We start from the raw sequence: 110,988 nt of genomic DNA, 5'->3' as shown, positions 1-110,988 counted from the left end.
TCAATATCGAGGACGACTATTTCGCCCCGCCCGAGGCCAATGGCTGGAACGACCTTGCCATCCTGCTCGAAGGCGACGCGGTGGAAGGGCTGTCGCGGTGGTTTGCCAAGCTGCGCGGCTGGACCGAGAACGAGCACGCCCATTTCCGGGCGATCCGGCACACGGTGCGCGACTGGTCGTGGAAGTCGGAGGACGGAGAGGCGCGCTGGCTGGTCGGCGGTCCGACCCGAGGCCTGTCTACCTGGGCGCGATCCGTCACCCGCGACCTGGTCGAAGGCGAGAAGCTCGACATCTTCATGGCCTATTTCTCGCCGCCCTACACGCTGCTGCGCCGTATCGCGCGGGTAGCGCGAAAAGGACAGACGCGCCTGCTGATGGCCGCGAAGAGCGATAACGGCGCCACTCTCGGCGCAACGCGGTCGCTCTACAATTACCTGCTGAAGCGCGGCGCGAAGATCTGGGAATTCACGCCCTGCAAGCTGCACACGAAACTCATCGTGCTCAACGATGCGGTCTATCTTGGCAGCGCCAATTTCGACATGCGCAGCCTCTATCTCAATCTGGAGATCATGCTCCGGATCGAGGACAGGGCGCTGGCGGACAGGATGCGCGCGTTCCTCGAAACGCACTATGCCGCGTCGGAACGGATAACGCCCGAACTGCACCGCAAGCGTGCCACTATCTGGAACCGCATCCGCTGGTCGGCAGGCTGGGTGCTGGTGTCGGTGATCGACTACACCGTGACCCGGCGCCTAAACCTCGGCATCTAGCCGCTATTCGTAGTCGTCGTAGCCACCGCGCAGTTCGGGCGAGGTGAACTTGGTGAATTCGCTCTGGAACAGCAGCGGCACGTTGCCGGTCGAACCGTGACGCTGCTTGGCGACGATCAGCGTCGCGCGGTTCACCAGTTCGAGATGCCGCGCTTCCCAGTCGGCATATTTCTGGCGCACGTCTTCGCTGCTGGTCTCGTCCGGCGTGTCGGGCTTCAGCGCGTTGTGGTAATATTCGGCGCGGAAGATGAACCACACCATGTCGGCATCCTGCTCGATCGAGCCGGATTCGCGCAGGTCCGAAAGCTGGGGGCGCTTGTCCTCGCGCTGTTCCACCGCACGGCTCAGCTGCGATAGCGCGATGACGGGAACGTTGAGTTCCTTGGCCAGCGTCTTCAATCCGCGGCTGATCTCCGAAATTTCGTTCACGCGGTTGTCGTTCGCGCGGCCCGAACCCTGCAGCAGCTGCAGATAGTCGACGATGACCAACCCGATGTCGTGCCGGCGCTTCAACCGGCGGGCGCGGGTGCGCAGCGCGCCGATGGTGAGGCCGGGCGTGTCGTCGATGTAGAGCGGAAGCTCGTTGAGTTCCTGGCTCGCGAAGGACAGACGCTGGAATTCTTCGCGGCTCAATTTGCCCGAACGCAGCTTCTCGCTCGAAATTTCGGCGGTTTCGGCAAGGATACGCGTGGCCAGCTGGTCTGCGCTCATTTCTAGGCTGAAGAAAGCCGTGGCGGCTCCTGGCGATTCGCTACGGGCGATGCCCAGCTTCTCGTCGTCCATCAGGCGCCGCGCGGCATTGAACGCAATGTTGGTCGCAAGCGACGTCTTGCCCATGCCCGGACGTCCGGCGAGGATGATGAGGTCGGAATTGTGCAGGCCGCTGGTCTTGTCGTTGACCGTGTCGAGGCCCGTCGTCTTGCCCGAGAAGCGGCCGCCCGAATTGATCGCTGCCTCGACCATCTTCAATGCGCCGAGCGCGGCGGTGCGGAAATCCTGCGCCTCGCTGCCCGATGTCGCGCCTTCGGCGACCTTGTAGAGATCGGCTTCGGCCTGGCTGATGCGGTCCATCGGCGCGACTTCGTCCGATGTGTCGAGCGCTCCTTCGACGAGGTTGCGGCCGACGTGGACCAGTTCGCGCAGCAGCGCGAGGTCGTAGATTTGTTCGGCCAGCTTGCCGGTCGCAAGCAGGCCCTGTCCGTCCTGCGTCAGCCGGGCGAGATAGGTCACGCCGCCCAGCTGCTTGAGCGCCTCGTCGCTCTCGAAATAGGGCTTCAGGGTAACCGGCGTGGCGATCGAATTGCGGTCGAGCAGCTTGTGGATGCGTTCGTAGATGCGCTGGTGCACCGGCTCGTAGAAATGATGCGGCTGCAGCGGCGTGTTGAGCTCCTGCACGACCTGGTTGTCGATCAGCACCGCGCCGAGGAACGCGGCCTCCGCCTCGATGTTGCTGGGCAGCACCTGCCCCTGCTTTTCGGGCGCAGGAGTCGAATCATCGGGACGGAAAAGGAGATCGGTGTCGGCCATGCGCGGCACCATGGGCGAGGGGCGGATTCGCCACAAGCGCAGTGTGACCGCAAGACGACGCCTGCCCTTGTGGATAGCGGGAATAACGAAGAGGCCTTGCCCCGATGTGTCGCAGTTGCGAAAGCGGGCCTGCAAGTCATGACCGAATCCGCCAGCACCTCCACCGATTATCGCATCGCGCAGATCGATCTCGACGAAGAGACGATCATCTGGCGCAATGCGGATATCGAGCAGGAACGCCGGATCGCGATCTTCGACCTGATCGAGGACAATACGTTCAAGCCGCTGCGCGCGGTCGAGCGCGGGGCGACGGGCCCCTACCACCTCAAGCTGGCTGTGCGTGACGGGCGGTTGCTGATGACCGTGGCCAATACCGATGGCGTGATGGTGGAAGAACTCCTGCTCGGCCTTGCGCGCTTCCGCCGTCCGATCCGCGAATATTTCGCCATTTGCGACAGCTATTACCAGGCGATCCGCAAGGCGACCGCGATGGAGATCGAGACGATCGACATGGCCCGGCGCGGTGTCCACAACCGCGCAGCCGAACTCCTGCTCGAACGGCTCGAAGGCAAGGTGGAAACCGATTTCGCCACCGCACGCCGGCTCTTCACGCTCATCTGCGTCCTGCACATCAAGGGCTGAGCATGATGGCGCGGCGCAAGAAGAAGGCCTCACGCGGCTGGGCATTCAAGCTGGTACTGCTTCTCGCGGTGGCTGGCGCAGCCGCGGCCACATGGAAGTGGAACGAGGATCGCAACTGGCGACCCGACGAAGAGGCATACCCCGACCAAGGCGCGCTGGTGGGCGAAGAGGACGAAAACGTCGATTTCACCGTGCTCAAGGGGCTGGGCGCAAGCTTCGTCTACCTCGAGGCCAGCAAGGGTGCGCGGGACAAGGACGCGGCCTTCTCCGACCACCTCGCCGCCGCGCGAGAGGCTGGGCTTCAGGTCGGCGCGACCCATGAATTCGACCCCTGCGTCACGGCCGACGGGCAAAGCGCCAATTTCGTGACCATCGTGCCCCGCGACACGCAGCTCCTGCCGCCCGTCATCCGCTTAGCGCGCACGGCTGACGATTGTCCCGAGCGCGTGTCCGATGCCGCGGTACAGAGCGAGCTCCTGACGCTCGTCAACCAGATCGAGGCGCATACGGGCGCCCCGGTCATCCTTGCGCCGAGCGAGAGTTTCGAGGAGCGCTATCGTCCGGCTGCACGCTTGGAGCGGGCGCTGTGGCTGGAAGGCGACCTGGACGAGCCCGACTATGCAGGACGTCCCTGGACCATCTGGACGGCGAATACCGCCCATACCAGCGAGGCCGCGGACACGCCGCTGCGCTGGCTGGTCGTCCAGCCCTGATCACGCTAAGCGGTGAGCATGAGTGACGACGACCTGATCGCCGCCGCCCGAGAGGCCGCCGCGAACTCCTATTCGCCCTATTCCAATTTCGCCGTGGGGGCCGCCCTGCTGTTTGCCGATGGCAGCGTGGTGACGGGCACCAATATCGAGAACGCCAGCTACGGCCTTGCACTGTGTGCGGAGACGGTAGCGGTTTCCAAAGCCATGGCCGACGGTGTGCGCGGAGGCCTTGTGGCAGTTGCCGTGACCGGTCCGGGCGAAATGCCGATCACGCCGTGCGGCCGGTGTCGCCAGGTGCTCAACGAATTGGCGCAACTGGGCGGTACTGACCCGGCAATCCTGTGCGTGGGACCTGATGAAGTGCGGCGCACCACTCTGACCGCCCTGCTACCCGAAGCATTCGGCCCGGCGAGCCTCGTGTGACCACGCGCCGTGCCGCACTGGGCGGCATGGCAGCCGCATTGGGGGCGCTGGCGGCACCTTTCCCCGCACTGGCAAAGTCGCGCCGTATCGCGCCGCGCCTCAGGCAGGGCGACACCGTGGCACTGGTCGCGCCGGCAAGCGCAGCCTCGGAACGCGAAATCGCCAATTCGGAATTCACCCTGCGGGGCATGGGCCTCGTACCCAGGACCGGTGCCAATGCAGGCGCAAGGTCCGGCTACCTCGCCGGGACCGATGCGCAGCGCGCTGCCGACATCAACGCAGCGTTCGCGGACGAGACCGTGAAGGCCATCTTCGCCGTTCGGGGCGGCTGGGGCGGGGCAAGGCTCCTGCCCCTGCTCGACTGGGAGATGATCCGGCGCAATCCCAAGCTGTTCGTGGGCTATAGCGACAATACCGCGCTGCACCTCGCCATCGCGCGGAAAGCCGGATTTCCCACCCTCCACTCGCCCAATGCGGCCAGCCCTTGGCCGCGCAGCAGTTGGGAAAGCCTGTGGCGCCTCGCCTTCGCCGGCGCGACCCCTGTGCTGGGCGGTGCCGATGAGGAGCCCGAACTAGCCCAAGGTCCGCAGGGACGGACTATCAGGGAGGGGACGGCAAAGGGGAGGCTGCTCGGCGGCAATCTCACCGTGCTTTCGACTTTGATGGGCACGCCATGGGTGCCCGATTTCGACGGTGCGATCCTGTTCCTCGAGGACGTGAACGAGGCGGAATACCGGATCGACCGGATGCTCCAGCAATTGCAGCTGGCAGGGGCGCTGGGGCGGGTGTCGGGAGTCGTCTTCGGCCGGTGCCGCAGCTGCGCGAGCGACGAGCCCGACTATGCCGGTTTCACGCTGGACGAAGTGCTCGACCAGCACCTCGCCCCGCTCGGCATTCCGACCTTCGTCGGATCGAACATCGGCCACCACCGCGGGCAGCTGGCGCTGCCGCACGGTGCGAAAGTGGAAATCGATGCCGGGGCGCGGACGATCCGGCTGCTCGAACCGATCGTCGCCTGACCTACTTGTCCTGCGCTTCCAGCCATTCGAGCAGGCTGGCAAGGCAATCGCGGGCCAGCATCTTGCAGCGTTCCGGCGACCAGCCCTGTTCCGGTTCGGGGCTTGCCGGATTGTCCTTGTAGGGCATCTCCAGCGTCATCGCGACCGCGCCGAAACGCTCGGCCACCTGGTTGGTGCTCATGGTGAGGTTCGCCTGGCCCGGCTTGGACTTCACATAGCCCTGCTCGGTCTGGAAATCGGGCGTGCGGCGGTCGAGGATCTTCTCGAAGTTGTAATAGCCTTCGCCCTGCTCGTCCTTCCAGCTCGGGATGCCTTCGAAGCCGGCGATGAAGGCGACAGGGATCGCCTCGTCGCCGTGGACGTCCATCGCGAAGTCGACGCCCGTTTCGTCCATCCGATTGCGGATAGCGAGGACTTCGGGGCTCTTTTCGGCCGTCGGTTCCGCCCATTCGCGGTTGAGGTTGATGCCCGCGCCGTTGACGCGCAGGTTTCCGCGGCGCGATCCGTCGGGATTGCAGTTGGGCACGACATGGAGGCGGCACCGCTGGCGCAGCAGACGCCCGACGCTGTCGGCAGGATCGGTCAGCACCTCGAGCGCGCCTTCCATCCACCATTCGGCCTGCGTTTCGCCCGGGTGCTGGCGGGCGTAGAGCCAGACCTTGAATTCGCCTTCGCCCATTTCGAGGCAATCGATGGGCTGGCCGTCGAGCGTGGTGCCGAGGCAGCGGTAGTCCACGCCTTCGCTCGACGCGGCTTCTGCGACGAGGTCGTGGTGACGCTCCATCGAATAGGGCGCAAAGTAAGCGAACCACACCACGTCGCTTGCCGGAGAGTAGCGGATCGTCAGCGTGCCGCCGTCCTCGTCCTTGTCATAAGAAGAGGCGGCGCGGCCCCAGTAATCGCGGTCTTCCGAAACGCAGGCATCGTAGCCCGGCCAGCCGCCCGGATAAGCGCTGGTTTCGAGGTCGCGGATCTTCAGCACAAGCTCGCGCCCCGCCGCGCCGGTCACGCGGAAATGGAACCACTGCTTGAACTCGCTCTTGGTATCGAGCGGGATCGCCAGGTTCGCACTGGCGCCATCGATCGACAGCACTTCGATATTGCCGCTGTCGAATTCGGCATCGATCCGGATATCGCTCACTTGGGAACCTCTACTTCTATCGTTTCGCCATTGTTGCCGGGAAAATCGCTGAACAGCGCGGCGGCGAGGGTCTGTGCGTTTGCTTGCGCTTGCGCAAGGGGCGAGTTGTCGGGAACGCGCAGGTCGGCGCGGCCTTCCCACAAGTTGGCTTGCGATGCGGCGTCGCGGATGGTGACGGACAGTTCGCTGCCCAGCTTGTCCCGCTCGCCGCCGCCCAGATTGATGCCGATGCCGACACCGACGCCGGAGCCATAGCTGCCGGTCCGCCCGCCGACGCCGACGGTAACCGGCGAGCGCCTGCCTTCCGCGGTCTGGACGTATCGTTCGAGCGTAACCGTGGCGATCTGGCGGGCGGAAGCCCGGTCGGTCTCGGTATAGCCCAATGCCCGAAGCTGGGCAGCGACGGCGGACTTGTATGGCATAAGGGCGAGGCTGTCAGTGTCCTGCGCTCCCGATCCTGCGAGGAAGATCGTGCCTTCGCCGAGGCGGGCACTTGCTTCCGGTGCGACGAATCGCGTGACCTGCACGGGGCCCGGCGCGGTGGCGCAGGCCGAGAGTGCAAATGTGCCGAGGGCAGCGAATGTCAGGGCGATCCGGTTCATTTTGGGGGCTCTTTCGACGATGGGCGTTAAAGAAAGAAGAACGCGTGACAGGCGGCAAAGGCTCCGGACCGGAGTTTCCGGCCGCACCGATTGCGCCGCCCACGCGATCTGCTAGGCGCGGGCGCATGGATAGCATAACGAAGATTCCCGTCCTTGTGACCGGCGGTGCCGGCTACATCGGTAGCCATGCAGTGCTGGCCTTGCGCGATTCCGGCTGGCCGGTGGCGGTGATCGACAACCTGTCGACCGGGTTCAAATTCGCCGTGCCCGACGATGTCCCGCTTTATGAAGGCGATATTGCCGACGGCGATCTGGTGGCGCAAATCATCGCCGAGCAGAGCATTAAGGCGATCATGCATTTTGCCGGCTCGGTCGTGGTGCCAGAATCGGTAGAGAACCCGCTCAAATATTACGACAACAACACGGTGAAGAGCCGCGCCCTGATCGAGGCGGCAGTGAAGGGCGGGGTCGAACACTTCATCTTTTCTTCCACCGCAGCGACCTACGGGACACCCGAGACCACGCGGGTTTCGGAAGATACGCCGCAACGCCCGATCAACCCTTACGGCTGGTCGAAGCTTATGACCGAACAGATGCTGTCCGACGCCACCGCCGCGCACGGGTTCAACTTTTGCGCCTTGCGCTACTTCAATGTTGCAGGCGCCGATCCGCAGGCGCGGACCGGACAGTCGACCGCCGGCGCGACCCATCTCATCAAGGTCGCCTGCGAGGCGGCGACGGGCAAGCGCGACGGGGTCTCGGTCTTCGGCACGGATTTCGACACCCCCGACGGCACCGGTGTGCGCGATTACATCCATGTCAGCGACCTTGCCGCGGCCCATGTTCTCGCGCTCGAGGCGCTGATTGAGGAGCCGACCCGATCGTTGACCATGAACTGTGGTTACGGGCGCGGCTTCTCGGTCCTCGAGGTGCTGGATGCCGTCGACCGGGTGACCAATTCGCGGATCGACCGGCGGATGGAGCCGCGCCGTGCCGGCGACCCGGGCGAGCTGGTATCCGATCCATCGCGCATCAAGGCTACGCTTCCATGGCAGCCCAAATACGCCGATCTCGACCAGATCATCGGCCATGCGGTTCAGTGGGAGCGCAAACTCGGCGAAATTCGCGGAGATGCTTGACGGGAATCACCCCCGTCGCTAACGGGCGCGCTTGAATTTGGCGCGTCGGGGCTCCAACTCCGGCGCGTATTTATTTGCTAGACGAGATATACCATGAAGATCCGCAACAGCCTCAAGTCGCTCAAGAGCCGGCACCGCGATTGCCGCGTGATCCGTCGTCGCGGGCGGACCTACGTCATCAACAAGACCAACCGTCGCTTCAAGGCTCGCCAGGGCTAAAGTATCTGGCGTGCGGCGCCGCTGGCGTCGCGACTGGTTATCCGACCGGCCCGGCTCCCGAGGGAGTGCGGGCCGTTCGCATTCGGGAAGGGGCGATAATGGTAGCGAGCGTGGAAGCCGTCGTGTTCGACGTAGGGCGCGTACTCTACCAGTGGCAGATCGCCTCGCTGTTCGAGAAGATCGTCGACGACAAGGCTCGGCTGCGAAAGCTGCTCGACGAGGTCGTCACCGAAGAATGGCATTTCCAGCACGATCGTGGCCGTCCGCTCGGGGAAATGGTGCCCGAACGCATCGAGCTTTATCCCGATTTCGCCGAAGAGATTCGCGCCTATGCGACGCGGTTCAACGAAACGATCCCCGGCCCGGTCGAAGGTAGCCACGAGCTGGTCGAGAGGCTCGATGCACAGGGCGTGCCGCTGTTCGCGATCACCAATTTCGGCGCCGAGTTCTGGGCCGGCTTCCGCCCGACCGCACCGATTTTCGACCGCTTCCGCGATATCGTCGTCTCCGGCGAGGAATGCCTCGCCAAGCCCGACCCTGCGATCTTCACGCTGGCGGAAGAGCGATTCGCTTTGCACCCGTCCGCAATGCTGTTCATCGACGATAACGAGGCGAACATCGAATCCGCGCAAGGCTGCGGCTGGCAGGTCCACCACTTCACAGATGCCGCCAGACTCGAAGCCGATCTTTCCGCACGCGGGCTGATCTGAAAAAAGGCCCCAGCGTTTCCGCCGGGGCCTTGGAGTTCCACCCTGATGGAGAGGGGGTGGGGGGTCTGGTTGGGCGGCCTTAGCCGTTGCACTGCGCCAGCTTGTCGGCTTCCAGCGCTTCGCCCTTGGCGGTGAAGGAAACCACTTCGCCGAGGTCACGGTTCAGTTCGCGGCACACGCGCAGCGGGCGCGAGGTGCCCTTGGTGCCGACGCAGGTCGTGTCGGCGCAGGTCCATGCGACGCCGCCGGCAATCACGGTACGCTCGGCAGCAGGCTGCGCGAGTTCGGCGGTGTAGAACGGGCCGTTCGACGGCTTCGCTTCAACCACGGTCGGCGTGACGAGCGCTCCGAAGGTCAGCGTGGTGTAGGCGAAAGCGGTGGCGAGAACGCCCAGATGAGCGGTGCGGTTCAGGGAGAGGGTCATGGTCAAGCTCCGATATTTCATTGCAATTTTCTCAACTGGCCTTGCGAAAATTGCAATCTAGGTTTTCATTTGCAACTGGTTGCGAATCGCTACCTATGCCGATAGGTTTCGTGATGCAACCCATTTTTTCGAAATATTTGGCTTTGGCGAAAACTGCGCTAAATAGGTTTCACGGGAAGGACTGATTTTATGGGCGACATCCGCGAACCACTGCGCGAACTCACCGAATGCGGCTTGCCGCAGGCACTCGAAGTCATGGGCGAACGCTGGAGTTTCATGATCTTGCGGGCCAGCTTCAATGGCCTGCACCACTTCGAGGAATTCCTCAGCGAACTGGGCATCGCCCGCAATATCCTGTCGAACCGGCTGGCCAAACTGGTCGAACACGGCATCCTCAAGCGCGATCCTTGCCCGGATGACCGCCGCAAGATCGAATACCGCCTGACCGACAAGGGCTTCGACCTGCTGCCGGCCATGGTGGCTCTGCGCCAGTGGGGCCAGAAATACGGCGCCGAAGTGGTCGAGAACCCGGTGCTGGTGGACGAGCGCGATCGCCTGCCCATCGGCCCGACTTCGATCCTCAGCCATGATGGGCGCCTCTTGGGCCCGGCGGATCTCGCTCTGGTCGAACGCAAGAACCTCGGCATCCGCGCCGACGGGACCAAGGCGGAACCGCATGCCATCATGAAGAACGGCTCGGTCGTCGACATTGCGTCCGCTCGCAAGGCCAAGGACGCCGCCTGAGCGAACCGGTCGAGCGCACGACCGACGGTCGCTACATCATCGTGCGCGGTCGCCTGTGGCGGGCTGCCAATCCGAACCTGCCGGATATTGAACGCCAAAAGCTGGTAGACCGGCTGATGGCCGCACGCCGCGCCGTGGCGGCAGCGCGCCGTTCGGGCGACGGCGAGGCGGAAAAACAGGCTCGCCAGGAAGTGCATGCCGCCAAGCTGGGCCTCGGCGAACGCGGGCTGGTCTGGTGGGACGACGGCGCGCCCGATTTCGACCGGCACCTGCTGAAGAACACGCCCTACGCGCAAGAGTGACGTCATGGCGCGGGTGGCACCGTGACGTCATCGTTAAAACCATCTCAACAGGTTGGTGCGAAGAGAATCGCGAAGTCGGGCCTCAAGTCCCGCCGGAGCCGGGCCGTATTGTGATCGAAATCGAAGTTCAGAACGAAACCCACCAGACCGTCTTCCGCATCAAGACGGTTGCCGTGCCGCGCATTGGCGAGGGTATTCGCCTGCGCGAACCGAACGGTTCATGGGCTTCCTACGATGTGCTCGACGTCTGGTACCAGCAAGCCGAATTCGGCGAAGTCTGGATGCCCTATGTCCACGTGCGCATGACACCGGACGAACTCCGCGCCGTCGAAATGGCCAAGTCGAACCCGATGGTCGACAAGGCGCAGGCGATCCCGATCGAGGATTTCCTCAAGAAGTTCGAAGGCGACGTGGAGCACGAAACGGTCAAGCTCAACCTCGACATGGGCGAAAGCAACTAGGGCTCTTCGACCTCGGGCTCGAACGGCTGCGGATCCGCTATCCGGCCGATGAACAGCACCGCATCGCGTTCAAGATCGCGCAGGACCATCACGAAAGGACGGTCGGCGCGAAAAGGGACGGGCTTGCGCGGTTCGAACCGGGCGCCGGTCGTCACGATGGAGATGGTCGTGACTGCCGCAGCCTTGGTCCCTTCACCGTAGACCTGCAGCTTGGTGACATGGCGCACGTCGCTGACCTTCACTGGCGCCTGCCCCGGCTCGACCATCGCAGTGAAATTCGCGCGGCCTGTTTCGAATGGCAACGTCAGTCCGATCGCTTTTAGCGCAGGGATAAGGCCCTGGTCGTAATCGGTCTCGAACTGCGGAATTTCGACGCTAACGAACACGTCGTCCGCACCGTCGAGCCGTCGCTTCATGTCCTCGATGAATGAGGCCGAGGGAGCCTCGCTCATGACCTCGCGCTTCGCGGGCATTAGGATGTCCATGGCATAACGATTGTTGCGATAGGGCAGGCGGATTGCCTCCCATCCCTCGTGCCGGGCATAGGGTGTATCGAAATCATCGGTGACAAAGGTGAAGGGGCGTTCGGTCCCATCCCCGAACAGGAATGGGTGTTCGCGCCGTCCCATCAGCTTGGTTTCCCAAAGCCCTTCGAAATAGAGGGCATTGGCAAGAACCGCGATCATGTCGTCCGCAATCGCGGACGGTGTGATGACTTGCGGAATCAGGCCGTTGGTCGCCGCACTCGCCCAGTCATTGATGATTTTCGCAGTCGGTGCAGGCAAGGAGAAATCCACTTTCACCGCTTCGGCACCATATTCGCGCCGCGTCGCGGCGACATAGCTGTCGCGGAACCGGAAATCGCGGTCGAGGAACAGGGCATTGGCGACCTTGACCTCCACCCCGTCCTTGTTGCTGGCATAGCCGAGCGGATCTTCGGGAGGGGGAAGCAATTTCGCAAGCTGGGCACGCGTCTCGCCGCCGGCGCCCTCGTAGAGCAAGCCGAAGGCGAGATTGATGCTGGCGGGAGAGAACACCATGTTCTTCTGCGGCCCGGCTTCGGCATCGAGCACTGGCAGGAGGGCCATCGCCCCGTCATGCCGTTCGATATCGGCATCGCTGTCGGTGCTGGATGTTTCCGCAGGCATGGTCGCGCACGCGGATAGGATGAGCAGCGCCACCGGCACAAGCGAAGCCTTGATTGCAGCGTAGCCCATCATGGATCTCCTCTAGGTTTCGAGGGAGATAACGCCTTGAAGCCTTTCGGGTTTCTGTCCGGCGACCGGTCGGGCCTTGAATGCCTCAAGCGCGCGGGGGCTGCCTGCGGTAGCTCAGCGCCTCGGCAACGTGGATCCGGCCGACCCGCTCCGATCCGGCCAGGTCGGCGATCGTGCGGGCGACGCGCAGCATTCGCGTATAGCTGCGGGCGGATAGCCGCATGGCGCTGGCGGCCTGCATCAGCAGCTGGCGGCCTGCCTCGTCCGGTTCGGCGAAGCGTTCGAGCGCATCGCCCTGCAGTTCCGAATTGGTGCGCACGCCGCTGTCGGCCTCACGCGCGGTCTGGAGGGCGCGGGCGGCCGCAACACGGGCGGCGACCTCGGCGCTTCCTTCGGCAGGCGGCGGAAGCGCAAGATCGGCCGCGCTGACCGGATCGACTTCTACGTGGAGATCGATCCGGTCGAGCATCGGACCAGAAACCTTGCTCTGGTAATCGGCGGCACATTTTGGCGCGCGGCTGCACGCAAGCGCGGGGTCGCCGAGGTGGCCGCACCGGCACGGATTCATCGCGGCGATCAACTGGACGTTGGCGGGAAAAGTCACTTGGGCGTTCGCGCGCGCCACGTCGACCGTGTTGGTTTCGAGTGGTTGGCGCAGCGAATCGAGCACCGCCCGCTGGAATTCGGGCAGTTCGTCAAGAAACAGGACGCCGAGGTGCGCAAGGCTCACCTCGCCGGGCTTCACGCGCAGCCCTCCACCGGTGAGCGCAGCCATGCTGGCGGAGTGGTGCGGAGCGCGGAAGGGGCGTGCGCGGCTGATGCGACCGTCTTCCAGCAGACCAGCGACCGATTGCACCATGCTCACTTCGAGCGCCTCGGGCGGCGTCAGCGGCGGCAGGATTCCGGGCAGGCAGCTTGCAAGGAGCGACTTGCCGGCACCGGGCGGTCCGATCATCAGGAGGTTGTGACTGCCAGCCGCCGCGATCTCGAGCGCGCGCTTGGCGGTTTCTTGCCCCTTTACCTGCCTGAGGTCCGCACCGCGGACCGGTTCGTCGACCAGTCCTCTTTCGGGTTCGGCCAGCTGTCCTGTCCCCTTGAGATGGTTGAGCAGGCTGGCAAGGTCGGGCGCGGCGAGGACGGGCACTTCACTTGCCCACTTGGCTTCCGAACCCTGCGCCGCGGGGCAGATCAGCCCCTTGCCCGTCTCGCTGGCATGCATCGCGGCGAGGAGCACGCCCGGCGAAGGCGCGACTCGCGCGTCGAGCGCCAGTTCGCCCACGACGATCCAGTCCTCCAGCTGTTCTGCATCGGTAACGGCCATCGCGGCGAGCACTGCCAGCGCGATCGGGAGGTCGTAATGCGACCCCTCCTTGGGAAGGTCCGCAGGCGACAGGTTGATAGTGATCCGCTTGGGCGGCAGGGCGAGGCCCATGGATGACAGGGCGGTGCGCACCCGTTCCTTGCTTTCGCCGACGGCCTTGTCCGCCAGTCCGACGATGTTGAAGTTCGGCAGACCCGGCGCAAGCGAACATTGCACCTCCACCGCGCGCGCTTCCAGCCCGAGATAGGCCACCGTCCGGACCAGTGCGACCACCCTTAACCCCCGTCTCTGTATTCGTCCGGAGGCAGTGACGAAAATCCCTTTTGTTGTCGAGACTTGGCAGGCAAAATCTTCGGGAAAGACATGGCGTTAACGCCGCGTTGACCATGCCCTTTGGCATGCCGGTAAGAGGGGCGGGCGCAGTGCGGCTGTATGCTTCGCGCGGTCCTTCTCCTGCTTGCCACACTGGCCACCGGAATTGCCTCCCCGGTGGCGGCGCAGTCGATGGGCCTCGTGAAGCTCCCCATTGCCTTCGTCAGCCAGCCGGTCGTGCAGCAGGTCCATGCGGGCCGCCCGATCCCCGCCATCGAAGCGCCGCGCGCGCCGGTATCGGTCACGGTGCAGACAATCGTCTACGCGCCGGTCCCCGCTCCGCCGCAGTTCGTGCCGCGACCGGTGCAGCGGCCTACCTATTCCGCCGTCCGCGCCCGTTTCCCGGGCATCGACCGCAGCTTGCGCAATTACAGCGCCGGGATTGCCCAGTACGGGCCTTTCCGCGTGCTCGACGAAGGGCGCGTGGCGCTGGTCGGCGAAACCGATGCGGACAGCCCGCGCTGGTTTCGCGTAATGATGCGCCGCCACCCGAATCTTGCCCAGCTCGACATGGTCGAATGCCCGGGCACGAGTGACGACCTGGCCAACATGAAACTCGGCCGGATGATCCGTACTGCTGGGCTCGCCACCTATGTTCCGCGTCGCGGATCGGTGCGTTCGGGGGCGGTCGAGCTGTTCCTCGCAGGTGCTGCCCGCGACATCGCCGACGGGGCGGAGTTTGCCGTGCACAGCTGGATGGACGAACACGGCCACGAAGCGCAGGATTACGAAGAGGATGCGCCGGAAAACCGCCGGTACCTCACCTATTACCGTGAAATGGGCATGAGTGAGCGCGATGCGCGTGCATTCTACCGCTTCACCAACTCCGTCCCGCACCGCTCTGCCCGCTGGCTCGATGCGCGCGAAATGCGGCGCTGGGTGGGCGGCGGAGCCGGCATTGGCGAGCGTGCACCGCAGATCGCCCATGCCGCATATTGACGCTGCGCGGAGGGCTTGACCGACCACAGCGTTTCGCCTAAGCGCCCCTCCACCAATGCGGTCGCCGGCAGCGGCGACCCTTTTTGTTGGCGCGATTCGCCCGACAGACAACGAATTTTTGAAGGACTATCCGATGAAGCGGACTTTCCAGCCCTCGAACCTCGTGCGCGCCCGCCGCCACGGTTTCTTCGCGCGCAAGGCGACCCCGGGTGGCCGCAAGGTGCTTCGCGCCCGTCGCGCTCGCGGCCGCAAGAACCTCTGCGCCTAATCGCCTGATCCGCCGCGCCCCGTGCGCGGCCATGATCGCGATAATCAAACGGGCTCCCATCGGGGGCCCGTTTTGCGTATCTGCCTACCATGCCGCACGGCCTATCCGTCATCCGCAAGCGCAGCGACTTCCTCGCCGCCAACAAGGGGCTGCGCAATGCACGGCCCGGCTTCGTGCTGCTGACGCGCCCGAACGAGGGGAAGGGCAAGCGCTACGGCATTACCGTGACGAAGAAGATCGGCAACGCCGTCGTGCGCAACCGGATGAAGCGCCGCTTCCGCGAACTGCTCTGGGCGGGTCTTCCCGAATTCGGCCTGCCCGACCACGATCATATCCTGATCGGCCGCGAAGGCGGGGTCGAGCGTGACTTTGCGATGCTGGCCGAGGAACTTGCCGCCGCGCTTGAGCGGGCAAGGGACGGCAAGGGCGACCGCCCGCGCGGCCCCCGCCGCCCGCGGAGCCCGCGCGCATGAAGCATGTCCTGATCCTGATAGCCCGCGCTTGGCAGTTGGGCCCCAGCCGCATCCTGCCGCCGACCTGCCGCTACTCTCCCTCGTGCAGCCAGTACGCCATCGAGGCGCTGGGAAAATATGGGGCGATCAAGGGTGGATGGCTGGCGCTGAAGCGGCTATTGCGCTGCCAACCGTGGGGGGGCTGCGGACACGACCCCGTTCCGTAGCTGTCTTGACGATCTAACACACCATTCCCATCTGAACCGAAACCTGAACCGGGATCGACCTTGGAAAATTCGCGCAACATCATTCTCGTCGTCGTGCTGTCGATGGCCCTCTTGCTGGGCTGGGACGCTGCGATGAACTATTTCTACCCGCAGCCGGACGAGCCGGTGGTCGCGGCCGAAACCGCCGCCCCATCGGGTGACGGCGCGGAAGTCCAGCATTCGCGGACCGGTGGCCTGACCGATCCGGCTGCGCTGAAGCAGGAAGCGGCAGACCTCGAAACCGCGCTGGCATCGCCCGACCGGGTGCGCATCGATTCGCCCAAGGTCGCAGGTTCGATCAACCTGACCGGCGCGGTCGTCGACGATGTGGTGCTCAAGGATTACGCCGAGACGACGGACAAGGACAGCGGCCCGGTCCGCCTGTTCTCGCCGCGCGGCACCCCGGCGCAGCATTTCGCCCAATTGGGCTTCATCGTGAACGGCCAGAAGCTGCCCGATGCAACCGTGTGGCAGGCCGATGGCGAGCTGCTGACGGTCGACAAGCCCGTCACGCTGACGCATGACGCCGGCAACGGGCTGGAACTCCAGCTGCGCTATGCCATCGACGAGAACTACATGGTCACCGTCGAGCAGAGCATTGCCAACCGCTCCGCCGTGCCCGCAGTGGTCCAGCCGTTCGGCCTTGTCAGCCGTACCTCCGATACCGCCAGCGCAGACTTCTTCATTGCGCATTCCGGCCCCATCGGCGTGTTCGGCGACAGCGCGAACTACGACACCGACTACGGCGATCTCGACGATGACGGTCCGGTTAGTCCGCAAGGGCGTGCCGAATGGCTCGGCTTCACCGACATCTACTGGCTGTCCGCGCTCGTCCCGCAGGACGGTTCGGCCCCGGATGCGACCTTCCGTGCGCTCGGCGGCAATGCCTACCGCGCTGACATGATCTACGACCCGGTGACCGTGCCGGCCGGCCGCAAGTACACGACGACTTCGCGGCTTTACGCCGGTGCCAAGGATTCCACGATCCTCGACGCCTACCAGGACGCCGGTCTTGCCCAGTTCGGTCTGGCGATCGACTGGGGCTGGTTCCGCTGGTTCGAAAAGCCGCTGTTGTGGCTGCTCAAGACGCTGTTCGATCTCGTCGGCAACTTCGGCGTGGCGATCATCTGCCTCACCATCATAGTTCGCGGCGTGATGTTCCCTATCGCGCAAAAGCAGTTTTCTTCGATGGCCTCGATGAAGGCGATCCAGCCGCGGATGAAGGCGATCCAGGAGAAGTACAAGGACGACCGCCTCCAGCAGCAGCAGGAAATGCAGAAGCTGTTCCGCGAGGAAAAGGTCAATCCGCTGGCAGGCTGCCTGCCGCTGATCCTGCAGATCCCGATCTTCTTCGCTCTGTATAAGGTGCTGTATCTCGCCATCGAGATGCGTCACCGCAACTTCCTCTGGATCGAAGATCTTTCCGCGCCCGATCCGGCGACCATCCTCAATCTGTTCGGCCTGCTGCCGTTCACGCCGCCCAGCTTCCTCGCCATCGGCGTGCTGGCGGTGCTGCTCGGCGTCACCATGTGGCTGACCTTCAAGCTGAACCCGTCGGCAATGGACCCGGTCCAGCAGCAGGTTTTCGCGATCATGCCGTGGGTCCTCATGTTCATCATGGCACCCTTCGCGGCCGGTCTGCTGCTCTACTGGGTAACCTCGAACATCCTGACGCTGGCGCAGCAGAAGTATCTCTATTCCAAGCATCCGCAATTGAAGGCGGCTGCCGAGAAGGAGAAGGCCGAAAAGGCGGCAGAGGCGGCAAAGGCCAAGGGATGACCGAAGAAGAAGCCGCCGAACTGGCACAGCTGGAACGGCGGGCCAACAAGCTGTTTTCGGGCCGGGTGGAGTTCCTCCTCTCGGCCCCGCAGCTCAAGTTCCTGCCCGAACCGACTGTCCCCGAAATCGCCTTCGCGGGCCGTTCGAACGTGGGCAAGAGCTCGCTGCTGAACGCGCTGACGGGCCGCAAGGCCATTGCGCGCGCTTCGGTGACGCCCGGCCGCACGCAGGAGCTGAACTTCTTCGAAGTCGGCGAGCCCACGCTGTTCCGCCTCGTCGACATGCCGGGCTACGGCTTTGCCAAGGCGCCGGTGAAGGTCGTCGAGAAGTGGAAGAACCTCGTGAAGACCTATCTTCGCGGGCGCCAGGTGCTGGTGCGCAACCTCGTCCTCGTCGACAGCCGCCACGGCCTCAAGGATGTCGACCGCGACATGATGAAGATGCTCGACGAAGCTGCTGTCGGCTACCGCATCGTGCTGACCAAGGCGGACAAGGTGAAAGCCAGCGATCTCGAAAAGGTCGTCGCCGAAACCGAGGCCGAGGCGAGGAAGCACATCGCCGCCTATCCGCAGATCCACGTCACTTCGAGCGAGAAGGGCATGGGCATCGCGGAACTACGCGCTGCCGTCCTGAGCGACGTCGGGGTCTGATCGGCGATCGGGCGGGTGCGGCCCGCCCCGCTCAGCTCATCAATTCGCGAACGAACGGGATCAGGCCCGTCTGGCGCTGGCGCTTCATGCGTTCGGCGTCGAGGATTTCGCGCACCTTGCCAAAGCACAGGTTCACGTCCTCGTTGATCACGACATAGTCGTAGGCGTCCCAGTGGCTGATTTCCGCACGGGCCCGCTCCATGCGGGCATCGATCACGTCCTTTTCGTCCTGCGCGCGCGCTTCGAGGCGGCGGCGCAGTTCGGCGATGCTGGGCGGCAGGATGAACACGCGGACCACGTCTTGTTGGTCCTTCTGGTAGAGCTGCTGCGTGCCCTGCCAGTCGATATCGAACAGGAAATCCTGACCGTCCTTCAATGCTGCGCGGATGCGGCCCTTGGGCGTGCCGTAGCGATGGCCGAAGACATGGGCCCATTCGTAGAAGTCGTCTTCTTCGACCATGCGGTCGAATTCGGCATCGTCGACGAAGTAGTAGTGGACCCCGTCGATCTCGCCCGGACGCGGCGGACGGGTGGTGACGCTGACCGACAGCTTGATCTCGTCATCGGCCTCCAAGAGCATGCGCGATATGGTCGTCTTGCCCGCCCCGCTGGGCGAGGACAGGATGAACATCAGCCCGCGGCGGGCGAGTGCGGCTTGCGAAGAGGAGGATTCGGCCATGCGCGCTGTTGGCGCATGGGGCGGGTGCGAATCAACCCCGCGCTTGCTTCAGTTCACACTCAGGCATCGCCCTTGGTCTGCTTGCGCAGCGTGCGATCGCCTTTCCGGCGGGCTGTCCGGCGCGACTGGCTGCGGTCGAACAGGACCTTGAGCGCGAGGCCAGCGCCGACCGCCAGTGCGCCCGGGACCGAGCGGGTCGCGACCTTGGTCACGCCATAAGCGGCCAACGTGTGGACGATGGAGCGGTTCTCGACCGCTTCCTTGGCGAATTGCTTGCCGTACTGGCGGCCGAGCAGCATCTTTTCGAGCGTCTGGCGCGAAATGCGCCCCACGCTACGCAGCATGATCTCGTTGATCAGCAGGTTGGTGGCGGGATTGGTGCTGGGTCCGGGCACGGGGTCGGGGACGCCGGGATGCGGATCGGTCGCCTGTTCGAGCGCGTCTGCCGCCCGGTCGGTCAAGTGAGTCGGTTTCCTGCTGCGTACCACGCCCGTGTCCTGCCCCGTTTGCGGCGCTGGGGTCGAACCGCGCCGTTTACTTCTTCCGGCCGAAATCGACCGTGACGACGTTGGAGCCGTCTTCCGCCCCTTCAACGGGTGCAGGGTCTGCCTGTTCCTCGTCATTGCCGGCCGGATCGGTTGCGGCGGGCGCCATGTCGGCGACGGTAGCTTGGAACTGGAGGCCGAAATCGACCGCCGGATCGACGAACTGGGTGATCGCCGAATAGGGAATTTCGAGCTGGGCAGGGATCTGGTTGAACGACAGGCCGACGCTGAAGCCGTCTTCGCGCACGTTCAGGTCCCAGAACTTGTTCTGCAGGACGATCGTCATCTCGTCCGGAAACCGCTCGCGCAGGTTTGCGGGGATGGAAACGCCCGGAGCATGGGTCTTGAACGTGATGTAGAAATGATGCGCGCCCGGCAGTTCGCTACCGCTTGCCTCGATCTCGCCGAGCACGCGGCCGACCACTGCACGCAGCGCTTCCTGCACGATCGTGTCGTAGGGGATCAGGCTGTCGGGCGTATCGTCGCTCATGGCGCACTAGGTGGAACCGCGCGGCGTGCGGGTCAAGCGCTTTAAGCCTGACTTTACCGTGCGAATAGCCGCATTTTCTTGCGCCTAGCGCCCGCTGGCCTATAGCGCGGGCCATGCGTACAGGCCGTATCGAGAGAAACACCGCCGAAACGAAAATCCTGGTCGAGGTCGATCTCGACGGGACCGGCACCTACGACGTCGCAACGGGGATCGGCTTCCTCGACCATATGGTCGAACAGTTCGCCAAGCACTCGCTTATCGACGTGACCATGAAGGTCGATGGCGACCTGCATGTCGACCAGCACCACACGACCGAAGACAGCGCCCTCGCGCTCGGCCAGGCGCTGGCACAGGCGCTCGGCGACAAGGGCGGGATCGCGCGCTACGGCAGCGCCTATTCGCCGATGGACGAGACGCTGGCGCGCGTCGCCCTCGATATCTCGGGGCGTCCCTATCTCGTGTGGAAGGCCGGGTTCAGCCAGGAAAAGCTGGGCGAATGGGACACCGAGCTGATCGAGCACTGGTTCCATTCGGTCGCCCAGACCTGTGGCCTGACGCTGCATGTCGAGCTGCTTTACGGCACCAACAATCACCACATTTGCGAGGCGATCTACAAGGGCTTCGCCCGCGCGATGCGTGCCGCAGTGGAGATCGATCCGCGCAAGGGCGGGGCCATTCCGTCGACCAAGGGACAGCTCGGTGGCTGAAGTCATTGCCCTCGTCGATTACGGCGCGGGGAACCTGCATTCGGTCGAGAACGCGCTGAGGAAGGTCGGGGCGGCGGTCAAAGTCACCGCCGATCCCGATGTGCTTCGCGCCGCCGACCGCATCGTACTGCCGGGCGTCGGCAGCTTCGGTGCCTGCGCTGCGGGCCTGCGCGCCGAGAAAGGCGTAATCGAGGCGATGCACGAACGCGTCTTCGTCGGCGGCGCGCCGTTCCTCGGCATTTGCGTGGGCATGCAACTGCTTGCCACGCGCGGGCTCGAACATGGCGAGACCGCCGGGCTCGCCTGGATTCCCGGCGAGGTTCGTCTCATCCGCCCGCGCGATGACAGCGTGAAGGTCCCGCACATGGGCTGGAACGACGTCGCGCCGACACACCAGGCGGAAGACCATCCTGTCATCGAGGATGGCGAGGCCTATTTCCTCCATTCCTACCATTTCCATGCCGACAAGGGCCGCGACGTGCTGGCCATGACCGACCATGGCGGCGGCCTTGTCGCGGCTGTCGGTCGCGACAATTTGCTCGGCGTGCAATTCCATCCGGAAAAGAGCCAGGCCTACGGGCTCGGTCTCCTTTCCCGCTTTCTCGAGTGGAAGCCATGATCGTATTTCCCGCCATCGATCTGAAGGCCGGCCAGGTCGTGCGCCTTGCCGAAGGCGATATGGACCGTGCGACGGTCTACGGTGATAATCCGGCTGCGCAGGCGACATTGTTTGCCGACGCGGGCGCGCAGCATCTCCATGTCGTCGATCTCGACGGCAGTTTCGCAGGGTCGGCGCAGAACCGCGAGGCGGTGGAGAACATCGTCGCGGCTTTCCCGGGCCACGTGCAGCTGGGCGGCGGCATCCGTCGGCGCGAAGACGTCGAGGGCTGGTTCGATGCGGGCGTCTCGCGCATCGTCATGGGTTCGGCGGCCTTGAAGGACCCCGAATTCGTCAAGGACATGGCGCGCGAATTCGAGGGCGGCATCGTCGTTGCGGTTGATGCGAAGGACGGCATGGTCGCGACCGAGGGCTGGGCCGAGGTGTCCGACGTGCCCGTGGTCGACCTCGCCCGCCGGTTCGAGGACGCTGGCGTCGCCGCGCTGCTCTTCACCGACATCGGGCGCGACGGGCTGCTCAAGGGCGTGAACCTCGATGCGACGGTCGATCTTGCACGGCAGGTCGATATCCCCGTGATCGCCAGTGGCGGGGTGAAGGGCATCGACGACATCCACGTCCTCTGGCTCCACGCGAAAGAAGGCATCGAAGGCGTGATCACCGGCCGTGCGCTTTATGACGGGCGGCTGGACCTTGCAGCGGCGCTGGCAGTGGCGGCGCGGGCATGACCGTCCGCATCCGCGTCATTCCCTGCCTCGACGTCGCCGACGGGCGCGTGGTGAAGGGCGTGAATTTCGTCGACCTCAAGGATGCGGGCGATCCGGTCGAACAGGCGCAGGCGTATGACAGGGCGGGCGCGGACGAGCTGTGTTTCCTCGACATTTCGGCCAGCCACGAAGGCCGCGGCACGCTGCTCGACATGGTGCGGCGGACGGCTGCGGTGTGTTTCATGCCGCTGACCGTCGGCGGAGGGGTACGCAGCGTCGAGGATGCGCGCGCGCTGCTGCTCGCCGGAGCCGACAAGGTGGCAGTGAATTCTGCCGCCGTCTCGCGGCCCGAGCTCGTGCGCGAGATCGCAGAGAAATTCGGCAGCCAATGCGTCGTCGCCAGCGTCGATGCGCGTGCCGAGACCGAGGGCGAGGGCTTTCGCGGCTGGGAAATCTACACCCATGGCGGTCGCAAGCCGACCGGGATCGACGCGGTCGAACATGCCAAGCGGCTGGCAGAGCTGGGCGCGGGCGAACTGCTCGTCACCTCGATGGACGGCGACGGGACCAAGCAGGGCTACGACCTCGAACTGACCCGCGCGATTGCCGACAGCGTTTCGGTGCCCGTGATCGCCAGCGGGGGCGTCGGCACGCTCCAGCATCTCGTCGATGGCGTGATCGAAGGCCATGCGAGTGCCGTGCTGGCCGCCTCGATCTTCCATTTCGGCGAATATTCCATCGCCGAAGCGCACACTGCCCTGCGCGCGGCGGGCTTGCCTGCGCGCGGCTGATCGGTGCAGGAGAAGCACATGGATACGCTTGCCCGTCTCGAACAGACCATCGCCCAGCGTCTCGGCGCCTCGCCCGATGAAAGCTATGTCGCGAGCCTGCACCACAAGGGCCTTGCCAAGATCGCCCAGAAGGTCGGCGAGGAAGCTGTCGAAGCCGTGATCGCGGCCGTCGGCGACGACCGTGACGGACTGGTCGCGGAAAGCGCGGACCTTCTCATGCACCTTCTCGTGCTGCTGCAGGCCAAAGGCGTATCGCTGGCCGAGGTGCTGGCCGAACTCGACCGGCGCGAGGGCGTCTCGGGCCTGGAAGAAAAAGCCAGCAGGAGCGAATGACGATGCCGATTGATCCCACGCAACCCTACGATGACGATAACATCTTCGCGAAGATCCTGCGCGGGGAAATCCCCTCGACCAAGGTGTACGAGGACGATTGGGCCTATGCCTTCGAGGACATCAATCCGCAGGCGCAGGTGCACACGCTGGTCGTACCCAAGGGGCGCTATGTCAGCTGGGACGATTTCAGCGAGAAGGCGAGCGCGGCAGAAATCGCAGGCTTCGTGCGCGCGGTCGGCAAGGTCGCCCGCGACAAGGGGCTGGTGGAGCCGGGGTACCGGATGATGGCCAATATCGGCGCCCATGGCGGTCAGGAAGTGCCGCACTTGCACGTCCACATCTTCGGCGGACAGTTTTTGGGGCCGATGATCGCAAGATAAGCACGTGTCAGCGACGGGTCGCGCAGGCGTAAAAATCCCGTGCTTGCCGCGCGAGTCGGCGCTGGGCTAGAGGAACCGCGGCCATGACCATGCCCAACTTCCCCGACGGTATCATCGACAAGGACCGGCATCTTTATGCCGTGCGCGCCTATTACGAAGACACGGACCTGTCGGGCATCGTCTATCACGCGAATTACCTGCGCTGGTTCGAGCGCGCGCGTTCGGACCTGCTGCGCGGGCTGGAGATCGACCAGCGCGCCGCCATCGAGGCGGGCGAGGGCGCCTACGCGGTGTCCGAGATCAATCTCAAGTACCTGCGTCCTGCGAAACTCGACGACGATGTGCTGATCGAAACGCGTTGCACCGAACTGAAGGCCGCGTCCTGCCGGATGCACCAGAAGGCGTTTCGCGGTGACGAATTGCTTGCCGAGGCACATTTGCGCGTCGGCTTCATTTCACTTGATGGGCGGCCCCGCCGGCAGCCCGAGGATTGGCGCGCATCCTTCGCGCGCTTCGCCAGCTCGACAGAGGCATAATGACGACACTTTCCCTCCTTGCCGTAACCGCTCCGACCCGGGTCGATCCCGTCCAGCTGTTCATGGACGCCGACATTGTCGTCCAGCTGGTCATGCTCGGCCTCGTCCTTGCCAGCATCTGGGTGTGGACGATCATCGTCTCCTTCTCGCTGCGCATGGGCAAGCTGAAGACACGTACCCGCAAGTACGAGGAAGATTTCTGGCAGGCGGAGAACTTCGACCGCTTCATGGCCGAACGCGGCACCCGCGATGTGCCGTCCGCCCGGGTGGCACAGGCCGCCGTCGTCGAATGGCGCAAGTCGACCAAGGGCGAGGTTCGCGACCGCGAGGGTCTGCGCAGCCGCCTTGCCTCCGCCATGGAAAGCCAAGTCGCCATGGAAGCCGACGACATTGCCGAGCGGCTGAACTTCCTCGCCACCGTCGGCGCGGTCGCCCCTTTCGTCGGCCTGTTCGGCACGGTCTGGGGCATCATGAACAGCTTCTTCCAGATCGGCGCGCAGGAAAGCTCCTCGCTCGCCGTCGTGGCACCCGGCATTTCGGAAGCGCTCTTCGCCACTGCGATCGGCCTGTTCGCGGCCATTCCCGCGGTGATTGCCTACAACCGGTTCAGTCACTCGGTCGAACGGTTCGAGGCCGGACTTCACCGCTTCGCCGACCGGCTGCACGCGACCTTCAGCCGCCAGCTGGAGCAGCGCTGACATGGCGATGAACCTCGCCTCTGCCAAAGGCACGCGCCGGCGTCGCGGGCGCGGCGGGCGGCGGCCCATGTCCGAAATCAACGTCACGCCCTTCGTCGACGTTATGCTGGTGCTGCTGATCATCTTCATGGTCACTGCCCCGCTGCTTACTGCAGGCGTGCCGATCCAGTTGCCCGACAGCAGGGCCAATGCCCTGCCGCAGGAAGCGCAGCAGGTATCGATCAGCATCGATGCGGAAGGCTTTGTCTATATCGACGACCAGCAGGTGCCTGTCGGGGGACTGCCGCAGGCGCTCGAGAACCTGCCGCGCACGGGCGAAGGGCCGGACATTACCCTGCGCGCCGACCGCGCGCTCGATTACGGCCGCGTGATGGCAGTAATGGGCGAGCTCAACCGGGCCGGTCTCAATCGCATCTCGCTGGTGACGAATGGCGGCCAGTCGGCCCCGCCGGTCAATTCCGGTTCATCCGACGAGGAATAGCCACAAGCTCATGGAGAGAACCGCAATCAGGGCAGAGGAGCGTACCGGGCTGATCGTCGCGGTCGCGCTGCACTTGCTGGTGCTCGCCGCGCTGGTGATCCAGGCCTTTTTCGAAGGCGACAAGGCCCCGCCGCGTACCGAGCGGATGACGGTAAGCCTGGCCGAAGACGTCGGGATGGAGGCGACCGCGCCTGATCCGGTGCCCGAAAGCCGCGCCGCGATCGCGCCCGAACTGGCCGATGTTCCTGCCCCTGCACCCGAAATCCTGCCTGCCCCGACCACGCCGCAGGTCGATCGCCCGACGCCGAGGGTGCAATCGCCCGTTCCCGCTCCTGCGCGCGAGACGCGCCAGCAGCCCCGCCGCGAACAGCCGCGCCAGCAGGCGCAGCCGCGACCGGCAGAGCGGGGTGGCGGCTCGCGCATCGGCGACAATTTCCTCGCCGGTGCAGGCGACAGCACGACGACCAACGAGACCCGCGTCCCCGCCTCGCAGATCGGCGCGAGCGCGAAGGCTTCGCTGGTCCAGGCCATCTCGCGCGAGATCAAGCCGCACTGGAAACCGCCCAGCGGCCCGGAAGTGGAGGAGATCACGACCTTCCTGCGGTTCCGCCTCAATCCCGATGGCAGCCTTGCCGGTCGGCCAGAGGTCGTCCGTCAGACCGGTGTGAACGACACGAACCGCGCACAGGCCGGACGCCACGGCGAACAGGCAATCCGCGCGGTGCAACTGGCTGCCCCGTTCGACTTGCCAGAACAGTATTATGAAGCCTGGAAGGTGGTTGGACCCTTCGGCTTCGACTGGAGACTTGCCCAATGAAATACCTGATAGCTGCAACCCTCGCTTTCGTGGCCGCACCGCTCGCCGCGCAGAACCAGGACCTGGGGGAACCGATCCCCGAAGGCCAGGACGTGGAAACGATCGAGGAAGAGGGCGGCCTGACCGGGTCGGTCAGCTTCGAGGGCAATCTCGACGATCTCGGCATCGCCATCCCCGCCTTTGCGACCGACCGCAATGTCGCCACACCTGCCAATGCGCAGGGCACCGCGGCGCTTGGCGTCGAACTGGCCCGTGTGATTACCGCGGACCTGCGCAATAATGGCCTGTTCAAACCGACCGGTCCCGATGCGCTGCCCAAACCGAGCTTTGCCAATATCAATGCGCCTGCCTGGGCGACCTGGTCCAACCGCGGGGCTGAAATGCTGGTCCACGGATACGTCCGCGCGCGCAGCGACGACCGGCTGACGGTGGGCTGTTATCTCTACGACATGGCGCTGCAGAGCCGCCTCGTCGCAGAAGGCTGGGTGGTGTCGCCTGCCGACTGGCGGCGTGCCGCACACAAGTGCGCCGACCTCATCTATTCGCGCCTGACCGGCGAAAGTCCGTTCTTCGACAGCCGCATCGCCTATATCGCGGAAACCGGCCCCAAGGATAACCGCGTCAAGCGGCTTGCCATCATGGACAGCGACGGGGCGAACCACCGCTTCATCACGACCGGCCGTTCGACCGCGCTGACGCCGCGTTATTCCCCCGATTACAAGCAGCTGGTCTATCTCAGCTATGTCGACGGTAATCCGCGCATCTATGTCTACGACATCGGAACCGGCCGCCAGACGCTGGTGACGCAAAGCGAGAATCCGACCTTCGCGCCTCGCTGGAGCCCGGACGGCCGCTACATCCTTTATTCGATGGCGGTCGGCGGAAATACCGACATCTACCGTGTCTCCGCGCAGGGCGGGCGCAGCGAGCGGCTGACCGATGCGCCCGGCATCGACATCGGCGGCTCCTTCTCGCCCGATGGCCGCCAGATCGTGTTCGAAAGCGACCGGTCGGGAAGCCAGCAGATCTACATCATGAATGCCGACGGATCGAACCAGCGCCGCCTGTCGTTCTTCGGTGGCCGGTCCGCGACGCCCGAATGGAGCCCCCGCGGCGACCAGATCGCCTTCACCCATATTGCCGGCGATTTCAACGTGGCGGTCATGAACCCGAGCGGTCGCGGCTTCCGCAAGCTGACCAGCGGCTGGCAGGACGAGGCACCTACCTGGGCGCCCAATGGCCGCATCATCCAGTTCTTCCGCACCGAGCGGAACACCGGCAAGACCTCGCTATGGCAGGTTGACCTCACCGGCGAGAACGAGCGCCGCCTGCCGACGCCGGTCGATGCATCGGACCCGGCATGGGGACCGATCCTGCCGTAAGTGCATTGAGAGTTTCGTGGGGACGAAAAACCGATCGGGGGCAAACCGATTGAAAACCGCTGTTTTACAAGGGGACAGCCTATGAATACCCGTTTCGCTACTGTCGCTGTGCTGACCTCCGCGCTGGCCTTGGCCGCGTGCTCGAAGAAGGCTCCGGAAGAGCTGCCGCCGCCGCCGGAAGATGTCGCGACGCCGACCCCGACGCCGACCTCCACCGGACCGGCGGTGGGCTCGATGCAGCACTTCATCGCCGCCGTCGGACAGTCGAACACGGTCGTCTATTTCGAGACCGACCGTTACAACATCGACGCCGAGGACAGTGCCAAGCTGCAGACGCAGGCGCAGTATTTCAGCCAGTATCCGCAGATCAATTTCACGATCGAAGGCCATGCCGACGAACGCGGAACGCGCGAGTATAACCTTGCCCTGGGCGAGCGCCGCGCCAATGCGGCGAAGAACTACCTCGTCAGCATCGGTATTCCGGCCAACCGCATCCGCACCGTCAGCTACGGCAAGGAACGCCCCGTGGCGCTCGGTTCGAACGAATCCGCATGGGCACTCAACCGCCGCGCCGCGACGATTACGATCAACTGATGATGAAGGAGCGGGTCCCGGCCGAGCCGGGACCCGTTTCGCTCAGAAGCGCGCGTTCAGGTCGAACAGCGGCGCTTGACCGGCAAGCTGGCTGCCGGCCGGAATATCGAAAAAGCCCGCGCCCGCCGACAGGGCGAAAAGGCCCATGGTCAGTGCGGCGGCGATGGCAGAAAGCGTAAGCTGCTTGCTCATGACATGGCCCCTAGGCTGGAAACGTGAAACAATCGTTGCAACGCAACATTTCGAATTGAAACTGGTTCCCATATCCTTGCCAAGTTCGCCAGTGCTCCTAGATTGACGACCATGCCAGCCCGACAAACGACTTCCGGAACGATCTACCGTGCCTAAGGCGCGGCGCTCCAACGATTGGGGATTTCCCCGCTGGCGCGGTTACGACGCCAGCCGCGAAGCCGCGCCCGTGCGCCTGTGTGACCGGCACGGGTGCGAGGAAGTCGGCGATTGTCCCGCTCCCAAGGCACCCAACAGTCCCGAGCGCTGGATGTTTTGCCAGGCCCATGCCGCCGAATACAATCGCGGTTGGGACTATTTCGAAGGCCTCGACAAGGCCGAGAAGGAGGCCCGCGCCAAGGCAGAGCGAACCGAGAATGCCGGCTATGCCGAGGCACAGCATTACGGCTGGGCAGGCAGCGGCGACGGATCGCGCAGCGCCGACGAGATGCGCGCGCTCGAAGTGCTCGACTTGGAGGCCGATGCCGATTTCGCGACCGTGAAGAAGGCATTTCGCGCCCGGGCCAAGGAAGTGCACCCCGACGTCAAGCCGGGCGACAAGGGTGCAGCGGCACAGTTCCAGAAATATTCGCTCGCCTACGAAATCCTAAAATCTGCCGAGGAAAGACGCGAATGGAAGGGCTGATACCTTTCTAAGCCACTGTTTTCGCGGCTTCCCATAGTAAAGGCCCCGTTTACGATTTCTTCCCCTGTGCCTGCTACAAACGGTCCTAGAACGGACCATGACGATACAGCAGCGCCTCACTCCGCGTCACGCCACGAATGTCGTGCTCGACTGCCTCGTTTCGCGGCAACGGGTCCAGGCGATCTTGTGCGACGTCTCCCCCACCGGTTGCCGCGTCGAACTGTTCGATGCCTCGGCAGAGCCAGGTGCAATGTTGATCTTCGAAATCGACGACCGTCTTGCCTTCGCGGGACAAGTCGTCTGGGTCCAGGGGGTGGAAGCTGGCGTGCAGTTCACCCGACCCCTCCTGCCGCAAATCCTCGCCGCGCTGGACGTGAGGCCTAGCTAACCCAGCCTGCCGAGAATGGCCTCGGCCATCCGTTTGCCGAGTTCCGGCCCCTGCTGCGGGTAGAGGTAGGGCTCGATCATTTCGGCTTCCATCACCGCAAGGTCACCTGAAGGCAGGCGCGCCATGTCGATGCGGCAATATAGCGGCCGGTCGAACGGCAGCGAAGCGACCACCGATTGTGCCCTGGCGAGATCGGCGGCATCGGGCTCGAAATCGCATTCGTAGCCGCCATAGAGCGACTGGATGCGGTATTCGCCCTCCGCCGCCCGCTTCAGCACGCCGTGGCTGAAGGCGCCATCGATGAAGAGGAAGGTGTATTCGCCCTCTTCGACAACGCTCGACAGGAACGGCTGGACCATGCAGGCGCGACCCATGCGCCAGCCCTCTGCGGGCAGCTGGGCGCGCGAGAAGCTGTGCTGCCCGAGGCCTCCTGCGCCGACCTGCCGCTTGACCACGATGCGCTCGCAGGCGAAGTCGTCCATCGCCTCCAACGCGTCCGCATGGTTGAGATCGTCGAGCCAGAGCGTGGGTACGGTGGTCACGCCGCGCTCTTCCAGCTCGCGAAGATAGCGCTTGTCCGCATTCCACCGCACGACGTCCGGCGGATTGCAGACTGCAATACCCATGCCGGCCAGGGCTTCCAGCCTGTCGAGGAACTCGTCCGGATGGTCCTGATAGTCCCAGGCCGTGCCGAGCATGACCAAGGCCATACCCTCGAACTCACCCAGCGGTGCGCGCCAGTCGATCTCCACCAGCTCCAGTCCCGTCGCAGCGAATGCCGGGCGCAGGGCCGCGGTCTCGAGATCGTGCTCGAAAGCGTCCCCGCGCCGTTCGTCCGCTGCGCCTTCAGGCGGAGGCAGCGTGTCGGCGCAGGCGAGGAAGCCGATCCTTGTCGTCACTTCAGACCTGTTCCAGCGCCTGTTCGAAGTCGGCGATGAGGTCGTCCGCGTCCTCGATCCCGATCGAGATGCGGATCAGGTTGTCGCCGATGCCCAGCGCCGCCTTGCGCTCGTCCGGCACCGAGAGGTGCGTCATCGAGGCCGGGTGGCTGGCCAGCGTCTCGGTGCCGCCTAGGCTGACCGCCAGCTTGGCGATCTTGAGGCTGTCGAGGAAGCGGAAGCATTCAGCCTCGCCGCCCTTGAGCAGCAGCGAGAAGGTCGAGCCTGCGCCGAGGCAATGGCGGTCGTAGATGTCCTGCTGGCGCGCATCCTTGATCATGCCAAGATAGCCGAGGCCTTCGACCTTGGGGTGCTGGGCAAGGAAGGCGCAGACCTTTTCCGCATTCTCGCCCGCCCGCTGCATGCGCAGTTCGACGGTTTCGAGGCTGCGGCAGAGCATCCATGCCGTGTTCGGATCGCAGATGCCGCCCATCGTGTTGCGGAGCATGCGCACCGGGTCCATCCACTTCTTGGCCCCGGCGATGCTGCCGGCGACGAGGTCCGAATGGCCACCGACGTACTTGGTCAGCGAATAGACCACGATGTCCGCACCATGTTCGAGCGGGCGCTGCCACAGCGGGCCGAGGAAGGTGTTGTCGATCGCGATCGGGCATTCCAGCCCCGCTGCGTCGACCGCGGCGCGCACGGCTTGGACGTCGACCAGCGCATTGGTCGGATTGCCCGGGCTTTCGAGGTAGACCATGCAGACCTTGCCGCCCTGTTCGGCGGCCTTGGCCTTGCCCTGTTCCAGCACGGCGTCGATCTCTTCGCGCGTCGCGCCGGCCGGGAAGTCGATGTAGCTGACGCCGAACTTGCTCAGCCATTTGGCGACGAAGCCTTCGGTCGCGGCATAGAGCGGTCCCGAATGGACGATCACGTCGCCTTGGCTGGCATAGGTCAGCAGCAGGACGCAGATCGCGGACATGCCGCTGGAGAAGGACAGGGCGTCTTCCGCGCTGTCCCAGATGGACAGGCGGTCTTCGAGGATTTCCTGGTTCGGCGCGTTGAAGCGCGAATAGACGAGGCCGTCCGCACCGCCCGGACGCTTGCCGGTGATGCCTTCGAAATGGCGCTTGCCGTCGGCGGCGCTGGGGAAGGCAAAGGTGCTGGTGAGGAACAGCGGCTGCTTGAGGCTGCCTTCGGACAGCACGGGGTCGTAACCGTGGCCCATCATCAGCGTGCTGGGTTTCAGGGGGCGGCCGTTGATCTTGGTGACGTCGCTCATGGCGCGAGCATCCTTCCTGTATCTTCGCCCCCAGGAAGGCGGGGGCCGATGAGGCTGCCGGGGCGCCCGTTCCTAACCTCCGCAGGAACGCCTCTCCGCCGACAGCCGCTGTGGGCCATCTCTTATGTTGGAGCGATGTTGGTTTCAACTGCGACCGGTCCCACAGGATGGAACGCTTGGAACACAGTCCACAGGAGAAAATCCCGGACCCCAGACGACGCCCACACGGAAGCGTTGGAGGAGAGATTTTTCGGCGCCATCAGGGCGGCGATAGCAAGTAGACTGACGGTAGGAAAACGCCCGTCAGAGCAGCGCGTTCATGCCCCACACCACGGCCACGATCATCACGATGCCGAACAGGTCGAGCAGCAGGCCTGCCTTGACCATCCGTTCGATGCGGATGCGACCGGTCGACCAGGCGATGGCATTGGGACCGGTTCCGGCCGGCAGCATGAAGCCCCAGCTCGCCGCAAGTGCGGCCGGCATGGCGAGCAGGACCGGATCGGCCCCCAGCGCCACGACGAGGCTGGCGACGACCGGGATGATACCGCTGGCCGTGGCGACATTGCTGGCGAACTCGGTGATCAGCACGACCATCGCGACCACGGCAATCGCGACGAGCACCAGCGGCCAGGCCTCCAGCGGCAACAGGGCCTGCCCCAACCAGTCGGCAAGGCCGCTCGCCGCCATGCCGGCCGCCAGCGCCAGTCCGCCGCCGAACATCATGATGACGCCCCATGGCGCGCGGTTCGCCTCGTCCCAGGTCAGCAGCGGCCTGCCCGTGCCATCGGGCAGGAGGAACAGCGTCAGGCTCATCAGGATGGCGATGGTGCCGTCGGTCAGCGATCCGTCCGGCAGATAGGGTGCGATCCACATCTGCCCCATCCACAAGAGGAAGGTCACTGCGACGACGGGGACCAGCCGCTTCTCCGCGCTCGACCAGGCAGAATGCGTGTCGATCGCCGTGCGTGCGGCGCGCGCATCGAAGGGATGCGCCGCGACCTTCTGGACCCGCGCGACGAGGAAGGCGGCCAGCGGCACCCCGATCACGACAACCGGCAGGCCGTAGAAGGCCCACTGCGCGAAAGTGATGCGCGTGCCGGTCAGCGTGTCGAGCAGGCCCACGGCAATCGCATTGGTGGGCGATCCGACCAGCGTGCCGAGCCCGCCGATGCTGGCCGCAAAGGCGATCCCCATGGGCAGGGCGCCCGACAGGCCTTCGGTGTCCTCATCGCCGATGCCCCCGCCTGCCAGCACGGCGACGGCCATGGGCATCATGATCAGCGCGGTGGAGGTGTTGGAGATCAGCATCGACAGGATCGCCGCTGTCGCCATGAAGGCCAGCAGCACGCCGGCCTGCCCGCCGCGCCCGCCGACCATGCGCAGCAGCGCGAGCGCCAGGCGCTTGTGCAATCCGGTGCGCTCGATGGCGAGGGCGATGAAGGCACCTCCCAGGAGCAGGAACAGGATGGGCGAATAATAGGCCGATGCCGTAGTCTTTGCGTCCATCACTCCGGCAAAGGGCAGCACGAGGAACGGCATCAGCGCCGTCGCCGTCAGCGGCAGCGCCTCGGTCATCCACCATGCGGCCATGAGGACGACGAGGCCGGCAACGATCCCGGCCCCGCGTTCCATCCCCGCAGGCAAAGGCGCGAAAATGCCTGCCAGCAGGGCAAGAATGCCGATTACCAGACCGATGCGTTGTGCGCTCACTGCGTCTCTCCCGCTGCCCTGCTAACGGGCAGGGGCGGGAGGGAGCAAGGCTTCACGTGGTGCCTATGCCGCTTTCATGGCGGCGGCAGCGCTTATTGCTCGGGCTGGGCTGGCTCGCCGGCTTCCTCGGCAGGTTCGATCGTCTCGCCGGGATTGGGCAGCAGGATCACGCGGCCGAGGCGGCCCTGTTCCTGCAGCACGCGATATTTCTGCGCGCGTTCGCCAAGCAGGCGCAGGATCGAAGGCGTGAACTTGGCCGATGCGTATTCGCCGTTCGACTGGAGTTCGTAGAACAGCGGTTCCTTCTCGCCCCCGGCAAGGTCGGCGACCGTGTCGACATATGTGTTCACCTTGATCGACTTGCCTTCGGCGAGCAGCGCCGAGACGTCTTCTTCGGCGAGCGTTGCAAGGTGCGCCTTGAGGTCATCGTCCATGCGCGGGAAGAAGAACGGGGCCGCTTCCTCAAAGATTTCGGAGACCAGCAGCTTGCCGCCGATGCTTTCCACGCCGCGGAGCGAATTGACGAACTCGCTGCCGTTTTCGGCCAGCAGCGCATCGACATTGGCCGCGGTATAGGCTTCGCGCGGGATAGTGGGGCCGCCCAGTTCGCCGCGGAAGAAGCCGTAGATCACCTTGGGGTCGTCCCAGTGGGGGAAGACGATCTTGGTGCGGATGTCCTTCGGGCTCATCGCGACGCCGGCGATGGTGATGAACTTCGTTTCGTCGAGCGGCTTGTCGCTGCCGTCGAGCCGGATGAGCGAGGGCGAAGTGACGGGATAGTTCAGCGCGATCTTCTCGATCACGGCGACATTGTGGAGGTTGATCCAGAATGCGAGCTGCTGGTTCTTCGGCAGGCTGGCGATGTCGATTTCACCGGCGATGCGCTGCAGATCCTCGCGGTATTCGGTCAGCGGGGCAATCGCCTCCTCGCTCAACATCGAGAAGGGAATCCGGTTACCTTCGAGGCGGATGCGCGAATCGTGCCCGTAGACGAAGCGCGTGCCTGTCAGAGGCAGGACGGTGTTCGCACCGAGGCGCGTGGACGGACCCATGCGCAGGACCATGTAGCGCAGCGCATCCTGCCAGACCGAGAAATCGAGCTGGAGGTTCTTCGACGGGCGCGGCGCGAAGCGGGCGAATTCGGCGTCCACCGATGCAGCCTGCGCTGCGGCCAGCGGCGCGGCATCCTGCGCGAGGGCAGGCGTTGCGGGCGGCGCAAGAAGCGATGCGATGGCTGCCGAAGCGAGAAGTCGTTTGCCCATGTTGCGATACCTGCCTGGTGAAGTCGTGACGGGGCCTGATGTCGCAGCCCCAAGAAAATCGCCGACCTTATACTTCAGATTTCATGGCAGGGGCAGGGCAGCCTGCCGATTGGGGCAAGCACTTGGTCGATAGGAGGGACGACTATTCGCCCCTCGTCGATGGAGCTGGGCTTGCCAAGCCCATGAAAAAGCGGGGCTGGTGCCATGGCACCGCCCCGCTCTTGTCCGGTCGATCCGTTGCCGGCAGACGCTTACTTGGGTGCGAGCACCATCAGCATCTGGCGCCCTTCGAGGCGCGGGAAGCTTTCCACCTTGGCGATTTCCTCGACGTCGTCGCGCACCCGGTTGAGCAGGTCCATGCCGAGCTGCTGGTGCGCCATTTCGCGACCGCGGAAGCGCAGGGTGACCTTCACCTTGTCGCCATGCTCGATGAACTTGTTCACGTTGCGCATCTTCACGTCGTAATCGTGATCGTCGATGTTGGGACGCATCTTGATCTCTTTGATCTCCTGCGTCTTCTGGGTCTTGCGTGCGAGGTTCGCCTTCTTCTGCGCCTCGTAGCGATACTTGCCTACGTCCAGGAACTTGCACACCGGCGGGTCCGCATTGGGGGACACTTCGACGAGGTTGAGACCCAGTTCGTTGGCCTGCTCTACCGCTTCGCGGGTGTACATCACCCCCAGGTTTTCGCCTTCGTGATCGATCACGCGGACCTTGGGGACGTTGATCATGTTATCGTAGCGCGGGCCGCTTTTCACGGGCATTTGCATGCTGCGCCGGGGTGGACGGGCTATGGGGCAATCTCCTGATTCTGCCGTTTGGTGTGCGCGCTATGTAGGGAGAAACGCGCCTTTTCGCTAGGGCGAAACTCAGGCGGCGCGATGCCACAGGTTGAAACGCGCCAGCTTGCCTGCCGCAGGGACTACCGCATCGATGCGATCGGCAGGCTGGAGCGCCTTGAGGATGGCCGGATCGGCCGCGTTCATGCCGCCGGTATAGGCCCCGAACGCAGGCAGGATCATGCGCCCGCTTGGCCTTCCGCCCGTGCCCTCGTTCGCGCTGACTACCGCGCAGGGCCGCCGGATCATGCGCTGCCGGACCTTGAGCTGGAGGCGCGGGTGATAGTGGCCCGACAGTTCGGGCCGCGTCTCGCCCTTCTGCGCGCGGTGGCGCAGGATCACGCCGCCGATTTCCAGCTCCTCTGCCAGCGTACCTCCACAGCGCGCGTCCATGTCGGGATCATGATTGCCCGTGATCCACACCCAGTCGACCGCCTTGGTCAGCGCTTCCAGCATGCCGCAGGCGTGTGGTTCGAGCCGGGCCGACCCGTCCGAATCGTGGAAATTGTCGCCCAGCGTAATGACGCGGCGCGCGCCCGTTTCGCGGATGGCGAGGGCGACGCGTTCCAGCGTCTCGCGGCTGTCGTATGGGGGGACCATCTGCCCGTGCTTGGCGAAAAAGCTGCCTTTCTCGAGGTGCAGGTCGGCGACCAGCAGCGCTTGCTCGCGCGGCCAGTACAGTGCGCGGCCCTCTGTCAGGAGCCATTCCTCGCCTGCGAACGAAAGGGGAACCATGCGGCGCTATTGCCGTAGGGAAATCGGGATGGCAAGGCCCCACGCATGACCGACTGGACACAACAGACCCAAGCAGCGCGCAACTGGTTCGAAACCCTGCGCGACCGCATCTGCGCCGAATTCGAGGCGATCGAGCGTGAGGCTGGTTCGGATGCCGCCTTCGCCTACACGCCGTGGCAGCGCGAGGAAGCGGGCAATGACGATCCGGGCGGCGGCGTACAGGGCCTGATGAAGGGCAAGGTGTTCGAGAAGGTCGGGGTCAACGTGTCGACCGTGCGCGGCAATTTCGCGCCCGAATTCGCCGCCTCGATCAACGGGGCGAGCGCCGACAATCCCGGCTTCACCGCCACCGGCATCAGCCTGGTCGCGCACATGGCGAACCCGCACGTTCCCGCCGTGCACATGAACACGCGCTTCCTCACCACGCAGGCCGCCTGGTTCGGCGGAGGGGCGGACCTTAACCCGCCGCTCCCGTACGAAGAGGACACGAACGACTTCCACGCCCGTTTCCGCGCGGCCTGTTCGGCCCACAACCCGACCTATTACGAGCGGTTCAAGAAGTGGGCCGACGATTACTTCTTCATCCCCCACCGCGGCGTGCACCGCGGCGTGGGCGGGATTTTCTACGACCACCTGGAATGTACGGACGAAGCCGCTTTCGAGCGCAATTTCGCCTTCACGCGCGACGTGGGCGAGGCCTTCCTCGACATCTTCCCCAAGCTGGTGCGCCGCCGGATGGAGAGCGAATTCACGCCCGAAGAAAAGCTGACCCAGCTCGAATGGCGCGGGCGCTATGCCGAATTCAACCTCGTCTACGACCGCGGCACGCTGTTCGGCCTCAAGACCGGCGGCAATATCGACGCGATCCTCATGAGCCTGCCGCCCGAGGCCGTGTGGAGCTGAGCGAGGCCGATTTGGCGGTCTTCGCCGGCAGGTCCGACCGGATCGACCGGGCGCGCCTCGAGGACCTCCACTGCCTTGGCACCTACGAGCGCAAGCTGCCGGTGAACCTGCAGAGGATGATGGAAAACGCCTACGACTGGGAACACCTGCCCTTCGTCCATCCGACCTCGTTTGGCGATATCGCGCTGGTCGAACAGGGCAGCTGGGGCTGGCGGTGCAAGGCATCGCTTCCGGGCTCTGCGGGCAGCCAGTTCATCGAACTGCTCGTCGACGCGGCGCGGCATTACTGGGCGACCTGCGTGGTCGAGGGGTTCGGGCAGGGCGTGGAAATCCATACCCAGGCGACTGCCGTGCCCGAAGACGGGATCACGGTACGCGTGGCATTCTACCTCCCCCAGCCGCCGGAAAGCGAAGCGCAGGCCCGGTTCCTCCTCGCCGCTCTCCAGCAGCAATATGCCACGCTCTATGATGAGGACGAGCAGCTGATGAACGGGCGCCAGGCGGCTATCGAGCTCAAGTCATCGGGTGGCCATGCGCGGCCGGAGGCGGGTACCGCGCTGGGTGCCTCGTCCGGTTTCGACAAGGCCTGCGCCAATATCGTCTCCGCAGGCGGGGGCGAGATGGTCCTGCGTTTCCACGAGGGCCGCTGGCTGGCGCACCGCGCGACCTGCCCTCACTTGCTGGGGCCGCTGTCAGGTCACGAGGTCGCCGATGGCCGCGTGAGCTGCCCGTGGCATGGCTATCGCTTTTCGCTGGAAGACGGCCACGAGGAAGGCGGGCGCTGCCCGGCGCTGGAGATCTTCGGAGTCGCGGAAGATGATCGCGGCAGACTGGTCCTGCAGGACCCGACCTAGGCTACTTCTTCTCCGGGCCCCAGACCCGCACCCAGTCGACCAGCATGGCGACCTTGCCGGTCTTCACCTTCTCGACCGTTTCCGCCGGCACGCCGTTATAGGGTTCCTTGATGCCGTTGGTTTTGAACGGATAGGCACCGCCCATCGCGAAATTCAGGATCAGGTATTTCGGATTGTCGAAGCGCCACTTGCCGTAGTTTTCGACCATCGGGCGCGTGACGCGGTAGATCACGCGGTCGTCGATGAGGAACTCGATTTTGTCCTCGCCCCACTCGACGGCATAGTCGTGCCAGTCGGTCACATCGATGCCTTCGGGGAAGAAATACTTGTTCACCAGCGGGGTCTCGCCCGAATAGCCGGGGCCGTGCAGCGCCACGCCGATCCAGTCCTTTTCGCCGACATATTCCATGATGTCGATTTCACCGGTGTCGGGCCACTTGCCGTTACCCAGCAGCCAGAAGGCCGGCCATGCGCCTTCGGCATCGGGCATGCGGATGCGCGCTTCGGCGCGGCCATAGGTGAAGTCGAACTTGCCCTTGCTCTCGATCCGGCCCGACACAAAGGGCGCGTTGCGGTCCTTCTTGGGGTCGATGCCCGGGCTGAAAACGGGCCGCAGCATCAGGACGCCGTCGTCCGCGCCCGGGATGTCCTGCAGGAAGTTGATCACGCCGGGATCGTCGACATAGGCCTGCTGTTCGTTGTTGACCCAGAAATCCGGGCCGATCGTGATCCACTTTTCCCGATCGAGCGAACCTGCATCGAACTCGTCGGCGAAAAGCAGCTCGCGCCCGCTCATGTCATGCGCCGAAGCGGCGGCGGGGATGGCGGCAAGGGCGGCGGCAAGCGACAGCAGGATCGATTTCATCGGGGACCTCTTGGTTCTTGATAACGTTCTCATTGCCGATCTGGGCCGGTTTGGCGAGTCCTGCGGGTACGATTTCATTGCCGCTCTGGCCAGAGCCTCCCGAATTTGCGAGATGGCGCCCCGTCCCAACCAGATCAACCGCTTCCGGAGTCGCCCATGCGCCGTATCGTCGCCCCGCTTTCCCTGCTGCTCGCCAGCGCTGCCTGCACGTCGATCCCGGCCGAGACGGGCGGCTATCCGGAGCCGCTGGTCGCGCCGATCCTGACCTCTCCCGAAGCGCTCGATACTTCGACCTATGCCCGCCCGCAGGAAGCGCGGGTCACCCATGTCGAGCTCGATCTCGACCTCGATTTTGCCAAGCAGCGGGTTGGCGGCGTGGCCGAACTCAGGCTGCTGGTGGCTCCGGGCGAAGAGCGGCTAGTGCTCGACAGCTACGGGCTGGAAATAGAGAAGATCACCGACAGCCGCGGCGCCGAACTTTCCTATTCGGTGGGCGAGACGGTCGAGGCTGGCGGCAAGGGCGCGCCGCTGACGATTGCGCTGAACGGTGCGCGCAATATCCGCATCGCCTACAAGGCGCCTGCCGATGCCAGCGCGCTGCAATGGCTGAGCCCCGAACAGACCGCGGGCAAGGTCCACCCCTTCCTGTTCAGCCAGGGTCAGGCGATCCGCAACCGTACCTGGATCCCGACGCAGGACAGCCCCGGCATCCGCCAGACCTGGGCCGCGCGCATCACCGCGCCCAAGCCCCTCGACGTGGTGATGAGCGGCGTGCGCCAGGGCGAGCCTGAAGACCTCGACGATGGCCGCCGCGCCTTCCGTTTCGTGATGGACAAGCCGGTGCCGCCCTACCTTATCGCGCTCGCTGCAGGCGATATCGACTTCAAGGCGATCGGGCCGCGCACGGGCGTCTGGGCCGAACCCTCGGTCCTGCCCCGCGCCCATGCCGAGGTGGCCGATACCGAAGAAATGGTGGTCGCTGCGGAACGGCTATACGGCGCCTATCGCTGGGGCCGCTACGACATGATCGTGCTGCCGCCTGCCTTCCCGTTCGGCGGGATGGAAAACCCGGTGATGACCTTCCTCACCCCCACCTTCATCGCGGGCGACCGGTCGAACAACGGCCTCGTCGCGCATGAACTGGCGCACAGCTGGTCGGGCAATCTGGTGACCAATGCGACCTGGGGCGACAGCTGGCTCAACGAAGGCGTGACGACCTATTTCGAGAACCGCATCGTCGAGGAAGTCTATGGCAAGAAGCGCGCCGAACAGGAAGCTGCGCTGATGTATGCCAATATCCAGGAAGTGCTGGCCGAAGTGGGTTCGGACGAACCCGGCACCGCGCTCAGCACCGATGGCGAATACGAACTCGGCAGCGCGATTGCCTATGACAAGGGCGCCTTCTTCCTGCGCACGGTGGAGCGGATCGTCGGCCGCGAGCGGTTCGATGGCTGGCTGCGCCAGTGGTTCGACGGCCACGCCTTCCAGCCTGCCACCAGCGAGATGTTCCTCGCCGACATGATGGAGAACCTCGTCGCCTCGCCGGCCGAGGCCGAGGCGCTGATGCTGCGCGACTGGATTTTCGCGCCCGGCCTGCCCGCCAATGTCGCCAAGCCCGACCCGGCTGCCTTCGCCGAGGTCGATACCGCAGTCGCCGCCTATACGGCCTCGGGCGCAATCCCTGCAGCCTATGCCGGCTGGACCGCGGCGGAGCAGATGCGCTTCGTCGACAACATTCCCAAGGATCGCACCGCCGCGCAGCTGGCCGCGCTCGACACGGCGCTGGGCCTGTCGAAGACGGGGAACAACGAGATACTGTTCCTCTGGCTCGAACTGGCGCTGATGAACCGCTACGAACCGGCAGTGCCTCAGGTCGAGGCGTTCCTCGCCGAAGTCGGCCGCGCCAAATTCGTCCGCCCGCTCTTCACGGTGTTGTGGAACGAAGGCGACTGGGGCCAGCCGATCGCCAAGCGCATCTATGCAGGAACGCGCGGCAGCTACCACGCGGCGACGCGGGCAGGCGTGGACCGGGTGCTGGGCTGGACGGAGTAAAAATTTTCGAATGGCGGCAAGACTTCGGGCAGAATCCGCATTTCCCGTTGCATTGCAGCACGATTTGCCCACATCGTGGACGAGAGATGCTGCGCCAGTACGAACTCGTAGAGAGGGTCAAGGAATACGACCCGGACGCCGACGAGGCGATGCTGAACCGTGCCTATGTCTATACGGTGCAGAAGCACGGCACCCAGACGCGTGCCAGCGGCGACCCCTATTTCTCGCACCCGGTCGAGGTCGCGGGCCTGATGACCGACCTAAAGCTCGACCAGGAGACCATCGCCACCGCGCTGCTCCACGACACGGTCGAGGACACGCTGGCCACGATCGAGGATATCGAGCTCAATTTCGGGACCGATGTCGCGCGGCTGGTCGACGGCGTGACCAAGCTGTCGAAGATCGAACAGATGCCCGAGAACGAACGGGCGGCCGAGAACCTGCGCAAGTTCCTCCTCGCCATGAGCGAGGATATCCGCGTCCTGCTGGTGAAGCTGGGCGACCGGCTGCACAACATGCGCACGCTGGGCTTCATCAAGAACCCGGAAAAGCGCCAACGCATCGCGCGCGAGACGATGGATATCTACGCCCCTCTGGCAGAGCGGGTGGGCATGTACGAATACATGCGCGAAATGCAGATGCTCGCTTTCGAGCAGCTGGAGCCCGAAGCCTTCGAGACGATCACCCAGCGTCTCGACCAGATCCGTCAGCAGGACGGCGGGCAGGTCGATGCCATCGCGCTCGACATGAAGCATGCGCTGGCCGAAGCGGGCCTGACGGTCGAGGTGTCAGGCCGCGAGAAGCACCCCTATTCGATCTGGCGCAAGATGGCCGAACGCCACGTGTCCTTCGAACAGGTCACCGACATCATGGCCTTCCGCATCATCACCGAAAGCGTCGACGACTGCTATCGCGCGATGGGCCTGCTGCACACGACCTGGCAGTTCCTGCCCGGACGTTTTAAGGACTACATTTCGACGCCCAAGACGAATGGCTACCGCAGCCTCCACACCTCGCTGATCTACGGCAAGTCGATGCGCGTCGAGGTGCAGATCCGCACGCGCGAGATGCACCGCACCAACGAGTTCGGCCTTGCCGCACACTGGGCCTACAAGCAAGGCGACCGCCCCGACGGGCAGGTCGGCTGGTTGCGCGACCTGATCGAGATCGTGGATGCCAGCCACGACCCTGAAGAACTGCTCGAACACACGCGCATGGCGATCTACCAGGATCGCATCTTCGCCTTCACCCCCAAGGGTGCGCTGTTCCAGCTGCCCAAGGGCTCGACCGCGGTCGACTTCGCCTTCGCCGTACACACCGATCTCGGTGCGCAGACGGTGGGGGCCAAGATCAACGGGCGCCACATGCCCCTGCGTACCCAGCTGCATAACGGCGACGTGGTCGAAATCCTGAAGGGCAAGAATGCCGAGCCGCAGATGAGCTGGCTGGGCTTCGTCGTCACCGGCAAGGCGCGGGCCGCCATCCGCCGCGCTGTCCGCCTCAAGGAACGCGCCGAAGTCGCGGAAATCGGTACCAAGCTGTTCGACGAAATCGCCAGCCGCGTGCCTGCCAAGATCGGCAAGAAGGCGGTTCGCGATGCGTTGAAGCGGCTGGAGATGGAGGAAGAGGACGACCTCTATTACGCCATCGGCGCGGCCAATATCGCCGACCGTGACGTGATGGAGGCGCTGGTCCCCGGCTGCACCGAAGGCATGGCGGACGACGATGCCGAATGGCTGCGCAGCGGCAAGTCGCTTTCGATCCGCGGGCTGACGCCGGGCGTCGGCTACCAACTGGCGGAATGCTGCCACCCGGTGCCGGGCGACCGCATCGTCGGCGTTCGCAAACCCAGTTCGGGGGTGGAAGTCCACGCGATCGATTGCCACGAGCTCGCGAGCGGCATCGATACCGACTGGCTCGATTTGTCGTGGGGCAAGAGCTCGCGCGGCGCGGTCGGTCGTCTCAGGGTGACACTTTACGACCGGCCCGGTACGCTAGCCGAGATGGCCGGTATCTTCGCCAAGAACGTCGTGAACGTGAAAAGCCTGGAACAGGTCCAGCTCGACCACCCCTTCACCACTTACGAGGTCGATCTCGAAGTGCAGGACCTTGCCCACCTCACCCGCATCCTCAGCGCGCTGCGCGCCAGCGATGCCGTGGCCCAGGCGGAGCGCGCATGAGCCTGCTCGTCGGTATCGACCACGTGCAGCTGGCCATGCCCCACGGGGGCGAGCCGCATGCGCGCAAGTTTTGGGCAGACCTCATGGGGCTGGAAGAAGTCGCCAAGCCCGCACACCTTGCGGTCAATGGCGGCTGCTGGTTCGAAGGCAAGGGCATCACCATCCACTGCGGCGTTGAGGACGCCTTCCTCCCCGCCCGCCGCGCGCACCCCGCGCTGTTGGTCGAGAACCTCGGCGCGATGGTTGCCAAGCTGGAAGCGGCTGGCATCCCCTTCAAGCCGGGCAAGAAGCTCGACGGCTATCGCCGCGGCGATATTGCCGACCCCTTCGGCAACCGTATCGAGCTGATGGAAAAGCTCTAGAGCAGCTGGAGTTCGACCGTGAGAGGGTCGCCCTCTGCAAGGTCTTCCGCTTTCATCACCTTTTTCGACACGAGCAATACCCACTCAGATTTGCGGTTCTGAGGAAACACCGAGGTCTTCCAACGGGTTCCGCCGATCCGGGCCATGACCTTCACCGAGCCGAAACCGCGCCTGCTGCCGACTTCGAGCCGTGCGAGGCGTTCGTGCATCGCGATCGCCTCGGCCTCTTCTCCGGTGATCGTCACGAGGTGGTAGGTGCCCCGCTCCCCGCGCCATTGGCGCAAGGGGAGGGTGCAGGTGATAGTATCGCTCACTCGCCCGCGCGGCGCACAGGCACGGGGATATTGCAGATGTCCGCGCCGCCCGCCGGGACGATGAAGAACGGATCGCGGCGATTGGCGCGCGCATTGGCATAGCGGGCGAAGGTTTCACTGTCGGTGGAAAGATACTCGAACGCCGGCCGCTCGCCTTCGGGTAAGTCGCTCGCCGCTCGGATGGAGAGGATCGGGGTACGCTTGTCCGTCTCTTCGGCCGAGTAGAAGCCAAGCGCGCCGGTGCCGCGCGGCAAGGAGGAGAGGTGCTCCATCCCCTCAACGATCCGGCCCACGAGCGCGATATTGCGGTCGAGATGGCGCGGTGCATGGCCGATCACGGTGTAGAGTTCGGCACCAGAACCCGTGTCGGGCGAGTAGTTCCGCCCGACGCCGACCATGCCGTAACAGTGTACGGGCCAAGCTTGATATTCCAGAGAATGCAGCGACTCTTGCTTTGAGCCTACGGCCCAACCTTCAATGAAGGTAGTCCAACCGCTGTATGGATCGGCGTAACGATGGCGCGCTAGAAGATCATCATCGATAACATTGGCAACGTACTCGTTTTCCCCCACGACCCGCAGCCCGTCGGGCAACGGCTTCGCCGCACCCTCGCTTTCCGGATTGTCGTAATTGGGATCGCCCCACTGGACGACGTAATTGTCCTGCACGCGGTTCACCGCGATGTCGTCGTACCATTGCGCGCGGGCGAGGGTGCGGATGTTCTCGACCCAGCCTTGCGAGAACGGCGCGGACATGAGCTGGATCACGACCTTGCGCGCAGAACCATCCGCAGCGGGAGCGAGCGTCATGACCAGCAGGTCTTCCGCCGGAATGGCGATCCACTCTTCTGCGCTCGCCTGCTCAACGATCTCGTTCGGCGAAGGGGCGCCCTGCGGTTCCTCCTGCGCGGCTAGAGGGGCGGCAAGGGCGAGCATCGCGGCGAGCGAAATCAGGTGCTTGGTCATGCGCGCCAGCGTGCCACCTGTCGGCCCAAACAAAAAGCCCCTTTCCGCGCGTTTTGCCGGGCGGAAAGGGGCTCTGTAGTGGAGGTCGCAGGGAATGCTATTCCGCGCACCGCCACGACTTGGGGGGTGGTATTTGCGAAACGAGGGAGAATTTGCCCGGTTCCCTCAACTCGTCGCAAAAATCCTAGCGGTTCTGGCGACCCTCGATCAGGCTTTCGACCACGGAGGGATCGGCCAGCGTCGAGGTGTCGCCCAGCGCGCCGAAATCGTTCTCCGCGATCTTCCTCAGGATGCGCCGCATGATCTTGCCGCTGCGCGTCTTGGGCAGGGCAGGGGTGAAATGCAGGTGGTCGGGCGTGGCGATCGGGCCGATTTCCTTGCGCACCCACTGACGCAGTTCGGCGGCCAGATCGTCCGAGGGCTCCTCGCCTTCCATCAGCGTGACATAGCAATAGATGCCCTGTCCCTTGATGTCGTGCGGATAGCCCACGACCGCCGCCTCGCTGACCTTGGGGTGGAGCACCAGCGCGCTTTCCACTTCGGCTGTTCCCATGCGGTGGCCCGAGACGTTGATCACATCGTCCACGCGGCCGGTGATCCAGTAGTATTCGTCGGCATCGCGGCGGCACCCGTCGCCGGTGAAGTACTTGCCCTTGTAGGTGCTGAAATAGGTCTGCACGAAACGCTCGTGGTCGCCGTAGACGGTGCGCGCCTGACCCGGCCAGCTGCGCGTGATGCACAGATTGCCGCTGGTTGCGCCCTCCAGCACGCCGCCCTCATTGTCGACCAGCTGCGGGCAGATGCCGAAGAAGGGCTTGCCCGCGCTGCCCGGTTTCATGTCGTGCGCGCCGGGCAGGGTGGTGATCATCACGCCGCCGGTTTCCGTCTGCCACCAGGTGTCGATGACCGGCACCGCGCCCTTGCCGACCGTGTCGGAATACCACCGCCAGGCTTCCGGATTGATCGGCTCTCCCACGCTGCCGAGCAGGCGCAGGCTGGAGAGGTCATGCTTGGTCACGTGCCCGTCGCCTTCGCGCATCAGCGCGCGGATGGCGGTGGGGGCGGTGTAGAAGATGTTGACCTTGTGCTTCTCGCACACGGCCCAGAAGCGGTCGTGATCGGGGTGGTTGGGCACGCCTTCGAACATCAAGGCCGTGGCCCCGTTCAGCAGCGGGCCGTAGACGATGTAGCTGTGCCCAGTGACCCAGCCGATGTCGGCGGTGCACCAGTAGATTTCGCCCGGGCGATAATCGAAGACATAGCGGAAGGTCGTCTCGGTCCAGACGGCATAGCCGCCGGTGGTGTGCAGCACGCCCTTGGGCTTTCCGGTGGAGCCGGAGGTATAGAGGATGAACAGCGGGTCTTCCGCCTTCATGGGCTCGCAGGGGCAATCCCCGGACACGTCTTGCGAAAACTCGTGATACCAGTGATCACGGCCATCGCGCATCGCGACCTCGCCGCCGGTATGCTTCAACACCAGCACGCCCTTGGCCGGCACCTTTCCCAGCGCGGCGTCGACATTGGCCTTCAGCGGGATGCGCTTGCCACCGCGAAGCCCCTCGTCGGCGGTGACGATCCAGTCGCTGCGGCAATCCTCGACGCGGCCCGCAATGGCCTCGGGCGAGAAGCCGCCGAAGATGACCGAGTGGATCGCCCCGATGCGCGCGCAGGCGAGCATGGCGAAGGCGCCTTCGGGCACCATCGGCATGTAGATGGTCACCCGGTCGCCCTTGGCGACGCCGAGCTTCTTGAGCGCATTGGCCATGCGTACGACTTCGGCCTTGAGCTGGCCGTAAGTGATGCGGCGCACCTCGCCTGCCGGATCGTCGGGCTCGAAGATCAGCGCGACCGTGTCGCCGCGTCCTGCATCGACATGGCGGTCGACGGCATTGTGACAGATGTTGAGCACGCCGTCTTCGAACCACTTGATCGCGACCGGATCGAAGCTCCAGTCGGCGATCGCTGTCGGCGCTTGGACCCAGTCGAGCCGCCCTGCCTGCTCGGCCCAGAAACCGTCCGGATCGGAAAGGCTGCGGGCGTAATGTTCTTCATATTGCGCGGCAGTGCAGATGGTGCCTTGCCCGGCATTTGCCGGCATGCGGACCCATTCGGCGGCGGTATCGGTATCGCTCATCGGCATCTCTCCCGGCAGTGTCCCTAACACTGCCGGGAAGGCTTATGCCAGAGACTAGTTGCCCAGGATGCCGGGCAGGCGCAGCCCCTTCTCGCGGGCGCAGTCGAGCGCCTCGTCATAGCCCGCATCGGCATGGCGCATGACGCCGGTGGCCGGATCGTTCCACAGCACGCGTTCCAGCCTGCGGGCCGCGTCTTCGCTCCCGTCGGCGACGATTACCATGCCCGCGTGCTGCGAGAAGCCCATGCCCACGCCGCCGCCATGGTGGAGGCTGACCCAGGTCGCACCCGAAGCGGTGTTGAGCAGGGCATTGAGCAGCGGCCAGTCGCTGACCGCGTCCGAGCCGTCCTTCATCGCCTCGGTTTCGCGGTTGGGGCTGGCGACCGACCCGGAATCGAGGTGGTCCCGCCCGATCACGACGGGAGCCTTCAATTCGCCGTTCGCCACCATCTCGTTGAACGCCATGCCGAGCCGGTGGCGGTCGCCGAGGCCGACCCAGCAGATGCGCGCGGGCAGGCCCTGGAAGGCGATCCGCTCGCGCGCCATGTCGAGCCAGTTATGGAGGTGATGGTTGTCGGGCAGCAGCTCCTTCACCTTGGCATCGGTCTTGTAGATGTCCTCCGGATCGCCCGACAGCGCGGCCCAGCGGAACGGGCCCACGCCGCGGCAGAACAGCGGGCGGATATAGGCAGGCACGAAGCCGGGGAAGGCGAAGGCGTTCTCCAGCCCCTCTTCCAGCGCGACCTGGCGGATGTTGTTGCCGTAATCGAGCGTCGGCACCCCTGCGTCCCAGAAGGCGAGCATGGCCTCGACCTGCTTGCGCATGGATGCGCGCGCGGCCTTCTCGACCGCCTTAGGGTCGCTTTCGCGCTTTTCGCGCCATTCGGCCATAGTCCAGCCTTCGGGCAGATAGCCGTTGACCGGATCGTGCGCGGAGGTCTGGTCGGTGACGATATCGGGCCGTACGCCGCGGCGGACCAGTTCGGGGAAGATCTCGGCGGCATTGCCAAGGAGGCCGATCGATTTCGCCTCGCCCGCGGCGGTCCAGCGCTCGATCAGTGCCAGCGCCTCGTCCAGCGTCTCGGCTTTCTCGTCGACGTATCTCGTGCGCAGGCGGAAATCGATGCTCTCGGGATTGCACTCGACTGCCAGGCAGCAGGCCCCGGCCATGACCGCGGCGAGCGGCTGGGCACCGCCCATTCCGCCAAGTCCGCCGGTGAGGATCCACTTGCCCGTGAGGTCGCCGCCGTAATGCTTGCGGCCCGCCTCGACGAAGGTTTCGTATGTGCCCTGCACGATGCCCTGCGTGCCGATGTAGATCCACGATCCGGCCGTCATCTGGCCGTACATCATCAGACCCTTCCTATCGAGCTCGCTGAAATGCTCCCAGTTCGCCCAATGGGGGACGATGTTGGAGTTGGCGATCAGCACGCGCGGCGCATCGGAATGGGTGCGGAAAACGCCGACGGGACGGCCCGACTGGACCAGCAACGTCTCGTCGTCGGACAGCGTCTTGAGGCTGTCGAGTATGCGGTCGAAATCGCTCCACGTGCGCGCCGCCTTGCCGATGCCGCCATAGACGACCAGCTCATCGGGGTTCTCCGCGACCGTGCGGTCGAGGTTGTTCTGGATCATGCGGAACGGCGCCTCGGTCTGCCAGCTTCCGCAGGTCAGTTCGGCGCCGGTCGGGCTCTTCACGTCCCGCGCGTTCCTGATCTGGTGGCTCATGCAATCTCTCCAAAACTGTCTTCGATGGCAGCGAATACGCGGGCGAGAACCCCGCGCAGACGTGCCGATTTTTCAGGCGAAAGGGCAAAGGGCGGGGCTTCGGTTTCGAGATAGGCGCTTTGCGCGATCTCCATCTGGACCGCGTGCACGCCCCTGTCCGGCTGGCCATAATGGCGCGTCGTCCACCCGCCCTTGAACCGGCCGTTGAGGACCGAGGTGAAACCTTCCGCCTCCTTGCAGGTGCGCTCGACCGCGCGCTCTATCACTGGAGAGCAGGATGCGCCGGAATTCGTGCCGATGTTGAGATCGGCCAGCGTGCCGTCGAACAGGTACGGCGCCTCGGACCGGATCGAGTGGCAGTCGTAGAGGATGGCGAAACCGTGCTGCGCTTTGGCTCGCTCCAGCTCTCCGCGGAGCGCCTCGTGATAGGGGGCATGGTAGAGGGCGAGCCTGCGCGCCGTCTCTGCCTCGTCGGGCGCACTGCGCCAGATCGGGCGGGCATCGAAATCATGCAGCGGGACAAGACCCGTGGTGTTCTGGCCCGGGTAGAGCGAGGCATCGTCGGGTGGACGGTTTGCGTCGATCACGTAGCGGTTGAATTCGGCGCGCACGACCGTCGCATCGGGCAGCAGCCCCTCGTAGAGTTCCGGGATCCGCCAGTCGGTATCGACCAGCTCGCGTGCTGACGGTTCGAGTGCCTCCAGCACCTCGTCCGGCAGCCAGGTGCCCGAATGGGGTTGCGCAAGGACGATGGGCGAAGTGCCCCTGGTAACGGTGACCGGTGTCACGCCAGCGCCTCGCCGATCAAGGCCCCCTCGACCTCGGGCGCGAGCGGGCCGGAGGCGAGCAGTTCTGCCGCCGCCGCGATGTCGCCGTCGACCTGCCGGTCGCTGTCGAGCGTCGGCGAAGCTTCGCGCACGCAGGCGATGACGGCCTGCAGCGCGCCGCTGGTGCGCAGCGGGGCGCGATATTCGATACCCTGCACCGCCGACAGTGCCTCGATGCCGAGGATCGCGGCGAGATTCTCGTTCATTTCGAGCAGGCGGCGCCCGGCATGGCAGGCCATGGAGACATGGTCTTCCTGGTTGGCCGAGGTCGGCGTCGAATCCACCGTGCGCGGATTAGCCAGCGCGCGGTTCTCGCTCATGATCGCGGCCGATGTGACTTCCGCGATCATCAGGCCGGACTGGAGGCCGGGATCGGCGGAAAGGAAGGCGGGCAGGCCGAAGCTGAGCGAAGGATCGACCAGCAGGGCGACGCGCCGCTGCGCGATGCTGCCGACTTCCGAAATGGCGAGCGCGATGGCATCGGCGGCAAGACCAACGGGCTCGGCGTGGAAATTGCCGCCCGAAACCACCTCGCCGCATGACAGGACCAGCGGGTTGTCGGTCACCGCATTGGCTTCAGTCGTCAGGACCTGCGCACAATGGCGCAGCTGGTCGAGGCAGGCGCCGACGACCTGCGGGGCGCATCGCAAGCAATAGGGGTCCTGAACGCGCAAATCGTCTTCGAGATGGCTCTCGCGGATTTCCGATCCTTCGAGCAGGCCGCGCACGATCCGCGCTGCGTCGACCTGACCGCGGTGACCGCGCAGCGTATGGATCTCGTCGCGGAAGGGCGCGGAAGAACCCATCGCGGCATCGACCGACAGCGCGGTCGTCACCAGCGAATTGACCGACAGGCGCCAGGCATCGAACAGCCCCGCCAGCGCGAGCGCGGTCGAAACCTGCGTGCCGTTGAGCAGCGCGAGGCCTTCCTTGGCCTGCAGTTCCACCGGCTCGAGGCCGGCCAGCTGCATCGCCTTGCCTGCGGCCATGCGCTCGCCCTTGTAGAAGGCCTCGCCCTCTCCGATCAGCACGGCGGCGATGTGGGCGAGCGGGGCTAGGTCGCCCGATGCGCCGACCGATCCCTTTTCGGGGACTACCGGAATGACATCGCAGGCGACCATCTGCTGCAGCCGCTCGATCACCACGGGCCTCACCGCCGAAGCGCCGCGGCCCAGCGAGATGCACTTCAGCGCGATGACGAGGCGGACGATTTCCGGCAAGAGCGGCTTGCCGAAGCCCGCGCTGTGCGAGAGCACGATATTTCGCTGGAGCGTGGCGAGGTCGCCATCGGCGATGCGCACGCTGGCCAGTTTGCCGAAGCCCGTGTTCACCCCGTACAGCGCGCCGCCCGTAGCGACCGCTTTCTCAAGTCGCTCGACCGCGGCCGCGACATCGGCCATCGCCTCGCCCGAGACATAGAAGGCCGATCCGGTGCGGAACAGCTGTTCGAGTTCGGCCAGGCTGACCGCACCGGGCGCGAGTTCAACGCTCATGGAATTCTCCGTGGATGATCCGGCCGCGCAGGAGATCGCCGCCGAGCCAGTAGCTGAGGAAGTCGGGGCCGGGAGCATCCCACACCGCAAGCTCGGTGCGCTTGCCGAGTTCGATCGTCCCGTAATCCTTTTCGAGGCCGAGCGCGGCTGCGGCATTGCGCGTGGCACCGGCCAGCGCCTCTTCCGGCGTCAGGCGGAACTGCGTGCAGGCCATGCCCATCGCGAGCCGCAGCGAAGACAGCGGCGAACTGCCGGGGTTGGCATCGGTCGCGACCGCCATGCGCACGCCGTGCTCGCGCAGCGCCTCGACGGGCGGCAGTTTCGTTTCGCGCAGCGCGAAGTATGCCCCCGGCAGCAGGACGGCGACCGTGCCGCTGCGGGCAAGGTGGTGCGCATCCTCGCGCGCGAGATATTCGAGGTGGTCAGCGGAAAGCGCGCCGAATTCGCTGGCCAGGACCGCGCCCTTCAGGTCGCTCAGCTGTTCGGCATGCAGCTTGACCGGCAAGCCCAGCTCCCTTGCCGCTTCGAACACGCGGCGCATCTGCTGGGGCGTGAAGCCGATGCCTTCGCAAAAGCCGTCGACCGCATCGACCAGACCTTCTTGGTGCGCGCGCTTCAAGCCTTCGATCGTGACATCAGCGACATAGTCGTCGGCCCGGTCGGCATATTCGGAGGGCAGGGCATGCGCGGCGAGCCAGGTGGTGCGGATGCGGACCTTGCGGTGCTGTTCGATCCGGCGCGCCACCCGCAGCATGCGCATTTCGTCCTCGATCGTCAGGCCGTAGCCCGATTTCACTTCGATGACGGCAACCCCGTCGGCCAGCAGATCGTCCACCCGGCGTAGCGCGCCTGCGAGCAATTCGTCATCGCTGGCGCTGCGCGTGGCGCCGACCGTCGAGCGGATTCCGCCGCCTGCCCGGGCGATTTCCTCGTAGGTCGCGCCCGACAGGCGCATGGCGAATTCCTTCGATCGGTCGCCGCCGAACACGAGATGCGTGTGGCAATCGATGAGGGCGGGAGTGACCAGCGCGCCGCCGAGGCCGATGTTCGGAATATGCGCGCACCAGCCCGGCAAGTCCCGGTTGCGGCCGACCCACACGATACGTCCCGCGCTGGTGACGATCGCTGCGTCCTCGATCAGGCCGTAGGTCGTATCCCCGGCCATGGTCGCTGCCGTGCAGCCCGAATAGACTCGCTCGCTCATGGCCTTGCCAATACCTTCCCTTCGTGATTATGTATGCACATAATAGCGAAAAGGCGCAAGGTGCGATGACCGGCAGATTGTCAGCGCGGCAGATTCTCACCCCATCCGGCTGGGTGGCCGACGGCGTGGTGAGCTGGGACGATGCGGGGCGCATTACGGGCGTTTCGCAGGAAGGCTTCGATGCGGCGTCTGCCGTGGGCACGCTGGTGCCGGGCCTTGCCAATCTCCATACGCACAGTTTCCAGCGCGCGATGGCGGGGCTGGCAGAGCGGCGCGGCCCGAGCGGAACCGACGATTTCTGGACCTGGCGGCAGGTCATGTACCGCTTCCTCGACGTGCTCAGTCCGGAGGATATCGAGGCAATCGCGGCGCTGGTGCAGGTGGAGATGGCGGAGGCGGGCTACACCGCCTCGGCGGAATTCCACTACGTACACCATCGCCCGGGCGGCGCGCGGTATGACGATCCGGCGCAAACCTCGCTCGGTATCTTTGCCGCTGCCACCGAAACCGGGATCGGCCTGACGCATCTGCCGGTGCTCTATACGCATGGCGGGCTGGACCGGCGGCCTCTCAATCAGGGCCAATCGCGGTTCGGCTGCGACGTGGCGCATTTCGAGGGACTCTATGCGAGGATCGCCGATGCGGCGACGGGCATGCCGTCCGACTTCCGTCTCGGCATTGCGCCCCATTCGCTGCGGGCGGTCGACCGCGAGGGGCTGGAGGCCTGCCTGGCGCTCTGTCCCACAGGGCCGGTCCACATCCATGCTGCCGAACAGGTCAAGGAAGTGGAGGAGGTCGAACAGTTCCTCGGCGCGCGGCCGGTTCGCTGGCTGCTCGACTCCATGCCGGTCGACGAGCGCTGGTGCCTGATCCACGCGACGCATATCGACGAGGGCGAAGTGCGCGACCTTGCCGCCTCGGGCGCGGTCGCTGGTCTTTGCCCCACGACCGAGGCGAACCTTGGCGACGGCATCTTCCCGGCCCGCGACTATCTGCAGCACGGCGGGCGGTTTGGACTGGGTTCGGATTCGAATATCCGCCTTTCGGTGACCGAGGAACTGCGGATGCTCGAAGTCTCGCAGCGCCTGCTCCACCGCCAGCGGACCGTGCTGGCGAGCGACGATGTGCGCTCGAACGGGCGTAACCTGCTGGAGCGCGCGGCAAGCGGCGGGGCGCAGGCGATCGGGCGACCCGCAGGAGCTATCGAAGTAGGGCGGTTGGCCGATTTGGTGGCGCTGCGCGACGATATTCCCTTCCTCGACTGGGCGGATGCGGACACGCGCCTCGACAGCTGGATATTCGGCGCAGAGGAACGTGCGGTCAGCGACGTGTGGTCCGCAGGGCGTCACATCGTCAAAGGCGGGCAACATATCGGCGCAGGGCGCGTCCGCGAGCGTTTCCACCGGACCATGGCCCGCCTGAGGCAGGCCCTGTGAACAGCGCAACCCATTCCGGCATTCGCGAGGCGATCAGGGACCGGATCGTGGCCGGCGAATGGAAGCTGGGCGAGCTGATCCCGGGCGAGGTCGAATTCGCCGAGGAATATGGCTGTTCGCGCACGACGGTGAACCGCGCCCTCCAAGCCCTTGCCGAAGAAGGCATTGTCGAGCGCAAGCGCAAGGGCGGGACCCGCGTGCGCCCGCTCCCGGCGAGGCAGGCGCAGGTCAATATCCCGATCCTGCGCGAGCAGGTGGAGGGAGGAGGACAGGAATACGCCCACCGAGTGCTGCGGCGCGAACAGCGCAAGCCGCCTGCCGCGCTGCGCGAAAGGATGCGGCTTGGCACGGACCAGCGCTGCGCCTTTCTCGAGAGCCTTCACCTCGCCGACGGCAAGGCCTTTGCTTTCGAGCGGCGCTGGGTGAACCTGGAAACGGTGCCCGAATTCAGCGATGCGGACCTTGCCGAGACGAGCGCGAACGAATGGCTGGTGCGCACAGTCCCGTTCTCCCGCGGGGAAGTCGCCCTGTCTGCCAGCGTGGCCGACGAACGCCTTGCCGAACTGTTCGGGACGGCTGCCGGGGAAGCGCTGTTCACGATGGACCGCACGACCTGGTTCGGCGACCGGTCGGTTACCGATATCACGCTCGTCTACAAGCCGGGTTACCGCCTCAATTTCGAGATCTGACCGCCTGCACGGCTAGCCGCCGGCGGGCGCGGCGCGTTCGTCGCGCAGCGTCACGACCCGCTGCGGGAAGGGAATTTCGATGCCTTCCTGCGCAAAGCGTTTCGCGACGGCGAAGCTCAGGTCCGACTTGACCCCCGCTCCAGTCGTCACGTCGCGGACGAAGGCCAGAAGCTTGAGGTTGATCGAATTGTCGCCGAAATCCTCGACTGCAACGGACGGCGCGGGATCGTCGATCACTAGCTCGTTGGCTGCTGCGACTTCGAGCAATACAGTGCGCGCCTTGTCCAGATCGGTGTCGTAGGCGACCCCGACCGGCACGATAATGCGCGCGGCATCCCCGGCGAAGCTGAGGTTCTTGACGGTCTCGGTGATGAGTTGCGAGTTCGGAACGATGATCTGATGATTGTCGAATGTCTCGATCCGGGTCGAGCGGACGGAGATCTTGCGCACGATGCCCGAATAGGGGCCGACCTCTACCCAGTCGCCCTCGCGCACAGGCCTTTCCAGCAGCAGGATGATGCCGCTGACGAAATTCTCCACCACCGATTGGAGGCCGAAACCGAGGCCGACCGACAGCGCGCCTGCGACGAAGGCGAGGCTCGACAGGTCGAGACCGGTGGAAGTGATGGCGATTATCGCCGCCAGCACAATGCCGACGTAACCGACTATGGTGACGATCGCCGAGCGCGCCCCGAGGTCGAGCGCGAATTGCGGCAAAATCGACAAGCGCAGGATGCGCTGGATCCACCGTGTGATGACAAAGCCGAGGAAGAAGACGAGCGCAAAGGCGAACACATCGCCTGCGGAAATGGTGATGTCACCCAGCGTGACGCCGTTCCGCAGGGCAATGATTCCGTCGATGATTTCCTGGCCGTTATAGCCCCAGATGATCGCCAGTAACGGGACCGCGGCCAGCGCGATGAAGAAGCCCGTAAATACCGGCAGAAGATGGATGATGCCGCGGAACCGGCGCAAATACCCTTCGGCAAGTACCACAAGGATCAATCGCAGGGTCCGCTGGACGAGAAAGGCCATCGCGATAACGGCAAGCGTCCCGACGATATCGAAGAAAATTTCGCGTGCCAGATAGACGAAGCCCGCGACTGCCGAAGCCACGGCGGCGAGTGCGACGACCTTGACCAGCTTGCTCAAGGGGCCGGCGAAATCGATCGCCTCGTGTATCTCGACCTCGTTCGAGGCTTGGTCGGCCAGCGGGTCGGGCTCGGGAGGCTTTCGTTCGCGCCGCGCTATGATTCCGGCAAGTCGCCATACAAGCCAGCTACCCCACAGGACCAGCAATGCGGACAACAGGCGCGATACGGCCAACACGACGATGCCGTCGTTCTCGACTACCTCGAGGAATGCTTCGAGCGCGATGGTAACCCCGATAAGCCCGGTCAGTCGCGAGGCTTGCCGCCCGAGAGCTTCGGGTAGCAGGACGATCCGCAAGCTCTCGATAGGCGAGCGGAAGATGCTCCGACCCAGCCAGCGCGCGACTGCAATCGTAATCCCGCTGACGAAAGCCATGACAGAGATTTGCAGGAGTAGGGTTTGGGGTGCAGCTCCCCAACTGAGTGCGGCCACACCGCATGCCATTGAGCCAACGACCAATACGGCGATGAGCAGCCCGGTAATATCTTCGACCAGAAGGATCGCCAGACTTCGGGCACTGCTAGATGCGGCTTTTGCCCGGCTGCGCACAGTCGCCATCCACTTCCTGCCGAGCCAGAGGATTCCGGCGGGGATAACGAGTAGGAGTGACAGTCCAATGGCTATCGCTCCAATGCTCGACTTTCCAAAATACCAGGTGAGCGTGGAGCCTGCGGCGGTGATCGCGCTAGCCCACGTTGCCGGGTTCAGGGGGGTTCCGTTGAAGCTGAAGAGCCGGTCCTCCTGGATTGTGGCAATCCGTTCATCCACTTCGGTGATAAGCGTGGCGGCACGCACCTGATGTTCGCGCAGTACGAGCAGCGGTGCGAGTTCCTCCGATAGACGCTGGGAGAGGATTTCGCGCCGTTTCGACGTGGCTGCAGGCTCCGTCTCGCCTTCCGCAGGGGCGGGGCCGAGCGTTTCGATCTGGGCTTCGATAATCCGTGAATCCAGCGTTCCTGCATCGGCAATCGCGCGGGCTTCCTCACGCCTCTTCCCGAGGGCGGAGCGCAACTGGCGCAACTTGGCGAGGCGCTCGAGGCTATATTGTCCGGGCGGGGTCGAAAGGATTTCGGTCGCGATGCCGACCGGGTCGGCCTCGATCTGCTCTGCGGAGATATTCTCGATATCGCGGGCAGGCTTAGTCGGTGCTGCGGGTTCCTGTGCCGCGGGCTGAGCATCCTGCGCAAGCAGCGCCGGATTGCCGAGCGCTGAAGCGGCAAAGACGAACAGGATCGCCCAGACTAGTTTTCGCACCCGGCGCACCCCCGTTGCCTCACCCGATCACTGGCGCGACATTAAACACGGCAAACCCGGGCGGGCAAGCCGCGGCGCAGCGTGGATTGGGAAGCGCGGGGCGGCTTTAGCCGATGAATTCATTGGGAAAGTGGCGGAGCAGGAGGGATTCGAACCCTCGATACGGGGTTACCGTATACACACTTTCCAGGCGTGCGCCTTCGACCACTCGGCCACTGCTCCGCATGCCGGCTAGGGCAAGGGCGCGCCTCTAGCGGGGTTGCCCAAGCAGCGCAAGACGGCTGCAATGCTAGTGGGTGAGCTTGCGGCGCATCCGGTAGCGCCCGTGTTCGAAATGCTGGAAATACTGGTGCACGTCGGGATGCGAAACGGGCCCCGCCAGCGCATCGCCGATGAGGTTCTGCTGGCTGACGTAGGCGACGTAATCGCTTTCGTCGCTTTCGGCGAGCAGGTGGTAGAAGGGCTGGTTGCGATCCGGCCTTATGTCTTCGGGGATCGCCGAATACCATTCCTCGCTATTGGCGAAGACGGGATCGATATCGAAGATCACGCCCCTGAAATCGAACACCTTGTGCCGGACGACGTCGCCGATCGCGAAGCGGGTGCGGATACGGCGGGGCGCCTCGAGAGTGCGGCCTGCCTGCGGAGAGAAAAACAAAGTCCTGTCCATGTCTGGAGAGAATATGGGATCGATATGGCCGGGCACAAGCGCAGCACGGCTCTCGTCCCCCGATTTCGCACGCGAAAGGGCTTGGCAATGCCCGCGGCGTGGGCTAACGGGCGCGCTCGCTTCGACCGGGGCCCATGGCCCGATAAGCGCACCCGACATGCGGAGAGGTGGCAGAGTGGTCGAATGCGCCGCACTCGAAATGCGGTATACGGGCAACCGTATCGAGGGTTCGAATCCCTCCCTCTCCGCCAGTCACCATCTTCCAGAACCGAACGAACTGCTATTCGCTGGAAAGCGACAGGCCCGGAAGCGGAGCCGCTGCCCGAAGGGATCCGCCGGCGAAGGCGCGGCGATACGCTGTTCGAGTTCGACTACAACGCAGGCGAAGTCCGCTTCGAGCGATAGCGCATTGTCGCGGGACCGCGCGCCATATAGGGTCTCGATAAGCAACCGATTCTTGCGGCTTGAGGAGAGAGAACCATGACCAAGACCTATGCGAACCTGATCGACGGGGAGATGGTCACCACCTCCGACACATTCGAGGTCGTGAACCCGGCCAACGAGGAAGTCGTCGGCCTCGTCCCGTCCTGCGGGAAGGACGAACTAGACCGCGCCGTCGCCGCTGCGCGCCGCGCCTTCAAGAGCTGGCGCAAGACCAGTGCCGAAGAACGCCAGAAGGTGGTCCAGGGCATTGCCGCCGCGATCAAGGACAATGGCGATGAACTGTTCCGCCTGCTGACCACCGAACAGGGCAAGCCGCACGCGCAGGCGCAGATGGAAATCTTCGGTGCTGCCGGCCTTGCCGCCGCCCAGTCGACGCTGACGCTCGACGACGTGATCAACCAGGACGACGACACCCGCCTGTCGCGCACCCGCCGCGTGCCGGTGGGCGTGGTCGGCGGCATCGTGCCGTGGAACTTCCCGGTCATGATGGCGATCCAGAAGATCGTCCCTGCGCTGGTTTCGGGCTGCACCATCGTGCTCAAGCCCTCGCCCTTCACTCCGCTGACCACGCTGCGGATCGCGGAACTGATCAAGGATATCGTCCCCGCCGGCACGGTGAACATCATCACCGGTCCCGACGAGCTCGGCCCGCTGATCACCGAGCATCCGGACATCGACAAGATCACCTTCACCGGCTCCACCGCGACCGGCAAGAAGATCATGGAAGGCGCCAGCCGTGACCTCAAGCGCATCACGCTGGAACTGGGCGGTAACGACGCGTCCATCGTCCTGCCTGACGCCGATGTCGAGAAGGTCGCCGAACAGCTGTTCTGGTCGAGCTTCTCCAACGCCGGCCAGATCTGCGTCGCGGCCAAGCGCATCTACATCCACGAGGACATTTACGACGACCTGTCGAAAGCGATCGCAGAATATGCCAAGGGCGTGGTCGTGGGCGACGGTTCGCAGCAGGGCACCGGCGTCGGCCCGATCCAGAACAAGAAGCAGTTCGACCGCGTGTGCGAATTGATCCAGGACGCCAAGGACCAGGGCTACCAGTTCCTTACCGGCGGCGACGTCGATCCGTCGGGCACGGGTTATTACGTGCCGATCACCATCCTCGACAATCCGCCGGAGGACGCGCGTATCGTGGCCGAGGAACAGTTCGGCCCGGTCATGCCGCTGATGAAGTTCTCCAGCGTCGAGGAAGCGATCGAGCGCGCCAACAATTCCGAATACGGCCTTGCCGGTGCGGTCTGGACCAAGGATGCCGACAAGGGCGTCGAGATCGCCGAACAGCTGGAAACCGGCACGGTGTGGGTGAATGAATATCTCCACATCTCGCCGCTGGCGCCCTTCGGCGGGCACAAGCAGTCCGGCTTCGGCGCGGAATACGGCATCGATGGCCTCAAGGAATTCACCTATCCGCAGGTCATCACGGTGAAGCGCGACGCGGATATCTGATCCGCCCCCAAGCGGAACGGCGTTTCCGCTTTTGATGAAGGCGTGGTAAGAGAGCGCCTGTGGTCGCCCTTTTGGGAGGGAGAGACCTCATGCGCTATCTTGCCATTGCCATCCTGCCACTGACCCTTGTTGCCTGCACTGCCGAACCGGCAGAAGAACCGGCTGCCGAGGAAACACCGGCCGCTGCCGAAGCCCCTGAAATGACGACCGCCAACGGTACGGGGCCCGGCACCTATGACGTGACCTGGGAAGACGGGACTGCGTCCGTGATGGAAACCAGCGCCGACGGGACCTATGTCGCGACCGCTGCCGATGGTTCGCAGATTTCCGGCACCTGGGCGGTCGTGGACGGCAAGTCCTGTTTCACGCCGACGGGTGAAGACGGCCTGTGCTGGACCGAAGGCGAGCAAGGAGCGGACGGTTCCTTCACCGCCACTTCCGACGAAGGCACATCCGTCACCGTCAAGCCGCGCGCGGCAGAAGCCGCCGAATAGCCACGATTACCGGCGCCGCCGCGCCGTTCGCATGATGCGTCGCGGCGCGGCGGTCCGATCGCGTCTTGCATGAGCCGCGCGCGCGCCTAGGGTGCGCGCGATGAGCGAGAGAGCAGCCGCATGGCGCTTCGCGATCGATCGCGGGGGGACCTTTACCGATGTCGTCGCCACCACGCCCGCAGGGCGGCTGGTGACCGACAAGCTGCTGAGCGAAAACCCCGGCCATTATGCCGATGCGGCGAGCGAGGCGGTGCGCCGTCTCATGGCACGCCACGGCCCGGGCCCGATTGCCGAACTGCGCGTGGGCACCACGGTGGCGACCAATGCGCTGCTCGAGCGCAAGGGAGAGCGGTTGGCCCTGCTGATAACGCGCGGGTTCGGCGATGCGCTGCGCATCGGGACGCAGGCGCGGCCCGAGATTTTCGCGCGCCATATCGTCCTGCCCGAACAATTGCCTGCGCGCGTGGTCGAGGTGACCGAACGCGTCGCGGTGGATGGCGAAGTCCTCCAACCGCTCGACGAGGCGCAGGTCCGTGCCGATCTCGAAGAGCTGCGCACGGAAGGTTTCGATGCCCTTGCCATCGTGCTGGTGCACGGGTGGAAATATCGCGCTCACGAGACCCAAATCGCTGCGATCGCGCGCGATATGGGCTTCGCGCAGGTCAGCGTCAGCCACGAGGTCAGCCCGCTGATCAAGCTCGTCCCACGGGGCGATACGACGGTGGTGGATGCCTATCTATCGCCCGTTCTGAGGCGTTACACCGACGGGTTGCAGGCGGAACTTCCCGGGGCCGAAAGGCTGCGCTTCATGCAGTCGAACGGCGGCCTCGCCGAAGTCGGCGCCTTCCGCGGCAAGGATGCGATCCTGTCCGGTCCGGCCGGCGGCGTGGTCGGCATGGTCGCAGCCAGCGCTCCGCTCGGGTATCATCGGATTATCGGCTTCGACATGGGCGGGACCAGCACCGACGTCGCGCATTATTCGGGCGAGTTCGAGCTAACCGGCGATAGCGTCGTGGCGGGCGTGCGCGTGGCCGCGCCTATGATGCAGATACACACTGTGGCTGCAGGCGGGGGCTCGATCTGCCGTTTCGATGGCTCGCGCTTTCGCGTCGGACCTGAAAGCGCAGGCGCGGATCCGGGACCGGCCTGTTACCGCAAGGGCGGACCGCTGACGGTGACCGATTGCAACCTGTTCCTCGGCAGGCTCGATCCGGCCTTCTTTCCGAGTGTCTTCGGGCCTGCAGGTGACGAACCACTCGATCCGGAAGCAGCGCGCCGGCGGCTGGAGGAAGTGGCGGCGTTGTTGCCAGAGCCGAGGCCGCTGGAGGAAATCGCCGAAGGCTTCCTCGCCATCGCGGTCGACTCCATGGCCAATGCGATCCGCAAGATATCGGTCGCGCGCGGGCACGACGTCACCGCGTACGCGCTGGCCTGTTTCGGAGGTGCGGGCGGGCAGCACGCCTGCAAGGTGGCCGACGAACTCGGCATCGAGACCGTCCTCGTGCATCCGCTGGCCGGCATCCTGTCCGCCTATGGTATCGGCCTTGCACCCGTGAAGACGATCCGCGAAGTCAGCCTAGTGCGCGCGCTGGGCGACGATTATTCTGCCGATCTGGCCGCGCTGGAAGCCGAGGCGCGGGATGCTCTTGTCGCACAGGGTGTCGAGGACATCCGCATCGATGCGAGCGCACGGCTGCGCTTCGCGGGCAGCGATTCCATGCTGGCCGTACCTTGCGGCGAGACGCGCGAAATGGACGCGGCCTTCCGCAAGCTTCACCGCCAGCGCTTCGGCTATTCGGACGAGACTGCGCCCATTGTTGTGGAGGCGCTGAGCGTCGAAGCCAGCGGCACATCTGGCGGGCTCGGCGCGGTCGAGGCGGAGCCGCAGGAGGCAAGAGGCACTGCCAGCGGCACATGGCCGACGGTGGAACGCAGTTCGATGAAGGTTGGCGAGGAAATTGCCGGACCAGCGCTGGTCATCGATCCCGGCTCGACCACCGTGGTGGAACCCGGCTGGCACGCGCGGCTCGCCAAGGAGGGCAGCCTGGTCCTCACCCGGACCGAGGCGCTCGAACGCGACCGTGCGGCCGGAACAATTGTCGATCCTGTCCGGCTCGAAATATTCAACAACCTCTTCATGGCCATTGCCGAGGAAATGGGCGTGGTCCTCCAGTCGACCGCGACTTCGGTGAACATCAAGGAGCGGCTCGATTTCTCCTGCGCGCTGTTTGATGCGAGCGGCGCGCTGATCGCCAATGCACCGCATATCCCTGTGCACCTCGGTTCGATGGGCGACAGCATCGCCCGCGTCATCGAGGCGCGCGGCGAAGCACGCGACGGACGCGGCTTCCGGCGGGGCGATGCCTATGTCCTCAACGACCCTTATCGCGGCGGCACGCATCTGCCCGACATCACGGTCATTGTGCCGGTGTTCTATGGCGAGACTGGCGATGAACCGGATGCCTTCGTTGCGGCGCGCGGCCACCATGCGGACATTGGCGGCATCGCGCCGGGTTCCATGCCGCCCGAAAGCGCCACGATCGAGGAAGAGGGCGTCCTCATCGACAACCTCCTGATGGTGGACGAGGGCCATTTTCGCGAGGACGCCGTGCGCGAAGTCCTCGCATCGGCCCGCTATCCGGCGCGCAATCCCGACCGCAATATCTCCGATTTGCGCGCGCAACTGGCCGCCTGCACGCGGGGGAGCGAACTACTCGTCCAGTCGGCGCGCGACCAGGGCGAGGCGGTAGTCGCGGCCTACATGGGCCACGTCCTCGCAAATGCGGAGGAAAGCGTGCGGCGGCTGCTGGACCGGCTGGACGACGGCAGCTTCGCCTATCCGATGGACAACGGGGCCGAGGTCAGGGTGGCCATCCGCATCGACCGCGAAAGCCGCAGCGCCGTGTTCGACTTCACCGGGACCAGTATGCAGCTGCCCGACAATTTCAACGCGCCGCGCTCAATCACGCGTGCGGCGGCCCTTTATGTCCTGCGTACGCTGATCGACGATGCCATCCCGATGAACGACGGGTGCCTGCGGCCGGTCGAACTGGTCGTGCCCGAAGGTTCGATGCTCGACCCCGAACCGGGCGCAGCGGTCGTGGCGGGCAATGTGGAGACGAGCCAGGTCGTCACCGACGCGCTGTTCGCTGCGACCGGCAAGCTTGCGCCGTCACAGGGCACGATGAACAATTTCACCTTCGGCAACGAGCGGCACCAGTATTACGAGACTATCGCCGGCGGTTCGGGCGCAGGCCCAGATCACGAGGGGACCAGTGCGGTGCAGACCCACATGACCAATTCGCGCCTGACCGATCCCGAAATCCTGGAAACGCGCCTGCCGGTGCGGCTCGACCGCTTCGCCATCAGGCGCGGCTCGGGAGGCAGGGGCGTGCATCGCGGGGGCGACGGGGTGGAGCGGCGCGTCACATTCCTCGAACCCATGCGCGCGAACATGCTCGCCAACCGGCGAGCAATCGCGCCGCGCGGGATTTGCGGCGGCGGCGATGCGCAGCCGGGGCACAACTGGGTCGAACGCACCGATGGCAGCATCGAGGAACTGGGCGCGACCGGTCATGCCGAAATGAAGCCGGGCGACGCTTTCGTCATTCTGACGCCCGGCGGGGGCGGATACGGGGAGGAACGGGAATGAACTACTTGCCGCTGGCCGGCATCGCCATCGTGGTGGCGGGCTTTGCGCTGCGCTTCAATCCGCTGCTGGTGGTTGTCACCGCGGCGCTGGCGACCGGCGTCCTTGCAGGCCTCGACCTCGTCGCGGTGATCGAGGCGCTGGGCAAGGCATTCAACGACAACCGCTACATCTCGGTGACGTGGATCATCCTGCCGGTAATCGGCCTGCTCGAGCGCTACGGGTTGCAGCAGCGCGCCCGCGCGGTGATCGAGGGCATTCGCGGTGCGACCATGGGCAAGCTGCTGACGATCTACCTCCTGTTCCGGCAGATTACCGCAGCACTCGGCCTGACCAGTCTAGGCGGCCACCCGCAGACGGTCCGCCCGCTGGTCGCCCCGATGGCGGAAGCCGCGGCGGAGAAATCACACGGTGCACTGGCCGATGAAGATCGCGAAAAGGTCAAGGCCATGTCGGCGGCGACCGACAATGTCGGCCTATTCTTCGGCGAGGACATCTTCTTTGCGATCGCCTCCATACTGCTGATCCAAGGCGTGTTCGAAAGCTACGGCTATCCGCTTACCCCGCTGCAATTGTCGGTCTGGGCCATCCCCACGGCGATCTGCGCCTTCATCATCCACGGCTGGCGGATCCGTTCGCTCGACCGGCGTCTGGGGAGGGCAGGGGCATGATCACCTATGAATGGCTCTACATCCTGACGGGTGGTTTCTTTCTCGTCTGGTCGCTCCTGTCCGCGCGCGACGCGAAATGGGGCAATGCCGCCTTCTGGGGACTGCTTTCAGCGAGCTTCCTGTTCGGCAGCCATTTGTCCGATTTCGCGAACGGCGTGCTCGTGCTCGCGCTTGTGGGCATCGCGGGGCTCGGCCTTCTCAAGCGCAGCGACCCGGCCACGACGACGCTGGAAGAGCGGCAGGCGCATTCCGGGAGACTGGGCAACCGGCTATTCCTTCCTGCTCTGATCGTGCCCCTGACGGCCGTCGCCGGCACACTGCTCTACAATTACACGCCGCTTAGCGAGAGCGGCCTGCTGGCTGAACGTCGCGAGACGTTGATCCTCTTCAGCCTCGGCACGCTCATCGCGCTAACCGCAGCAATGCTCTGGTTGAGGCCGCCGGTCCTGGCCGCAGCGGAAGAGGGACGGCGACTGCTCGATTCGATCGGGTGGGCCGGTATCCTGCCGCAAATGCTCGCGGCCCTTGGTGCGGTATTCGCGCTGGCAGGCGTGGGCGACATTATCGGTGGCATCGCGGGCGAGATCATTCCCGACGGCAGCATTTTCCTTACCGTTGTGGTCTTCGCGCTGGGCATGGCGCTCTTCACGATGATCATGGGCAATGCCTTTGCCGCCTTCCCGGTCATGGCTGCGGCCATTGGCATCCCGCTGCTGGTCGAAGGCTATGGCGGCAATCCGGCGGTGATCGGCGCGGTCGGCATGCTGGCCGGTTTCTGCGGGACGCTGATGACGCCGATGGCGGCCAACTTCAACATCGTGCCTGCCGCCCTGCTCGAACTGAAAGACCAGAACGCCGTCATCCGCCAGCAGGTCGGCACGGCATTGCCGCTGTGGGTCTGCAATGTCGTGATCATCTATGTCGGAGCATTCCTGCTGTGGACCTGACCGAAGACATCGCCCGCCATTTCGCCCGCATCGCACTGGGCCACGTGGTGCGGCCCTATCCCTACAAGGACGACCACGTGTTCGAGGGCGATCACGATGTGCGCCCCCCGCGTGAGGCGCATCCTGTCTTTTTCGGCAGTTTCGACTGGCATAGCTGTGTCCATGGCTGGTGGACCCTGCTCACCTTGCGCCGGCTCTATCCGCACATGCCCGAAGCGGCGGAGATTGCTGCGCTGGCGGAAACGACCTTCACCGACGAAAAGCTGGCAGTCGAACTTGCCTATCTGGACCGCACCTATTCGCGTTCGTTCGAGCGGCCCTATGGCTGGGCGTGGCTGCTCTATCTCCACCACGAGGCTGTGCGGCATGGCGACAGGGACTGGGGCGCGAGGCTGGAGCCGCTTGCCCGTGCCTTTGCCAAACAATTTCGCGACTACCTGCGCACTCTGACCTACCCGATAACCGTAGGCTCGCATTACAACTCCGCCTTCGCGCTCACGCTGGCGCGCGAATGGGCACAGGAGCGCGATTCCGTGCTGGTTGCGACGATCGACGAATGGGCGCTGGCGGCATACGGCCAGCGGCGGGACTATGCGGGCTGGGAACCGGGCGGCGATGAATTCCTCTCACCCGTCCTGTCGGTCGCCATGCTGATGAGCCGCATCATGCCGCAACTCCAGTACGCGCCGTGGCTCGACGGGCTGGTCCTGTCGAACGGCTGGGTGGAGCGTGAGTGCAGGCCCGTAACGGTGTCGGACCGCAGCGACGGCAAGATCGCCCATCTCGACGGATTGAACCTCAGCCGGGCGTGGAACCTGCGCGCAGCCTCGCGCGCGCTGGGCGATCATTTCGCGCAGGAGTTACTGGAGGCAAGGGCGCAGGAGCACCTCGAGGCTGCCATGCCCCATGTCGCGGGCGATTACATGGGCGAACACTGGCTGGCGAGCTTCGCCCTACTGGCCTTGCTCGAAAAAAGCTGAGCTCAGGCGCGGCGGCGGCTGTCTGCGGCACTGCCGGGCAAACCCTTGACGAAGCCGCCCATGGCGCGCGCGACGGCTTCGGGCAGTTCGATCTCTCCGCCGAGAGTGCGGCCCGCCGAAAGGCCGATGCGAATGTCGAGCGTGCCGCCTTCGGCGACCAATCGGCCGTCCTCGCGGAACTCGCCGACCTCTTCGCGGGCAAGCTCGAAACGGACCGTTTGCCGTTCTCCGGGCGCAAGCGTGACGCGCTCGAAATCGCGCAGTTCCATCCGGCTGGGAAGGTGGCGTCCACGATAGCGGCGGACGAACAGTTGGACTGTCTCGACCCCTGAGACTTCGCCCGTGTTGCGCAGCTGGGCACTGGCGACGATGTGGTCGGTCGCCAAGTCGAGTGTTAGGTCGGTCAGCGCGAAATCGGCGTAATTGAGGCCATGTCCGAAAGGCAGCCCGCGATTATGCTCGCTCGCCGGGATGGCCACGGGCAGCTTGCCGCAAGGCGCGGCCTCTCCGGTCAGGATCTCCGCGATCGCATGGCCGCTCATCGTGCCCAGTTGGCCGGCATGAAGCACTGCCGGCAATGGGCCGCCGGACACGACCGGATCGAGCGGGAGCGTGCCGAGCGTGACGAGTACGATTCGCTCGGTGACCGTGCGCAGCGAGGACAGGAGTTGGTGCTCCGCCTCCGCCAGCCTGCCGTTCTCGCATTCGCCCAGCACCACCACGACCGTGCGCGAGCGCTTGGCGGCTTCGCAGGCCATGCCGATGGCCATGCTGTCGGCCTCGACCAGCCGACCGACGGTCCCGTTCTCACGCCGCAGGGCGAGGCCGGGCGCGAACTTGTAGGGAATGCCGAGCTGTTCCAGCCCGTCGATGACGCTGGCACCCGGGCCGCCGCGTCCTGCGACCGGAAGGGACCGGTCATTGGCGGAATTGCCGATGACGAGGATGTCACCTGAATCGACGCCGAGCGGCAGCATTGCCGGCTCATTGCGCAGTAGCACGCAGCACTTCTTGGCGAGATCCAGCGCCGCCTGGCGGTTCTGGATCGGGGTTGGGAGCGACCCCCGGCGGCGCACCGCCTCGCGTCCCAGCGGCAGGCTGAACAGGCCGAGTGCGTATTTGGCCCGCAGGACGCGGGCCGCTGCATCGTCCAGGCGCGAGAGGGGGATCTGGCGTTTTTCGACGGCCGCGACGATGGCGTCGATGGGCATGTAATCCCCGATCTCGACGTGTTCGCTGTCACGCGCGGCAGCGGCCAGCGTCTGCCATTCGGACAGCACCATGCCTTCGAAAGCTCCCGGTCCCTGCAGGAACGAGAAGGCCCGCTGCAATGCGTTGCGGTGGCGGGCGTCGGCGCCGCCAAACGAGATCGAGCCCAGGTAGCCCTGCTGCGAGACATGGGCAGCGATGCGCAGGGCGTCGGCGATTTCCTGCCGTCCTCCGGTACTCGAGGGGGCCAGGATGCGTGAGAGGTCGAGGCAGGCGAGGACGCCTTCGCGCGACGTGTCGTCCGCTGCCTGCAGACCCCTTACCCGAGCCGCGGCGATCCGCGCTGCGAGGTGGACCTGCTCTGCGGACGAAGCATGGCTGGCCCCCCTGCCGAGACGCAGATATCCCGCTGCCGGACCCAGCGCCCAGTTGATCCCGCGGGAATGGGCCTCGTCCGCAATGACCTGTTCCGCCGCGGTGATCGCGTCCATGTCGAAACTGGCGGCAGCAGCGAGCGGTGCGGGGAAGATGGTATCGACGCCGGTCGCCGTTTCGGCGGGAAAGAGCAAGGGAATGCCCAGCCGGGATTCCTCGATCGCAATCTGCTGGAAGGCTTCCGCCTGAAGTTTCGAGCCGATTCCTTCGACGGCGGTGACGCGTCCTTCGCGAATGGCACGGGCAAAGGCTTCGGTTTCCGCTCGGTCCTGGGGATCGGGCGCCTGGACTATGGCGAGCTGGCCCGCTTTTTCCTCGACCGTCATGTAAGCGAGCAGGTCGGATATCACGCGTTCGCAATCGCTGTCGGGCAGCAGATGGATCATGCGCGCGCCTCCGCCCGCCTGCCCGTGAGGGGCAGTCGCGCCGGCATCGGCCGGGAGCGGGAGCGCTTCGCCATCTGTCCCTCCGCAGGCACGGGGTGGATGCGGGGAACGGGCCCCCGCGAACGGTTCGCGGAGAATTCTGGCGGCTGGTGGTAAATTTCCCGTTAGCGCCAAGGCCTTGCCGGTCGCACGCAGGACACCTTTCGGCGACTGCGGTTTTGCTACGTTTACAGATATAAAAATATCTTTATATGTTCCCTCATGCGAACTGAGAGCATCTTCCGCGCGCTTTCCGATCCGACCCGACTGCGCATTCTGCGCATCCTCGGCTCGATGGAGCTCGCCGTGGGCGAGGTTGCGCAGATCCTGGGGCAGAGCCAGCCGCGCGTTTCGCGCCACATCGGCATCCTGTGCGATGCCGGCCTTGCCGAGCGCCGCCGCGAGGGAAGCTGGATATTCCTGCGCGCCCGCGCCGACGGGGCGTTATGCAGCGAAGTGCTCAAATTGCTGGAGGCCGCCGAACGCGCCGATGCCGAGTTTGCGGGCCTGTGCGAAGACGATCGCCGCAAGCTGGCGGAAATCCGTGCCGCGCGGCAAGAGCAGGCCGAACAGTATTTCGCTGATCATGCGCATGATTGGGACGAGCTACGCCGGCTGCATTCTTCCGACGCGGAGGTGGAGACGGCATTGCGCGGGGCGCTTGGTGACAACCGGCTTGGCAGGCTGCTCGATATCGGAACCGGCACGGGCCGCATGGCGGAACTTTTCGCGGAAGGGGCGGACCATATCGTCGCGCTCGACAAGAGCCTGGCGATGTTGCGCGTTGCCCGCGCGAAGCTCCAGCACCTGCCGACCGAGCGGGTCGAGCTGGTGCAGGGCGATTTCGCCCAGCTACCGTTTGCCCCTGCGAGTTTCGATACAGTTCTGTTCCACCAAGTGCTGCATTTCGCCCAGAATCCGGCGACCGTCCTGGCCGAGGCCGCCCGCGTGACGCGCAACGGCGGACGGGTCGCCATCGTCGACTTCGCCGCTCACCAGCGCGAGGAACTGCGCGAACGCCATGCCCATGCCCGCCTCGGCTTTTCCGACGAGCAGATGGCAGGATTGCTGACCGATGCAGGGTTCGACCCTGAAGCCCCGATTGCCCTCGCAGACGGCGAACTGGCCGTGAAGATTTGGGTCGCGCAGCGCCGCGTGGCCGCAGGAAGGAAAGCCTCGTGAGCCCCACGCTCGACCAGATGCGCGAAGCCCAGCGCGCGCTCGAAGCGCCGCTCTTCTCCGGCCTGCCCGGCGATATCGACGTCAGCTTCGAGTTCTTCCCCCCGAAGACCGAGGCGATGGCGCAAACCCTGTGGCACAGCGTCGAAACGCTTGCTCCGCTCCGTCCGCGCTTCGTGTCGGTGACCTATGGCGCGGGCGGCTCCACGCGCGAGCGGACCCATGCCGCCGTGCGCCGGATCGTCAACGAAACCGCGATGCCCGCCGCTGCCCACCTGACTTGCGTCAACGCCACGCGCGAAGAGGTCGATGCCGTGGCACGCGAATACTGGGAAGAAGGCGTGCGGCACATCGTCGCCCTGCGCGGCGATCCGCCGGAAGGCGGATCCGCCTATACGCCGCATCCCGGCGGCTATGCCAATGCGGCCGAGCTGATCGCGGGCCTCAAGAAGGTGGCCGATTTCGAAATCTCGGTCGCCGCCTATCCCGAGGTGCATCCGGATTCGCCTGATCGCCAGGCCGATCTCGACAATCTCAAGCGCAAGTTCGATGTCGGCGCGACGCGGGCCATCACCCAGTTCTTCTTCGATCCGCAGTGCTTCTTCGAATTCCGTGATCGCGCGACAGCGGCCGGGATCGAGGGCGAGATCGTCCCGGGCATCATGCCGGTGCTCAGCTTCGCTGCCGTCCAGCGCATGTCGGGCCTATGCGGCACGGCAATCCCGCACTGGATGGAGGGGCTTTTCGACGGTCTCGACGACCGCCCCGAGGCGCGCCAGCTGGTGAGCGCCACGATCGCTGCCGAACTGTGCCGCCGCCTCTATGCGGGCGGGGTGCGCCAGTTCCACTTCTACACCCTCAACCGCGCCGAGCTGAGCTATGCGATCTGCCATATGCTCGGCCTGCGCCCGAAGGCCTGACATGTCGAAGCGTGAAGAATTCGAAGCTGCCGCAGCAAATGCCATACTGATCAAGGATGGCCCTTACGGGACCGAAATCCAGCGCGCGAAGCTGGCAGCGGAAGACTATGCCGGCGACACCGGGCTGACCCATGACCAGAAGGGCAATAACGATCTCGTCAACCTGACCCAGCCGCAGGTCATCCGCGCGATCTGCGACAGCTACATCGACGCCGGCGCGCACATCCTTGCGACCAATACCTTCAATGCCAACCGGATCAGCCAAGCGGACTACTGCGCCGAAGGGCTGGTACACGACATCAACGTGTCTGCCGCCCGCATCATCCGCGAAGCCGTCGATGCGCGAGGCGACGGTGTCGCCCGCTTCGTTGCCGGAGCGGTCGGCCCGACCAACAAGACGCTGTCACTTTCTCCCGATGTCGAGGACCCGGGTTTCCGCGAAGTGACCTTTGACGAGATCGTCGACGTCTATGTCGAGCAATGCCGCGCCCTGCTGGAAGGCGGCGCGGATTTCATCCTGGTCGAAACGGTGTTCGACACGCTCAATTGCAAGGCCGCGATCATGGCGGTCAAGCAACTGGAGCGCGAACTTGGCCGCGATATTCCGCTGATGATCTCGCTCACCCTGACCGATCTGTCGGGCCGGAACCTTTCGGGTCATACGGTGGAGGCCTTCTGGTATACCGTGCGCCACGCGAAACCGCTGACAATCGGCCTCAACTGCAGTTTCGGTGCCGAACAATTGCGGCCGCACGTCCAGATCCTTTCGAGTATCGCGGACACCTATTTGATGGCCTACCCCAACGCAGGGCTTCCGAACGACCTGGGCGAATATGACGAGGTTCCTGAGACAACCGCGGCGCTGACCCGGGTCTGGGCGGAGAATGGCCGAATAAATGCGCTGGGCGGATGCTGCGGCTCCACGCCCGCACACATCGCGGCCATGGCGAAAGCGGTGAAGGGGCTGCCCCCTCGCCAGCTTCCTGAGATTTCGCCCGACATGCGCCTTGCGGGCCTCGAACCTTTCACGATTGCCGCCTGATGACCCAGAGCAACACCACTGCCCGCTTCGTCAATATCGGCGAGCGTACCAACGTCACCGGTTCGGCGGCGTTCAAGAAGCTGATCCTTGCCGACGATTACGAAAAGGCAGTCGAGGTCGCGCGCCAGCAGGTCGAGAACGGCGCGCAGGTCATCGACGTCAACATGGACGAGGGCCTGCTCGATGCCGAGCGGGCGATGACGACCTTCCTCAAGCTCATCGCCGCCGAGCCCGATATCGCCCGCGTGCCGGTGATGATCGACAGCTCCAAATGGGAGGTGATCGAAGCGGGCCTCAAGTGCGTGTCGGGCAAGCCGATCGTCAATTCGATCAGCATGAAGGAGGGCGAAGACGCTTTTCTCGAGCATGCGCGCAAGTGCATGGATTACGGCGCTGCCGTGGTCGTGATGGCCTTCGATGAAAAGGGACAGGCCGATACGAAGGGCCGCAAGGTCGAAATCTGCGCGCGCGCCTATGACTTGCTGACCGGCATCGGCTTCCCGCCCGAAGACATCATCTTCGATCCCAATATCTTCGCCGTGGCAACGGGGATCGAGGAGCATGACCGCTACGGTCTCGATTTCATCGAGGCGGTGCGCGAGATCAAGGCGCGCTGCCCCCATGCGCGGACCAGCGGCGGCCTGTCGAACCTCTCCTTCAGCTTCCGCGGCAACGAGACGGTGCGCCGGGCGATGCATTCGGTCTTCCTCTACCATGCGATCCCCGCCGGCCTCGACATGGCGATCGTCAATGCGGGCCAGCTCGACGTCTACGACCAGATCGACCCCGAGCTTCGCGAAGCGTGCGAGGACGTGATCCTGATGCGCCGTCCCGACGCGACCGAGCGCCTGATCGCGCTTGCCGAAAGTTATCGCGGCAAGAGCGCGGCCGACGAGAAGGCAGAAGAGGAATGGCGCGGCTGGCCGGTTGCCCGCCGGCTGGAGCACGCACTGGTCAAGGGCATCGATGCCCATGTCGTTGACGATACGGAAGAAGCCCGCCAGCAGTTCGACCGTCCGATCGAAGTCATCGAAGGCCCGCTGATGGACGGCATGAACGTCGTCGGCGACCTCTTCGGCAGCGGCAAGATGTTCCTGCCGCAGGTGGTGAAATCCGCCCGCGTCATGAAGAAGGCGGTCGCCCACCTCATCCCCTTCATCGAAGCGGAGAAGGAAGAAGGCGCCAAGGCCAAGGGCCGGATCGTCATGGCCACGGTGAAGGGCGACGTCCACGATATCGGCAAGAACATCGTCGGCGTGGTCCTGCAGTGCAATGGCTACGAGGTGATCGATCTTGGCGTGATGGTGCCGTGGTCGCAGATCCTGGCGGCAGCGAACGAGAACGATGCCGACATGATCGGCCTGTCGGGCCTCATCACCCCCTCGCTTGACGAGATGGTCACCGTTGCCGAGGAGATGAACCGTGCCAGCATGACCATGCCGCTGCTCATTGGCGGTGCGACCACCAGCAAGGTCCACACGGCCCTGCGCATCGATCCTGCCTATGACGGGCCGGTGATCCACGTGCTCGATGCGAGCCGCGCGGTCGGCGTGGCCAGCCGCCTGCTCTCGGACACGCAGCGCGACGAATTCGTCGATACGACTGCCGCCGAATACGAGAAGGTCCGCGACGCGCGAGCAGGCAAGGGCCAGAGCGTATTGCTGAGCCTCGAGGAAGCGCGGGCCAATTTCTACGACGCGTTCCTGTCGGACAAGGCCGCCCCGCCGCTGAAGCCGGGGCTGCACACGTTCGAGGACTGGGATCTTGCCCATCTTCGCCAGTATATCGACTGGACCCCGTTCTTCCGCGCCTGGGAATTGCACGGCACCTATCCCGCCATCCTCAAGGACGAGGTGGTGGGCGAAACGGCGCAGCAATTGTTCGCCGATGCCAATGCGATGCTCGACCGGATCATCGAGGGCAAATGGCTGACCGCACGGGGTGTTGCCGGCTTCTGGCCCTGCGCGCGCGACGGGGACGACGTGACCATCCACGATCCGGAGGGCGAAACGCATACCGTCCTGCCCTTCCTGCGCCAGCAAGTGAAGAAGAGCCGCGACCGCGCGAACATGTGCCTCGCCGATTTCATCGATCCGGCCGGTGACTGGCTTGGCGGATTTGCCGTCGGCATCCACGGTATCGAGGAGCATTCGAAGCGCTTCATCGAAGACAAGGACGATTACTCCGACATCCTGTTGAAGGCGCTGGCCGACCGTTTCGCCGAAGCCTTTGCAGAAGCGCTGCACCAGCACGTGCGCACCGACCTGTGGGGTTATGCGCCGCAGGAACAGCTCACCAACGAAGCGCTGATCAAGGAGGAATACCGCGGCATCCGTCCGGCGCCGGGCTATCCCGCCTGTCCCGACCACAGCCTGAAGCCGGTCCTGTTCGACCTGCTGGAGGCGGAAGAGCGCACCGGCATCACGCTGACCGAGAATTTCGCCATGTATCCGACGGCGGCAGTCAGCGGCTTCTACTTCGGTCATCCCGAAAGCCAGTATTTCGGCGTCGCCCGCATCGGGCGCGACCAATTGGAAGACTATGCGCGCCGCCGCGGCGTAGATATTGCGACGGCCGAGAGATGGCTGCGACCCAATCTGGACTGAGCGCGCTGCCCAAGGGGCGGTTGGTGGTGATCGGCGGCTGCGTGCTGCTGGTCGCCTATGCCCTGCTTTTGCTTTCCGTTCCCTTCGACCCGGAGCTGATGGCGCGGCTGTGGTTCCTGCCCGGCATCGGCGTCATCGGAGCGATCATCGCGAACACCTCGGGCACCGGCGGCGGCGTAGTTTTCGTGCCGGTCTTCAACGCACTGCGCGAATGGAGCGTGATGGACCTGCAGCCGCTGCAGGTGGTCGGCGTCTCCATGTGCATCCAGAGTTTCGGCATGACGATGGGCGCGCTGCGCTGGACCGATCGCCTCTATCACCAGCCCGAGCCGGAGCCGCTGCACGCGAAGGTGCTGCCCCGCGATTTCTTCACCGTCGCGCTTGCCGTCCTGGCCCTGTCGCTGCCGGCCATGCTTCTGACCCAGCGGCTGACGTCGTTCGACCAGCATGCGGTGCTGATGGGTTACAAGGGCTTTTCGATCCTGCTCGGCATTGCGCTGATCGCCTCCACATGGACGGTCAATCTCGCGCGGCCAGAGAAGGAACGGCTCGAACGCTTCGACCTGATGGTGCTGCTGCTCCTGGCGATCCCGGGCGGCGTGCTCACTGCCCTGTTCTCCGTCGGGATCGGCGAACTGGTCGCGCTCTATCTCTTCATCCGGCATTATCCGGTGCTGCTTTGCACGGGTGCCGCCTGCCTGATCTCCTCGGTCAGCGTCATTAGTGGCGCTATCTGGCATATCGATGCGGGCACCATACAGTGGGAAGTCGTGCTGCTTGCAGGGCCCGGTGCGGCACTAGGCGGCTTCCTTGCGCGCCCCATAGCCCTGTGGCTCGGCGCGCGGCGGCTGAAGACGCTGGATGGCGGATGGATCGTATTCTCGGCACTCTATCTCCTCTGGCTCAACCGCGCCTGATTGACAGGCGCGCAGGGTGCGGCAATCGTCGCCTACCATGCGGATCGCTCCTGCCATTGCCGCCCTCGTGATGCTGCCGGCCTGCGCAAGCCTGCCGGCGCAGCAACGGCCCGCGTCGGTTGCCGTGGTCTTCGATGCGGAGAGCGCGGAGCCGATTATCGTGGAGGGGCTGGCCGACCGCGACAGCGGCAGGGCGGTCCAAGCGAACGATCCGGTGCGGATTGCGAGCATTTCGAAACTGGTCATGGCGCTCGCCGCGATGAAGCTGGCGGACGAAGGCAAGTTCGATCCCTACGCCGACGTGTCACGCTATCTCGGCTGGAAATTGCGCAATCCCGCCTTTCCCGACGCACCGGTTACGGTCGCGCAGATCCTGTCCCACCGCTCCGGCCTGCGCGACGGTGCAGGCTATGTCATCCCGCTCGGCGAAAGCCTCGAGGCGAAGCTTTCCGAACCCGGCGCATGGTATGCCGAGGCCCCGCCCGGCGAAGCGCCGTTCGAATATGCCAATCTCGGCTCGCCCGTGGTGGCAACCGTGCTCGAGGCGGCGAGCGGGGAGCGCTACGACCGCCTCGTCGACCGGCTGGTCTTTGCCCCGCTCGGCATCGATGCCTGTCTCAACTGGATCGGCTGCGAGCCGGACACCATTGCGCTGGCCGTGACGCTCTATCGCAGCACGGGCGAAGTGGCGCGCGACGATGCCGCAGACCTCCCGCCCAACTGTACTTTCCCCGTCGCCGAGGGCATCCCCTGTACGCTCGACGGTTATGTGCCGGGCACCAATGCCTCGATCTTCTCGCCGCAGGGCGGGGTGAGGATCGGGATGCTCGACCTTGCACGGCTCGGCCAAGCGCTGGTCACGGTCGATGAACGCGTGGTCTCGGCGCGCCGCTGGGGCCAGATCGGCACTTCGCTGGGCCTTGTCGCCCCGAACGAAGAAGACTTCTTCTGCGCCTACGCACTGGGCTTCCAGGCAATCCAGATGCGACCCGCGCCCTGTGCCGACGCACTCGTCGGGGACGGCAAGGCCTATGTCGGCCATGCAGGAGAGGCCTATGGCCTGCGATCGGGCTTGTGGTTCGATCCGGTCGGGGGGCGCGGCATCGCCTATTTCACCTCCTCCGTGCCCGACCGCACCGCGCCCGACGAAGGCGGTTTTGCACCCGAAGAGGTCAGGCTGGTCCGCCGCGCGATGGGAAAGGCCGCGAGGGCGGGGAAATAGGCGCATTTCGGCTACCCAAGGGAATTGACCGCGCCCCGCTTATCGCGCAGGGCGTTTCCCGTCGGCCACGGGAGCGATTCTGCGGCAGGCGCGCATGGGAGAGCTGGTCCGGGGACACCCGCCAGCGCCGAAGGAGCAACCGCCCCGGAAACTCTCAGGCCTCAGGACCGTGCGCTGCCATCGACACTCTGGAAAGCGCGCTTCGTGCCAGTCGCGATGCGCCACCGAAGGGGTAAACCTGCTCATTTGCAGGCCAGTCTCTCAGGTCACCCGACAGAGGGGGCATGGGTTGTAACGGCGTCCGCTCCGGGCGCTGCCATGCTTGGCTTTGAGGACGGGTCTTGAGCGACGATAACGACGACATTGTGCAGGAAATCGAGAAGCTGCCGCTCGACGCGTGGCATCGCGGCAAGGGCGCGCGCATGGTGCCCTTTGCCGGCTATGAAATGCCGATCCAGTTCGACGGCATCGTTGCCGAACACGAATGGACACGCACGCAGGCGGGCCTGTTCGACGTGAGCCACATGGGCCAGCTCATGCTGACCGGCGAGAACGTGGCGGAAGAGCTCGAGAAGCTGCTGCCCGGCGCAATCGCCTCGCTGAAGCCGGGCAAAGTGCGCTATTCGCTGCTGATCGACGAGAACGGCGGGATCATCGACGACCTCATGGTCACCAATGCCACGCCCTGGATCGAAGCCGACGAGGAGACCGGCACCGAAGGGCACTGGGGCGATCCGGCCTATTACCTCGTCGTCAACGGTGCGACCAAATGGGACGACATCGCCCATCTGCGCGAGCACCTGCCCGACGAAATCACCCTGACCCATCTCGACGAACAGGCGCTGATCGCGCTGCAGGGTCCGAATGCCGCGACCGCGCTCAACCGCGTCATGCGCAACGTCATCGACGACATGGTCTTCATGGAAAGCGTGACGTACGACTTCGGTGAATGGCCACTGCGAATCACGCGCGCGGGCTACACCGGCGAGGACGGGTTCGAGATTTCCGTGCCCGCCGAATTCGCCGAGAGCCTGTGCGATCGCCTGTGTGCCGAAATCGAGGTTCGCCCGGTCGGCCTCGGCGCGCGCGATTCCCTGCGCCTCGAAGCGGGCCTCCCCCTTTACGGCCACGACATCACTACCGAAACCGATCCGGTATCCGCCGATCTCGTCTTCGCGCTGACCAAGAAGCGCCGCGAGGAAGGTGGCTGGATGGGCCACGAGGCCGTGATGAAGGTCTTCAACGAAGGTCCGGCGGAGAAGCGCGTCGGCCTCTCGCTTGAAGGGCGCCTGCCCGCCCGCGAAGGTGCGCTGGTGTTCGACGGCGACAAGCAGATCGGCCGCATCACCAGCGGCGGCTTCTCGCCCACGCTCTGCGCGCCCATCGCCATGGGCTATCTGGCGCAAAGCCATACCGAACCGGGAACCGAGGTCGAGATCGAGGTTCGTAACAAGAGACTGCCGGCGAAGGTCGTACCCATGCCCTTCGTCCCCCATCGCTATCACAGAGGGAACTGACACATGGCCCGTTACTTCACCGACGAACACGAATGGATCGACCTCGAAGGCGACACCGCCACGGTCGGCATTACCGATTACGCACAGGGCCAGCTCGGCGACATCGTCTTCGTCGAACTGCCGAGCGTCGGCACCATGCTCGAAAAGGGCAAGGACGCCGCCGTGGTCGAAAGCGTCAAGGCGGCGAGCGACGTCTACGCGCCGATCAGCGGCGAAGTGACCGAAGCAAATGGCGCGCTCGAAGACGATCCGGCACTGGTCAACAGCTCGCCCGAAGAGGACGGCTGGTTCTTCCGCATGACCGTCTCCGACAAGTCGCAGCTCGAAGGCCTGATGGACCAGGCTGCTTACAAGAGCTTCTGCGACGGTCTCTGATCTGACTGCCCGCAAAGGGCACTAGGGGTTTTTCCAAGATGCGTTACCTGCCGCTTACCGATGCCGACCGTTCGGCCATGCTGGAAAAGATCGGTGCACCCGATATGGATGCGCTGTTCGTAGACGTGCCGGAAGCGGCGCGCCTGTCCGGCCCGATCGAAGGCCTGCCGATGCACGCCAGCGAAATGGCGGTCGAAAAGCATATGCGGCAACTGTCGAAGAAGAACCTCGCAGCGGCCGATGCGGCCTTCTTCCTCGGGGCAGGGGCCTATCGCCACCACGTGCCGGCAAGCGTCGACCACATCATCCAGCGCGGCGAATTCCTCACCGCCTACACGCCCTACCAGCCGGAAATCGCGCAGGGCACGCTGCAGATGCTGTTCGAATTCCAGACGCAGGTGGCCCGCCTTTACGGCTGTGCGGTCGCCAATGCCTCGATGTACGACGGTTCGACCGCGTGCTGGGAAGCGGTGGCCATGGCCGGGCGCGTTACGCGCAAGAAGCGCGTCGTACTCTCGGGCGCGCTCCACCCCCACTATGCCGAGGTCGTCAAGACCATGGCGAAGTTCACCGAGGACGAGATCGCCCATGCGCGCCCGGCACTGCAGGCTCACCCCGACAATGACGGCCTGATCGCGCGGATCGACGACCAGACCTCCTGCGTCGTGGTCCAGTATCCCGACATCCTCGGTCGCCTGCCCGACCTGCAGCAGATCGCCGATGCCGCGCATGAAAAGGGCGCGCTGCTGATTGTCGTCAACACCGAACCGGTGGCGCTGGGGGCGATCAAATCTCCGGGTGAGCAGGGTGCGGATATCGTTGTGGGCGAAGGCCAGTCGATCGGCGTGGGCCTCCAGTTCGGCGGTCCCTACCTCGGCCTTTTTGCGGTGCGCGATCCCAAGCACGTGCGCCAGATGCCCGGCCGCCTGTGCGGCGAGACTGTCGATGCCGAGGGCAAGCGCGGCTTCGTGCTTACCCTTTCGACCCGCGAGCAGCACATCCGCCGCGAGAAGGCGACGAGCAACATCTGCACCAACTCGGGCCTCTGCGCGCTCGCATTCAGCGTCCACATGACGCTGCTCGGCGAGAAGGGCCTGCGCCGCCTGGCGATGGAAAACCACCGCCTCGCCTGCCACGCCGCCGACCGGCTGGCCAAGGTCCCCGGCGTGAGCGTGCTCAACGACAGCTTCTTCAACGAATTCACCGTCCGCCTCGGCCAGGACGCGCGCAAGGTCGTGCGCAAGCTGGCCGACCGCGGCATTCTCGGCGGCGTGTCGCTGGGCCGGCTTTATCCGGACAACGAGGAACTGGCCGACGGCCTGCTGGTCGCGGTCACCGAAACCACCACGGAGGAGGACGTCGAAACCCTTGCCTCCGCGCTCGAGGAGGTGCTCGCATGAACGCGCCCAACCAGTCCGGCTGGAAGCCCGGCACCCCTGTCCAGGACCACAACGCTATGAGCGGCCCCGACACCGTGACCGGCAACCGTGCGCTGATGCTCGAAGAGCCGCTGCTGTTCGAAATCGGCCATGTCGAGACGACCGGCGTTGACCTGCCCGAACCTTCCGGCGCTGCCACGCGCCTCGGCGATCTGGAGCGTGCGGCAGCGATCGGCCTGCCCGGCCTGTCCGAGCCGGAAACCGTGCGCCACTACACGCGCCTCTCGCGCCAGAACTACGCCATCGATCTCGGCCTCTTCCCGCTCGGAAGCTGCACGATGAAGCACAATCCGCGCCTCAACGAGAAGGTCGCGCGGATGCCCGGCTTCGCCGATGTCCATCCGCTCCAGCCGGTGCAGACCGTGCCTGGTGCGCTGGAAGTCATCAACGAGCTCGCTCACTGGCTGATCGAGCTGACCGGCATGCACGGCGTCGCGATGAGCCCCAAGGCAGGCGCGCATGGCGAACTGTGCGGGATCCTGTGCATTCGCGCCGCTCTCGAAGCGCGCGGCGATGCGCGCAAGGTCGTGCTGGTGCCCGAAAGCGCCCATGGCACCAATCCCGCCACCGCCGCCTTTGCCGGCTACGAGGTGGAAGACATCCCCGCGACCCCGGAAGGGCGCGTCGACCTGGAGGCCCTGAAGGCCCGCCTCGGCCCCGACGTTGCCGCGGTGATGATCACCAATCCCAACACCTGCGGCCTGTTCGAGCGCGACATGAAGGCGATCTCGGACGCGGTGCACGCGGCGGGCGGGTTCGTCTATTGCGACGGCGCGAACTTCAACGCCATCGTCGGCAAGGTCCGCCCCGGTGACCTCGGCGTCGATGCGATGCACATCAACCTGCACAAGACTTTCTCCACCCCGCATGGCGGCGGCGGCCCGGGTTCGGGCCCGGTGGTGCTGTCCGAGGCCCTGTCGCCCTTCGGTCCGCTGCCGTTCACGGCGCGCACTGCCGACGGAGTGGTCCACCTCGTCGAGGAAGAGAACGCTGCCGATTACGGCCATGTGCAGGCCTTCGGCCGCATGACCGCCTTCCACGGGCAGATGGGCATGTTCACCCGCGCGCTGACCTATATCCTCAGCCACGGCGCGGACGGTCTCAAGCAGGTGGCGGAAGACGCGGTCCTCAACGCCAACTACATCCTGCGTAGCCTAGACGACGTGCTCGATGCACCTTTCGGGCCGAGCGGCCCGTGCATGCACGAGGCGCTGTTCTCGGACGACGGTTTTGCAGAGGGCCTCTCGACGCTCGATCTCGCCAAGGCGCTGATCGACGAGGGCTACCACCCGATGACCATGTATTTCCCGCTGGTGGTGCATGGCGCGATGCTGGTGGAGCCGACCGAGACCGAGAGCAAGGCGGCGCTCGACCAGTTCATCATGGCGCTGCGCAGCGTTGCGGAACGGGCGAAGGCGGGTGACGAGACGATGAAGACCGCGCCGCACTACGCGCCGCGTCGCCGCCTCGACGAAACCCAGGCCGCCCGCAAGCCGGTGCTCGCCTGGAACGACCCGAACATGGCCTGACCGGTCAGCTGCGTTCGCGCAGCAACCGGTCGGTGACCTCCCAGGTGCGCCGGTTGTCGACGTCGATGGCGCATGTGCCGCTCGACATGACGACCGGTTCCATCTTCAGTCCCATGCGGCGGCCGACCTGGCCGAACAGCTTCTCGCGCGTGCCGTTGCCGAGGTAGAAGCGGATCAGGTTCATGAAGCCGAAGGCCTGCGCGATGCGCATCGGGTGCTTCACGAACTGCCCGCCGCCGCGCATGACTTCGGCAGCCTTCAGCGCCTTTTCGCTGCCGACCCAGTAGGTGTTGCAATTGGAAAAGCCACCATCGGCGAACTGGTAGAATTTCGCCTGTCCGCGCGGATCGGCGGCCTGCACGTCTTCCTTGCGGGCGAGGGCGGCGCCGGCGTCGGCTCCGGCGGACAGCGCTTTGGCGATGAATTCGGAATAATCTTCGGCCCGCCACAAGCAGTTGTCGGCGGTGGTGACGACAAGCGGGAACGAGGCTCCTTCCGCGCCTGCAAAGATACTGTCGACGAGATTGTGTGCGCCGGTCCGGAAAGTGAGGCGGCCTTGCGCGACCAGCGCCGCGACCGCATCGATTGCAGCGATTTCGTCAGGCTCGTGCGCGACCACGCGGATGCTGCTCACCTCGGGGCAATGCGCCAGGGCAGTGACCACGTGTTCGATCAGCGGCTTTCCCGCGACCGGGACGACGCATTTTTGCGCGACACCCGCCGCCTCGGCCAAGGGGTCGAGCGCTCCCGAGCGCTTGCCGGCCAGGACCAGAGCAGTGACTTTTTGGTTCTCGTTCAGGCTCATAATGTGGCTCTAACCAGCAACAGGCCTCTTGTCATGACCTGTGCCGACGGGCAGCGAGAGCGTCATGCGGATCATCTTCAGCAGGAAGGGCTTCGATAGCGCGGCAGGCGGAGGACCTTCGCCTATCGTGGGCGGCGCGCCTGTCAGCCTGCCGATCCCCGCTGGCGCGGCTTCGGATACGACGTATGGCGATCTCGGCCTTGGCGACCATGCCCACGCGGCAAGCCGCGGCCGGTATGGCGCGCAGGAGGCCTGCCACCACGATCCCATGTTCGTGGAGAAAGGACGCTGCCTGTTCGGCCAGGTCGGGGCGGCACAAACCCATCTCGAAAACCGCGGCGTGGGAGTGGGGGACGTGTTCCTCTTCTTCGGCCTCTTCCGCGAAAATGGCGGCGATCCGCACCACCGGATTTTCGGCTTTCTCGAGATCGAGGACATCATCCCGCTCGCTGGCGGAGCGCCCGATTGGCTGGTCGAACGCGGCCATCCGCACGCGCTCGCCATGCATGGCAGCAACGACACCGTCTATTCGGGACACGGGCAGGTAGCGGCGCGGGCGAGCGATGCCTTGCGGCTTACGGTGCAAGAAGGACCGCCATCGATCTGGCACCGGCCGGCGTGGCTGAAGCCCGGCGGCCTGAGCTATCACGACCGGCCCGATCGCTGGCTGCGCGGAGGCCGCCTGCGCAGCGTCGCGCGCGGGCAGGAATTCGTGGCCGATATCGGACGCCGGAAAGCGCCGCGAGACTGGCTCGCGGCGATCATCGAGGAAATCAGAGGGTCTTGATCACTGCCGAGAAATCGAGTGCGCCGTTCTGCTCGGCAAAAGCCTCGTAGATCTCCGCCGCCTGCGAACCAAGGACGGTCGTCGCATCGACGCTGGCAGCGGCCTCCATCGCGAGCCGCAGGTCCTTGAGCATCAGCGCGGTGGCAAATCCGCCCTGGTAGTCATTGTCCGCCGGGCTCTGCACGCCAACGCCGGGTAGCGGCGTGTAGGCATTGAGCGACCAGTTGTAGCCGCTCGACACGCTGGAAATCTCGTAGAACTTCTGCGGGTCGAGGCCGAGCTTCTTCGCCATGGTCATGGCCTCGGCAGTGCCGATCATGGTGATGGCGAGCAGCATGTTGTTGCAGATCTTGGCAGTCTGGCCCGCACCTGCATCGCCTGCGTGGATCACGGCCTTGCCCATTGGGTCGAGCACTTCGCTGGCGCGCTGGAACGCCTTGTCGGTGCCACCGACCATGAAGGTGAGCGTGCCGCCATTGGCTGCCGCGATACCGCCCGAAACGGGCGCGTCGACCATGTCGTATCCGGCTGCCTCCGCCTTAGCGATGACTTCCTTTGCGGTGGCGACATCGATGGTCGAGCAGTCGAGCAGGACCGCGCCTGCCGGTGCCTTGCCGATCACGCTGCCTTCGTAGACCGATTTCACGATCCCGCCATTGGGCAGCATGGTCACGACGCCGTCGACGCCCTGCACGGCCTCGCTGGCATCGGTGAAGGTCGCGCAGCCATTCTCCTTGGCCGCTGCAAGCGCCGCTTCGGACAGGTCGAATGCGTTCACCTCGTGCCCCGCCTTGACGAGGTTCGCGGCCATCCCGCCGCCCATGTTGCCGAGGCCGATGAAGGCGATTTTCATTTGAGCATTTCCTTCTTCAAATTCCGCCCGACCGCAGCGCCGAACAGTGCGGGAAGTCCTGTCGCGGTCCCATAGAGCGCACCTAGCATCGCAATCAGCCATATCGCATCGGCGGGCTGGTCCGGGATCGTCCAGTCCAGGATGAAAAGGCCGACAAATACTACGCCGAATACCCCGACACCGATAGAGCGCACCGGCCGTTGGGTGAACCAGGCAAGCACGTAACCGATTACGAAGCCTATGATCGCAAGGATGAGAAAGAAGTAGGGCGGGAATATGAGCATGTGCTCTGTCCCTTACCTACCCTTCCACTTGCCCTCGCGCTTTTCGATGAAGGCGGCCATGCCTTCCTGCTTGTCCTCGCTCGCGGTGAGGATCTGGAAGATGCGGCGCTCGACTATCAGGCCCTGGTCCAGGCTCGTCTCGAATGCTGCGTTGACCATTTCCTTGTTCGCGATGGCTGCCATGGGCGGCATGGCAGCGATCTGCGCGGCGGTCTTCATGGCTTCGTCGAGCAGGCTGTCATGCGGCACGACGCGTGCGACGAGGTTGCTGCGCTCTGCTTCCTCGGCGCCCATCATGCGGCCGGTGAGGCACATCTCCATGGCCTTCGACTTGCCGATGGCGCGGGTCAGGCGCTGGCTGCCGCCCATGCCGGGTGCCACGCCCAGCTTGATTTCGGGCTGGCCGAACTTGGCGTTCTCGCTCGCAATGATGAAGTCGGCCATCATGGCGAGCTCGCACCCGCCGCCCAGCGCGAAGCCGTTGACCGCGGCAATCCACGGCTTGCGGGTCTTCTTGACGATCTCGCTCGTCCACGGGCTGAAGAAATCGTCGAGGTAGAAATCGGCCGCCGCTTTCTCGCTCATTTCCTTGATGTCGGCGCCGGCGGCAAAGGCCTTGTCGCCCGATCCGGTCAGGACCGCGCACAGCTGGCTGGCATCGGCCTGGTAGGCGGCTAAAGCCTCGATCAGTTCTTCGAGCACCTTGCTGTTGAGTGCATTGAGCGCCTGCGGGCGGTTCAAGGTGATCAGCGTGACGGCGTCGCGCTGTTCGACGGTGATGGTCTCGTAGTTTGAGGTTGTAGGGCTCATAGGGGTTTCCATTCCTCGTCTGCGGGAAGCGGGGCGAAGATCTGATCGAGCAGTTCATCGCTCACGCCCTCGGGCGTCGCCGGATCCCATTTGGGGTCGTTCGTCTTGTCCACGATCACCGCGCGCACGCCCTCGGCAAAATCAGGGCGAGTCAGGACGCGGGAAGCGATGCGGTACTCCATCGCCATGTTGTCGGCGAAATTGTCGAGATTTTGACTTTCGGCCAATTGGCGCAGCGCAACCTTGCAGGTTTGCGGGCTTTTCGTGCCGAGCGTCGCCAGTTCCTTGGCCGCCCAGTCGCTGTCGTCCGCCTCGAGGCTGGCGAGGATATCCTCGTAGCGGTCGGAGGCGAAATGCTTGGCGATCTTGTCGGCATTGCCCTCGATCCGGGCCGGTGGGGGCGTCACCGAAAGCTCCGAAAGGATGCCGGCGATGCGGCCCGGGTGCTCGATGATGCGGGCCTTCGCCTCGGGCAGTTTCTCGGCCGGGAGGTAGTGCGTTGCGATGCCCGCCCACAGGCATTCGGCCCCGTCGAGCCGCGCGCCGGTCAGCGCGAGGAACTGGCCGAGCCGTCCGCCGAGGCGCGAAAGGTGCCAGCCGCCGCCAACGTCCGGGAACAGGCCGATGCCCGTCTCCGGCATGGCGAAGCGGGTGTGTTCGGTCGCGACGCGGTATTTGGCAGGCAGGGCGATGCCCACGCCGCCGCCCATGGTGATGCCGTCCATGAAAGCCACGATCGGCTTGTCATAGGTCATCATCTGGTGGTTGAGCTGGTACTCGTCGTGGAAGAAGGCGCGGCCCGATGCGCCGCCGTCGTTCAGCGCAGAATTGCGCAGCAGGTTGATGTCCCCGCCCGCGCAGAAGCCGCGTCCCTCTGCATGGTCGAGCACCACGGCCTCGACGGCGTCGTCGCCCGCCCATTCCCTCAGCGCCGCGCTCATCGCGTGGCACATGTCGAGCGTCAGCGCGTGCAGCGCCTTGGGTCGGTTCAGCGAAAGGTGGCCGACCGCGCCGTGGCGGTGAATGTTGATATCGTCGGTCATTGGCGAAGCAGGTCCCGTCCCACGATCATGCGCATCACCTGGTTGGTGCCTTCGAGAATCGAATGCACCCGCAGGTCGCGCCAGAAGCGCTCGATCGGGTATTCGCGCAGGTAGCCGTAGCCGCCGAACAGCTGGAGCGCGTTGTTGACCACGTTCGATCCGCTGTCGGTCGCAAGGCGCTTGGCCATGGCGGAGTACTTGCTCTTGTCCGGCGCGCCGTCGGTCACCTTGGCTGCGGCGAGGTAGAGCAGGGCGCGGGCCGCTTCCAGCTCGGTCGCCATATCGGCGAGCATGAACTGCGTGTTCTGGAAATCCGCGATCGGCGTGTCGAACTGCTTGCGGTCCTTGGTGTATGCTACCGCTTCGTCGAGACAGCGCTGCGCCCCGCCCAATGAACAGGCGCCGATGTTCAGGCGGCCGCCGTCGAGGCCCATCATGGCAAAGCGGAAGCCCTCGCCTTCGTCACCCACGCGGTTGGCGACGGGTACGCGCGCATCCTCGAAAATGACCTGCGCGGTGGGCGAGGCATTCCAGCCCAGCTTCTTCTCCGGCTTGCCGAAGGACATGCCGGGCGTGTCCTTGTCGATCACAAGGCAGGTTATGCCCTTGGTCTTGTGGTCGGAGGTGCGGACCATCGTCACGTAGACGTCGTTGAAGCCGCCGCCCGAAATGAACTGCTTGGTGCCGTTGAGGACGTAGTGGTCCCCATCGAGCCGGGCGCTCGTCTTGAGCCCTGCCGCGTCCGAGCCGCTGCCCGGTTCGGTGAGCGCATAGCTTGCGATCTTGTCCATGGTAACGAGGTCGGGAAGGTATTTCGCCTTCACTTCCGCGCCGCCGAACTGGTCGATCATCCATGCTGCCATGTTGTGGATCGAGATGTAGGCGCTCGTCGCCGGGCAGCCATAGGCCATGGCTTCCATGATCAGTGCCGCCTCGAGCCGGCCGAGGCCGATGCCGCCGCTTTCTTCCGACACGTAGATCGCCCCGAAGCCGAGCTCGGCGCTCTGCTGGATCACGTCGCGCGGGAAGTGCGATTTCTCGTCCCATTCCGCGGCGTGCGGGGTGATGTTGTCGGCGGTGAAACGCTGCGCCATCTCCTGGATCGCGAGCTGTTCTTCGGTGAGCTGGAATTGTCCTGTCATGGCCCGCGCTCTAGCGCCGCTGGAGGCCCGAGGGAAGGGGGGCGCCTCCTCGCACGCGAACGATTGCCGGGCAGTGCGGCCCCGCTTTCCAATCACTGCTGTACGCACTCGGACAAGCTAGCTTTGTTGCCCTCGCATTTCGGGCCGATTCCCGGCGTTCGATATTGCGCCAGATCAATGTCGCAGCCCGGTTTGCACCTAGTCTGGACAGGCCCCCCACAGGGGGCGTTGCTGGCCAGAATTGGCCTGAAGGAGAACCAGTGATGCGCAAGAATATGGGATCGCTCGACAAGACCGCCCGCCTGATTGCCGCGGTCGTCCTCGTGGCGCTTGCAGCGATCGGAACGATCACCGGCCTGTTCGCCACCATAGCCTACGTGGTGGCGGCGATTTTCGTGGTGACGAGCCTCGTCTCGTTCTGCCCGGCCTACCTGCCCTTCGGAATCAGCACCTGCAAGACTGGCTAGGCGCCGCCCGAGCTTCCGTCGCCGAGGATTGCCTCGGCCTCGATCTCGACGCGCCATTCGCTGCGGCATAGCCACGCGGCTCCGACCATCGTCGCTGCAGGGCTCGCCGCACCGAAAAAACGGGCGTGGACCTCGCCCACCGCGTCCTGGTCGGCCGGGTCGGTCAGAAACATTCGGGTGCGCACCACGTCTGCGGCCGTGCCGCCGAGTTCCTCGATAGCGCGCAGGATCAGCGTGCAGCAGCGCGCGGCCTGTTCCGTAGCGCCGCCTTGTGTCGAGGAGCCGTCATCCTCGACCGGTCCGGTCCCGGCGACGGTGATGCGGTTGCCGGTGCGCACCGCGCGCGCGAACCCGAACTGTGCTTCGTAGGGTGAGCCGGTGAAGGCGTGCCGCCGCTCGCTCACCCGCAGGTGACTTCGGTGATCTTCATGTCGCGGTCGTAGCGCACGTTCACCCGGTCGGGGCGGTAATCCATCGTCCAAGCCGATTCGGGCGGCCCCCAGCGCAGCGACTGCGCGCCGCTGTCCTTGAGGATCGCAGCGCCCATGCCCTGGCTGGCGGTGTGGCCGATGTGGCCCTGTGCCGCCGCCGCATTGCACGAACCTTCGGCGCGGGCGGCGGGCAGGTCGTCTGCGCCGCTCGTCGTGGCGCAGGCGGCAAGGGGAAGGGCGGTCATCGCAGCGAAAATCAGGCGCATCTCATTCTCCTTGGCTATCGCACCGCATGAGCGGCATGGGCTCGAATTGCTCCTCGTTCACTGAACGCGGGGTGAGTATGGTCGCGTTTTCGCTCAGCGTAAACTGGCGCGCCATTTCCCATTTCTCGCCTTCGCCCTCCATCGCGAGCGAGACGACGATGCGGTCCGGATTGTCGATCTCGACCCGCGTAACCTCGCCGCGCGCCTCGTAGAAAGCGATCGACTTGGGCGCGATCTCGATGCGCAGGTCCGACGCAGGGTCGCAGGTGCCCTCGACATAGTCCCAGATGCCGCGGTAGGCCTCGGGAATATCGTCCGAGACAAGGGCACCCGGAGGGGGCGTCGCGCCGTCGCCGATGCCGCCACCGGGTTCGACCGGCATGGCAGCATCGCCGCCGTCCTGCCTGTCCGTATCCCGCACGGGGTCAGAGCAGGCCGCCAGGAGCAGCAGCGGGGCGGCGGAGAGCAGGAAGCGCATCGATATCTCCTTGAAAACGCTTCCTTCCAACGCTCTGCGGCCGGTTCTTATCCCATGGTCGGGATGACGAAGGCGTTTGACCCGTCACCGCCGCCATCCGGCCAGCGCTGGGTGACTTTCTTGGCCTTGGTCCAGAACTTCAGGCCTTCCATGCCGTACTGGTCGATGTCGCCGAAGCCCGAACGCTTCCAGCCGCCGAAGCTGTGATAGCTGACCGGCACCGGGATCGGCACGTTAATGCCGACCATGCCGACATTCACGCGGCTCGCGAATTCGCGCGCGGCGTGGCCGTTGCGGGTGAAGATCGCGACGCCGTTGCCGTATTGGTGCTCGCTCGGCAGGCGGACGGCGTCCTCGAAATCCTTGGCACGCACGATCTGGAGCACGGGGCCGAAGATCTCTTCCTTGTAGCTGTCCATGTCGGTGGTGACACGGTCAAGCAGCGTCGGACCGACGAAGAAGCCGTTCTCGTGGCCCTGCAGGCTGAAGCCGCGACCGTCGATGACGACTTCGGCGCCTTCCTTCTCGGCCGTGTCGATCCAGCCTTCGACGCGCGCCTTGTGCTCCGGCGTAACTACGGGTCCGTAATGCGCATCGGGATCGTTGGAGACGCCAACGCGCAGCGCGTTGATGGCGGGGATCAGCTTTTCGCGCAGGCGGTTCGCCGTATCCTCGCCCACCGGCACCACGACGGGCAGCGCCATGCAGCGCTCGCCCGCCGAACCGAAGGCCGCGCCGGCCAGGTCGTTCACCACCTGGTCGAGATCGGCATCGGGCATTACGATGCCGTGGTTCTTCGCGCCGCCGAACGCCTGGACGCGCTTCGCATTGGCCGCGCCGCACGAGTAGATATACTGCGCGATGTCGGACGAGCCGACGAAACTGATCGCCGGGATATCGGGATGGTCGAGGATGGCATCGACCATTTCCTTGTCGCCGTGCACGACCTGCAGCAGCCCCTCGGGAGCGCCTGCCTCGAGCATCAGCTCGGCAAGGCGCACCGGCACGCTGGGGTCGCGTTCGGACGGCTTGAGGATGAAGGCATTGCCCGCCGCGATCGCCATGCCGAACATCCACATCGGGATCATCGCCGGGAAGTTGAACGGGGTGATGCCCGCACCGATGCCGAGCGGCTGGCGCATCGAATATACATCGATGCCGGGGCCTGCGCCTTGCGTGTATTCGCCCTTCAGCGCCTGCGGGATGCCGCATGCAAATTCGATCACTTCGAGGCCGCGCTGCACATCGCCATGCGCGTCTTCCACCACCTTGCCGTGTTCGCTCGATAGAAGTTCTGCCAGCTCCTGCTTGTTGGCTTCGACCAGCCGCTTGAATTCGAACATCACGCGCGCGCGCTTCTGCGGGTTGGTCGCGGCCCAGGCGGGCTGGACCTTCTTCGCCGCATCGACGGCCTGCTGCAGGAGGGCGGCATCGCCCAGCGCGACCTCGGCCTGGACCTCGCCAGTGGAGGGGTTCCAGATCTGGTGCTTGCGAACGGGAGCCGGGCTGTCGCCGACGATGAAATGGTCAACCTGACGCATGGGGGAATCCTCTCTCTTCTTGCCAGCGGCCTTGGCAAGGAGAGGCTCCGAAATCAACCGGTATCAAATGAAACCGCTCCTGATTTGCGCCTAGCCGACCGCTGCCATCATCTGCGCGCACAGGATCGCGCCGTATGTGCCCAAGGCATAGCCCAGAACGGCGAGCAGCACACCCACCGGCGCAAGGGCCGGGTGGAACGCGGCTGCCACCACCGGGGCCGACGCCGCGCCGCCCACGTTAGCCTTGCTGCCGACCGCCACGAAGAAAAACGGTGCCTTGATGAGCTTCGCCACGGCCAGCAGCAGGATGACGTGGAAGACCATCCAGATGAGGCCGACGGCCATGAAACCGGGCGCTTCGCCGAGCTGTGTCACGTCCATCTTCGTGCCGATGATCGCGACGAGGAGGAAGATGAACAGCGTGCCGAACTTGCTCGCGCCGACGCCTTCGAGCTCGCGGGCGCGGGTGAAGCTGGCGAGAAGGCCGAACGTGGTTGCAATGACCACGACCCAGAAGAACCCGCTTGCCAGCGTCGCGTCCTCGCCCTGCAAATCGGCGAAGAAGCCGCCAAGCGCATTGCCGACGAGGTGGCACAGGCCGACCACGGCCAGCGTCACGCCGAAGAGCAGGACATAATCGTTCGCCTTCGCCACGCGTTCGACCGAGCTGGTGTAATCGGCCATCTTGTCGCGCAGCGCGTCGATCGCGCTGCTGTCCGCGCCGAGCCAGCGGTCGACCTTTTCGCTCGCCCCTGCGCCGTAGAGCAGGAAGATCATCCAGATGTTCGCCACGATGATGTCGACCGCGATGAGCGCGGAATAGCGCTCGATATTGTAGCCGTAGACTTCGAGCATTGCGGTCTGGTTGGCGCCCCCGCCGATCCAGCTGCCGGCGAGCGTCGCAAGCCCGCGCCATGCGGCATTGTCACCCGTCCCGATGATCGAGGGGTCGAACTGTGCGACGATGAACAGCGCGACCGGACCGCCCAGCACGATGCCGAGCGTGGCGGTCAGGAACATGATGATCGCCTTGCTGCCGAGGCCGAGGATGCCTTTCAGGTCGATGCTGAGCGTCATCAGGAACAGGGCGGCAGGCAGGAAGAAGTCCTTCGCCACGGTCCACAGATTGCTTTCCGTGACGTCGATCAGGCCGAAGGTCACCATCAGAGAGGGGACGAGATAGCACACGAGGATGATCGGCACGAAGGTGTAGAACCTCTGCCAGCCCGGCCGGTCGCGCGTCGCGAAGACGAATGCCAGGACGACGCCCAGCAGGCCCAGGATGATCCGGTCGTCGGTAATCACGTATTGCTCTCCTCGGGGGAAATCCGGTCAGCCGGCTGCGAAAGTGCCAGTCTCGAAGAAATGGGCGATCTTCTTGCGCTGGGGCGTGATGTCGAAGCCCTTCTGCGCCAGCCAGCCATCGTCGAAGATCGTGTCGGCATAGCGCGCGCCGTCGTCGCACAGGATGGACACGATGGAGCCCTTGAGGCCGCGTTCGGCCATGTCGGCGGCAATCTTGGCGCAGGCCCAGACATTGGTCCCGGTCGATCCGCCGCAGCGCCTTCCCAGCCGTTCGCTCACCTCGTGCGCGGCGGCGATGGAGCATTCGTCACTGACCGCTTCCATGCGGTCGACCACGTCTGGCAGGAAGCTCGGCTCGACGCGCTGGCGGCCGATGCCCTCGATGCAGCCGGAAGGATGGTCGACGCGCTCGATCGACCGGTCGGCCCAGTGGCGGTGGAAGACCGAGCCTTCCGGATCGGCCACGCAGACGCGCGTGTCATGGCGGTTGTAGCGGGCGAAGCGGCCGATCGTGGCCGAAGTGCCGCCAGTGCCCGCACCGCAGACGATCCAGCGCGGCACCGGGTGGGGTTCGCGTGCCATCTGGGCGAAAATCGATTCGGCGATATTGTTGTTGCTGCGCCAGTCGGTCGCCCGTTCGGCAAAGGTGAACTGGTCGATGTAGTGACCGCCAAGCTCGTCAGCGAGCGACTGGGCCGCGTCGTACATCTCGCAAGGATTGTCGACGAAGTGGCACTTGCCGCCATGGAAGGCGATGGCATCGATCTTGGCCTGCGCGGTCGATTTGGGGACCACGGCGATGAAGGGCAGGCCCAGCATCCGGGCGAAATAGGCTTCGGATACGGCGGTAGACCCGCTCGATGCCTCGACGATGGGCGTGCCTTCGCAGATCCAGCCGTTGCACAGGCCGTAAAGGAACAGCGAGCGCGCCAGCCGGTGCTTGAGGCTGCCGGTCGGGTGGCTTGATTCGTCCTTCAGGTAAATCGCGATATCGGGCAGCGCTGGCACGGGCAGCGGGATCAGGTGCGTATCGGCCGAACGATTGAAGTCCGCCTCGATCCGTCCGATCGCCCAGTTCACCCATTCACGCTTGGTCGCCATGAGCCCCCTTCTATCGGCTAAACCGCGAAGGTGAACCCGCGCCGGCACCTTTTTCCGCCGCTGCCGGAATCGATTGACCGGGTCGCGCCATCCGTGGCAAGCGCCGCGCCGCCTCGCGGGTGTAGCTCAATGGTAGAGCAGCAGCTTCCCAAGCTGACGACGAGGGTTCGATTCCCTTCACCCGCTCCAGCGCCCCCGCACTTGCGCTTGCAAAGCGCCTGTCCCTCGCCAATGGTGGCGAAATGCAACCGGGTTTGGGGACAGCTTGAGCACTATCGCATCATCGGGCCCGGATTTCGACGGGACGCTGTTGGGGCGCTTCGGCGGTGAAAGGCCGCCTGCTGCGCCGTGGTTCCATGCGGCGATCGCGCAGGCACCCGAACGCGGCTTTTTCACCGTCGACGGCGCGAGCATCGAGCTGCTGACCTGGGGTGAGGTCGGCAAGCCCGGCCTGCTGTTCCTCCACGGCAATGCGGCGCATGCCGACTGGTGGAGCTTCATCGCGCCGCAATTCGCCGAGGACTATCGCTGCGCCGCAATTTCGTGGTCGGGGATGGGCAAGTCGGACTGGCGCGAGGCCTACGATATCCCGCTATTCGCAGCGGAAATCCATGCGGCGATCACGGCGGCGGGACTTTCCGCATCGGGCGCCCCGCCGGTGCTGATCGCACATTCTTTCGGTGGCTACCCCGCCCGCTACGTGAGCGCGTACAGCCCCGAAGCCATCATGGCCGCCATCCTGGTCGATTCGGCGCCGCCGCAGCCTGAGGGCGGGCCGCCGCCGCGGCTGGCGCAGGGGCGGAGCCGAAACCCGCGTTATCCCTCTCTCGCCGAGGCCTTGCGGCGGTTTCGCTTTCTGCCAGAACAGGACGCCGGCTTGCCAGAAATCATCGACTGGATGGCGCGCGGCGCGCTCCACGAAGTGGCCGAAAGCGACGACGATCCGGGCGGTTGGACCTGGCGCTTCGACCCGCAATTCTGGGCCAAGTTCGAACGCCGTGAATTCGACTCCCGTCAGCAGGCTCCGGTCGGGGTCATCTATGGCGAGCATTCCAAGCTCTTTCCCGAAGGCCGCATCGAGCAGCTGGTCGCCGGGGTCGAGGACTGCCGCTTCGTCACAAGAATTGCCGGTGCCCACCACCACGTCCTCGTCGATCACCCGCTCGAACTGGTGGCCGCGATCCGCGAGGGCCTGCCTAAACTGGCGTGATTCTACTTCGGCGGCATCCGGATCGCGCCGTCGAGGCGGAACTGGTGTCCGTTGATGTAGCTGTTGCGGGCGATTTCGCAGATCAGCGAAGCGAATTCCTCTGGGTGGCCGAGCCGTTTGGGGAAGGGCACGCTGGCGTTGAGCTGGTCCCACATCTGCGGGTTGCGATCCTTCATGCCCAGCATCAGCGGCGTCGCGAAAATGCCCGGCATGACCGAATTGACCCTGATGCCGAGGTCCATGAGATCGCGGGCCATCGGCAGGACGAGGCCGTTCACGCCCGCCTTGCAGCTGCCGTAGATGACCTGCCCGATCTGGCCGTCCTGCGCCGCCACGCTGGCGGTGAGCGTGATGCAGCCGCGCTCCCCGTCCTCATTCAGCGGTTCGGAGTTCGCCATGCCCAGTGCCGAATGGCTGGCGATGCGATAGGACGAGACGAGGATGCCTTCTGCCCCGAAAGCGTAATCCTCGGTCGAGAGGCGCTTGTAGCCGCCCGTTTCCTTGTCCCAGCCCAGCGTCTTGCCGCGGCGGCTGGTCATGGCGCAGTGGACCGTCACGCGTTCCTGCCCATGCGCCGCGCGGGCCGAGGCGAAACCGTCGACCACCGATTGTTCGTCGGTGATGTCGACATAGGCGAAGTGGCCGCCGATAGCCTCTGCATGGGCCTGGCCTGCTTCCTCGTTGACGTCGAAGATCGTCACCTTGAGGCCCAGGTCCGCCAGTGCGCTGGCGCTTGCCTTGCCCAGTCCCGATGCGCCGCCGGTCACCACTGCGGCCATGCCTTCGGTCAATTTCATCCGCCTCTCCTCTCGTGCTGTCATTTGCGAGTCACCCTGCTATCGCATGGCGAGGCCAGTCGGCCAATGGAGAGACTTTCGATGACCGCCCAGTTGCACCGCCGCCAGTTCCTGTCCGCTACTGCCACCGCTTTCGGAGCGCTCACGCTCAGCGGCTGCATGACCCGCGGTACGACGCAGGCGGTCGGATACGGCCCGCTCGTGCCCGATCCGGCGGGCCTCATCGACCTGCCGCAAGGCTTCACCTACCGGCTGCTATCGAGCCTCGACGACGCGATGAGCGACGGGGGCACGGTGCCCGACAAGGCCGACGGCATGGGCTGCCTGCCGCTGCCCAACGGCGAGATCGCGCTCGTGCGCAACCATGAGCTTGTCCCCACCGACGGGTCGGGCGGCACCATCCCGAGCGGCTATGACAAGGCAGCGGGCCAGTTCGTCCTGCCGGGCGGCACGACCACGCTGGTGCTCGACGCGAAGACGCTGGAAAAGAAGCGCGAATACCGCTCGCTTGCAGGGACGATCCGTAATTGCGCGGGCGGGATCACGCCCTGGGGCAGCTGGCTGACCTGCGAGGAATTCGTCAGCAAGCCCGACCAGATCGCCCCCGACAAGCTGGGCCGCGACCATGGCTGGGTGTTCGAAGTGCCCGCCGATGCCGAAGGTTTGGTCGATGCAGTACCGCTGAAGGCCATCGGCCGTTTCAACCACGAAGCCGCCTGTGTCGATCCCGTCACCGGATACGTCTATCTGACCGAGGACCGGCCGGATTCGGTGCTCTACCGCTACATCCCGAAAGTCGCGGGCAAGCTGGCCGAAGGCGGCAAGCTGCAGGCCATGGTCGTCGATGGCATCGCCGATACGCGCAATTTCGATACGCCACTCATGCCGGTGGGCCGCGATTTCGCGGTGCGGTGGATCGATCTCGACGATGTGGAGGCACCCGAAGACGACCTGCGCACCCGCGCCGCCCGCATGGGCGCCGCCGTCATCGCGCGGGGCGAGGGCATCCACATGGGCGAGAACGAGCTTTACGTCTGTTCGACCAGCGGCGGATTCGCCAAGTTCGGCCAGGTCTTCCGCCTCACTCCGGGCCGCGGGAAGGGCGCGGACCGTTTCTCCCTGTTCTTCGAGAGCGAGAGCCAGCACCAGTTCAATTACGGCGACAACCTGACAGTCGGGCCCAACGGCCATCTGATCGTTTGCGAGGATCAATACACGCCGGTCGTCGACAACCATCTGCGCGGTATCACGCCCGACGGCCAGCCCTACGACTTCGGACGCCTGCACCTGCAGACCGAACTGGCCGGCGGATGTTTTTCGCCCGATGGCAAATGGTTCTTCGTCAACGCCTATTCGCCGACCCGCACGATAGCGATCACCGGTCCCTGGGCCGCCTGACGGGCCAGCAATGAGCGCGTTCTTCTTAGCCTTTGTCGCCAGCTTCGTGCTGTCGGCAGGCGCGCGCGACCAGCTGCTAGTGGCGCATGTGCGGACGAAGCTGGGGCCCTCGACAGGTCTCCTCGCTACCGCGCTAGCCTGCGCGGCGCTGACCGGCGCGCTGGCCGGATGGGCGGGCGGCCGGCTTGCGGAAATGCTGTCGGTCAATGCGTCGCAGATGTTCGTTGCGCTGGCGCTGCTGCTGTCTGCAGCCGAGCTGGCATGGCCCATCCGTGGCCGGATGCCGGAAGAGCCGACCCGCTCGCTCGGCGCGGCTGCGCTCACGCTGATCCTGCGGCAGGCGACCGATGCGGCGCGCTTCGTCGTCTTCGCATTGGGGGCGGCGCTCGCCCTCCCGCACATGGCCGCGGCGGGAGGCGCAATCGGCGGAATCGCGGCCATGGCGACCGGCTATGCCTTGGGGCCGGGGCTTGCAAAATTGCCGCTGAGGGGCCTGCGACTTGGCCTTGCTTTCATGCTCGCAGTGATGGCTGTAACAATCGGATTATCCGTTCGCGGATTGATATCGTAATCGTCTGAAGCGATTAAAACGACCTAGATACACCATGAAACTCCCCGCTTGCCCGACCGTTGGTTGGACAAGACAGAAATCCGACAAAGGGGAAAAATCATGGCCGAAATCGGCAACAATTCGAAAGCCGGTCTCGTGACCGCTTTGAACGGCGCGCTGGCCGATACGCTGGCGCTCTACATGAAGACCAAGAACTTCCACTGGCACGTCGCCGGGCCGCGTTTCCGCGACCTGCACCTGCTGTTCGACGAACAGGCCGCCCAGCTGATCGGGACGGTCGACGCCATCGGCGAGCGCGTGCGCAAGAACGACGAATACACGCTCACCTCGATCGGGACGATCGCGAGCGAGACCAAGATCGCCGACCAGGACGACGTCACCATCACCGCTGATGCCATGGTAGCCGAACTGCGCGACGACAATCGCAAGCTTCACGACCGCTTGGCCAAGGTGAAGGAAGAAGCGGAGGCAGTCGGCGACAACGCCACCAGCGGCATCGTCGACGACTGGATCGACCAGACGGAGGAGCGCATCTGGTTCCTGAACCAGACCGCCAATTAAGGCCTTCGGAAAAAATACCAATTCAGGCCCGTTCGCACCTTGGGTGCGGACGGGTTTGCTGTATGTGACGGTCATGGCTGACGTAACGATCATCGAGAATGCGGACGACGGCGCGATTGCCGATTGGCTGGCGGCCCGCCTAGGAGAGGCACTGGCATCCACCGAAGGTCCGGTGACCATCACCGTCCCGGGTGGCTCGACCCCGTTCCCGATCATAGGCAAGCTGCTGGAAAGGGATCTCGACTTCGCGCGGCTGGTCGTCTGGCCGAATGACGACCGGATCGTGCCGGAAGACCATGCAGCCTCGAACACGGGCAAGCTGCGTGCCCTCTTCGAACCGGCAGGTGCCGAAGTGGTCACGCTGACCGAAATGGAAGCCGTGCCGCGTTTCGACCTTGCCTGGCTCGGCATGGGGGCGGACGGGCACATCGCCTCGCTGTTCCCCAACACCGACCCGCAGCTCGATGAAGCGCGCCGGATCGTGCGCCTCACGCCCGATCCGCTGCCGCCCGAGGCGCCCTTCGACCGGATCAGCCTGACGCTGCCGGCGCTGCTCGATTCCGCGCAGGTCGCATTCGTGATCCGCGGCGAGGACAAGCGCGCCGTGTTCGATGCCGCCGCTGCCGGTGCCAGCGACCTTCCCGTCGCCCGTTTCCTGTCGGGCGCGAGCCAGCCGATGACATGCTTCACCTGATCCCGGTTCCGGCCCACCGGTTCGCCCTTCGCATCGCCTATCGCATCCGCGCCATCGTGCGGCAGCGCACCGGCGTGAGCCGCGACGGTGTCAGCGTGATCGCACGCGATTTCGACGGGCAGATCCTACTGGTGCGGCACAGCTACGGCCCCGATTTCTGGTACTTCGTCGGCGGCGGGATCGACCGGGGCGAGACGCCCGAAGACGCCGCCCGGCGCGAATTGCGCGAGGAAGTGGGCTGCGAGATCAGCGCGCTCAAGCAGATCGGCACGATCGACGAAACGCTGTCGGGCGCAGCGCACACGGCGCATATCTTTTCGGGCGTGGTGAACGACGTGCCCAAGGCCGACGGGCGCGAGATCCTCGAAGCGCGGTTCTTCCCCACGCATTCGCTGCCCGAACCGCTCAGCCCGCGTACGCGCGCGCGGCTGGAGCTGTGGCGCCAGCGCGCGGATTAGAGCAGGCTGAGCTGCGCGTCGGGACGGGACGGTTCGTCCTCGCCGTCGCGCTGCAGTTTCGACAGGGTCAGGCCCATCAGCCGGATCGGCATGGGCAGCGGCAGGACTTCTTCCAGCAATGCGCGGCCGATGGCGGCGAATTCTTCCTTGCTCTCGATCGGCCTGTCGACCGTCTTTGCGCGGCTGAAGATCTGGAAGTCGGTGTACTTCATCTTCAGCGTGACCGTGCGCCCCTTCGCTTCGGCCCGTTCGATATAGCCCCAGACGATGTCGATGATGTCCTCCATCGTATCGCGCAGTTCGCTGCCCGATGACAGGTCGCGGCTGAAGGTGCGCTCGCCTCCGACCGACTTGCGGATACGGCTGGAGCGGACGGGCCTGAGGTCGATGCCCCTTGCTGCACGGTAGAGGTAATCTGCGAAGCTGCCGAAATGGGCGCGCAGCCACTCGATGTCTTTCGCGGCGAGGTCCGCACCGGTCTCGATGCCCAGCCGGTCCATCTTTTCCGCGCCCTTGGGCCCCACGCCGTGGAAGCGCCTGACGGGCAGCGCCTGGACGAATTCCGCGCCTTCCCCGGGACGAATCACGCACAGGCCGTCGGGCTTGTTTTGGTCGCTGGCGAGCTTGGCGAGGAACTTGTTGTAGGACACGCCCGCGCTCGCGGTCAGCTTTGTCTTGGCGCGGATTTCCTGCCGGATCAGTTCGGCAATGCGCGTTGCACTGCCGATACCCAGCTTGTCCTCGGTCACGTCGAGATAGGCCTCGTCGAGGCTCAGCGGTTCGACAAGATCGGTGTGGTGGCGGAAGATCGCGCGGATCTGCTGGCTGACCTCGCGATAGACATCGAAGCGCGATTTGCAGAAAATGAGGTCGGGGCACAGGCGCTTGGCCGTGACCGAGGGCATCGCGCTCCGCACGCCGAATTTGCGCGCTTCGTAGCTGGCGGCGGCGACCACGCCGCGTCCGCTCGATCCGCCGACCGCCACGGGCTTGCCGCGCAGTTCCGGATTATCGCGCTGCTCGACGCTGGCGAAGAAGGCATCCATGTCGACATGGATGATTTTCCTGAGGCCGTCGGCCTCCTCCTCATCGCTGCCTTGCGTGTCGCTCATGCAACATCAGATAGCGACATGGGTTGCAAAGCGGAACCTTGTGCGCCACCCGCCATTTTGTGCAAATGCGAAACGACCAGCTTGCCAGCGGGGAACGACCCCCGGCCGCCGCCGCGAAGCGTGCGCCGATCGGCGAGCGCGAACTCATCTGGATGATGGCGCTGCTGATGGCGCTCAATGCTTTCGGCATCGACGCCATCCTGCCCGCGCTCGACGTGTTGGCCGGCGATCTGGGTGCGGAGGGCAATCGCCGCCAGTTCGTGGTCGGCGCTTACCTGCTCGCCGCCGGCATCGGCACGCTGGTGCCGGGGGCATTTGCCGACCGCTACGGCCGACGGCCCGTGCTGTTCGTCGCGCTGTTCCTCTACATCGTACTGTCGATCGCCTGCGCGCTGGTAACCACTTTCGACGGGCTGGTGGCCCTGCGTGCGGCCCAGGGCTTCTTCGCAGCGGGCATCATTGCCCTGCCGCCGGCCATCATCCGCGACCGCGTGGGCGGCGACCGCATGGCACGCATGATGAGCCTGATCTTTGTGATCTTCCTGCTCGTGCCCGCCGTCGCGCCCAGTGTCGGGCAGGGCGTGCTCGTGCTGATGGGAGACTGGCGCTGGATCTTCGTGTCCATGGCTGTGGCAGGCGTGGCGATGAGCGCATGGGTCTATTTCCGCTTGCCCGAGACACTGCACGAGGAAGACCGGCAGGAAATCCGCATCCCGGTGATCGCGCGCAATATGAAGGCCGCGCTGACATTGCGCGAGACCATCGGCTACACGCTCGGCAGTGCGCTGGTCTTCGGCGGATTGTTCGGCTTCATCAATTCGAGCCAGCAGCTGATCGGCGAGGCCTTCGGCGCGGGCGACCGCTTCCCGCTTATCTTCGCGATCTGCGCAGGCTGCATGGCACTCGCCAACTGGTCGAACAGCCGCATCGTGGAACGCTTCGGCGCGCGCAAGGTCAGCCATGCCGCGCTGTTTGCCTTCATCGCGATTGCGGCAGCCCAATACTATTTCGCCAACCAGCCCGACGAGACGCTGTGGACCTTCGTCCCGCTGATGGCGGCGAACATGAGCCTGCTGGGCTTCATCGGGGCCAATTTCGGCTCCATCGCCTTGCAGCCGTTCCGCCATATCGCAGGTGCCGCCTCGAGTGCGCAGGGCTTCCTGCGCATGACCAGCGGGGCGCTGCTGGGCGCCTTCGTCGGCTTTGCCTATGACGGGACCGCGCGTCCGCTGGCGCTCGCGCTGCTGGTGACGGCGGTGCTCAGCCTCGCCTTCGTGCTGTTTTCCGAACGCGGCACGCTGTTCGGCGACAAGATGGAAGACGACGCCTAGCTTTCCGCTTCCAGCCTGCGCCAGGCGAGCGAGGCGAATTCGCACAGCAGCGGCCGCGTGTCGCGCGGGTCGATGATGTCCTCGACATTGAAGCGCTCGGCACTGCGGAAGGGGCTGGTGACCTTGTCCAGCCGCGCCCGGATGGCTTCCAGTTCGGCGGCCGGATCGTCCGCAGCTTCGAGTTCCGACTTGTAGGCGACCTCCAGCCCGCCCGCGATGGGCAGGCTGCCCCAGTCGCCCGAAGGCCAGCAATAGCGGTACTGGTATGTCTCGGCATTGCTCATCGCGCTGCCGGCGATGCCGTATGCGCGGCGCAGGACCACCGAGGCGAGAGGCACGCTCGCCTTGTAAATCGCGTTCATCGCCTGCACGCCGTACCGGATCGTGCCCGCCATTTCCGCCTCGCGCCCGATCATGAAGCCTGGGTTGTCGACGAGGTGTACGATCGGCAGGCGGAACTGGTCGGCAAGCTTGACGAAGCGTTCGACCTTCTCGCTGGTCTTGGCTTCCCACGACCCGCCGAGGTAGCTGGGGTCGCTTGCCAACACCATCACCGGACAGCCATCGAGGCGGGCGAGCGCGGTGATGCAGGCACGGCCCCACATCCGGCCGATCTCGAACACGGTGCCCTGGTCGAACACCATCTCCATGCAGCGGCGCATCGAATAGACGGCCTTTGGATCGCGCGGGACGAGGCTGAGCAACGCTTCCTCGCGCCGATGGACCGGATCGGTGCAATGCGAGCGGCGGGCAAGCTGGCCGACGTGCTCGGGCATGAAGGACAGGAAGTGGCGAGCGCGCGCGAAGGCCTCGGCCTCGCTTCCCACCTCGTCGTCGACCACGCCGTTGCGGGTGTGGATCACCGAGCCGCCGAGGTCTTCCTTGGCCTGCTGGTGGTCGGTCGAACTCTTGTAAGCTTCGCCCAGCCCGTCGACCACGGCGGGCCCGGCGGCGAAGATCTGGCTGAGGCCCTTGACCATGATCGAGTAATGGCTGGCGACCGTGCGCGCCGCGCCGAGGCCTGCCGTCGGGCCGAGCGCGAGGGCGACGACCGGCACCGTGTCGAGGTTCTTCACCACGTCCGACCAGCCGGGGACGGCAGGGATATAGGTCGCGCCGATCTGTTCGAGCGTCTTCACGCTGCCGCCGCCGCCGGTGCCGTCGATCATGCGGATGATCGGCAGCTTCAGTTCGTGCGCCATCTTCTCGGCCTGCACCATCTTGCGGCTGATGCCTGCGTCGGCCGCCCCGCCGCGAATGGTGAAATCGTCGGCCGTGGCCACGACCGGGCGGCCGTTCACCAGCGCCTTGCCGAACAGGAAGGGGGCGGGAAGGACGCCGGTGAGATTGCCGTCCTCGTCATAGGAACCGCGTCCTGCGATCTTGCCGATTTCGCGGAAAGTACCATCGTCGCACAGCGCGGCGAGCCGGGCGCGTGCGTCCATCTTGCCGCGCCCATGCTGGCGGGCGACCTTATCCGCGCCGCCCATCTGCTCGGCCAGCGCCTCGCGGTGGCGCAGTTCTTCCAGTTCCTTGTCCCAGCCCATGCGCGTGCTCTCTCCTCAGGGAGGGCACGCTTGCAAGGGACGGGCCGAAAGGAAAGCCCTATTCTTCTACAGGCTCCACAACCGCCAGCACGGCCTCGACCTGCACCTGGCTGCCGGCGCTGACCGACAGGCCGGTAACGGTCCCGTCGAACGGTGCGGTGAGGGCGTGTTCCATCTTCATCGCTTCGAGTACCATCAGGCGCTGGCCGGCGGTGACGCTGTCACCGTCCGCCACGTCGACCGCGATGACCTTGCCCGGCATGGGGGCGATGATGTCGCCGTCGTGGGCATGGTGGTGGCCGCCGCCGCGCGTCGACAGCGCGAAGTCGTAGGCCATGCCCTCGTCGAACACGATGACGCTTTCCGCATCGAGCAGGCCGGTCGCCTCGGGCAGCGCGCCATCGCCCGACAAGGTGCGGGTCTCGCCGCCATTGGCCAGCGCGACGCTGCGGCGCGGTTCGGCGTTGAGGCGGAAGCCGGAAAGCGAGCTGCCTTCGGTGTCCTCGTCCTCGTCGAACAGGGCGAATGCGGCTGCTGTCTGCCAGACTTCCTCGTCAGGCTCGCCTGTCGGAACGAGGCTGTCGAGCCGTTCGCCGATGAAGCCGGTGTCGAGATTGCCCATGACGAAATCAGGATCGTTGAGCGCCCGGTTGAGGAAACCGGCATTGGTGCGCACGGGCCAGACTTCGACGCCCGCAGTCATGGCATCGAGGCCTTCGATGGCCTCGTCGCGGGTTTCGCCCCAGCTGACCAGCTTGGCCACCATCGGGTCGTAGAAAGGCGAGATCGCATCGCCTTCCTCGACGCCGGTTTCCACGCGACCTTCTTCCACGAATTCGAGATGGTCGAGACGGCCGGTACTCGGCAGGAAGCCTTTCGCCGGGTCTTCTGCATAGAGCCGCGCCTCGATGGCCCAGCCGTCGATGCTTAGCTCTTCCTGCTGCAGCGGGATCGGCTCACCGCTCGCCACACGCAGCTGCCATTCCACCAGATCGATGCCAGTGATCTCCTCGGTCACCGGGTGCTCGACCTGCAGGCGCGTGTTCATTTCCATGAAGAAGATGCGGTCGGCGCGCAGGCCTTCGCTGGCGTCGGCGATGAATTCGATTGTGCCTGCGCCCTCGTAATCGACCGCCTTGGCGGCGCGGACGGCGGCGGCGCAGATTTCCTCGCGCGTCGTCTCGTCCATGCCGGGGGCAGGGGCTTCCTCGATCACCTTCTGGTGACGGCGCTGCAATGAGCAGTCGCGTTCGAACAGGTGGACGACATTGCCGTGGCTGTCGCCGAAGACCTGCACCTCGATGTGGCGGGGCGAGGTGATCCACTTTTCCAGCAGTACCTCGTCGTTGGAGAAGCTGGCCTTGGCCTCGCGCCGGCAGCTTTCCAGCGCGGCCTCGAAATCGGCTGCGGCGTCGACCTTGCGCATCCCCTTGCCGCCGCCGCCCGCGACCGCCTTGATCAACACGGGATAGCCGATCGCGTCGGCCTCCTTCTTCAGGCGTTCGACCGACTGGTCTTCGCCGAGATAGCCCGGGGTTACCGGAACGCCCGCAGCGATCATCCGCTCCTTGGCGGCGTCCTTCAGGCCCATCGCTTCGATGCTGGCCGGCTTGGGCCCGACCCAGATCAGCCCCGCGTCGATCACCGCCTGCGCGAAACCTGCGTTTTCGGAGAGGAAGCCGTAGCCCGGATGGATCGCCTCGGCGCCGGTTTGCTTCGCGGCGGCGATGATCCTCTCGCCCACCAGATAGCTTTCGGCAGCGGGCGAGGGGCCGATGTGGACCGCCTCGTCGGCGCTGCGGACATGCAGCGCCTTCGCGTCGGCATCCGAATAGACCGCGACAGTGGCGATGCCCATTTCGCGCGCGGTGCGGATGATGCGGCAGGCGATCTCGCCGCGATTGGCGATAAGGAGCTTTTGGATCATGGACGCTCGCTAGACGTAGCGTCGCGCAGCTTCAAGCTACCAGCCTGCAACGGGGCGGAAATCGTGGCGCGTCCATATGATCGGTTCGGCAGGACCGGACGGCCGGTTCCAAAGCGCCTCAATAAAAGCGGTAGCGACGTGCCAGAGTTTTTCGAGCCCGCTCACGCGCACCCGGCGTTCCCACGCCTTCTGGCCGCGGGAGAGGACCTTGCGCCCGATGGCGCCGTAGATATTGGCCGCGGCCAGCACCGCCCATCGCTGGCGGAACCGCAGCTTCTTCGCGCCGAGTTTCGATGCCGCCTCGTGCTTTTCCATCAGTGCAATCAGGCGCGGCATGAGGCTGGCGAGGACGAAGCGGTTGTCCGGATGCGCGTGTTCGCCCGCCTGCCAGCCCTTTTCGGCCAGCCATGTCGCAGGCAGGTAGCAGCGGCCTGCCTCCGCATCTTCGAGGATATCGCGCGCGATATTCGCCATCTGGAAGGCAAGGCCGAGATCGCAGGCGCGGTCGAGCGTTTCGCCGTCGTCGGTGCTCACGCCCATCACCACGGCCATCATCACGCCGACCGATCCGGCTACGTGATAGCAGTAGCGCAGCATGTCGGCCTCGGTCTTTGGCTGCCAGCGGGTCGCGTCGAGCGCGAAGCCGCCGATCATGTCGTTGGCCATTTCCCAGGTGAGGCCCGTCTCGTCGGCGACCAGCCCGAAAGCGTCGAAGGCGAAATCAGCGGTTGGCTGTTCGTCGAGCGCGCGCTTCGTCAGCACGCGGATGGCCTGTACGCGGTCTTCCGCGTTCTTTAGGTCGCCCTGGTCGCCCAGCGGCCCGCCCTTGTCCTGGTTGTCGGCAATGTCGTCGCACCGCCGGCACCAGGCATAGAGCAGCCAAGCCCGCTCGCGCGTCCCGCGGTCGAACAGCTTGGAAGCGGCGGCGAAGCTGTGCGAGCCTTCCTCGATCGCCACCCGCGCCTTGTCGACCAGGAAGTGCCGCTCGCGCCCGCCGCCAGCCCGGGCCGGCGTCTGGCGCAGGTTCTGGGTCGTAAGGGGGCGCGGCTTGTTCAGAGGTCGTCGGCCTTCATCTGGAAGATCGGCGTATGCGGCACATAGTTTTCCATCTGGTCAAGCAAACCGCTTAACGTCGTGTCGTGAACGAGGATGCCCTGGTGCACGGGCCGTACGAAGCCGACCTCGGCCATCTTGCGGTTGAAGGCGATCAGCTCGTCATAGAAGCCGAAAGCATTGAGCAGGCCGACCGGATTGTCGTGATAGCCGAGCTGCGCCCAGCTCATCGCTTCCCACAATTCGTCCATCGTGCCGACCCCGCCGGGGATGGTCACGAAACCGTCGGACAAATCGGTGAAGCGCTGCTTGCGCTCGTGCATGCCGGAAACGGTGTAGAGTTCGGTGCAGTCGTGATTGGCGACTTCGGAATTGGCGAGCGCTTCGGGAATGACCCCGATCACTTCGCCGCCCGCATCGAGCGCGCCGCGCGCGGTCGCGCCCATCAGGCCGAGGCGGCCACCGCCGTAGACGACACCTATGCCGCGCTCGGCAAGACCGGCTCCGACATCATAGGCAAGCTGGATATAACGCGGGTCTTCGGGCGATGCCGAACCGCAGTAGACGGCAAGACGTTTCATCAGGCGAGCAAATCCTCGAGCATGAGCCCCGCGGTCGCCTTGGCGCTGCCGACGACGCCGGGGATGCCGGCGCCCGGGTGCGTGCCCGCGCCCACGAGGTAGAAGTTGTCGATCACGTCGTCGCGATTGTGCCCGCGGAAGAAAGCGCTCTGCGTCAGCACCGGTTCGAGGCTGAAGGCGCTACCCATGTGGGCATTCAAATCCATCGCGAAATCGCGCGGCGCGTAGTGGAACTTGGTCTTGATCCGGCCATGCAGGCCCGGGATCAGGCGCCGCTCGACCTCGTCGAGAATGCGCTTTTCCAGGATCGGGCCCATTTCCTGCCAGTCCACCGACAGCTTGCCCATGTGGGCCACCGGCACAAGCGCGTAGAAGGTGCTCATGCCTTCGGGTGCCATGCCCGGGTCGGTCACGCTGGGGTGGTGGAGGTAGATGGAGAAATCCTGCGGCAGGACGCCGTGATCGTAGATGTCCTCCAGCAGGCCCTTATAGCGCGGGCCGAACAGGATCATGTGGTGCGGGATGCCCGGCCAGGTGCCTTCGATGCCGAAATGGACGACGAAGAGGCTGGGCGAAAAGCTCTTGCGCGACAGCGACTTGGCGTAGGTCTTGCCCCGCTTGGAACCGGTCAGCAGGTCCTTGTAGCTGTGCATGATGTCGGCATTGCTGGCGACCGCGTCGAAACGCTGCTTCCAGCCGGAATGGGTTTCGACCTCGCTCGCCTTGCTGCCGAGCGTGTGCACCTGCACCACCGGATCATGCAGGCGGACGGTACCGCCGATGCGCTCGAAATGGGTGACCATGGCCGCGATGAGCCGGTTGGTGCCGCCCTTGGCCCACCAGACGCCGCCGTCCTTCTCCAGCTTGTGAATGAGGGCGTAGATGCTGCTGGTCTTCATCGGGTTGCCGCCGACCAACAGCGTGTGGAACGACAGCGCCTCGCGCAGCTTCTCGTTCTCGACGTAGCTCGAGACCATCGAATAGACGCTGCGCCACGCCTGCTTCTTCGCGAGAGCCGGAGCCGCCTTGAGCATCGACTTGAAGTCGAGGAAGGGCTTGTGGCCCAGCTTGACGTAGCCTTCCTCGTAGACACCGGCGGAATAGTCGAGGAAGCGCTGGTATCCGGCAACGTCCGCGGGGTTGAGCTTGGCGATCTCGCCGAACAGCTCTTCTTCGTCGTTCGAATAGTCGAAATTCGTGCCGTCGGGCCAGTTGAGCCGGTAGAAGGGCATGACCGGCATGATCTCGATATCCTCGGCCATGTCGTGGCCGGTCAGGCCCCACAGTTCGCGCAGGCAGTCGGGATCGGTGATGACGGTGGGGCCGGCATCGAAGGTGAAACCGTCCTTCTCCCAGTAATAGGCCCGCCCGCCCGGCTTGTCCCGCGCTTCCACGACGGTGGTCGCGATGCCGGCGGACTGCAGGCGGATGGCAAGCGCAAGGCCGCCGAAACCGGAGCCGATCACGCAGGCGGTGCGGCCGGTCTGCGGAATCTCGGTGGCGGAGGAAATATCGGGAGGCGTTACATCGGCGTTCATCGTCGATCCTCTTGGACGAGCGGCGCTCCCTTGCCAAGCAGGGCTGCGACCGCACGCGAAATTGGTACCGGCGGCTTTCCTGACAGGATCCGCATTTTGTCGAGGGCGCTGGAGCGCGCGGCATAGAACCGTTCGATCAGGGGTTCCCCCAAGCGGTAGAAGCGCTCGAACACCCGATATCGTTCCTCGGGGATCGCCGCTTCGAACAGCATCTTGCCGAGCAGGCGATAGAAGCCCGTGCGGCGCCAGTGTTCATGCGCGCGCCGGTCGACCAGGCGGGCAAGCTCGTCGCGCGGAAAGGCGGCTGCATCGGCAATGGCGAGCGCGTTCTCGACGGCCACCGGGATGGTGTAGCTGGTCAGCGGATGCACGAAGCCCCCGCGCGCTCCGGCCAGCACCACTTCGGGTTCTTTCAGCGAGGCGCGGTAGGCGGCGAAATCGCCCCCGGTAATGACCGGAAGCACGCCCGTTTCCTCGTGCAGCACCGTGGCTTCCCAGCCCTTGTCCGCGGCATAGGCGGCGATGCGTTCGCGCAGGGCCGGTGCATCGAGCGCGGCGCTGTCGGCGTAATAGGTGTCCTCGACGAAGATTTCGTCCGGCCCCATCGGCAGGAGATAGACGAAGCGATAGGCGCCGTGCTGCCGGACCGTCGCATCCATGATCACGGGGCGGTCTATCCCGTGGGGGCTTGCGGTGCGCAGGTGCTGGCCGAGGAAAACCTGCCAGCCGCCGGTCAGGTGCTTGCTGGACCCGGCATCGCGGCAGTCGATAACGGTTCGTGCTTCGACGCGCTCTCCGGTCGCAAGCTCGATCCCCGAGGCATCGAGGCACGCCACCCGCGAGCCGAGCTGCTGGGCTTCCTGTGGCAATTCGCGGCGCAGCGTGCGGTCGAAATCGCGGCTGTCGAGCGAGCGATAGTTGGCGGTCAGCACGCGCCGGTGCGCGGGAAAGCGGACCTCGTTGCCGCCGGTCCACTCGGTCCTGGCGAAAGGCGCGAGCAGTGCCTCGCCCTGCTGCGACAAATCGCTTTCGAACCAGCTCCAGCGGTGGTTGCCGCCGAAGCTGTCGCCCGCTTCGAACAGGGCGAGCGAGAGCGAGGGATGCGCGCGGCGGATCGCCAGCGCGGCAAGCCCTCCGGCGAGCCCTCCTCCTACGATCGCGATGTCGAACCTGCGGCCCATGGGGAAAGTCGCTTACGGGCGCGGGGGCAGCGCGGCAATCGCTTTGCGCGATTTTGGCTTGGCTGATTCGGAACGCGCGGGCCGTTTGACCGTTGGCGGATGAAGGGCAAGACGAGGGAATCCCCGATGAAATATGCAGTTTTCGTGGCCGCCGGCCTGCTTGCAGGCACTGCGGCGACACCGCTCGCGGCGCAGGATGCCGATGTAAACGTGTCGCCTCCGGCCGGGCCGCCGACCACGGCATTCGACGGCGATTACCTCAGTGTGGGCGTGGGCGTGGCCTACAATGCCAGCTATTCAGGGTCGGACGACTACCAGCTCAGCGTGCTGCCGATCGTCCAGGGTTCGCTCGGTGGCGTGGCGATCAATCCGCGCCCTGCCGGCATCGCGCTCGATTTCATTCCCGATCCCGACGAGGGTATTGCCTTTTCCGCGGGGCCGCTGCTGCGCATGAACCGCGACCGCGCCGATATCGACGACATCGATGACGATATCGTGGCAGCCTATGGCGAGCTGGAAACCGCGATCGAGGTGGGGGCAAGCCTCGGGGTCAAGCTGCCCAAGCTGCTCAACCCCTTCGACAGCCTGAGCTTCAATGTCGATGCGGGCTGGGACGTGAACGGCGCCCACGGCGGCATGACCGTGTCGCCGAGCGTGACCTATTTCACCCCGCTCAGCCGCGCGATGGCCGCCTCGCTCAGCGTCAGCACGAATTGGGTCGATGACGATTTCGCCGACTATTACTATTCGGTGCCCGCGACCAATCCGGCCTTGCCTGCAGCCGATGTGCTGCCGGGCTTCCAGGCGGAAGGCGGGTTCGAAAGCGTCGGGGTGAACCTGCTGCTGGCCTACGATCTCAACGGCGACGTGACCGACGGAGGATTGTCGCTGATCGGGCTGGGCGGCTATTCGAAACTGCTCGGCGATGCGGCGGATACGCCTTTCACCAGCATACGCGGCAGTTCGAACCAGTATTTCGTCGCGCTGGGCATCGGCTATACTTTCTAGCGGATAGAATTCGCGGTTCACTTGTCGGGACGGGGCTGCGCGCGCAGTCTCGCCCTCATGACCGCGAACCCATTGAGGCCGCACCGCACGGCAATTGTTGCCGGCCTTGTGATCACGGCCGTCACGCTGGCCGTGCTCTTCGCCATGGATCGCCCGCCGATCTGCACCTGCGGCTATGTCGCGCTGTGGTACGGGGACATCAACGCCTCGGGCAACAGCCAGCACCTGTCCGACTGGTACACGCCCAGCCACATCATCCACGGGATGCTGTTCTACGCGCTTGGCTGGCTGCTGTTCGCGCGGGCGGGCATCGGCGGCAAGCAGGCTGCGAGGTACAGCTTCACGCTCGCCGTATTCCTCGAAGCAGCATGGGAGATCATCGAGAACACGCCGATGGTCATCGACCGCTATCGTTCGGTCACGGTGAATTGGGGCTATTCAGGCGATAGCATCATCAATTCCATGGCCGATATCTGCTGGATGAGCCTGGGGTTCTTCCTCGCCCTCAAGCTGCCCGTGCGGGTGACGGTGGTGCTGGCGATCATAATGGAGGTCGTCGCGGCGCTGGTGGTGCGCGACAATCTCACGCTCAACGTCATTATGCTGGCCTACCCGTTCGAATTCATCCGCGAATGGCAGGCGCTGGGCTGACCGCCTACTGCCCGACCGCCTTGTCGGCCCATTCGGCCTTCTTGCGCTTCGCCCATTCCATGCGGCTACGCAGCTTACCTTCGTAAGGCACGCCGGGCGAAATCGGCAGGGCTTTCAAAGACCCGATATCGAGGCCGTAGATGCGGTCGTCGTCGCCCAGATAGGCCTTGGCCTGAACGCCTTTGGAAAGCTTTTCCTTCACAGACTTGAGACTGCCGAGGTCGACCGACATCAGCCATTCCGAATGGCTGTTGGCGAAAAGTAGAACGGCCGTGTCGCTATCCTCGCTAAGAGGTGAGAACAGCCTGACCGTCCCCTTGCGCTCGCGCCCGCCGGAATAGGCCGCGCGCCGCCTCATCCGCAGGCGCAGGTGAGAAATGCCGACTAGCAGGGTGAGAGCGCCCATGATGCCGATGATCCACATCATGACGGTTGGCGGCTGGTCCTCGCCCAGCGGGATGAGCCCCAATGCAAGCGCAAGGAAGAATGCGCCAACGGCCATGGCCAGCAATGCCCGCAAAAAACCCGCCTCCCGAAATTGTCCGGAAGGCGGGTCTTTAGCAGACAGGACTTAAGAAAGCGCCCGTCAGTCGTCCTTCTTGGCCGTCCCGACCGTACCTTCGGCGAGGTCGGGGCGCGGATCGGGCAGTTTCGCGTCGCGGTCGCCCGTCTTCAGGTAGGTGTCGAACCATTCCATCATGCGCAAATTGTAATCGTAGCGCGCGGCGGCCTTCTGGTTGCCGTGGCCTTCGCCCGGGTACAGCACGAGGCGAACCGGAGTTTCGGGCTTGCGCACCTTGATCGAGCGGTAGAGCTCGTAGCTCTGGCTCGGCGCGACGCGGGTGTCCTCGGCACCGTGCATGATCAGCAGCGGGGTTTCGGCCTTGTCGACATGGTAGATCGGCGAGACTTCGAGCATCTTCTGCCAGTTGTCCCACGGCCATGCGCGGCTGTGCACATTGTACATCTCATAAGGGATGTCGGTGGTGCCGAACTTCGAGATCTGGTTCGAAATGCCCACGAACATGACACCGGCCGCGAATTCGTCGCTGTAATAGGTGCTGGTCCACGCGGTCGCATAGCCGCCGTAGGAGCCGCCCGTCACGCCGACGCGGTCGGCATCGGCGATGCCCGCCTCGACCAGCGCGCGCTTGGCATCGACCAGGTCGCGGAATTCGGGATCGGTGTAACGGCCCTGGTGCTGCTTGGAGAACGCCGTGCCGTAGCCGGTCGACCCGCGATAGTTCGGCAGGAAGACGGCATAGCCCTTGCCAGCGGCCACCTGGCCCGGCTTGGAATAGGCGGTCTGCCAGCCATTGCTATCATGCGCTTCGGGGCCGCCGTGGACGTTGAGGATCAGCGGGGCGCCGCCCTTGGGCACGCCGCCGACCGGCTCGATGAGAACGCCCTCGACCTGCTGGCCATCGGTGGCGGTGAAAGTGAAAGCGCGCTGCTTGCCGAAGTCGATATCCGACAGCCACGGATTGTGCTGCGTCCAGCGGGCGAAGGCGCCGTTGTTCCACACGAATAGTTCGGTCGGGTGCTGCGGGCTGCTCGCCTCGACGGCGATGGTGTTGCCGCCCGTTTCCACGTTGGAAAGGATGAGCTCGCCGCCGTCATGCTCTTCGGCGATCGAACCGTCGGCGTTGTAGATGCGCAGCGCCGACTGCACGCCCTTGTGGAT

114 protein-coding genes, 3 tRNA genes and 2 riboswitches (2 of these 119 only partly in view) are annotated in these 110,988 nt (G+C 65.0%); of the genes, 67 read left to right on the top strand and 50 right to left on the bottom strand.

Features of this window, described 5'->3' with window-relative positions:
- Window positions 1-770 carry the 3' portion of a phospholipase D-like domain-containing protein gene (locus GRI42_RS09605; protein WP_160608283.1) on the top strand. The gene continues 418 nt to the left of window position 1, outside the view, so 770 of the gene's 1,188 nt are visible here — the last part of the coding sequence; the start codon falls outside the window, past its left edge; its stop codon occupies window positions 768-770.
- 3 nt (window positions 771-773) lie between these two features.
- On the opposite strand, the gene GRI42_RS09600 is transcribed toward GRI42_RS09605, so the two are convergent.
- Window positions 774-2,297 (bottom strand): replicative DNA helicase, encoded by a 1,524-nt coding sequence (locus GRI42_RS09600; RefSeq protein WP_170290014.1) that lies wholly within the window; start codon window positions 2,295-2,297, stop codon window positions 774-776.
- 138 nt (window positions 2,298-2,435) lie between these two features.
- Between GRI42_RS09600 and GRI42_RS09595 the strand changes: the two genes are divergently transcribed.
- The 4 genes from GRI42_RS09595 to GRI42_RS09580 are packed head-to-tail and all read left to right on the top strand — an operon-like array spanning window position 2,436 to window position 5,094.
- Window positions 2,436-2,939: a UPF0262 family protein gene (locus tag GRI42_RS09595; RefSeq protein ID WP_160608282.1), complete on the top strand. Its 504-nt coding sequence runs from the start codon at window positions 2,436-2,438 to the stop codon at window positions 2,937-2,939.
- Window positions 2,940-2,941: 2 nt separating this feature from the next.
- Window positions 2,942-3,652 carry a glycoside hydrolase family 25 protein gene (locus GRI42_RS09590; protein ID WP_325065321.1) on the top strand — a complete coding sequence of 237 codons (711 nt, stop codon included), beginning with the start codon at window positions 2,942-2,944 and terminating at the stop codon, window positions 3,650-3,652.
- 18 nt (window positions 3,653-3,670) lie between these two features.
- Entirely contained in the window at window positions 3,671-4,075 is a 405-nt protein-coding gene (locus GRI42_RS09585) for a cytidine deaminase (RefSeq protein WP_160608281.1), read from the top strand.
- On the top strand, window positions 4,072-5,094 hold the full coding sequence (locus GRI42_RS09580; RefSeq protein WP_160608280.1) for a S66 peptidase family protein: 1,023 nt from the start codon (window positions 4,072-4,074) through the stop codon (window positions 5,092-5,094). The genes GRI42_RS09585 and GRI42_RS09580 overlap by 4 nt, the downstream gene beginning before the upstream one ends.
- A 1-nt stretch (window position 5,095) precedes the next feature.
- Here GRI42_RS09580 and GRI42_RS09575 read toward each other — a convergent pair whose 3' ends face one another.
- Together GRI42_RS09575 and GRI42_RS09570 are read right to left on the bottom strand one after the other, a co-directional pair.
- Window positions 5,096-6,235, bottom strand: a complete 1,140-nt coding sequence (locus GRI42_RS09575) for a M14 family metallopeptidase (RefSeq protein WP_160608279.1) — start codon at window positions 6,233-6,235, stop codon at window positions 5,096-5,098.
- A complete protein-coding gene (locus GRI42_RS09570; protein ID WP_160608278.1) occupies window positions 6,232-6,837 on the bottom strand; it encodes a DUF4136 domain-containing protein in 606 nt (201 codons plus the stop codon). Before GRI42_RS09570 ends, GRI42_RS09575 begins: the two co-directional genes overlap by 4 nt.
- 125 nt (window positions 6,838-6,962) lie before the next feature.
- Between GRI42_RS09570 and galE the strand changes: the two genes are divergently transcribed.
- From galE to GRI42_RS09555, 3 genes are all read left to right on the top strand, one after another.
- Window positions 6,963-7,976: a UDP-glucose 4-epimerase GalE gene (gene galE, locus GRI42_RS09565; RefSeq protein WP_160608277.1), complete on the top strand. Its 1,014-nt coding sequence runs from the start codon at window positions 6,963-6,965 to the stop codon at window positions 7,974-7,976.
- Between the two features lie 93 nt (window positions 7,977-8,069).
- Window positions 8,070-8,195: a type B 50S ribosomal protein L36 gene (gene ykgO, locus GRI42_RS09560; RefSeq protein WP_006833921.1), complete on the top strand. Its 126-nt coding sequence runs from the start codon at window positions 8,070-8,072 to the stop codon at window positions 8,193-8,195.
- Window positions 8,196-8,293: 98 nt separating this feature from the next.
- On the top strand, window positions 8,294-8,905 hold the full coding sequence (locus GRI42_RS09555; protein ID WP_160608276.1) for an HAD family hydrolase: 612 nt from the start codon (window positions 8,294-8,296) through the stop codon (window positions 8,903-8,905).
- A gap of 79 nt (window positions 8,906-8,984) precedes the next feature.
- On the opposite strand, the gene GRI42_RS09550 is transcribed toward GRI42_RS09555, so the two are convergent.
- Window positions 8,985-9,329 (bottom strand): CC_3452 family protein, encoded by a 345-nt coding sequence (locus GRI42_RS09550; protein WP_160608275.1) that lies wholly within the window; start codon window positions 9,327-9,329, stop codon window positions 8,985-8,987.
- A 189-nt stretch (window positions 9,330-9,518) separates the two neighbouring features.
- On the opposite strand from GRI42_RS09550, the gene GRI42_RS09545 reads away from it, so the two are divergent.
- From GRI42_RS09545 to GRI42_RS13980, 3 genes are all read left to right on the top strand, one after another.
- Complete coding sequence (locus tag GRI42_RS09545) at window positions 9,519-10,073, top strand: winged helix-turn-helix transcriptional regulator (protein WP_160608274.1); 555 nt, start codon at window positions 9,519-9,521, stop codon at window positions 10,071-10,073.
- Between the two features lie 116 nt (window positions 10,074-10,189).
- Entirely contained in the window at window positions 10,190-10,375 is a 186-nt protein-coding gene (locus GRI42_RS14155; protein WP_315899680.1) for a hypothetical protein, read from the top strand.
- Between the two features lie 110 nt (window positions 10,376-10,485).
- Window positions 10,486-10,836, top strand: a complete 351-nt coding sequence (locus GRI42_RS13980) for a hypothetical protein (RefSeq protein WP_226699400.1) — start codon at window positions 10,486-10,488, stop codon at window positions 10,834-10,836.
- Here the strand turns inward: GRI42_RS13980 and GRI42_RS09530 are convergent.
- Together GRI42_RS09530 and GRI42_RS09525 are read right to left on the bottom strand one after the other, a co-directional pair.
- Entirely contained in the window at window positions 10,833-12,053 is a 1,221-nt protein-coding gene (locus GRI42_RS09530) for a serpin family protein (RefSeq protein WP_160608273.1), read from the bottom strand. The two genes, GRI42_RS13980 and GRI42_RS09530, sit on opposite strands and share 4 nt — an antisense overlap.
- 85 nt (window positions 12,054-12,138) lie before the next feature.
- A complete protein-coding gene (locus GRI42_RS09525) occupies window positions 12,139-13,647 on the bottom strand; it encodes a YifB family Mg chelatase-like AAA ATPase (RefSeq protein ID WP_160608272.1) in 1,509 nt (502 codons plus the stop codon).
- A 216-nt stretch (window positions 13,648-13,863) separates the two neighbouring features.
- Here GRI42_RS09525 and GRI42_RS09520 point away from each other — a divergent pair, with 216 nt between their 5' ends.
- The 6 genes from GRI42_RS09520 to yihA all read left to right on the top strand — a co-directional run bounded on the left by GRI42_RS09520 (window position 13,864) and on the right by yihA (window position 18,100).
- Window positions 13,864-14,685, top strand: coding sequence for an alpha/beta hydrolase (locus GRI42_RS09520; RefSeq protein WP_325065320.1), 822 nt, complete (start codon window positions 13,864-13,866; stop codon window positions 14,683-14,685).
- Window positions 14,686-14,818: 133 nt separating this feature from the next.
- Window positions 14,819-14,953, top strand: a complete 135-nt coding sequence (gene rpmH, locus GRI42_RS09515) for a 50S ribosomal protein L34 (RefSeq protein WP_006833929.1) — start codon at window positions 14,819-14,821, stop codon at window positions 14,951-14,953.
- Window positions 14,954-15,042: 89 nt separating this feature from the next.
- Entirely contained in the window at window positions 15,043-15,426 is a 384-nt protein-coding gene (rnpA, locus tag GRI42_RS09510) for a ribonuclease P protein component (RefSeq protein WP_160608270.1), read from the top strand.
- A complete protein-coding gene (yidD, locus tag GRI42_RS09505; protein ID WP_160608269.1) occupies window positions 15,423-15,632 on the top strand; it encodes a membrane protein insertion efficiency factor YidD in 210 nt (69 codons plus the stop codon). The genes rnpA and yidD overlap by 4 nt, the downstream gene beginning before the upstream one ends.
- Before the next feature lie 60 nt (window positions 15,633-15,692).
- On the top strand, window positions 15,693-17,450 hold the full coding sequence (gene yidC / locus GRI42_RS09500; protein WP_160608268.1) for a membrane protein insertase YidC: 1,758 nt from the start codon (window positions 15,693-15,695) through the stop codon (window positions 17,448-17,450).
- On the top strand, window positions 17,447-18,100 hold the full coding sequence (yihA, locus tag GRI42_RS09495) for a ribosome biogenesis GTP-binding protein YihA/YsxC (protein WP_160608267.1): 654 nt from the start codon (window positions 17,447-17,449) through the stop codon (window positions 18,098-18,100). Before yidC ends, yihA begins: the two co-directional genes overlap by 4 nt.
- A 31-nt stretch (window positions 18,101-18,131) precedes the next feature.
- Here the strand turns inward: yihA and gmk are convergent, their stop codons facing one another.
- From gmk to GRI42_RS09480, 3 genes are all read right to left on the bottom strand, one after another.
- On the bottom strand, window positions 18,132-18,779 hold the full coding sequence (gmk, locus tag GRI42_RS09490) for a guanylate kinase (protein WP_160608266.1): 648 nt from the start codon (window positions 18,777-18,779) through the stop codon (window positions 18,132-18,134).
- A 59-nt stretch (window positions 18,780-18,838) separates the two neighbouring features.
- Entirely contained in the window at window positions 18,839-19,240 is a 402-nt protein-coding gene (locus tag GRI42_RS09485; protein WP_199800453.1) for a hypothetical protein, read from the bottom strand.
- 73 nt (window positions 19,241-19,313) lie between these two features.
- Entirely contained in the window at window positions 19,314-19,814 is a 501-nt protein-coding gene (locus GRI42_RS09480) for an SspB family protein (protein WP_160608264.1), read from the bottom strand.
- Window positions 19,815-19,927: 113 nt separating this feature from the next.
- Between GRI42_RS09480 and hisB the strand changes: the two genes are divergently transcribed.
- From hisB to pal, 12 genes are all read left to right on the top strand, one after another.
- Entirely contained in the window at window positions 19,928-20,521 is a 594-nt protein-coding gene (gene hisB / locus GRI42_RS09475) for an imidazoleglycerol-phosphate dehydratase HisB (protein ID WP_160608263.1), read from the top strand.
- The gene (gene hisH / locus GRI42_RS09470) at window positions 20,514-21,140 is read left to right on the top strand and encodes an imidazole glycerol phosphate synthase subunit HisH (RefSeq protein WP_160608262.1); all 627 of its coding nucleotides are present in this window, start codon (window positions 20,514-20,516) and stop codon (window positions 21,138-21,140) included. Before hisB ends, hisH begins: the two co-directional genes overlap by 8 nt.
- A complete protein-coding gene (gene hisA, locus GRI42_RS09465; RefSeq protein WP_160608261.1) occupies window positions 21,137-21,865 on the top strand; it encodes a 1-(5-phosphoribosyl)-5-[(5-phosphoribosylamino)methylideneamino]imidazole-4-carboxamide isomerase in 729 nt (242 codons plus the stop codon). The genes hisH and hisA overlap by 4 nt, the downstream gene beginning before the upstream one ends.
- On the top strand, window positions 21,862-22,635 hold the full coding sequence (gene hisF, locus GRI42_RS09460; protein ID WP_160608260.1) for an imidazole glycerol phosphate synthase subunit HisF: 774 nt from the start codon (window positions 21,862-21,864) through the stop codon (window positions 22,633-22,635). The genes hisA and hisF overlap by 4 nt, the downstream gene beginning before the upstream one ends.
- Window positions 22,636-22,653: 18 nt before the next feature.
- Entirely contained in the window at window positions 22,654-22,968 is a 315-nt protein-coding gene (locus GRI42_RS09455) for a phosphoribosyl-ATP diphosphatase (protein WP_160608259.1), read from the top strand.
- A 2-nt stretch (window positions 22,969-22,970) separates the two neighbouring features.
- Window positions 22,971-23,348: a histidine triad nucleotide-binding protein gene (locus GRI42_RS09450; protein ID WP_160609163.1), complete on the top strand. Its 378-nt coding sequence runs from the start codon at window positions 22,971-22,973 to the stop codon at window positions 23,346-23,348.
- A gap of 83 nt (window positions 23,349-23,431) precedes the next feature.
- Complete coding sequence (locus GRI42_RS09445; RefSeq protein WP_160608258.1) at window positions 23,432-23,884, top strand: YbgC/FadM family acyl-CoA thioesterase; 453 nt, start codon at window positions 23,432-23,434, stop codon at window positions 23,882-23,884.
- Window positions 23,884-24,582, top strand: a complete 699-nt coding sequence (tolQ, locus tag GRI42_RS09440; RefSeq protein WP_160608257.1) for a protein TolQ — start codon at window positions 23,884-23,886, stop codon at window positions 24,580-24,582. Before GRI42_RS09445 ends, tolQ begins: the two co-directional genes overlap by 1 nt.
- A gap of 1 nt (window position 24,583) precedes the next feature.
- A complete protein-coding gene (locus tag GRI42_RS09435; protein WP_160608256.1) occupies window positions 24,584-25,063 on the top strand; it encodes an ExbD/TolR family protein in 480 nt (159 codons plus the stop codon).
- Window positions 25,064-25,073: 10 nt separating this feature from the next.
- Window positions 25,074-25,880: an energy transducer TonB gene (locus tag GRI42_RS09430; protein WP_160608255.1), complete on the top strand. Its 807-nt coding sequence runs from the start codon at window positions 25,074-25,076 to the stop codon at window positions 25,878-25,880.
- Complete coding sequence (gene tolB / locus GRI42_RS09425) at window positions 25,877-27,262, top strand: Tol-Pal system beta propeller repeat protein TolB (protein ID WP_160608254.1); 1,386 nt, start codon at window positions 25,877-25,879, stop codon at window positions 27,260-27,262. Before GRI42_RS09430 ends, tolB begins: the two co-directional genes overlap by 4 nt.
- Window positions 27,263-27,343: 81 nt before the next feature.
- Complete coding sequence (gene pal, locus GRI42_RS09420; protein WP_160608253.1) at window positions 27,344-27,856, top strand: peptidoglycan-associated lipoprotein Pal; 513 nt, start codon at window positions 27,344-27,346, stop codon at window positions 27,854-27,856.
- Between the two features lie 42 nt (window positions 27,857-27,898).
- Here the strand turns inward: pal and GRI42_RS09415 are convergent, their stop codons facing one another.
- The gene (locus GRI42_RS09415; protein ID WP_160608252.1) at window positions 27,899-28,048 is read right to left on the bottom strand and encodes a hypothetical protein; all 150 of its coding nucleotides are present in this window, start codon (window positions 28,046-28,048) and stop codon (window positions 27,899-27,901) included.
- A 148-nt stretch (window positions 28,049-28,196) separates the two neighbouring features.
- Between GRI42_RS09415 and GRI42_RS09410 the strand changes: the two genes are divergently transcribed.
- Together GRI42_RS09410 and GRI42_RS09405 are read left to right on the top strand one after the other, a co-directional pair.
- Complete coding sequence (locus GRI42_RS09410; protein ID WP_160608251.1) at window positions 28,197-28,730, top strand: J domain-containing protein; 534 nt, start codon at window positions 28,197-28,199, stop codon at window positions 28,728-28,730.
- 97 nt (window positions 28,731-28,827) lie between these two features.
- Window positions 28,828-29,118 (top strand): PilZ domain-containing protein, encoded by a 291-nt coding sequence (locus GRI42_RS09405; protein ID WP_160608250.1) that lies wholly within the window; start codon window positions 28,828-28,830, stop codon window positions 29,116-29,118.
- On the opposite strand, the gene GRI42_RS09400 is transcribed toward GRI42_RS09405, so the two are convergent.
- From GRI42_RS09400 to pdeM, 6 genes are all read right to left on the bottom strand, one after another.
- The gene (locus GRI42_RS09400) at window positions 29,115-30,017 is read right to left on the bottom strand and encodes an ATP-grasp domain-containing protein (protein WP_325065319.1); all 903 of its coding nucleotides are present in this window, start codon (window positions 30,015-30,017) and stop codon (window positions 29,115-29,117) included. The genes GRI42_RS09405 and GRI42_RS09400 overlap by 4 nt on opposite strands.
- Before the next feature lies 1 nt (window position 30,018).
- Window positions 30,019-31,281 (bottom strand): cystathionine gamma-synthase family protein, encoded by a 1,263-nt coding sequence (locus tag GRI42_RS09395; RefSeq protein WP_160608249.1) that lies wholly within the window; start codon window positions 31,279-31,281, stop codon window positions 30,019-30,021.
- 303 nt (window positions 31,282-31,584) lie between these two features.
- Entirely contained in the window at window positions 31,585-32,994 is a 1,410-nt protein-coding gene (locus GRI42_RS09390) for an SLC13 family permease (protein WP_160608248.1), read from the bottom strand.
- A gap of 92 nt (window positions 32,995-33,086) precedes the next feature.
- Complete coding sequence (locus GRI42_RS09385; protein ID WP_160608247.1) at window positions 33,087-34,256, bottom strand: DUF547 domain-containing protein; 1,170 nt, start codon at window positions 34,254-34,256, stop codon at window positions 33,087-33,089.
- 251 nt (window positions 34,257-34,507) lie between these two features.
- Window positions 34,508-35,026 (bottom strand): translation initiation factor IF-3, encoded by a 519-nt coding sequence (infC, locus tag GRI42_RS09380; RefSeq protein WP_160608246.1) that lies wholly within the window; start codon window positions 35,024-35,026, stop codon window positions 34,508-34,510.
- Window positions 35,027-35,125: 99 nt separating this feature from the next.
- A complete protein-coding gene (pdeM, locus tag GRI42_RS09375; protein ID WP_160608245.1) occupies window positions 35,126-35,830 on the bottom strand; it encodes a ligase-associated DNA damage response endonuclease PdeM in 705 nt (234 codons plus the stop codon).
- Between the two features lie 45 nt (window positions 35,831-35,875).
- On the opposite strand from pdeM, the gene hemF reads away from it, so the two are divergent.
- A complete protein-coding gene (gene hemF / locus GRI42_RS09370) occupies window positions 35,876-36,733 on the top strand; it encodes an oxygen-dependent coproporphyrinogen oxidase (RefSeq protein ID WP_160608244.1) in 858 nt (285 codons plus the stop codon).
- An 11-nt stretch (window positions 36,734-36,744) separates the two neighbouring features.
- On the top strand, window positions 36,745-37,587 hold the full coding sequence (locus GRI42_RS09365; RefSeq protein ID WP_160608243.1) for a Rieske (2Fe-2S) protein: 843 nt from the start codon (window positions 36,745-36,747) through the stop codon (window positions 37,585-37,587).
- Window position 37,588: 1 nt separating this feature from the next.
- Here the strand turns inward: GRI42_RS09365 and GRI42_RS09360 are convergent, their stop codons facing one another.
- Window positions 37,589-38,452: a glycoside hydrolase family 16 protein gene (locus GRI42_RS09360; RefSeq protein WP_170290013.1), complete on the bottom strand. Its 864-nt coding sequence runs from the start codon at window positions 38,450-38,452 to the stop codon at window positions 37,589-37,591.
- A gap of 156 nt (window positions 38,453-38,608) precedes the next feature.
- On the opposite strand from GRI42_RS09360, the gene GRI42_RS09355 reads away from it, so the two are divergent.
- The 3 genes from GRI42_RS09355 to GRI42_RS09345 all read left to right on the top strand — a co-directional run bounded on the left by GRI42_RS09355 (window position 38,609) and on the right by GRI42_RS09345 (window position 43,046).
- Complete coding sequence (locus tag GRI42_RS09355) at window positions 38,609-40,504, top strand: M1 family metallopeptidase (RefSeq protein ID WP_160608241.1); 1,896 nt, start codon at window positions 38,609-38,611, stop codon at window positions 40,502-40,504.
- A gap of 86 nt (window positions 40,505-40,590) precedes the next feature.
- Window positions 40,591-42,684, top strand: a complete 2,094-nt coding sequence (locus GRI42_RS09350; RefSeq protein ID WP_160608240.1) for a RelA/SpoT family protein — start codon at window positions 40,591-40,593, stop codon at window positions 42,682-42,684.
- Window positions 42,681-43,046, top strand: a complete 366-nt coding sequence (locus tag GRI42_RS09345; RefSeq protein WP_160608239.1) for a VOC family protein — start codon at window positions 42,681-42,683, stop codon at window positions 43,044-43,046. Before GRI42_RS09350 ends, GRI42_RS09345 begins: the two co-directional genes overlap by 4 nt.
- On the opposite strand, the gene GRI42_RS09340 is transcribed toward GRI42_RS09345, so the two are convergent.
- The 7 genes from GRI42_RS09340 to hutI form a co-directional block, all read right to left on the bottom strand.
- Window positions 43,043-43,360 carry a DUF1905 domain-containing protein gene (locus GRI42_RS09340; RefSeq protein WP_160608238.1) on the bottom strand — a complete coding sequence of 106 codons (318 nt, stop codon included), beginning with the start codon at window positions 43,358-43,360 and terminating at the stop codon, window positions 43,043-43,045. The two genes, GRI42_RS09345 and GRI42_RS09340, sit on opposite strands and share 4 nt — an antisense overlap.
- Window positions 43,357-44,325: a peptidylprolyl isomerase gene (locus tag GRI42_RS09335; RefSeq protein ID WP_160608237.1), complete on the bottom strand. Its 969-nt coding sequence runs from the start codon at window positions 44,323-44,325 to the stop codon at window positions 43,357-43,359. Before GRI42_RS09335 ends, GRI42_RS09340 begins: the two co-directional genes overlap by 4 nt.
- A 184-nt stretch (window positions 44,326-44,509) precedes the next feature.
- Complete coding sequence (acs, locus tag GRI42_RS09330) at window positions 44,510-46,459, bottom strand: acetate--CoA ligase (RefSeq protein ID WP_160608236.1); 1,950 nt, start codon at window positions 46,457-46,459, stop codon at window positions 44,510-44,512.
- A 54-nt stretch (window positions 46,460-46,513) separates the two neighbouring features.
- The gene (gene hutU / locus GRI42_RS09325; RefSeq protein ID WP_160608235.1) at window positions 46,514-48,187 is read right to left on the bottom strand and encodes a urocanate hydratase; all 1,674 of its coding nucleotides are present in this window, start codon (window positions 48,185-48,187) and stop codon (window positions 46,514-46,516) included.
- Window positions 48,184-48,975: an N-formylglutamate deformylase gene (hutG, locus tag GRI42_RS09320; protein ID WP_160608234.1), complete on the bottom strand. Its 792-nt coding sequence runs from the start codon at window positions 48,973-48,975 to the stop codon at window positions 48,184-48,186. The genes hutU and hutG overlap by 4 nt, the downstream gene beginning before the upstream one ends.
- Window positions 48,972-50,507, bottom strand: coding sequence for a histidine ammonia-lyase (hutH, locus tag GRI42_RS09315; RefSeq protein WP_160608233.1), 1,536 nt, complete (start codon window positions 50,505-50,507; stop codon window positions 48,972-48,974). The genes hutG and hutH overlap by 4 nt, the downstream gene beginning before the upstream one ends.
- Window positions 50,497-51,711: an imidazolonepropionase gene (gene hutI / locus GRI42_RS09310; protein ID WP_160608232.1), complete on the bottom strand. Its 1,215-nt coding sequence runs from the start codon at window positions 51,709-51,711 to the stop codon at window positions 50,497-50,499. The genes hutH and hutI overlap by 11 nt, the downstream gene beginning before the upstream one ends.
- Before the next feature lie 65 nt (window positions 51,712-51,776).
- Between hutI and GRI42_RS09305 the strand changes: the two genes are divergently transcribed.
- Both GRI42_RS09305 and GRI42_RS14150 read left to right on the top strand, forming a co-directional pair.
- Window positions 51,777-53,147 (top strand): formimidoylglutamate deiminase, encoded by a 1,371-nt coding sequence (locus GRI42_RS09305; protein WP_160608231.1) that lies wholly within the window; start codon window positions 51,777-51,779, stop codon window positions 53,145-53,147.
- A complete protein-coding gene (locus tag GRI42_RS14150; protein WP_160608230.1) occupies window positions 53,144-53,836 on the top strand; it encodes a GntR family transcriptional regulator in 693 nt (230 codons plus the stop codon). Before GRI42_RS09305 ends, GRI42_RS14150 begins: the two co-directional genes overlap by 4 nt.
- Window positions 53,837-53,848: 12 nt before the next feature.
- Here the strand turns inward: GRI42_RS14150 and GRI42_RS14145 are convergent, their stop codons facing one another.
- The 3 genes from GRI42_RS14145 to hspQ form a co-directional block, all read right to left on the bottom strand.
- On the bottom strand, window positions 53,849-56,242 hold the full coding sequence (locus GRI42_RS14145; RefSeq protein WP_160608229.1) for a mechanosensitive ion channel family protein: 2,394 nt from the start codon (window positions 56,240-56,242) through the stop codon (window positions 53,849-53,851).
- Window positions 56,243-56,373: 131 nt separating this feature from the next.
- Window positions 56,374-56,464 (bottom strand) — tRNA-Ser (locus GRI42_RS09290).
- Window positions 56,465-56,531: 67 nt separating this feature from the next.
- Window positions 56,532-56,912: a heat shock protein HspQ gene (gene hspQ / locus GRI42_RS09285; protein WP_160608228.1), complete on the bottom strand. Its 381-nt coding sequence runs from the start codon at window positions 56,910-56,912 to the stop codon at window positions 56,532-56,534.
- Window positions 56,913-57,073: 161 nt separating this feature from the next.
- Between hspQ and GRI42_RS09280 the strand changes: the two genes are divergently transcribed.
- The 7 genes from GRI42_RS09280 (at window position 57,074) to GRI42_RS09250 (ending at window position 65,558) form a co-directional block, all read left to right on the top strand.
- Window positions 57,074-57,163 (top strand) — tRNA-Ser (locus GRI42_RS09280).
- A 229-nt stretch (window positions 57,164-57,392) separates the two neighbouring features.
- The gene (locus GRI42_RS09275) at window positions 57,393-58,817 is read left to right on the top strand and encodes an aldehyde dehydrogenase family protein (protein ID WP_160608227.1); all 1,425 of its coding nucleotides are present in this window, start codon (window positions 57,393-57,395) and stop codon (window positions 58,815-58,817) included.
- A gap of 89 nt (window positions 58,818-58,906) precedes the next feature.
- Window positions 58,907-59,311: a hypothetical protein gene (locus GRI42_RS09270; RefSeq protein WP_160608226.1), complete on the top strand. Its 405-nt coding sequence runs from the start codon at window positions 58,907-58,909 to the stop codon at window positions 59,309-59,311.
- A gap of 100 nt (window positions 59,312-59,411) precedes the next feature.
- The gene (locus GRI42_RS09265; protein WP_160608225.1) at window positions 59,412-62,963 is read left to right on the top strand and encodes a hydantoinase B/oxoprolinase family protein; all 3,552 of its coding nucleotides are present in this window, start codon (window positions 59,412-59,414) and stop codon (window positions 62,961-62,963) included.
- Entirely contained in the window at window positions 62,960-63,631 is a 672-nt protein-coding gene (locus GRI42_RS09260; protein ID WP_160608224.1) for a DUF969 domain-containing protein, read from the top strand. Before GRI42_RS09265 ends, GRI42_RS09260 begins: the two co-directional genes overlap by 4 nt.
- Window positions 63,628-64,578, top strand: a complete 951-nt coding sequence (locus GRI42_RS09255; RefSeq protein WP_160608223.1) for a DUF979 domain-containing protein — start codon at window positions 63,628-63,630, stop codon at window positions 64,576-64,578. Before GRI42_RS09260 ends, GRI42_RS09255 begins: the two co-directional genes overlap by 4 nt.
- On the top strand, window positions 64,569-65,558 hold the full coding sequence (locus GRI42_RS09250; protein ID WP_160608222.1) for a DUF2891 domain-containing protein: 990 nt from the start codon (window positions 64,569-64,571) through the stop codon (window positions 65,556-65,558). The genes GRI42_RS09255 and GRI42_RS09250 overlap by 10 nt, the downstream gene beginning before the upstream one ends.
- 2 nt (window positions 65,559-65,560) lie before the next feature.
- On the opposite strand, the gene GRI42_RS09245 is transcribed toward GRI42_RS09250, so the two are convergent.
- The gene (locus tag GRI42_RS09245) at window positions 65,561-67,588 is read right to left on the bottom strand and encodes a glycoside hydrolase family 3 C-terminal domain-containing protein (RefSeq protein WP_160608221.1); all 2,028 of its coding nucleotides are present in this window, start codon (window positions 67,586-67,588) and stop codon (window positions 65,561-65,563) included.
- A gap of 261 nt (window positions 67,589-67,849) precedes the next feature.
- Between GRI42_RS09245 and GRI42_RS09240 the strand changes: the two genes are divergently transcribed.
- From GRI42_RS09240 to gcvPB, 10 genes are all read left to right on the top strand, one after another.
- Window positions 67,850-68,809 carry an ArsR/SmtB family transcription factor gene (locus GRI42_RS09240; RefSeq protein ID WP_160608220.1) on the top strand — a complete coding sequence of 320 codons (960 nt, stop codon included), beginning with the start codon at window positions 67,850-67,852 and terminating at the stop codon, window positions 68,807-68,809.
- Window positions 68,810-68,826: 17 nt separating this feature from the next.
- Window positions 68,827-69,726 carry a methylenetetrahydrofolate reductase [NAD(P)H] gene (gene metF / locus GRI42_RS09235; RefSeq protein ID WP_160609161.1) on the top strand — a complete coding sequence of 300 codons (900 nt, stop codon included), beginning with the start codon at window positions 68,827-68,829 and terminating at the stop codon, window positions 69,724-69,726.
- 1 nt (window position 69,727) lies between these two features.
- Window positions 69,728-70,768, top strand: coding sequence for a homocysteine S-methyltransferase family protein (locus tag GRI42_RS09230; RefSeq protein WP_160608219.1), 1,041 nt, complete (start codon window positions 69,728-69,730; stop codon window positions 70,766-70,768).
- Entirely contained in the window at window positions 70,768-73,374 is a 2,607-nt protein-coding gene (metH, locus tag GRI42_RS09225; RefSeq protein WP_160608218.1) for a methionine synthase, read from the top strand. The genes GRI42_RS09230 and metH overlap by 1 nt, the downstream gene beginning before the upstream one ends.
- Entirely contained in the window at window positions 73,350-74,291 is a 942-nt protein-coding gene (locus tag GRI42_RS09220; protein WP_160608217.1) for a sulfite exporter TauE/SafE family protein, read from the top strand. Before metH ends, GRI42_RS09220 begins: the two co-directional genes overlap by 25 nt.
- A 37-nt stretch (window positions 74,292-74,328) precedes the next feature.
- A complete protein-coding gene (locus tag GRI42_RS09215; protein ID WP_160608216.1) occupies window positions 74,329-75,513 on the top strand; it encodes a serine hydrolase domain-containing protein in 1,185 nt (394 codons plus the stop codon).
- A gap of 85 nt (window positions 75,514-75,598) precedes the next feature.
- A riboswitch (glycine riboswitch) is annotated at window positions 75,599-75,693 on the top strand.
- Window positions 75,694-75,800, top strand: a riboswitch (glycine riboswitch).
- Window positions 75,801-75,854: 54 nt separating this feature from the next.
- Window positions 75,855-77,030, top strand: coding sequence for a glycine cleavage system aminomethyltransferase GcvT (gcvT, locus tag GRI42_RS09210; RefSeq protein ID WP_160608215.1), 1,176 nt, complete (start codon window positions 75,855-75,857; stop codon window positions 77,028-77,030).
- Window positions 77,031-77,033: 3 nt separating this feature from the next.
- Window positions 77,034-77,405 carry a glycine cleavage system protein GcvH gene (gcvH, locus tag GRI42_RS09205; protein WP_160608214.1) on the top strand — a complete coding sequence of 124 codons (372 nt, stop codon included), beginning with the start codon at window positions 77,034-77,036 and terminating at the stop codon, window positions 77,403-77,405.
- 38 nt (window positions 77,406-77,443) lie between these two features.
- Window positions 77,444-78,805 (top strand): aminomethyl-transferring glycine dehydrogenase subunit GcvPA, encoded by a 1,362-nt coding sequence (gene gcvPA / locus GRI42_RS09200; RefSeq protein ID WP_160608213.1) that lies wholly within the window; start codon window positions 77,444-77,446, stop codon window positions 78,803-78,805.
- Window positions 78,802-80,373 carry an aminomethyl-transferring glycine dehydrogenase subunit GcvPB gene (gcvPB, locus tag GRI42_RS09195; RefSeq protein WP_160608212.1) on the top strand — a complete coding sequence of 524 codons (1,572 nt, stop codon included), beginning with the start codon at window positions 78,802-78,804 and terminating at the stop codon, window positions 80,371-80,373. The genes gcvPA and gcvPB overlap by 4 nt, the downstream gene beginning before the upstream one ends.
- Before the next feature lie 4 nt (window positions 80,374-80,377).
- Here the strand turns inward: gcvPB and GRI42_RS09190 are convergent, their stop codons facing one another.
- Window positions 80,378-81,178 carry an NTP transferase domain-containing protein gene (locus GRI42_RS09190; protein ID WP_160608211.1) on the bottom strand — a complete coding sequence of 267 codons (801 nt, stop codon included), beginning with the start codon at window positions 81,176-81,178 and terminating at the stop codon, window positions 80,378-80,380.
- A gap of 64 nt (window positions 81,179-81,242) precedes the next feature.
- Between GRI42_RS09190 and GRI42_RS09185 the strand changes: the two genes are divergently transcribed.
- A complete protein-coding gene (locus tag GRI42_RS09185; RefSeq protein WP_160608210.1) occupies window positions 81,243-81,965 on the top strand; it encodes an Nmad3 family putative nucleotide modification protein in 723 nt (240 codons plus the stop codon).
- Here the strand turns inward: GRI42_RS09185 and mmsB are convergent.
- From mmsB to GRI42_RS09160, 5 genes are read right to left on the bottom strand one after another with little or no spacing between them, the layout of a single operon-like run.
- Window positions 81,952-82,818, bottom strand: coding sequence for a 3-hydroxyisobutyrate dehydrogenase (mmsB, locus tag GRI42_RS09180; protein ID WP_160608209.1), 867 nt, complete (start codon window positions 82,816-82,818; stop codon window positions 81,952-81,954). The two genes, GRI42_RS09185 and mmsB, sit on opposite strands and share 14 nt — an antisense overlap.
- Window positions 82,815-83,102, bottom strand: coding sequence for a hypothetical protein (locus GRI42_RS09175; protein WP_160608208.1), 288 nt, complete (start codon window positions 83,100-83,102; stop codon window positions 82,815-82,817). The genes mmsB and GRI42_RS09175 overlap by 4 nt, the downstream gene beginning before the upstream one ends.
- A 12-nt stretch (window positions 83,103-83,114) precedes the next feature.
- Window positions 83,115-83,912, bottom strand: a complete 798-nt coding sequence (locus tag GRI42_RS09170) for an enoyl-CoA hydratase-related protein (RefSeq protein ID WP_160608207.1) — start codon at window positions 83,910-83,912, stop codon at window positions 83,115-83,117.
- Complete coding sequence (locus tag GRI42_RS09165; protein WP_160608206.1) at window positions 83,909-84,955, bottom strand: enoyl-CoA hydratase/isomerase family protein; 1,047 nt, start codon at window positions 84,953-84,955, stop codon at window positions 83,909-83,911. Before GRI42_RS09165 ends, GRI42_RS09170 begins: the two co-directional genes overlap by 4 nt.
- On the bottom strand, window positions 84,952-86,097 hold the full coding sequence (locus tag GRI42_RS09160) for an acyl-CoA dehydrogenase family protein (protein WP_160608205.1): 1,146 nt from the start codon (window positions 86,095-86,097) through the stop codon (window positions 84,952-84,954). Before GRI42_RS09160 ends, GRI42_RS09165 begins: the two co-directional genes overlap by 4 nt.
- Window positions 86,098-86,360: 263 nt before the next feature.
- Here GRI42_RS09160 and GRI42_RS09155 point away from each other — a divergent pair, with 263 nt between their 5' ends.
- Window positions 86,361-86,564: a YgaP family membrane protein gene (locus GRI42_RS09155; RefSeq protein ID WP_160608204.1), complete on the top strand. Its 204-nt coding sequence runs from the start codon at window positions 86,361-86,363 to the stop codon at window positions 86,562-86,564.
- On the opposite strand, the gene GRI42_RS09150 is transcribed toward GRI42_RS09155, so the two are convergent.
- The 6 genes from GRI42_RS09150 to GRI42_RS09125 form a co-directional block, all read right to left on the bottom strand.
- Window positions 86,561-86,968 carry a RidA family protein gene (locus GRI42_RS09150; RefSeq protein ID WP_160608203.1) on the bottom strand — a complete coding sequence of 136 codons (408 nt, stop codon included), beginning with the start codon at window positions 86,966-86,968 and terminating at the stop codon, window positions 86,561-86,563. The genes GRI42_RS09155 and GRI42_RS09150 overlap by 4 nt on opposite strands.
- The gene (locus GRI42_RS09145) at window positions 86,965-87,261 is read right to left on the bottom strand and encodes an I78 family peptidase inhibitor (protein WP_160608202.1); all 297 of its coding nucleotides are present in this window, start codon (window positions 87,259-87,261) and stop codon (window positions 86,965-86,967) included. Before GRI42_RS09145 ends, GRI42_RS09150 begins: the two co-directional genes overlap by 4 nt.
- Before the next feature lies 1 nt (window position 87,262).
- Window positions 87,263-87,739 carry a hypothetical protein gene (locus GRI42_RS09140; protein WP_160608201.1) on the bottom strand — a complete coding sequence of 159 codons (477 nt, stop codon included), beginning with the start codon at window positions 87,737-87,739 and terminating at the stop codon, window positions 87,263-87,265.
- Between the two features lie 47 nt (window positions 87,740-87,786).
- Entirely contained in the window at window positions 87,787-89,280 is a 1,494-nt protein-coding gene (locus GRI42_RS09135) for a CoA-acylating methylmalonate-semialdehyde dehydrogenase (RefSeq protein WP_160608200.1), read from the bottom strand.
- Between the two features lie 90 nt (window positions 89,281-89,370).
- Window positions 89,371-90,585, bottom strand: coding sequence for a DUF819 family protein (locus GRI42_RS09130; RefSeq protein ID WP_160608199.1), 1,215 nt, complete (start codon window positions 90,583-90,585; stop codon window positions 89,371-89,373).
- A gap of 27 nt (window positions 90,586-90,612) precedes the next feature.
- Window positions 90,613-91,686 carry a PLP-dependent cysteine synthase family protein gene (locus tag GRI42_RS09125; RefSeq protein ID WP_160608198.1) on the bottom strand — a complete coding sequence of 358 codons (1,074 nt, stop codon included), beginning with the start codon at window positions 91,684-91,686 and terminating at the stop codon, window positions 90,613-90,615.
- A 115-nt stretch (window positions 91,687-91,801) separates the two neighbouring features.
- Between GRI42_RS09125 and GRI42_RS09120 the strand changes: the two genes are divergently transcribed.
- Window positions 91,802-91,875 (top strand) — tRNA-Gly (locus tag GRI42_RS09120).
- A 76-nt stretch (window positions 91,876-91,951) separates the two neighbouring features.
- Window positions 91,952-92,896, top strand: a complete 945-nt coding sequence (locus GRI42_RS09115; protein ID WP_199800452.1) for an alpha/beta fold hydrolase — start codon at window positions 91,952-91,954, stop codon at window positions 92,894-92,896.
- Window positions 92,897-92,898: 2 nt separating this feature from the next.
- On the opposite strand, the gene GRI42_RS09110 is transcribed toward GRI42_RS09115, so the two are convergent.
- On the bottom strand, window positions 92,899-93,693 hold the full coding sequence (locus tag GRI42_RS09110) for an SDR family oxidoreductase (RefSeq protein WP_160608197.1): 795 nt from the start codon (window positions 93,691-93,693) through the stop codon (window positions 92,899-92,901).
- Between the two features lie 81 nt (window positions 93,694-93,774).
- Here GRI42_RS09110 and GRI42_RS09105 point away from each other — a divergent pair, with 81 nt between their 5' ends.
- From GRI42_RS09105 to GRI42_RS09085, 5 genes are all read left to right on the top strand, one after another.
- Window positions 93,775-95,091, top strand: coding sequence for an alkaline phosphatase PhoX (locus tag GRI42_RS09105; protein ID WP_234033925.1), 1,317 nt, complete (start codon window positions 93,775-93,777; stop codon window positions 95,089-95,091).
- 10 nt (window positions 95,092-95,101) lie between these two features.
- Window positions 95,102-95,662 carry a hypothetical protein gene (locus GRI42_RS09100; protein WP_160608195.1) on the top strand — a complete coding sequence of 187 codons (561 nt, stop codon included), beginning with the start codon at window positions 95,102-95,104 and terminating at the stop codon, window positions 95,660-95,662.
- 99 nt (window positions 95,663-95,761) lie between these two features.
- Window positions 95,762-96,223, top strand: a complete 462-nt coding sequence (locus GRI42_RS09095) for a Dps family protein (RefSeq protein WP_160608194.1) — start codon at window positions 95,762-95,764, stop codon at window positions 96,221-96,223.
- A 73-nt stretch (window positions 96,224-96,296) separates the two neighbouring features.
- Entirely contained in the window at window positions 96,297-96,917 is a 621-nt protein-coding gene (locus GRI42_RS09090; RefSeq protein WP_160608193.1) for a 6-phosphogluconolactonase, read from the top strand.
- Complete coding sequence (locus GRI42_RS09085; RefSeq protein ID WP_160608192.1) at window positions 96,905-97,375, top strand: NUDIX domain-containing protein; 471 nt, start codon at window positions 96,905-96,907, stop codon at window positions 97,373-97,375. The genes GRI42_RS09090 and GRI42_RS09085 overlap by 13 nt, the downstream gene beginning before the upstream one ends.
- On the opposite strand, the gene dinB is transcribed toward GRI42_RS09085, so the two are convergent.
- Window positions 97,372-98,487 carry a DNA polymerase IV gene (gene dinB, locus GRI42_RS09080; protein WP_160608191.1) on the bottom strand — a complete coding sequence of 372 codons (1,116 nt, stop codon included), beginning with the start codon at window positions 98,485-98,487 and terminating at the stop codon, window positions 97,372-97,374. The genes GRI42_RS09085 and dinB overlap by 4 nt on opposite strands.
- A gap of 65 nt (window positions 98,488-98,552) precedes the next feature.
- Between dinB and GRI42_RS09075 the strand changes: the two genes are divergently transcribed.
- On the top strand, window positions 98,553-99,818 hold the full coding sequence (locus tag GRI42_RS09075; RefSeq protein WP_160609159.1) for a multidrug effflux MFS transporter: 1,266 nt from the start codon (window positions 98,553-98,555) through the stop codon (window positions 99,816-99,818).
- Here GRI42_RS09075 and GRI42_RS09070 read toward each other — a convergent pair.
- From GRI42_RS09070 to crtY, 6 genes are all read right to left on the bottom strand, one after another.
- Entirely contained in the window at window positions 99,815-101,365 is a 1,551-nt protein-coding gene (locus tag GRI42_RS09070; protein WP_160608190.1) for an acyl-CoA carboxylase subunit beta, read from the bottom strand. The genes GRI42_RS09075 and GRI42_RS09070 overlap by 4 nt on opposite strands.
- Before the next feature lie 58 nt (window positions 101,366-101,423).
- Window positions 101,424-103,292: an acetyl/propionyl/methylcrotonyl-CoA carboxylase subunit alpha gene (locus GRI42_RS09065; protein WP_160608189.1), complete on the bottom strand. Its 1,869-nt coding sequence runs from the start codon at window positions 103,290-103,292 to the stop codon at window positions 101,424-101,426.
- Window positions 103,293-103,328: 36 nt separating this feature from the next.
- Window positions 103,329-104,249, bottom strand: coding sequence for a phytoene/squalene synthase family protein (locus GRI42_RS09060; RefSeq protein WP_325065317.1), 921 nt, complete (start codon window positions 104,247-104,249; stop codon window positions 103,329-103,331).
- A 95-nt stretch (window positions 104,250-104,344) separates the two neighbouring features.
- Window positions 104,345-104,926 (bottom strand): LOG family protein, encoded by a 582-nt coding sequence (locus GRI42_RS09055; protein ID WP_160608188.1) that lies wholly within the window; start codon window positions 104,924-104,926, stop codon window positions 104,345-104,347.
- Window positions 104,926-106,464, bottom strand: coding sequence for a phytoene desaturase (locus GRI42_RS09050; protein WP_160608187.1), 1,539 nt, complete (start codon window positions 106,462-106,464; stop codon window positions 104,926-104,928). Before GRI42_RS09050 ends, GRI42_RS09055 begins: the two co-directional genes overlap by 1 nt.
- Complete coding sequence (gene crtY / locus GRI42_RS09045) at window positions 106,461-107,645, bottom strand: lycopene beta-cyclase CrtY (protein ID WP_160608186.1); 1,185 nt, start codon at window positions 107,643-107,645, stop codon at window positions 106,461-106,463. Before crtY ends, GRI42_RS09050 begins: the two co-directional genes overlap by 4 nt.
- A gap of 126 nt (window positions 107,646-107,771) precedes the next feature.
- On the opposite strand from crtY, the gene GRI42_RS09040 reads away from it, so the two are divergent.
- Both GRI42_RS09040 and GRI42_RS09035 read left to right on the top strand, forming a co-directional pair.
- The gene (locus GRI42_RS09040) at window positions 107,772-108,653 is read left to right on the top strand and encodes a MipA/OmpV family protein (protein WP_234033924.1); all 882 of its coding nucleotides are present in this window, start codon (window positions 107,772-107,774) and stop codon (window positions 108,651-108,653) included.
- 57 nt (window positions 108,654-108,710) lie between these two features.
- Window positions 108,711-109,304: a DUF2585 family protein gene (locus GRI42_RS09035; RefSeq protein ID WP_160608184.1), complete on the top strand. Its 594-nt coding sequence runs from the start codon at window positions 108,711-108,713 to the stop codon at window positions 109,302-109,304.
- A 4-nt stretch (window positions 109,305-109,308) separates the two neighbouring features.
- On the opposite strand, the gene GRI42_RS09030 is transcribed toward GRI42_RS09035, so the two are convergent.
- Together GRI42_RS09030 and GRI42_RS09025 are read right to left on the bottom strand one after the other, a co-directional pair.
- On the bottom strand, window positions 109,309-109,806 hold the full coding sequence (locus GRI42_RS09030) for a hypothetical protein (protein ID WP_160608183.1): 498 nt from the start codon (window positions 109,804-109,806) through the stop codon (window positions 109,309-109,311).
- An 84-nt stretch (window positions 109,807-109,890) separates the two neighbouring features.
- A protein-coding gene (locus GRI42_RS09025) for a S9 family peptidase (RefSeq protein WP_234033923.1) crosses the window boundary here: on the bottom strand, window positions 109,891-110,988 show its 3' portion. The gene runs 963 nt beyond the window's last position; only the last 1,098 of its 2,061 coding nucleotides appear in the window; its start codon lies beyond the right edge, outside the window — the gene reads right to left on this strand; its stop codon occupies window positions 109,891-109,893.

It is taken from the genome of Qipengyuania gaetbuli (assembly GCF_009827315.1).
Taxonomy (GTDB): Bacteria; Pseudomonadota; Alphaproteobacteria; order Sphingomonadales; family Sphingomonadaceae; genus Qipengyuania; species Qipengyuania gaetbuli.
The sequence above is the reverse complement of the archived record's forward strand: the minus strand, read 5'-3'. Positions and strand labels throughout refer to the sequence as shown.

What these genes read in the sequence shown, in the direction of transcription:
- GRI42_RS09050 (WP_160608187.1), bottom strand. Translation starts at nt 106,464, where the DNA reads ATGAACGCCGATGTAACGCCTCCCGATATTTCCTCCGCCACCGAGATT.
- dinB (WP_160608191.1), bottom strand. Translation starts at nt 98,487, where the DNA reads ATGAGCGACACGCAAGGCAGCGATGAGGAGGAGGCCGACGGCCTCAGG.
- GRI42_RS09155 (WP_160608204.1), top strand. Translation starts at nt 86,361, where the DNA reads ATGCGCAAGAATATGGGATCGCTCGACAAGACCGCCCGCCTGATTGCC.
- GRI42_RS09435 (WP_160608256.1), top strand. Translation starts at nt 24,584, where the DNA reads ATGGCGATGAACCTCGCCTCTGCCAAAGGCACGCGCCGGCGTCGCGGG.
- GRI42_RS09265 (WP_160608225.1), top strand. Translation starts at nt 59,412, where the DNA reads ATGAGCGAGAGAGCAGCCGCATGGCGCTTCGCGATCGATCGCGGGGGG.
- GRI42_RS09480 (WP_160608264.1), bottom strand. Translation starts at nt 19,814, where the DNA reads ATGAGCGACGATACGCCCGACAGCCTGATCCCCTACGACACGATCGTG.
- GRI42_RS09190 (WP_160608211.1), bottom strand. Translation starts at nt 81,178, where the DNA reads ATGAGCCTGAACGAGAACCAAAAAGTCACTGCTCTGGTCCTGGCCGGC.
- GRI42_RS09125 (WP_160608198.1), bottom strand. Translation starts at nt 91,686, where the DNA reads ATGGCGACCAAGCGTGAATGGGTGAACTGGGCGATCGGACGGATCGAG.
- GRI42_RS09585 (WP_160608281.1), top strand. Translation starts at nt 3,671, where the DNA reads ATGAGTGACGACGACCTGATCGCCGCCGCCCGAGAGGCCGCCGCGAAC.
- GRI42_RS09170 (WP_160608207.1), bottom strand. Translation starts at nt 83,912, where the DNA reads ATGAGCCCTACAACCTCAAACTACGAGACCATCACCGTCGAACAGCGC.
- hspQ (WP_160608228.1), bottom strand. Translation starts at nt 56,912, where the DNA reads ATGGACAGGACTTTGTTTTTCTCTCCGCAGGCAGGCCGCACTCTCGAG.
- gcvPB (WP_160608212.1), top strand. Translation starts at nt 78,802, where the DNA reads ATGAACGCGCCCAACCAGTCCGGCTGGAAGCCCGGCACCCCTGTCCAG.
- crtY (WP_160608186.1), bottom strand. Translation starts at nt 107,645, where the DNA reads ATGGGCCGCAGGTTCGACATCGCGATCGTAGGAGGAGGGCTCGCCGGA.
- GRI42_RS09360 (WP_170290013.1), bottom strand. Translation starts at nt 38,452, where the DNA reads ATGAAATCGATCCTGCTGTCGCTTGCCGCCGCCCTTGCCGCCATCCCC.
- GRI42_RS09065 (WP_160608189.1), bottom strand. Translation starts at nt 103,292, where the DNA reads ATGATCCAAAAGCTCCTTATCGCCAATCGCGGCGAGATCGCCTGCCGC.
- GRI42_RS09090 (WP_160608193.1), top strand. Translation starts at nt 96,297, where the DNA reads ATGGCTGACGTAACGATCATCGAGAATGCGGACGACGGCGCGATTGCC.
- tolB (WP_160608254.1), top strand. Translation starts at nt 25,877, where the DNA reads ATGAAATACCTGATAGCTGCAACCCTCGCTTTCGTGGCCGCACCGCTC.
- GRI42_RS09450 (WP_160609163.1), top strand. Translation starts at nt 22,971, where the DNA reads ATGCCGATTGATCCCACGCAACCCTACGATGACGATAACATCTTCGCG.
- GRI42_RS09335 (WP_160608237.1), bottom strand. Translation starts at nt 44,325, where the DNA reads ATGACCAAGCACCTGATTTCGCTCGCCGCGATGCTCGCCCTTGCCGCC.
- GRI42_RS09185 (WP_160608210.1), top strand. Translation starts at nt 81,243, where the DNA reads ATGCGGATCATCTTCAGCAGGAAGGGCTTCGATAGCGCGGCAGGCGGA.
- GRI42_RS09305 (WP_160608231.1), top strand. Translation starts at nt 51,777, where the DNA reads ATGACCGGCAGATTGTCAGCGCGGCAGATTCTCACCCCATCCGGCTGG.
- hutU (WP_160608235.1), bottom strand. Translation starts at nt 48,187, where the DNA reads ATGAGCCACCAGATCAGGAACGCGCGGGACGTGAAGAGCCCGACCGGC.
- GRI42_RS09550 (WP_160608275.1), bottom strand. Translation starts at nt 9,329, where the DNA reads ATGACCCTCTCCCTGAACCGCACCGCTCATCTGGGCGTTCTCGCCACC.
- GRI42_RS09135 (WP_160608200.1), bottom strand. Translation starts at nt 89,280, where the DNA reads ATGCGTCAGGTTGACCATTTCATCGTCGGCGACAGCCCGGCTCCCGTT.
- GRI42_RS09270 (WP_160608226.1), top strand. Translation starts at nt 58,907, where the DNA reads ATGCGCTATCTTGCCATTGCCATCCTGCCACTGACCCTTGTTGCCTGC.
- galE (WP_160608277.1), top strand. Translation starts at nt 6,963, where the DNA reads ATGGATAGCATAACGAAGATTCCCGTCCTTGTGACCGGCGGTGCCGGC.
- hemF (WP_160608244.1), top strand. Translation starts at nt 35,876, where the DNA reads ATGACCGACTGGACACAACAGACCCAAGCAGCGCGCAACTGGTTCGAA.
- acs (WP_160608236.1), bottom strand. Translation starts at nt 46,459, where the DNA reads ATGAGCGATACCGATACCGCCGCCGAATGGGTCCGCATGCCGGCAAAT.
- GRI42_RS09590 (WP_325065321.1), top strand. Translation starts at nt 2,942, where the DNA reads ATGATGGCGCGGCGCAAGAAGAAGGCCTCACGCGGCTGGGCATTCAAG.
- GRI42_RS09100 (WP_160608195.1), top strand. Translation starts at nt 95,102, where the DNA reads ATGAGCGCGTTCTTCTTAGCCTTTGTCGCCAGCTTCGTGCTGTCGGCA.
- pdeM (WP_160608245.1), bottom strand. Translation starts at nt 35,830, where the DNA reads ATGGTTCCCCTTTCGTTCGCAGGCGAGGAATGGCTCCTGACAGAGGGC.
- GRI42_RS09430 (WP_160608255.1), top strand. Translation starts at nt 25,074, where the DNA reads ATGGAGAGAACCGCAATCAGGGCAGAGGAGCGTACCGGGCTGATCGTC.
- GRI42_RS09570 (WP_160608278.1), bottom strand. Translation starts at nt 6,837, where the DNA reads ATGAACCGGATCGCCCTGACATTCGCTGCCCTCGGCACATTTGCACTC.
- GRI42_RS09035 (WP_160608184.1), top strand. Translation starts at nt 108,711, where the DNA reads ATGACCGCGAACCCATTGAGGCCGCACCGCACGGCAATTGTTGCCGGC.
- rpmH (WP_006833929.1), top strand. Translation starts at nt 14,819, where the DNA reads ATGAAGCGGACTTTCCAGCCCTCGAACCTCGTGCGCGCCCGCCGCCAC.
- GRI42_RS09395 (WP_160608249.1), bottom strand. Translation starts at nt 31,281, where the DNA reads ATGAGCGACGTCACCAAGATCAACGGCCGCCCCCTGAAACCCAGCACG.
- hisB (WP_160608263.1), top strand. Translation starts at nt 19,928, where the DNA reads ATGCGTACAGGCCGTATCGAGAGAAACACCGCCGAAACGAAAATCCTG.
- GRI42_RS09350 (WP_160608240.1), top strand. Translation starts at nt 40,591, where the DNA reads ATGCTGCGCCAGTACGAACTCGTAGAGAGGGTCAAGGAATACGACCCG.
- yidD (WP_160608269.1), top strand. Translation starts at nt 15,423, where the DNA reads ATGAAGCATGTCCTGATCCTGATAGCCCGCGCTTGGCAGTTGGGCCCC.
- metH (WP_160608218.1), top strand. Translation starts at nt 70,768, where the DNA reads ATGACCCAGAGCAACACCACTGCCCGCTTCGTCAATATCGGCGAGCGT.
- GRI42_RS09545 (WP_160608274.1), top strand. Translation starts at nt 9,519, where the DNA reads ATGGGCGACATCCGCGAACCACTGCGCGAACTCACCGAATGCGGCTTG.
- GRI42_RS09355 (WP_160608241.1), top strand. Translation starts at nt 38,609, where the DNA reads ATGCGCCGTATCGTCGCCCCGCTTTCCCTGCTGCTCGCCAGCGCTGCC.
- tolQ (WP_160608257.1), top strand. Translation starts at nt 23,884, where the DNA reads ATGACGACACTTTCCCTCCTTGCCGTAACCGCTCCGACCCGGGTCGAT.
- GRI42_RS09055 (WP_160608188.1), bottom strand. Translation starts at nt 104,926, where the DNA reads ATGAAACGTCTTGCCGTCTACTGCGGTTCGGCATCGCCCGAAGACCCG.
- GRI42_RS09175 (WP_160608208.1), bottom strand. Translation starts at nt 83,102, where the DNA reads ATGCTCATATTCCCGCCCTACTTCTTTCTCATCCTTGCGATCATAGGC.
- GRI42_RS09255 (WP_160608223.1), top strand. Translation starts at nt 63,628, where the DNA reads ATGATCACCTATGAATGGCTCTACATCCTGACGGGTGGTTTCTTTCTC.
- GRI42_RS09070 (WP_160608190.1), bottom strand. Translation starts at nt 101,365, where the DNA reads ATGGGCTGGGACAAGGAACTGGAAGAACTGCGCCACCGCGAGGCGCTG.
- GRI42_RS09110 (WP_160608197.1), bottom strand. Translation starts at nt 93,693, where the DNA reads ATGAAATTGACCGAAGGCATGGCCGCAGTGGTGACCGGCGGCGCATCG.
- hutH (WP_160608233.1), bottom strand. Translation starts at nt 50,507, where the DNA reads ATGAGCGTTGAACTCGCGCCCGGTGCGGTCAGCCTGGCCGAACTCGAA.
- GRI42_RS09405 (WP_160608250.1), top strand. Translation starts at nt 28,828, where the DNA reads ATGACGATACAGCAGCGCCTCACTCCGCGTCACGCCACGAATGTCGTG.
- GRI42_RS09385 (WP_160608247.1), bottom strand. Translation starts at nt 34,256, where the DNA reads ATGGGCAAACGACTTCTCGCTTCGGCAGCCATCGCATCGCTTCTTGCG.
- gmk (WP_160608266.1), bottom strand. Translation starts at nt 18,779, where the DNA reads ATGGCCGAATCCTCCTCTTCGCAAGCCGCACTCGCCCGCCGCGGGCTG.
- GRI42_RS09240 (WP_160608220.1), top strand. Translation starts at nt 67,850, where the DNA reads ATGCGAACTGAGAGCATCTTCCGCGCGCTTTCCGATCCGACCCGACTG.
- pal (WP_160608253.1), top strand. Translation starts at nt 27,344, where the DNA reads ATGAATACCCGTTTCGCTACTGTCGCTGTGCTGACCTCCGCGCTGGCC.
- GRI42_RS09455 (WP_160608259.1), top strand. Translation starts at nt 22,654, where the DNA reads ATGGATACGCTTGCCCGTCTCGAACAGACCATCGCCCAGCGTCTCGGC.
- GRI42_RS09415 (WP_160608252.1), bottom strand. Translation starts at nt 28,048, where the DNA reads ATGAGCAAGCAGCTTACGCTTTCTGCCATCGCCGCCGCACTGACCATG.
- GRI42_RS09030 (WP_160608183.1), bottom strand. Translation starts at nt 109,806, where the DNA reads ATGGCCGTTGGCGCATTCTTCCTTGCGCTTGCATTGGGGCTCATCCCG.
- GRI42_RS09215 (WP_160608216.1), top strand. Translation starts at nt 74,329, where the DNA reads ATGCGGATCGCTCCTGCCATTGCCGCCCTCGTGATGCTGCCGGCCTGC.
- GRI42_RS09275 (WP_160608227.1), top strand. Translation starts at nt 57,393, where the DNA reads ATGACCAAGACCTATGCGAACCTGATCGACGGGGAGATGGTCACCACC.
- GRI42_RS09445 (WP_160608258.1), top strand. Translation starts at nt 23,432, where the DNA reads ATGACCATGCCCAACTTCCCCGACGGTATCATCGACAAGGACCGGCAT.
- hisA (WP_160608261.1), top strand. Translation starts at nt 21,137, where the DNA reads ATGATCGTATTTCCCGCCATCGATCTGAAGGCCGGCCAGGTCGTGCGC.
- infC (WP_160608246.1), bottom strand. Translation starts at nt 35,026, where the DNA reads ATGCAAATGCCCGTGAAAAGCGGCCCGCGCTACGATAACATGATCAAC.
- metF (WP_160609161.1), top strand. Translation starts at nt 68,827, where the DNA reads ATGCGCGAAGCCCAGCGCGCGCTCGAAGCGCCGCTCTTCTCCGGCCTG.
- yihA (WP_160608267.1), top strand. Translation starts at nt 17,447, where the DNA reads ATGACCGAAGAAGAAGCCGCCGAACTGGCACAGCTGGAACGGCGGGCC.
- GRI42_RS09260 (WP_160608224.1), top strand. Translation starts at nt 62,960, where the DNA reads ATGAACTACTTGCCGCTGGCCGGCATCGCCATCGTGGTGGCGGGCTTT.
- GRI42_RS09245 (WP_160608221.1), bottom strand. Translation starts at nt 67,588, where the DNA reads ATGATCCATCTGCTGCCCGACAGCGATTGCGAACGCGTGATATCCGAC.
- GRI42_RS09595 (WP_160608282.1), top strand. Translation starts at nt 2,436, where the DNA reads ATGACCGAATCCGCCAGCACCTCCACCGATTATCGCATCGCGCAGATC.
- mmsB (WP_160608209.1), bottom strand. Translation starts at nt 82,818, where the DNA reads ATGAAAATCGCCTTCATCGGCCTCGGCAACATGGGCGGCGGGATGGCC.
- GRI42_RS09140 (WP_160608201.1), bottom strand. Translation starts at nt 87,739, where the DNA reads ATGCGCTTCCTGCTCTCCGCCGCCCCGCTGCTGCTCCTGGCGGCCTGC.
- GRI42_RS09530 (WP_160608273.1), bottom strand. Translation starts at nt 12,053, where the DNA reads ATGGGCTACGCTGCAATCAAGGCTTCGCTTGTGCCGGTGGCGCTGCTC.
- rnpA (WP_160608270.1), top strand. Translation starts at nt 15,043, where the DNA reads ATGCCGCACGGCCTATCCGTCATCCGCAAGCGCAGCGACTTCCTCGCC.
- GRI42_RS09555 (WP_160608276.1), top strand. Translation starts at nt 8,294, where the DNA reads ATGGTAGCGAGCGTGGAAGCCGTCGTGTTCGACGTAGGGCGCGTACTC.
- GRI42_RS09145 (WP_160608202.1), bottom strand. Translation starts at nt 87,261, where the DNA reads ATGCGCCTGATTTTCGCTGCGATGACCGCCCTTCCCCTTGCCGCCTGC.
- GRI42_RS09165 (WP_160608206.1), bottom strand. Translation starts at nt 84,955, where the DNA reads ATGACCGACGATATCAACATTCACCGCCACGGCGCGGTCGGCCACCTT.
- GRI42_RS09095 (WP_160608194.1), top strand. Translation starts at nt 95,762, where the DNA reads ATGGCCGAAATCGGCAACAATTCGAAAGCCGGTCTCGTGACCGCTTTG.
- ykgO (WP_006833921.1), top strand. Translation starts at nt 8,070, where the DNA reads ATGAAGATCCGCAACAGCCTCAAGTCGCTCAAGAGCCGGCACCGCGAT.
- hisF (WP_160608260.1), top strand. Translation starts at nt 21,862, where the DNA reads ATGACCGTCCGCATCCGCGTCATTCCCTGCCTCGACGTCGCCGACGGG.
- GRI42_RS09085 (WP_160608192.1), top strand. Translation starts at nt 96,905, where the DNA reads ATGCTTCACCTGATCCCGGTTCCGGCCCACCGGTTCGCCCTTCGCATC.
- GRI42_RS09220 (WP_160608217.1), top strand. Translation starts at nt 73,350, where the DNA reads ATGGCTGCGACCCAATCTGGACTGAGCGCGCTGCCCAAGGGGCGGTTG.
- GRI42_RS14155 (WP_315899680.1), top strand. Translation starts at nt 10,190, where the DNA reads ATGGCCGCACGCCGCGCCGTGGCGGCAGCGCGCCGTTCGGGCGACGGC.
- gcvH (WP_160608214.1), top strand. Translation starts at nt 77,034, where the DNA reads ATGGCCCGTTACTTCACCGACGAACACGAATGGATCGACCTCGAAGGC.
- hutI (WP_160608232.1), bottom strand. Translation starts at nt 51,711, where the DNA reads ATGAGCGAGCGAGTCTATTCGGGCTGCACGGCAGCGACCATGGCCGGG.
- GRI42_RS09105 (WP_234033925.1), top strand. Translation starts at nt 93,775, where the DNA reads ATGACCGCCCAGTTGCACCGCCGCCAGTTCCTGTCCGCTACTGCCACC.
- GRI42_RS09345 (WP_160608239.1), top strand. Translation starts at nt 42,681, where the DNA reads ATGAGCCTGCTCGTCGGTATCGACCACGTGCAGCTGGCCATGCCCCAC.
- gcvPA (WP_160608213.1), top strand. Translation starts at nt 77,444, where the DNA reads ATGCGTTACCTGCCGCTTACCGATGCCGACCGTTCGGCCATGCTGGAA.
- GRI42_RS09075 (WP_160609159.1), top strand. Translation starts at nt 98,553, where the DNA reads ATGCGAAACGACCAGCTTGCCAGCGGGGAACGACCCCCGGCCGCCGCC.
- GRI42_RS09160 (WP_160608205.1), bottom strand. Translation starts at nt 86,097, where the DNA reads ATGACAGGACAATTCCAGCTCACCGAAGAACAGCTCGCGATCCAGGAG.
- GRI42_RS09040 (WP_234033924.1), top strand. Translation starts at nt 107,772, where the DNA reads ATGAAATATGCAGTTTTCGTGGCCGCCGGCCTGCTTGCAGGCACTGCG.
- GRI42_RS09600 (WP_170290014.1), bottom strand. Translation starts at nt 2,297, where the DNA reads ATGGCCGACACCGATCTCCTTTTCCGTCCCGATGATTCGACTCCTGCG.
- GRI42_RS09230 (WP_160608219.1), top strand. Translation starts at nt 69,728, where the DNA reads ATGTCGAAGCGTGAAGAATTCGAAGCTGCCGCAGCAAATGCCATACTG.